At 45.0% G+C, this 115343-nt stretch carries 94 protein-coding genes and 2 tRNA genes (1 of these 96 running past the window's edge); 48 read left to right on the forward strand and 48 right to left on the reverse strand.

The window, feature by feature from the left end:
• Positions 1–139 precede the first annotated feature (139 nt).
• The 5 genes from QUB66_RS05970 to QUB66_RS05990 all read left to right on the forward strand — a co-directional run bounded on the left by QUB66_RS05970 (position 140) and on the right by QUB66_RS05990 (position 10213).
• Complete coding sequence (locus QUB66_RS05970; RefSeq protein ID WP_332966864.1) at positions 140–2344, forward strand: C-terminal helicase domain-containing protein; 2205 nt, start codon at positions 140–142, stop codon at positions 2342–2344.
• A gap of 185 nt (positions 2345–2529) precedes the next feature.
• Positions 2530–3105 carry a Uma2 family endonuclease gene (locus QUB66_RS05975; protein ID WP_332966863.1) on the forward strand — a complete coding sequence of 192 codons (576 nt, stop codon included), beginning with the start codon at positions 2530–2532 and terminating at the stop codon, positions 3103–3105.
• Positions 3106–3467: 362 nt separating this feature from the next.
• A complete protein-coding gene (locus tag QUB66_RS05980) occupies positions 3468–6929 on the forward strand; it encodes an Eco57I restriction-modification methylase domain-containing protein (protein ID WP_332966862.1) in 3462 nt (1153 codons plus the stop codon).
• Positions 6930–7421: 492 nt separating this feature from the next.
• Positions 7422–8519 carry an SPFH domain-containing protein gene (locus tag QUB66_RS05985; protein WP_332966861.1) on the forward strand — a complete coding sequence of 366 codons (1098 nt, stop codon included), beginning with the start codon at positions 7422–7424 and terminating at the stop codon, positions 8517–8519.
• Between the two features lie 485 nt (positions 8520–9004).
• Positions 9005–10213 carry a hypothetical protein gene (locus tag QUB66_RS05990; protein WP_332966860.1) on the forward strand — a complete coding sequence of 403 codons (1209 nt, stop codon included), beginning with the start codon at positions 9005–9007 and terminating at the stop codon, positions 10211–10213.
• Positions 10214–10491: 278 nt separating this feature from the next.
• Here the strand turns inward: QUB66_RS05990 and QUB66_RS05995 are convergent, their stop codons facing one another.
• On the reverse strand, positions 10492–11130 hold the full coding sequence (locus tag QUB66_RS05995; protein WP_332966859.1) for a restriction endonuclease subunit R: 639 nt from the start codon (positions 11128–11130) through the stop codon (positions 10492–10494).
• Between the two features lie 392 nt (positions 11131–11522).
• Here QUB66_RS05995 and pds point away from each other — a divergent pair, with 392 nt between their 5' ends.
• Positions 11523–12896 (forward strand): 15-cis-phytoene desaturase, encoded by a 1374-nt coding sequence (gene pds / locus QUB66_RS06000; protein ID WP_332966858.1) that lies wholly within the window; start codon positions 11523–11525, stop codon positions 12894–12896.
• 208 nt (positions 12897–13104) lie between these two features.
• Entirely contained in the window at positions 13105–14034 is a 930-nt protein-coding gene (gene crtB / locus QUB66_RS06005) for a 15-cis-phytoene synthase CrtB (RefSeq protein WP_265233527.1), read from the forward strand.
• A 64-nt stretch (positions 14035–14098) separates the two neighbouring features.
• Here crtB and QUB66_RS06010 read toward each other — a convergent pair whose 3' ends face one another.
• Complete coding sequence (locus QUB66_RS06010) at positions 14099–14551, reverse strand: hypothetical protein (protein WP_332966857.1); 453 nt, start codon at positions 14549–14551, stop codon at positions 14099–14101.
• Between the two features lie 423 nt (positions 14552–14974).
• A complete protein-coding gene (locus QUB66_RS06015; protein WP_332966856.1) occupies positions 14975–17815 on the reverse strand; it encodes a valine--tRNA ligase in 2841 nt (946 codons plus the stop codon).
• A gap of 158 nt (positions 17816–17973) precedes the next feature.
• Between QUB66_RS06015 and QUB66_RS06020 the strand changes: the two genes are divergently transcribed.
• From QUB66_RS06020 to QUB66_RS06030, 3 genes are all read left to right on the forward strand, one after another.
• Positions 17974–18309, forward strand: a complete 336-nt coding sequence (locus QUB66_RS06020; RefSeq protein ID WP_332966855.1) for a hypothetical protein — start codon at positions 17974–17976, stop codon at positions 18307–18309.
• A complete protein-coding gene (locus QUB66_RS06025) occupies positions 18302–18676 on the forward strand; it encodes a type II toxin-antitoxin system RelE/ParE family toxin (protein ID WP_332966854.1) in 375 nt (124 codons plus the stop codon). Before QUB66_RS06020 ends, QUB66_RS06025 begins: the two co-directional genes overlap by 8 nt.
• Positions 18677–18869: 193 nt before the next feature.
• A complete protein-coding gene (locus QUB66_RS06030; protein ID WP_332966853.1) occupies positions 18870–20933 on the forward strand; it encodes a hypothetical protein in 2064 nt (687 codons plus the stop codon).
• A gap of 126 nt (positions 20934–21059) precedes the next feature.
• Here the strand turns inward: QUB66_RS06030 and QUB66_RS06035 are convergent, their stop codons facing one another.
• Positions 21060–22712 (reverse strand): FAD-dependent oxidoreductase, encoded by a 1653-nt coding sequence (locus tag QUB66_RS06035; protein WP_332966852.1) that lies wholly within the window; start codon positions 22710–22712, stop codon positions 21060–21062.
• A gap of 208 nt (positions 22713–22920) precedes the next feature.
• On the opposite strand from QUB66_RS06035, the gene QUB66_RS06040 reads away from it, so the two are divergent.
• From QUB66_RS06040 to QUB66_RS06055, 4 genes are all read left to right on the forward strand, one after another.
• Positions 22921–23148 carry a hypothetical protein gene (locus QUB66_RS06040; RefSeq protein ID WP_332966851.1) on the forward strand — a complete coding sequence of 76 codons (228 nt, stop codon included), beginning with the start codon at positions 22921–22923 and terminating at the stop codon, positions 23146–23148.
• 113 nt (positions 23149–23261) lie between these two features.
• A complete protein-coding gene (locus QUB66_RS06045; protein WP_332966850.1) occupies positions 23262–23549 on the forward strand; it encodes a type II toxin-antitoxin system VapC family toxin in 288 nt (95 codons plus the stop codon).
• Between the two features lie 197 nt (positions 23550–23746).
• Positions 23747–25408, forward strand: coding sequence for an McrB family protein (locus QUB66_RS06050; RefSeq protein ID WP_332966849.1), 1662 nt, complete (start codon positions 23747–23749; stop codon positions 25406–25408).
• Between the two features lie 56 nt (positions 25409–25464).
• Positions 25465–26661 carry an McrC family protein gene (locus tag QUB66_RS06055; RefSeq protein WP_332966848.1) on the forward strand — a complete coding sequence of 399 codons (1197 nt, stop codon included), beginning with the start codon at positions 25465–25467 and terminating at the stop codon, positions 26659–26661.
• A gap of 91 nt (positions 26662–26752) precedes the next feature.
• Here QUB66_RS06055 and QUB66_RS06060 read toward each other — a convergent pair whose 3' ends face one another.
• Complete coding sequence (locus QUB66_RS06060) at positions 26753–27757, reverse strand: phosphoribulokinase (RefSeq protein ID WP_265233516.1); 1005 nt, start codon at positions 27755–27757, stop codon at positions 26753–26755.
• 623 nt (positions 27758–28380) lie between these two features.
• Positions 28381–28629: a hypothetical protein gene (locus QUB66_RS06065; protein ID WP_332966847.1), complete on the reverse strand. Its 249-nt coding sequence runs from the start codon at positions 28627–28629 to the stop codon at positions 28381–28383.
• Between the two features lie 44 nt (positions 28630–28673).
• Here QUB66_RS06065 and petH point away from each other — a divergent pair, with 44 nt between their 5' ends.
• The 4 genes from petH (at position 28674) to QUB66_RS06085 (ending at position 33270) form a co-directional block, all read left to right on the forward strand.
• Positions 28674–29879 (forward strand): ferredoxin--NADP reductase, encoded by a 1206-nt coding sequence (gene petH, locus QUB66_RS06070; RefSeq protein WP_332966846.1) that lies wholly within the window; start codon positions 28674–28676, stop codon positions 29877–29879.
• 148 nt (positions 29880–30027) lie between these two features.
• A complete protein-coding gene (locus tag QUB66_RS06075) occupies positions 30028–30720 on the forward strand; it encodes a Uma2 family endonuclease (RefSeq protein WP_332966845.1) in 693 nt (230 codons plus the stop codon).
• A gap of 129 nt (positions 30721–30849) precedes the next feature.
• On the forward strand, positions 30850–32166 hold the full coding sequence (locus QUB66_RS06080) for a homoserine dehydrogenase (RefSeq protein ID WP_332966844.1): 1317 nt from the start codon (positions 30850–30852) through the stop codon (positions 32164–32166).
• A gap of 267 nt (positions 32167–32433) precedes the next feature.
• Positions 32434–33270 (forward strand): hypothetical protein, encoded by an 837-nt coding sequence (locus QUB66_RS06085; protein ID WP_332971213.1) that lies wholly within the window; start codon positions 32434–32436, stop codon positions 33268–33270.
• Positions 33271–33287: 17 nt separating this feature from the next.
• Here QUB66_RS06085 and QUB66_RS06090 read toward each other — a convergent pair whose 3' ends face one another.
• Both QUB66_RS06090 and QUB66_RS06095 read right to left on the reverse strand, forming a co-directional pair.
• A complete protein-coding gene (locus tag QUB66_RS06090; protein ID WP_265233510.1) occupies positions 33288–33764 on the reverse strand; it encodes a hypothetical protein in 477 nt (158 codons plus the stop codon).
• Positions 33765–33923: 159 nt separating this feature from the next.
• The gene (locus QUB66_RS06095) at positions 33924–34808 is read right to left on the reverse strand and encodes a PhzF family phenazine biosynthesis protein (RefSeq protein WP_332966842.1); all 885 of its coding nucleotides are present in this window, start codon (positions 34806–34808) and stop codon (positions 33924–33926) included.
• A gap of 202 nt (positions 34809–35010) precedes the next feature.
• Between QUB66_RS06095 and QUB66_RS06100 the strand changes: the two genes are divergently transcribed.
• Together QUB66_RS06100 and QUB66_RS06105 are read left to right on the forward strand one after the other, a co-directional pair.
• Positions 35011–35355 (forward strand): element excision factor XisH family protein, encoded by a 345-nt coding sequence (locus tag QUB66_RS06100; RefSeq protein ID WP_332966841.1) that lies wholly within the window; start codon positions 35011–35013, stop codon positions 35353–35355.
• A 65-nt stretch (positions 35356–35420) separates the two neighbouring features.
• The gene (locus QUB66_RS06105) at positions 35421–35750 is read left to right on the forward strand and encodes a XisI protein (protein ID WP_332966840.1); all 330 of its coding nucleotides are present in this window, start codon (positions 35421–35423) and stop codon (positions 35748–35750) included.
• A 78-nt stretch (positions 35751–35828) separates the two neighbouring features.
• Here QUB66_RS06105 and trpE read toward each other — a convergent pair whose 3' ends face one another.
• Positions 35829–37376 (reverse strand): anthranilate synthase component I, encoded by a 1548-nt coding sequence (trpE, locus tag QUB66_RS06110; RefSeq protein ID WP_332966839.1) that lies wholly within the window; start codon positions 37374–37376, stop codon positions 35829–35831.
• Between trpE and QUB66_RS06115 the strand changes: the two genes are divergently transcribed.
• Entirely contained in the window at positions 37327–37557 is a 231-nt protein-coding gene (locus tag QUB66_RS06115) for a hypothetical protein (RefSeq protein WP_332966838.1), read from the forward strand. The genes trpE and QUB66_RS06115 overlap by 50 nt on opposite strands.
• Positions 37558–37607: 50 nt before the next feature.
• Here the strand turns inward: QUB66_RS06115 and QUB66_RS06120 are convergent, their stop codons facing one another.
• From QUB66_RS06120 to QUB66_RS06130, 3 genes are all read right to left on the reverse strand, one after another.
• Complete coding sequence (locus QUB66_RS06120) at positions 37608–38471, reverse strand: GNAT family N-acetyltransferase (protein ID WP_332966837.1); 864 nt, start codon at positions 38469–38471, stop codon at positions 37608–37610.
• A gap of 374 nt (positions 38472–38845) precedes the next feature.
• Positions 38846–39271: a photosystem I reaction center subunit II PsaD gene (locus QUB66_RS06125; protein WP_265233506.1), complete on the reverse strand. Its 426-nt coding sequence runs from the start codon at positions 39269–39271 to the stop codon at positions 38846–38848.
• Between the two features lie 299 nt (positions 39272–39570).
• The gene (locus QUB66_RS06130; RefSeq protein ID WP_265233505.1) at positions 39571–39990 is read right to left on the reverse strand and encodes a peptidoglycan-binding domain-containing protein; all 420 of its coding nucleotides are present in this window, start codon (positions 39988–39990) and stop codon (positions 39571–39573) included.
• Positions 39991–40097: 107 nt separating this feature from the next.
• Between QUB66_RS06130 and QUB66_RS06135 the strand changes: the two genes are divergently transcribed.
• Positions 40098–40391 carry a hypothetical protein gene (locus tag QUB66_RS06135; protein ID WP_265233504.1) on the forward strand — a complete coding sequence of 98 codons (294 nt, stop codon included), beginning with the start codon at positions 40098–40100 and terminating at the stop codon, positions 40389–40391.
• Between the two features lie 228 nt (positions 40392–40619).
• On the opposite strand, the gene QUB66_RS06140 is transcribed toward QUB66_RS06135, so the two are convergent.
• The 3 genes from QUB66_RS06140 to QUB66_RS06150 form a co-directional block, all read right to left on the reverse strand.
• The gene (locus tag QUB66_RS06140) at positions 40620–42614 is read right to left on the reverse strand and encodes a DICT sensory domain-containing protein (protein ID WP_332966835.1); all 1995 of its coding nucleotides are present in this window, start codon (positions 42612–42614) and stop codon (positions 40620–40622) included.
• A gap of 180 nt (positions 42615–42794) precedes the next feature.
• Positions 42795–43106, reverse strand: coding sequence for a DUF2973 domain-containing protein (locus tag QUB66_RS06145; protein ID WP_265233502.1), 312 nt, complete (start codon positions 43104–43106; stop codon positions 42795–42797).
• 158 nt (positions 43107–43264) lie between these two features.
• Positions 43265–43594: a DUF2605 domain-containing protein gene (locus QUB66_RS06150; RefSeq protein ID WP_265233501.1), complete on the reverse strand. Its 330-nt coding sequence runs from the start codon at positions 43592–43594 to the stop codon at positions 43265–43267.
• 535 nt (positions 43595–44129) lie between these two features.
• Here QUB66_RS06150 and thrS point away from each other — a divergent pair.
• From thrS to QUB66_RS06165, 3 genes are all read left to right on the forward strand, one after another.
• On the forward strand, positions 44130–45956 hold the full coding sequence (thrS, locus tag QUB66_RS06155) for a threonine--tRNA ligase (RefSeq protein ID WP_332966834.1): 1827 nt from the start codon (positions 44130–44132) through the stop codon (positions 45954–45956).
• 112 nt (positions 45957–46068) lie between these two features.
• On the forward strand, positions 46069–46857 hold the full coding sequence (locus tag QUB66_RS06160; RefSeq protein WP_332966833.1) for a DUF4058 family protein: 789 nt from the start codon (positions 46069–46071) through the stop codon (positions 46855–46857).
• Positions 46858–46887: 30 nt separating this feature from the next.
• Positions 46888–47697, forward strand: coding sequence for a DUF4058 family protein (locus tag QUB66_RS06165; RefSeq protein ID WP_332966832.1), 810 nt, complete (start codon positions 46888–46890; stop codon positions 47695–47697).
• On the opposite strand, the gene QUB66_RS06170 is transcribed toward QUB66_RS06165, so the two are convergent.
• Both QUB66_RS06170 and QUB66_RS06175 read right to left on the reverse strand, forming a co-directional pair.
• Entirely contained in the window at positions 47694–48629 is a 936-nt protein-coding gene (locus tag QUB66_RS06170; RefSeq protein ID WP_332966831.1) for a DUF1350 family protein, read from the reverse strand. The genes QUB66_RS06165 and QUB66_RS06170 overlap by 4 nt on opposite strands.
• 95 nt (positions 48630–48724) lie before the next feature.
• The gene (locus QUB66_RS06175; RefSeq protein ID WP_332966830.1) at positions 48725–49576 is read right to left on the reverse strand and encodes a hypothetical protein; all 852 of its coding nucleotides are present in this window, start codon (positions 49574–49576) and stop codon (positions 48725–48727) included.
• Positions 49577–50008: 432 nt separating this feature from the next.
• Here QUB66_RS06175 and QUB66_RS06180 point away from each other — a divergent pair, with 432 nt between their 5' ends.
• The 6 genes from QUB66_RS06180 to QUB66_RS06205 all read left to right on the forward strand — a co-directional run bounded on the left by QUB66_RS06180 (position 50009) and on the right by QUB66_RS06205 (position 54264).
• Positions 50009–50230, forward strand: coding sequence for a DUF3285 domain-containing protein (locus tag QUB66_RS06180; protein ID WP_265233495.1), 222 nt, complete (start codon positions 50009–50011; stop codon positions 50228–50230).
• A gap of 244 nt (positions 50231–50474) precedes the next feature.
• Complete coding sequence (gene ybeY / locus QUB66_RS06185; RefSeq protein ID WP_332966866.1) at positions 50475–51011, forward strand: rRNA maturation RNase YbeY; 537 nt, start codon at positions 50475–50477, stop codon at positions 51009–51011.
• A gap of 211 nt (positions 51012–51222) precedes the next feature.
• Positions 51223–51681, forward strand: coding sequence for a diacylglycerol kinase family protein (locus QUB66_RS06190; protein ID WP_332966829.1), 459 nt, complete (start codon positions 51223–51225; stop codon positions 51679–51681).
• Positions 51682–51860: 179 nt separating this feature from the next.
• Positions 51861–52448, forward strand: coding sequence for an anthranilate synthase component II (locus QUB66_RS06195; protein WP_265233493.1), 588 nt, complete (start codon positions 51861–51863; stop codon positions 52446–52448).
• 259 nt (positions 52449–52707) lie between these two features.
• Positions 52708–53487 carry an MBL fold metallo-hydrolase gene (locus tag QUB66_RS06200; protein ID WP_332966828.1) on the forward strand — a complete coding sequence of 260 codons (780 nt, stop codon included), beginning with the start codon at positions 52708–52710 and terminating at the stop codon, positions 53485–53487.
• A 168-nt stretch (positions 53488–53655) separates the two neighbouring features.
• Positions 53656–54264: a fasciclin domain-containing protein gene (locus tag QUB66_RS06205; protein WP_332966827.1), complete on the forward strand. Its 609-nt coding sequence runs from the start codon at positions 53656–53658 to the stop codon at positions 54262–54264.
• Between the two features lie 368 nt (positions 54265–54632).
• Here the strand turns inward: QUB66_RS06205 and QUB66_RS06210 are convergent, their stop codons facing one another.
• The 9 genes from QUB66_RS06210 to ribBA form a co-directional block, all read right to left on the reverse strand.
• The gene (locus tag QUB66_RS06210; protein ID WP_265233489.1) at positions 54633–57374 is read right to left on the reverse strand and encodes a CHASE4 domain-containing protein; all 2742 of its coding nucleotides are present in this window, start codon (positions 57372–57374) and stop codon (positions 54633–54635) included.
• A 331-nt stretch (positions 57375–57705) separates the two neighbouring features.
• Positions 57706–58983, reverse strand: coding sequence for an RNA-guided endonuclease InsQ/TnpB family protein (locus QUB66_RS06215; RefSeq protein WP_332966826.1), 1278 nt, complete (start codon positions 58981–58983; stop codon positions 57706–57708).
• 707 nt (positions 58984–59690) lie between these two features.
• Complete coding sequence (locus QUB66_RS06220) at positions 59691–60182, reverse strand: hypothetical protein (protein ID WP_265233487.1); 492 nt, start codon at positions 60180–60182, stop codon at positions 59691–59693.
• A 267-nt stretch (positions 60183–60449) separates the two neighbouring features.
• On the reverse strand, positions 60450–61454 hold the full coding sequence (locus QUB66_RS06225; protein WP_265233486.1) for an RNA polymerase sigma factor, RpoD/SigA family: 1005 nt from the start codon (positions 61452–61454) through the stop codon (positions 60450–60452).
• A gap of 616 nt (positions 61455–62070) precedes the next feature.
• Positions 62071–63459 (reverse strand): sensor histidine kinase, encoded by a 1389-nt coding sequence (locus QUB66_RS06230; protein ID WP_265233485.1) that lies wholly within the window; start codon positions 63457–63459, stop codon positions 62071–62073.
• A gap of 7 nt (positions 63460–63466) precedes the next feature.
• A complete protein-coding gene (locus tag QUB66_RS06235) occupies positions 63467–64018 on the reverse strand; it encodes a heme NO-binding domain-containing protein (RefSeq protein WP_265233484.1) in 552 nt (183 codons plus the stop codon).
• A gap of 583 nt (positions 64019–64601) precedes the next feature.
• Positions 64602–66338: an ATP-binding protein gene (locus QUB66_RS06240; protein WP_332966825.1), complete on the reverse strand. Its 1737-nt coding sequence runs from the start codon at positions 66336–66338 to the stop codon at positions 64602–64604.
• Between the two features lie 167 nt (positions 66339–66505).
• Positions 66506–67945, reverse strand: a complete 1440-nt coding sequence (locus QUB66_RS06245; RefSeq protein WP_265233482.1) for a pentapeptide repeat-containing protein — start codon at positions 67943–67945, stop codon at positions 66506–66508.
• Positions 67946–67972: 27 nt separating this feature from the next.
• Entirely contained in the window at positions 67973–69691 is a 1719-nt protein-coding gene (gene ribBA, locus QUB66_RS06250; RefSeq protein WP_442923296.1) for a bifunctional 3,4-dihydroxy-2-butanone-4-phosphate synthase/GTP cyclohydrolase II, read from the reverse strand.
• Between the two features lie 576 nt (positions 69692–70267).
• On the opposite strand from ribBA, the gene QUB66_RS06255 reads away from it, so the two are divergent.
• Positions 70268–71635, forward strand: a complete 1368-nt coding sequence (locus tag QUB66_RS06255; protein ID WP_332966823.1) for a DUF4339 domain-containing protein — start codon at positions 70268–70270, stop codon at positions 71633–71635.
• Between the two features lie 70 nt (positions 71636–71705).
• On the opposite strand, the gene QUB66_RS06260 is transcribed toward QUB66_RS06255, so the two are convergent.
• Positions 71706–71778, reverse strand: a tRNA-Phe gene (locus tag QUB66_RS06260).
• 132 nt (positions 71779–71910) lie between these two features.
• On the opposite strand from QUB66_RS06260, the gene QUB66_RS06265 reads away from it, so the two are divergent.
• Positions 71911–74649: a glycosyltransferase family 39 protein gene (locus QUB66_RS06265; RefSeq protein WP_332966822.1), complete on the forward strand. Its 2739-nt coding sequence runs from the start codon at positions 71911–71913 to the stop codon at positions 74647–74649.
• A gap of 9 nt (positions 74650–74658) precedes the next feature.
• Here the strand turns inward: QUB66_RS06265 and cobO are convergent, their stop codons facing one another.
• The 4 genes from cobO to QUB66_RS06285 form a co-directional block, all read right to left on the reverse strand.
• Positions 74659–75294 (reverse strand): cob(I)yrinic acid a,c-diamide adenosyltransferase, encoded by a 636-nt coding sequence (cobO, locus tag QUB66_RS06270; RefSeq protein WP_332966821.1) that lies wholly within the window; start codon positions 75292–75294, stop codon positions 74659–74661.
• A 59-nt stretch (positions 75295–75353) separates the two neighbouring features.
• A complete protein-coding gene (locus QUB66_RS06275; protein ID WP_332966820.1) occupies positions 75354–75932 on the reverse strand; it encodes a Uma2 family endonuclease in 579 nt (192 codons plus the stop codon).
• A 90-nt stretch (positions 75933–76022) separates the two neighbouring features.
• Entirely contained in the window at positions 76023–76613 is a 591-nt protein-coding gene (locus tag QUB66_RS06280; RefSeq protein ID WP_265233476.1) for a Uma2 family endonuclease, read from the reverse strand.
• A gap of 145 nt (positions 76614–76758) precedes the next feature.
• A complete protein-coding gene (locus QUB66_RS06285; RefSeq protein ID WP_265233475.1) occupies positions 76759–77379 on the reverse strand; it encodes a hypothetical protein in 621 nt (206 codons plus the stop codon).
• A 112-nt stretch (positions 77380–77491) separates the two neighbouring features.
• Here QUB66_RS06285 and QUB66_RS06290 point away from each other — a divergent pair, with 112 nt between their 5' ends.
• The 3 genes from QUB66_RS06290 (at position 77492) to rimM (ending at position 80383) form a co-directional block, all read left to right on the forward strand.
• Positions 77492–78766: a molybdopterin molybdotransferase MoeA gene (locus QUB66_RS06290; RefSeq protein ID WP_332966819.1), complete on the forward strand. Its 1275-nt coding sequence runs from the start codon at positions 77492–77494 to the stop codon at positions 78764–78766.
• Between the two features lie 163 nt (positions 78767–78929).
• Positions 78930–79562 (forward strand): response regulator, encoded by a 633-nt coding sequence (locus QUB66_RS06295; RefSeq protein WP_265233472.1) that lies wholly within the window; start codon positions 78930–78932, stop codon positions 79560–79562.
• A gap of 173 nt (positions 79563–79735) precedes the next feature.
• Complete coding sequence (gene rimM, locus QUB66_RS06300; RefSeq protein ID WP_265233471.1) at positions 79736–80383, forward strand: ribosome maturation factor RimM; 648 nt, start codon at positions 79736–79738, stop codon at positions 80381–80383.
• Between the two features lie 134 nt (positions 80384–80517).
• On the opposite strand, the gene QUB66_RS06305 is transcribed toward rimM, so the two are convergent.
• The 8 genes from QUB66_RS06305 to QUB66_RS06345 form a co-directional block, all read right to left on the reverse strand.
• The gene (locus QUB66_RS06305) at positions 80518–80979 is read right to left on the reverse strand and encodes a phosphate-starvation-inducible PsiE family protein (RefSeq protein ID WP_265233470.1); all 462 of its coding nucleotides are present in this window, start codon (positions 80977–80979) and stop codon (positions 80518–80520) included.
• A gap of 482 nt (positions 80980–81461) precedes the next feature.
• Positions 81462–81767 carry an RNA recognition motif domain-containing protein gene (locus QUB66_RS06310; RefSeq protein ID WP_265233469.1) on the reverse strand — a complete coding sequence of 102 codons (306 nt, stop codon included), beginning with the start codon at positions 81765–81767 and terminating at the stop codon, positions 81462–81464.
• Between the two features lie 601 nt (positions 81768–82368).
• The gene (locus QUB66_RS06315) at positions 82369–84564 is read right to left on the reverse strand and encodes a molybdopterin oxidoreductase family protein (RefSeq protein WP_265233468.1); all 2196 of its coding nucleotides are present in this window, start codon (positions 84562–84564) and stop codon (positions 82369–82371) included.
• A gap of 487 nt (positions 84565–85051) precedes the next feature.
• Positions 85052–86731, reverse strand: coding sequence for a nitrate ABC transporter ATP-binding protein (locus QUB66_RS06320; protein ID WP_332966818.1), 1680 nt, complete (start codon positions 86729–86731; stop codon positions 85052–85054).
• 104 nt (positions 86732–86835) lie between these two features.
• Positions 86836–88866 carry an ABC transporter ATP-binding/substrate-binding protein gene (locus QUB66_RS06325; RefSeq protein ID WP_265233466.1) on the reverse strand — a complete coding sequence of 677 codons (2031 nt, stop codon included), beginning with the start codon at positions 88864–88866 and terminating at the stop codon, positions 86836–86838.
• A gap of 128 nt (positions 88867–88994) precedes the next feature.
• Positions 88995–89864: a nitrate ABC transporter permease gene (ntrB, locus tag QUB66_RS06330; protein WP_332966817.1), complete on the reverse strand. Its 870-nt coding sequence runs from the start codon at positions 89862–89864 to the stop codon at positions 88995–88997.
• 324 nt (positions 89865–90188) lie between these two features.
• Complete coding sequence (locus QUB66_RS06335) at positions 90189–91511, reverse strand: CmpA/NrtA family ABC transporter substrate-binding protein (protein ID WP_265233464.1); 1323 nt, start codon at positions 91509–91511, stop codon at positions 90189–90191.
• A 45-nt stretch (positions 91512–91556) separates the two neighbouring features.
• Positions 91557–93482 (reverse strand): ferredoxin--nitrite reductase, encoded by a 1926-nt coding sequence (locus QUB66_RS06345; protein WP_442923295.1) that lies wholly within the window; start codon positions 93480–93482, stop codon positions 91557–91559.
• A 638-nt stretch (positions 93483–94120) separates the two neighbouring features.
• Between QUB66_RS06345 and QUB66_RS06350 the strand changes: the two genes are divergently transcribed.
• Both QUB66_RS06350 and QUB66_RS06355 read left to right on the forward strand, forming a co-directional pair.
• The gene (locus tag QUB66_RS06350) at positions 94121–94336 is read left to right on the forward strand and encodes a hypothetical protein (RefSeq protein WP_265233463.1); all 216 of its coding nucleotides are present in this window, start codon (positions 94121–94123) and stop codon (positions 94334–94336) included.
• Positions 94337–94733: 397 nt separating this feature from the next.
• The gene (locus QUB66_RS06355; RefSeq protein ID WP_332966816.1) at positions 94734–95621 is read left to right on the forward strand and encodes a PEP-CTERM sorting domain-containing protein; all 888 of its coding nucleotides are present in this window, start codon (positions 94734–94736) and stop codon (positions 95619–95621) included.
• Between the two features lie 220 nt (positions 95622–95841).
• Here QUB66_RS06355 and QUB66_RS06360 read toward each other — a convergent pair whose 3' ends face one another.
• Positions 95842–98496: a C39 family peptidase gene (locus tag QUB66_RS06360; protein ID WP_332966815.1), complete on the reverse strand. Its 2655-nt coding sequence runs from the start codon at positions 98494–98496 to the stop codon at positions 95842–95844.
• Between the two features lie 430 nt (positions 98497–98926).
• Positions 98927–99367, reverse strand: a complete 441-nt coding sequence (locus QUB66_RS06365; RefSeq protein ID WP_265233460.1) for a peroxiredoxin — start codon at positions 99365–99367, stop codon at positions 98927–98929.
• Between the two features lie 230 nt (positions 99368–99597).
• Here QUB66_RS06365 and QUB66_RS06370 point away from each other — a divergent pair, with 230 nt between their 5' ends.
• The 4 genes from QUB66_RS06370 to QUB66_RS06385 all read left to right on the forward strand — a co-directional run bounded on the left by QUB66_RS06370 (position 99598) and on the right by QUB66_RS06385 (position 101205).
• The gene (locus QUB66_RS06370; RefSeq protein WP_265233459.1) at positions 99598–99864 is read left to right on the forward strand and encodes a hypothetical protein; all 267 of its coding nucleotides are present in this window, start codon (positions 99598–99600) and stop codon (positions 99862–99864) included.
• 132 nt (positions 99865–99996) lie between these two features.
• Entirely contained in the window at positions 99997–100314 is a 318-nt protein-coding gene (locus QUB66_RS06375; protein ID WP_265233458.1) for a DUF433 domain-containing protein, read from the forward strand.
• Complete coding sequence (locus tag QUB66_RS06380) at positions 100307–100639, forward strand: DUF5615 family PIN-like protein (RefSeq protein WP_332966814.1); 333 nt, start codon at positions 100307–100309, stop codon at positions 100637–100639. Before QUB66_RS06375 ends, QUB66_RS06380 begins: the two co-directional genes overlap by 8 nt.
• A 155-nt stretch (positions 100640–100794) precedes the next feature.
• Complete coding sequence (locus QUB66_RS06385; RefSeq protein ID WP_332966813.1) at positions 100795–101205, forward strand: Npun_F0494 family protein; 411 nt, start codon at positions 100795–100797, stop codon at positions 101203–101205.
• 127 nt (positions 101206–101332) lie between these two features.
• Here the strand turns inward: QUB66_RS06385 and QUB66_RS06390 are convergent, their stop codons facing one another.
• Positions 101333–101860: a hypothetical protein gene (locus QUB66_RS06390; RefSeq protein ID WP_332966812.1), complete on the reverse strand. Its 528-nt coding sequence runs from the start codon at positions 101858–101860 to the stop codon at positions 101333–101335.
• Between the two features lie 101 nt (positions 101861–101961).
• The gene (locus QUB66_RS06395) at positions 101962–103785 is read right to left on the reverse strand and encodes a sensor histidine kinase (RefSeq protein WP_332966811.1); all 1824 of its coding nucleotides are present in this window, start codon (positions 103783–103785) and stop codon (positions 101962–101964) included.
• Positions 103786–104292: 507 nt separating this feature from the next.
• Here QUB66_RS06395 and QUB66_RS06400 point away from each other — a divergent pair.
• Together QUB66_RS06400 and QUB66_RS06405 are read left to right on the forward strand one after the other, a co-directional pair.
• Entirely contained in the window at positions 104293–104520 is a 228-nt protein-coding gene (locus tag QUB66_RS06400) for a hypothetical protein (protein ID WP_332966810.1), read from the forward strand.
• Positions 104521–104661: 141 nt separating this feature from the next.
• Positions 104662–106293: a YcjF family protein gene (locus tag QUB66_RS06405; protein WP_332966809.1), complete on the forward strand. Its 1632-nt coding sequence runs from the start codon at positions 104662–104664 to the stop codon at positions 106291–106293.
• A gap of 458 nt (positions 106294–106751) precedes the next feature.
• On the opposite strand, the gene QUB66_RS06410 is transcribed toward QUB66_RS06405, so the two are convergent.
• From QUB66_RS06410 to ndhL, 4 genes are all read right to left on the reverse strand, one after another.
• Entirely contained in the window at positions 106752–107477 is a 726-nt protein-coding gene (locus QUB66_RS06410; RefSeq protein ID WP_265233450.1) for a DUF6658 family protein, read from the reverse strand.
• A 637-nt stretch (positions 107478–108114) separates the two neighbouring features.
• Entirely contained in the window at positions 108115–108915 is an 801-nt protein-coding gene (gene trpA, locus QUB66_RS06415) for a tryptophan synthase subunit alpha (protein WP_332966808.1), read from the reverse strand.
• Between the two features lie 195 nt (positions 108916–109110).
• Positions 109111–109416: a DUF3007 family protein gene (locus tag QUB66_RS06420; RefSeq protein ID WP_332966807.1), complete on the reverse strand. Its 306-nt coding sequence runs from the start codon at positions 109414–109416 to the stop codon at positions 109111–109113.
• Positions 109417–109632 carry an NAD(P)H-quinone oxidoreductase subunit L gene (gene ndhL, locus QUB66_RS06425; protein ID WP_193972727.1) on the reverse strand — a complete coding sequence of 72 codons (216 nt, stop codon included), beginning with the start codon at positions 109630–109632 and terminating at the stop codon, positions 109417–109419.
• Positions 109633–109832: 200 nt separating this feature from the next.
• Between ndhL and QUB66_RS06430 the strand changes: the two genes are divergently transcribed.
• Positions 109833–109917, forward strand: a tRNA-Leu gene (locus QUB66_RS06430).
• Between the two features lie 397 nt (positions 109918–110314).
• On the opposite strand, the gene QUB66_RS06435 is transcribed toward QUB66_RS06430, so the two are convergent.
• Positions 110315–112090: a sensor histidine kinase gene (locus tag QUB66_RS06435; RefSeq protein ID WP_332966806.1), complete on the reverse strand. Its 1776-nt coding sequence runs from the start codon at positions 112088–112090 to the stop codon at positions 110315–110317.
• A gap of 747 nt (positions 112091–112837) precedes the next feature.
• Between QUB66_RS06435 and QUB66_RS06440 the strand changes: the two genes are divergently transcribed.
• The 3 genes from QUB66_RS06440 to QUB66_RS06450 form a co-directional block, all read left to right on the forward strand.
• The gene (locus tag QUB66_RS06440) at positions 112838–113761 is read left to right on the forward strand and encodes an SPL family radical SAM protein (RefSeq protein ID WP_332966805.1); all 924 of its coding nucleotides are present in this window, start codon (positions 112838–112840) and stop codon (positions 113759–113761) included.
• Complete coding sequence (locus QUB66_RS06445; RefSeq protein ID WP_332966804.1) at positions 113754–115067, forward strand: photosystem II assembly protein; 1314 nt, start codon at positions 113754–113756, stop codon at positions 115065–115067. Before QUB66_RS06440 ends, QUB66_RS06445 begins: the two co-directional genes overlap by 8 nt.
• A 64-nt stretch (positions 115068–115131) precedes the next feature.
• Positions 115132–115343, forward strand: partial view of an urease accessory protein UreD gene (locus QUB66_RS06450; RefSeq protein ID WP_332966803.1) — the 5' end (the start) only. Its footprint extends 664 nt past the window's final position; 212 of the gene's 876 nt are visible here — the first part of the coding sequence; its start codon is at positions 115132–115134; its stop codon lies off the right edge, out of view.

Here is a 115343-nt window from a genome sequence, read left to right on the forward strand (position 1 = left end):
GAGACATGACATATCATGTGAATGACTACAATACTTTATTATCATATCAGCTACTCAACCAGAATGAAATAGCCCTGGTATTCTGCTTTCAGCAACTCCCTACAACAAAACCTATTTAGATTTATCTTCTCAGTTACGTTTGTTTGTTCCTGAAGACGAAAATTTAGGACTGCGCCCCGAAGCTTTACTGAATGAATTGGGCGGCGGAATTGAAGGAGAATTAGAATTTATCAAGCGTCATCAATGTTCGGTTCGCTCTTTAGCAGCCTTTGAAAAAAGCGAACATCCCGATGATTGGCGAGACTTGATGAAGCGCTATATGATGAGACGAACTCGCTCGTTTATTAAAGAAAATTATGCGGAAACTGATCCAGAAACCGATCGCAAATATTTAGAATTTCCCGATCGCACTCGCTCCTATTTTCCCAGCCGCATCCCCAAAACCATCAAGTTTAGCTTAGACAATTCCGCAGCCACATTGTCGCCCCAGCCTGACTTTCAGGAAATTGTCGAAGTAATTAACGCCCTAAATCTGCCGCGTTACGGGCTGGGAAATTACATCGCCAAAAAGCCCAAACAAGCACCGACAGAAGCCGAACAGCGACAGTTAAACGCCCTTTCCCGCGCAGGCCGCCGCTTGATGGGTTTTTCGCGCACGAACCTGTTTAAACGGCTGGAAAGCAGCGGTAGTGCGTTTATTCAGTCCCTTGAGCGGCACATCCTACGCAATTTTGTGTACTTATATGCGATCGACCATAACTTAGATATTCCGATCGGCACCCAGGATGCAGACTTGTTGGATACCCGCAACATCGACGAAGATGCTGATTCTGTGGTGGCTAACAGTTTGGAGGCGGAAGAAAGCGACGATGAGGCGGGCGAAACCTTAGATATCGAAGCCCAATTGCTGTTAAGCGAAAAAGCTTTTAAACAGCGAGCAGAAGTTGTTTATCAAGAGTACGAAAAACGCTACCAGCGCAGGTTTAAATGGCTGGGAACCCACTTGTTTGATACTAAGAAGCTTAAACGGGATTTGCTCGCAGATGCCCGCTGTGTCATCCAAATTTTGCAAACTTGCGATCGCTGGCATTCTCAACCAGATGAAAAGTTAGCGGCTTTGGTAAAGTTAGTAACAGAAACTCATCGAGGTGAGAAAATATTAATTTTCACTCAATTTGCTGATACAGTGCGCTACATAACTGATAACTTGACACGCTTAAATATTGCCGGAATTGCTGCGGTGACTGGTCAAACAAAAGACCCGACGGAACTCACATTAAGGTTTAGTCCTGGTAGCAGCGGTAAGCAGAAAACAGTACCGCCCGATCGCGAATTGCGGATATTAGTTGCTACGGACATTCTGAGTGAAGGTCATAATTTGCAAGACTGCGGCATTATTGTTAATTATGACTTACCTTGGGCAATTATTCGATTGATTCAGCGGGTGGGAAGAGTTGACAGAATCGGACAACAAGCTGAGCAGATTTTATGCTATTCGTTTTTGCCGGCGGAGGGAATCGAAAATATTATTAATCTGCGGGGAAGACTGCGGCGGCGCTTACAAGAAAATGCCGAAGTTGTGGGAACCGATGAATCCTTTTTTGAAGACGATGATCCACAAATTATTTTGGATATTTACAATGAAAAATCAGGGATTTTAGACGGAGAAGAAGATGGCGAAGTTGATTTGACTTCCGAAGCTTTTCAAATTTGGAAAAATGCCACAGACAATAATCCAACTTTGAAAAAAACCATTGAATCAATGCCGAATGTAGTTTATTCAACTCGTTCTCATACTCCCGCGCCGATGCAGCCGGAAGGAGTTTTATTGTACATGAAAACAGCCGAGGGAAATGATTCCTTAATTTGGGTCGATCGCGCGGGGAACAGCGTTACTCAGTCCCAAGTAGCAATTTTAAGGATTGCAGCTTGCGATGAATCCACGCCAGCCATTGCTAGGGATAAACAACATCACGAATTAGTCAAAAAAGGCGCGGAATTGATCGCAGAAGAAGAACAAAACGCGGGCGGACAATTGGGGAGGCCTTCCGGTGCTCGTTTCCGAACTTACGATCGCCTAAAACGATATGCACAGCAAAAGCAGGGTAAAATGATTGCATCTGATGAATTGGTAAAGGCGATCGACCAAATCTACCGCTATCCCCTGCGCCAGTCCGCCCTTGACACCTTGAATCGGCAGTTAAAAAGCGGTATTGGTGACAACCAGCTAGCAGAATTAGTCGTAGCGATGCGGATAGATGACCGTTTGTGCATCGTCAACGAAGACGATGAAAAACGGGAACCAATGATTATTTGTTCATTAGGGTTGTTCGAGGGAAAATGATTAAGAAAACTGGGCGGTTGAAACCGCGTCTACACAAGCAAAACCCGCCTCCGCGGGTTGAAGACAAAGGCCGTTAAAATTACATGATTTTCTTGAGTCCGCGGAGGCGGACATGGTTTGTGTAGGCGCGGTTTTAACCGCCGTCTTATCTTTTCCTCAATCTAAAATCTAAAATATAAAATGGTATGACACTATCAATTCAACCTCAATCCAAACTTTCTCTCGCAGCCTTCTTGAATTTACCAGAAACAGAACCTGCTAGCGAATACATCGACGGTCAAATTTATCAAAAGTTTATGCCCCAAGGAAAACACAGTCTGATTCAAACTGAGTTTGCTTCTACAATTAATCAACAGGGTAAACCCCGAAAACTAGCTTTAGCTTTAACTGAGTTACGTTGCACATTTGGGGGACGTTCTATAGTGCCAGATATTGCTGTATTTGAATGGTCGCGCATTCCAGTTGATGAAAATCGAGAAATTGCTAATCGAGTTGAAAGTCATCCAGATTGGCTGATTGAAATTCTTTCACCAGAACAGTCTCCCAATCGCGTAATTAACAAAATTATCTTTTCCCTCCAAAACCAAACAAAATTAGGTTGGTTTGTCGATCCAGGCGATCGATCGATCATGGTATTTCAACCGAATCAGTTGCCAGAAGTCAAGTATCACAACGATATTTTACCAGTCCTCAATGTATTGGGCGATTGGCAACTGCGAGTTTCCGATGTTTTTAATTTGTTAATTGTGGACGCACCCTGACTTCAAAAACCGTTTATTTCCTAGTCCGCATAACATCAGTCGTAGGGTGCGTCGCCTGCGATAAATCTCTAACTAAATACCGATAATCCCACAGCGACGCACCTTTGCTTACAGGCTAACTAATACCATCTATAAAAGGTCTTGTTACACAATAATTTTTTGCCTTGTTTATTCAACGATTGTGTAAGGTGCGTCGCTATCAGATTGTCGTTCTTTTTTGGGGATTGTCGATGGCGACACACCCTACAATAACTTGTTTATTCAACGATTGTGTAAGGTGCGTCGCCATCAGATTGTCGTTCTTTTTTGGGAATTGTCGATGGCGACACACCCTACAATAACTAAAACCTAAAATCATCATTATGTCCCTAAACATTCAACAATCGCGCCAACTCATCCAAGACTTTGACTTTAGCAAATTATTCATCCGCGAACTCGGTTGGTCAAATCCAGCATCCCATAAAGCCGCACCCTTATTAGTAGGCGATGAGACATACTCCCGCCAGCAAATCGCCCAACTTTTAGGAGTAGTTGTATTTGAAATTACCAGCCCTAGCGGTCAAATTCCCAATAGCAACCAAAGACTCACAATTTATCGCGAACTCGTCCAAATATCCGGCGAAAACCTCTTGATATTTGTAGACACAAACCGCACCCAAAGTCTGTGGTATTGGGTAAAACGGGACGGCCAAAAACTCTATCCCCGCGACCACGTATACGTCAAGGGCGAACCTTGCGACTTGCTGTTAAGTAAAATCAGCAGTTTAAAAATATCATTAGCAGAATTAGAAACGCTATCGGTGATTGATATCGCCCAAAGATTGCAAGCAGGATTGGATGTCGAACGAGTTACTAAGAAGTTTTTTGCAGAATTTCAACAGCAGCATATCGAATTTTTGCAAGTAATTCAGGGGATTGACAAAGAAAGCGATAGACGCTGGTATACTTCCGTTTTGCTAAACCGCTTGATGTTTGTTTATTTCTTGCAGCGCAAAGGATTTATCGATGGCGGCAAAATGCTGTACTTGCAGGAAAAATTAGCAGAAAGCAAGCAGCGGGGAACCGATTTATTTTATTCGGAATTCCTGAATGCGCTATTTTTTGAAGGATTTGCTAAACCCCTCGATGCGCGACAGCCTGACGTTCAAAAATTGATTGGGGAAATTAAATATTTGAACGGCGGACTGTTTTTGCAACATACCATCGAACAACATTATCCTAACATCGCCATCGCCGACGCTGCTTTTGAGAAAATATTTGATTTATTTGAGCGATATTCTTGGAATTTAGACGATACAGTGGGCGGGAAAGAAAACGAAATTAATCCGGCAGTTTTGGGATACATTTTTGAGAAATACATTAACCAAAAAGCCTTTGGTGCTTATTATACGCGGCCGGAAATCACCGAATACTTGTGCGACAGAACGATTAACAAGCTAATCCTCGATAAAATCAATGAGGGCGGGCACGGGGGCACCGCCCCTACATTTGAAACAATTACCGAACTCCTGACTAATTTAGACGCCAATCTCTGCCGCCGCCTGCTAGAAGAAATTCTGCCCAATCTAAGTTTATTAGACCCAGCTTGCGGTTCCGGCGCGTTCTTAATCGCGGCGATGAAAAGCTTAATTTACATCTATTCAACTGTCATCGGTAAAACCAAATTTATAACTGACCACCACCTCAAAGACTTACTCGAAAAAATAGAATCTGAGCATTTGTCCCTCAACTACTACATCAAAAAACGGATTATTAGCGACAACCTATACGGCGTGGATATTATGCCGGAAGCGGTAGAAATTGCTAAATTGCGCTTGTTTTTAGCTTTGGTTTCGGCGGCGCACGATGTCAGCGAGTTGGAACCGCTGCCGAATATTGATTTTAATATTATGGCGGGCAATTCCTTAATTGGATTGATTCGGGTAGACGAAGAAAGATTTGATATGGTGGGAGATTCGCGACAAGGAAATTTGCTGCAACCTTTAGCAGCTATGGATTATCAGAAAATTTTAGCTGACAAGAATCAATCGATTGATTTGTACAAAAAACACGCTTTTGAGTCCGGGGAACAAGCCGCAGGTTCTCAAGAGTCTCGGTTGTTAATGTTGCGACAGCACATCGAACAGTTAAATCGGGAGTCGCAAGCTAAGTTAAATCAGTTATTGTTGAATGAGTTTATCCGGCTGAAAATTAAGTATGAAGATGTGCAGTTATCGGGGAAACCGAAGAAACGAGATTTGACGATTGATGATATTGCTGAGTTGCAACCGTTTCATTGGGGATATCATTTTGATCGAGTGTTGGAACGCGGCGGGTTTGATGCGATTATTGCTAATCCGCCCTGGGAAATCTTTAAGCCAAATGCTAGAGAATTTTTTGTGCAGCATAATGAGCTTGCGAAAAAAAGCAAGATGGATATCAAAGTTTTTGAGAAAGAGCAAAAGAAAATTCTTCAAGATACTGAAATTGCTAAAGCTTGGTTGAAATATCAAAGTCAATTTCCCCATGTCAGTGCTTACTATCGTTCCGCTGAACAGTACAAAAATCAGATTTCAATTGTTAATGGGAAGAAAGCGGGAACAGATATTAACTTCTACAAGCTTTTTTTAGAGCAATGTTTTAACCTCTTACGCAAAACTGGCGAGTGTGGCATCATCATTCCTTCAGGAGTTTATACTGATTTGGGAACTAAACAACTGCGGGAAATGTTATTTTTGCAGACTGAAATTGATGGACTGTTTAGTTTCTCGAATGAAAGGTTTATTTTTGAAGGAGTGGATCACCGCTTCAAGTTTTGCCTTCTGACTTTTGAGAAAGGTAAGAGTACAGAGTCATTTCAAGCTGCTTTTCGGATAGACCCGCGCGAAGCAATTAGAGTAAATCAGCTAGATACTTTTCTCAATGACAAAGATGAGCATATTGAGATTTCTGTTGAATTGATTCGCCGCTTATCTCCTGATTCGCTGTCGGTGATGGAGTTTAAAAATCTGGGAGATATTCGGATTGCCCAGAAGATGCTCCAATTCCCTTTGCTTGGCGAAAAGATTGATGGTAAGTGGAACCTGCGACTAACTCGTGAATTTGACATGACTAATGACAGTCATTTATTTAAGCAAGAACCGGGTAATGGGAGACTGCCACTTTATGAAGGCAAGATGATTCATCAATTCAATCATCTTTATGCTGAACCGAGGTATTGGGTGGATGAAGCGGAAGGGAGAAAGTCTTTATTAGGAAAAAATGGTGTAGATAGCGGTCAACAATTGGATTATCAGAGTTACCGTTTAGGGTTGAGAGCAATAGCCAGGACTACTGACAGTAGAACTATTATTGTAAGCCCTATTCCCCGAAAAGTTTTTTGTGGCAATTCAATATTGGTTTCATCAAAAATGGATAAAATATCAAATCCTGAAGTTATTTTATGTCAAGCGATACTTAATTCTTTTGTAGTGGATTTCTACATTCGGCAAATGGTCTCTGCGAATATCAATATGTTTTACATATACCAGACACCAATGCCTCGCTTAACAACAGGCGATAAATACTTCTCGGACATCGTACAACGCGCCGCCAAACTCATCTGCACCGCGCCAGAATTTGACGAATTAGCAGCAGAAGTCGGCTTAAACTCCCACAAAGAAGGCGTTACCGATGAAACAGAACGGGCTAAATTGCGAGCAGAATTAGACGGCATCATCGCTCACCTTTACGGCTTAACTGAAGCGGAATTTGCCCATATTCTGACTACTTTTCCGATTGTGCCAGAAACTGTCAAACAAGCGGCATTGGCTGCTTATTGCAGTTTTGCACCACAAATCGAATAGGGATGGGGTTTCTGAGTTGTGGTTGCGCGGCCGAGAAACCGGGTTTTTTGCCGTGTAAACTTAAGGTAAAATGTAGTCACAGATTGCTGTTTGGCTATTAAGGCCAGATCCCCCCTAGCCCCCCTTAAGAAGGGGGGGACAAGAGTGTTTAAAGTCCTATTCTTAAGATGGGGACAGGATTCTTCTCAAAGTCCCCCTTCTTAAGGGGGATTTAGGGGGATCTGGCCTCGGCTGTGAACGAGAGATACAAAGGCTTTTAAGCGATTTTTAATACAATGAAGGCGATTGCCGTCTCCTCTCTACAGATTGCCGAGAAAATGTAACGAGTTGTAACGTATAATTAAGGCGAAGCGAACAGAGGGCAGTAGTATTAAATGCGAGTTGCGATCGCCCTTATTCCCAGCGATCGCACCTAAAAAGTTTACAATGGCGATCGGGAAGAGCGATCGCTCCTATTGAAGTTAAAATTTAACAAAAGCTCAAAATAAAAATATGGGACTCTTTGACAAGATTCGCGGCGAATTTGTCGATATCATCGAATGGTTAGACAACACCAACGATACCATTGCCTATCGATTCGAGCGCCACCAAAGCGAAATAAAACAAGGTGCTAAACTCACCGTCAGGCCCGGACAAGTAGCAGTCTTTGTCAACGAAGGCCAAGTTGCCGATGTCTTCGATCCTGGAATGCACGAACTATACACCCGCAACTTACCCCTTCTGAGTACCTTAAAAGGTTGGCCCTACGGTTTCAACTCTCCCTTCAAAGCAGAAGTCTACTTTTTTAACACCAAGATATTTACCAACCTGAAATGGGGAACCGCTAACCCCATTATTATCCGCGATCCAGAACTCGGCCCAGTGCGAATGCGCGCTTTTGGAACCTACAACATTAAAGTTTACAATCCACAACAACTCCTAAGCCAATTAATCAGCACAGACGGACTATTTCAAGTAGATGAAATTAGCGAACAGCTACGCAACACAATAGTCACTGCCTTTGCAAATTGGGTTGGCACATCCCGCATTCCCCTGCTAGACTTTGCAGCCAACTACACGCAAATGGGCGAACAAATACGCATTGCCCTACAGCCAAATATCCAACAGTTCGGGTTAGAATTAACTCAGATATTAATTGAAAATATCTCGATGCCGGCGGAAGTTGAAGCAGCACTCGACAAACGAGCCTCGATCGGACTTCTGGGAAATCTGCAGCAATATACCCAATATCAAGCTGCTAACGCCATAGAAGCATCAGCAAATAACCCTAGCGGTGGCAATCAAGCATTAGAATTGGGCATGGGAATGGCAATGGGTCAGCAAATGACAAATATGATGCAATCCCCAGCATCGCCAACATCGCCAACACCGCCGCCACCGCCGCCATTAACACAAACTCAGTGGTACATTGCCCCAAACAGTCAACAATTAGGGCCCTTTGAATTGCATCAACTTCTGCAAAATGGTTTGACACATCAGGTAATGGTTTGGCGTGCAGGTTTTGACGGCTGGAAGTTAGCATCGCAAGTGCCGGAATTAGCATCTTTATTGGCTACAGTGCCGCCACCTCCCCCACCCGCAGCCACCTAAAATTTGGCATATTTAGGTAATTGGTAATTGGTAATCGGTACGCTTTCCCGATTACCTATTATACCAATTTTTTATGAGGCTGCATAGAATCCGATCCCCCCCTAGCCCAATACGGTTTACTTAAGACTATCCAGACGGTAAAAAATCATGAAAAGCAAATACTGGGATTGCTTCGTTCCTCGCAATGACAATCTTAAGTGAACCCTATTACCCCCTAGCCGAGGGCGGGCACGCACCATCCACCGCCCCTACTAAGGGGAGGACAAGATTCCGATCAAAGTCCCCCTTATTAAGGGGGATTTAGGGGGATCCAGATATGTGCAACGACCGATTAAATTGGTGTTATACCAATTTCATAAAGTAGCACTAGATTTTACCCCCCCCAACCCCCCCTTATTAAGGGGGGGCTTCGGAATTCATCTATAGCACATCTTTAGAAAATTGGTATTATCTATTGCGTGTTACCTCACAAATCAACTACTATTATGAATAATAATTCTGAAGCTGCTGTTAAAGGTTTTCCCTGTCCTAGCTGCGGTGCTTATTTACAGTTCAATCCCAAAGCAGGAAAGCTAAAATGTGCTTACTGCGGCTGGGAAGATGCAATTCCTCAAAGTGCCGAAGAAGTACAAGAAAATTCTTACGAACAATATCTAAAACCAGACAAAACGACGCTGACAACTTTATCAACAACAGCCTTAGAAGTAAAATGCAATGATTGCGGAGCAAGTATTACTTTTGAACCGCCGAAAGTTGCGGGGAAATGTCCGTTTTGCGCTTCTCCAATTGTGGCGCAACCCGCAAAGGCTAGCCCTAGCTTACACCCAGAGGGAATTGTCCCCTTTGAAGTTACTGATAAACAGGCTAGAGAAAGCATTCAGAAGTGGCTAAGCAATCGCTGGTTTGCTCCTTCTGCTTTGCAATCCCTAGCGCAACAGGAGAAAATTCAAGGGGTTTATTTACCGTTTTGGACTTACGACTGTTATACGGTGAGTTACTATAAGGGCGATCGCGGAGAACACTACTACGTGACTGAGAGTTATACAGAAACAAACGCTAACGGTGAAACTGAAACTAAAACGCGCCAAGTGCAGCATACCAGATGGTGGCCTGCTTCTGGCAGAGTCGATCGCACTTTTGACGACATTCTGATTCCCGCTACAACTTCAGTCGATCGCAATCGCCTAGATGAGTTAGAACCTTGGGATCTCAAAGAGTCGCTGCGCGCGTACAATTCATCTTATTTAGCTGGATTTGAAGCACAGCGATCGCAAGTTTCTCTCCCTCAAGGATTTGAATCTGCTAAAAATGTCATGGCGGGTACTATTCACTTCGATGTTTGTAGACATATCGGCGGCGACGAGCAGCGGGTTCACAGCATTTCTACAGATTACAATGCTATCACTTTTAAGCATATTTTGCTACCTGTGTGGATGTGTGCCTATCGCTATCAAAACAAGCAATATCAAGTAATAGTTAATGCTCGCACCGCTGAAGTTCAAGGCGATCGTCCCTACAGTGTTTGGAAAATTACTGCTGCTGTTGTTAGCGGTATCGTGTTTGCGGGTGCGATGTACTTATTGTTTAGTGGTAATTGGAGATATCTCCCTATTCCCGGCTTACCCGATCCCGAATCGCAACCAACTTCGTTTGTGGGCGAAAGCGCCAGATTGTCGGAAAAACCCGGTTTCTGAGTTGTCGTTGCGCGATCGAGAAACCGGGTTTTTTGCCAAGTTTTTCGATGAAAGCGCCAGATTGTGAAAAAAACCCGGTTTCTGATTCATCGTTGCGCGATCGAGAAACCGGGTTTTTTGCCAAGTTTTTCGATGAAAGCGCCAGATTGTGAAAAAAACCCGGTTTCTGATTCATCGTTGCGCGATCGAGAAACCGGGTTTTTTGCCAAGTTTTTCGATGAAAGCGCAAGATTGTGAAAAAAACCCGGTTTCTGATTCGCCGTTGGTGGCATCGCTTGCTAAACTATATTGCCCACATTCAACTCACCGAGACGCTTCAAAATACTCAGTACAGTGTACAAATCATTCCCCGGATTGAAAATGTAAAACTTCCGAGAAAAAGCGTACTGCGGTGTTTCCCCCTTAACTAATTTGACAAATAGAAAATCTGCCCCATTCATTAACAAACCGTAAGTAGGTCGATCGCCCGTCACACTAGCTAACATATAAGCTAATAACTGCGGAATACCGACTTCCAAAGAAAACGCCGCTTTCTTAGATTCGATAACTACTACCCAAAACTCCTGAAACAAAGCCAAAACATCCATTTGTCCCCTGACAATTAGTCCTTCATCTTCGTCAATAATTTCTACAGATTTTTCTGAAGTAACGTGAAAAGGAGCAAGATAAAAATCAGCTAAATCTAAAAACGGAGACAGTACGACCATTTTAACTGTATTTTCTAGAAGTGGCGGATGTTTGAGCAAATTCCTGTAACTTGCTTTCACTCTGTCCAGTCGCTGCTTTTGGGCATCAGTGATTTCTGGCAAATCATCTTGCCACTCCCGAAAGAATTGGTCATCCTCAACCCACTCAATTTTGAATTGAGCTTCCAAATCATTTATTGCAATATTTCTAGCTTGAATTGTTTGTGCCATGAATTTAACTTTTTTAACCAATTGTTTTGATAATTTATAATAGCAAAACTTAATAAGTATCGGGCACGAAGGGAAGAGGAGACGGCAATGCCCAAGGAGTGTCAACTTAAGCTGTTAGCCCGCCAAGTCTTTCGTCTGCCCGTTAGTCCGCCAGGGGTTGAAACCCCTGTCTAATAGCTAAAGTCCTCTCAAAGAGGACTCAAGAACTCATTAGTCCTCTTTGAGAGGACTTGCGCTTTGAGGCAGGGGTTTCAACCCTTGCCGGACTATGGGTTGTACCTTAAGTTGACACGGCTTTGGGTAGTGCAGTTTCCCTACAGATTGTCCAAAAAGATGTAACGAGTTGTAAAGTAGAATGAAGACAAAATGAATATAGAGGGCAGTAGTATTAAATGCGAGTTGCGATCGCCGGAGCCGGCCTAGCAGGGTTATCCTGTGCAAAATATCTCACCGATGCGGGCCACACCCCCATCCTCCTAGAAAGTCGGGACGTACTCGGCGGCAAAGTAGCCGCTTGGAAAGATGCAGATGGCGACTGGTACGAAACCGGCCTCCACATATTTTTCGGTGCATACCCAAATATGCTCCAACTATTCAAAGAATTAGACATCGAAGACAGGCTGCAATGGAAAGAGCACTCGATGATTTTCAATCAGCCGGAAACACCAGGAACCTATTCCCGCTTTGACTTTCCGAATATTCCGGCCCCCTTCAACGGCCTGGTGGCTATCCTCAGAAACAACGATATGCTGACCTGGGGCGAAAAAATCAGTTTCGGCCTCGGTTTGGTTCCGGCGATACTTCAAGGCCAGAAATACGTCGAAGAAATGGACAAATACTCCTTTTCCGAGTGGCTCAAAAAGCAAAATGTCCCCCCCAGAGTCGAAAAAGAAGTATTCATCGCCATGTCCAAGGCGCTGAATTTTATCGACCCCCACGAAATATCTGCAACCATTCTGCTGACAGCCCTCAACCGCTTCTTGCAAGAGACAAAAGGCTCGCAAATGGCTTTTTTAGACGGCCCCCCTACAGAGAGGTTGTGTCAGCCGATGGTAGACTACATAACTGAACGCGGTGGCGAAGTCCGACTCAACGCACCCATTGGTGAGTTTTTGCTCAATGATGACAACACGGTGCGCGGATTCCAGATTCGGGGTGTCAAAGGGGCAGAGTCAGAAGTTCTGACGGCTGATATTTACGTTTCGGCGATGCCGGTTGACCCGCTGAAGTTGATGATGCCGAAACCTTGGGCCGAAATGGGTTATTTCAAAAAGCTCGAAGGTTTGGAGGGTGTACCGGTGATTAATGTACACTTGTGGTTCGATCGCAAGTTAACAGATATCGACCACTTGCTGTTCTCGCGATCGCCCTTGCTGAGCGTTTACGCCGACATGAGCAACACCTGCCGCGAATATGCCAACCCAGACAAATCCATGCTGGAACTGGTACTCGCACCGGCCAAAGACTGGATAGGCAAGTCTGACGAAGATATCGTCGCAGCCACAATGGTCGAGTTAGAAAAACTCTTTCCCGACCAAATCCCAGAACCCGCCAAAGTGCTCAAATATCACGTAGTCAAGACCCCACGTTCCGTCTACAAAGCCACTCCCGGCCGTCAAGAGTGCCGTCCCACCCAAACCACTCCCATTAGCAATTTCTATCTAACGGGGGATTATACGATGCAGCGTTATCTTGCGAGTATGGAAGGTGCTGTGCTTTCTGGTAAGCTGACAGCGCAGGCTATTTCAACAGCCAATAACAAATGAAAAATTAAGAATTTTTCATAAATACTGGGATTTGCGCGCGGGCGACGTGAAACCGGGTTTTTAGCCAAAATATTTGCTGAAAACCCTCAATCTCGGTTTAAAAACCAGGTTTCTCGGTTCGGATGCGTCAATCCTAAAGACGTAAAAGAATCTCCCGTTGTCTCAACGGGGGAATGTCAGTTCTAATCTTTAAATTTCTTATTCTCGGATGCTGCAACTGTCAAAACTCCAGTGCATGAGAACTCTGGCTTCTTTGGAAGAATCCTACGAATTGTGCCGCCAAGTCACAGCGAGTTATGCCAAAAATTTTTATTTAGGCACTCAACTCATGCCCGAAGCCAAACGTCGGGCTATCTGGGCGATTTACGTTTGGTGCCGCCGCACCGACGAACTCGTAGACGGGCCTGGTTCTGAGACCACGACCCCTGAAACCCTAAATTTGTGGGAAAAACGCCTAGAATCATTGTTTGCGGGCCATCCCCACGACGATTACGACGTGGCTTTGGTGGATACTTTGTCTCGTTTCCCGATCGACATTCAGCCGTTTAGAGAAATGATTGCGGGCCAGCAAATGGACTTGTACCGCAGCCGCTACCAAACTTTTGAAGAGCTCAATCTTTACTGTTATCGAGTCGCGGGTACTGTCGGGCTGATGTCGATGTCTGTCATGGGTGTGGACGAATCGAACCGGGCTGCCAACTGGAATTGGCACTGGGGAAATAAAATTCCCAAGGAAGAAGCAATCGCCCTCGGTATAGCCAAGCAGTTAACTAACATTCTGCGCGATGTCGGAGAAGACGCCCGTCGCGGCCGCATTTACCTGCCCTTAGAAGACTTAGCGCTGTTTAACTACACCGAAGAAGATTTATTCAACGGTGTGATTGACAACCGCTGGCGGGAATTGATGAAGTTTCAAATTCAGCGAGCTCGCAAATTATACACCAGCGCCGAACCCGGAATCAAAGTTTTGAGTCCCGATATCCGCTGGACAGTGTGGGCTGCTACGATGTTGTACAGCAGAATCTTAAATGCGATCGAACGGAATCAGTACGATGTTTTCCAGAAGCGGGCTTATGTCAGCAATTCTCAGAAATTGCTGTGTCTCCCCGCCGCTTGGATAAAGTCAAAAGTGCTTTAGCCGCTGGCCATATTGCTTCGATATGAGTCCGCGCCGGCGGACTTTGTTATGGCGCATCGAAATTCTATTCCGAGGGCTGATTTTTGCTTTCCAGCAATTGTTTTTCCTGCTGGAGTTTGGCTTCTAAATTTTGAATTTGTTCGCGGCGGGCTTCAAGTTCGATCGATCTGCGAGACAATTCTTGACTTTGCAAAGTGAGAGATTGGCGGCACTCTTCTGCTTTCTGGGCTTCTTGCTGCAAAAAATCGGGAGTAAAGCCTGTGGCTAAATACTTTTCAACTAATTCTAGCACCCAGTTTGTAGCGGTTTGAACCTGCAAAATGTTGAGATATTCGCCAATATCTGCTAAAACTAGCATTCCTTCATTTAACACATTTTGAGCACAATTGGGCGGCACTATCAAGACAGTTTGTTCAGGAAGAATAGCCCAAGTCTCATCAGCATTTTGACAAGCCAGCAATTGCAGACTTATCTCACCTAAAATATCCTTATTTTGTAGTTGGGCTAAATATAACATCAGGGTAATTGGTAATTGGTAATTGGTAACTTTTAACCAGCCTTAAAAACTACGATACAAATCCTGTAGGGGCGGGTTCACCAACCATTTATGGTAAGAATGAATAATATTATAAACCCGCCCCCCACCAACAATAAAAATGTATGATGAATTTATTGGTAAAATGTTGATGTAAATAATGGCGGAGATGGGGCGGGTTTATGAGATTGTTTGTGAGTTTCATAGATGGTTGGCGAACCCGCCCCTACAGCATTGTGGGATGTTTTTTCTGAAGCGAGGCCCACCACAAATAAAAATGGCAATCACCTCAGAAACCGGGTTTTTTTCGAGATTTCTCGTAACTAAACAGAAAATTTCGTAGAAACCCGGTTTCTAGCCCCACCCGCGACTAATGACTAATGACTAATGACTAATGACTAATGACTAAAACAACTTTAGCCGATCGCGCAAAATCTCAGCTTGTTTTTCGGCTTCAGCCAAAGCATCCCTCGCCCCCTGAACCACATCAGGAGTAGCCTTATCCACAAACTTCTGATTAGTCAAACGCGCCGCAGTATGCTTAATTTCAGCTTCCACCTTACTCAACTTCTTCTCTAACTTACCGCGCAAAGCCACCAAATCCACCACCCCAGCCAGAGGAATCAAAACTTGTACAGTACCGACAACCCCAGCAATTGTCTGTCCCAAATCTCCATCCAAACTAGCGGTAACAGTCAGATTTTCCACCTTAGCCAAATCTTTGATGTAAACGCTTCCATCTGAGAGAATTTGGCGTTCCTTCTCGCTTTCGCTTTGCAAAATCGCCGTCACCTTCAGACTCGGTTTGATATCAGAATCTGCCCGCAAATTGCGAATAGTGCGAATTGTCCCGAACAGCAACTCAAACTGTTGTTCTAATTCTGGATCGATCAGCGATGTATCCGCTTCAGGATAAGCTTGCAAAGCCAAACATTGATCGTCACCTGTTTGAGTCAGAGTGTGCCAAATTTCCTCAGTAATGTGCGGCATAAAAGGATGCAGCAATTTCAGAATTCCTTCCAACACAAAAGCAAAAGTTTGCTGCGCCACCTTCTTAGAATTTGGTTCAGCATCCTGTTGTAAGCGAGACTTGACTAACTCAATATACCAGTCGCAAAAATCGCCCCAAATAAACTCATAAAGATTCTTCGCCGCTTCTCCCAAGCCGTAAGTTTCCAAAGAATTGCGGCTTTGTTGCACAACTTGATGATAGCGAGAAAGAATCCAGCGATCGCTAAGATTTGTAGTAAGGTTTGTAGTAAGGACTTCAGTCCTCTCCTCCTGCGGACTAAAGTCCTCACTACGAACCTGGTTTGTAGTAAGGACTTCAGTCCTCTCCCCTTCAGGACTAAAGTCCTCACTACGAACCTGAGTGAGAGGTTTACCCAACTGCTGCGGAGTCTGTCCCTCCAGATTCATCATCACAAACCGGGCCGCATTCCACAACTTATTCGTGAAATTCCGGGAAGCCTCAACTGATTTCGATTCATCAGTTTTGCGATCGTACTCCATGCGAATATTCTGCCCGGCCCCAATCACTTCCTTAACCAAAGTGTAGCGCAAAGCATCAGTCCCGTACTTCGCAATTAACAACAGCGGGTCAATACCATTGTTTTTACTCTTAGACATTTTGTGACCGTTTTCATCCAACACCAAACCGTGAATGTAAACAGTCTCAAACGGCATCTTTTCCGTAAAATGTCCGGCCATCATCGTCATTCTAGCAACCCAGAAAAAGATGATATCAAAACCTGTCACCAGAGTAGTTGTCGGGTAGTAAAAATCAAAATCCTTAGTTTCCTCTGGCCATCCCAGAGTTGAAAAAGGCCACAACCCAGACGAAAACCAAGTATCCAATACATCTGGATCTCTTGCTAGCTGGACATCTTGACCAAACTTAGCCTCTGCTTTTTCCCTAGCATCAGCTTCACTTTTAGCCACCACAAACGGCGTTGTATCAGTAATTTCGCCGTGAGTTTCGCTAACAGCATACCAAGCCGGGATTTGGTGTCCCCACCACAATTGGCGGGAGATACACCAATCTTTTAGCTTCACCAACCAATCGCGATAAACCTTTGTCCATCTGTCAGGAACAAAGACTGGTGAGTTACTTTGGTCTAATGCCTCTAAAGCGCGTTGAGAAAGCGGATCGATCTTGACAAACCATTGAGTAGATAGCAACGGTTCGACGGGAACTTTGCCACGTTCGCTATACGGTACTGTATGTTTGTAATCTTCTATTTTTACCAAAACCCCGTCATTTTCTAACCGCTTTACCACATTTTTGCGGGCGACAAATCTGTCTTGTCCCTGGAACTCTCCGGCATTTTCGTTTAAAGTGCCGTCTTTGTTCATGATGTTAATAAACGGCAAATTGTGACGCTTACCCATCTCGAAGTCATTCGGATCGTGGGCGGGAGTCACTTTGACGCAGCCTGTTCCGAAAGTTGGATCGACAAACTCATCGGCAATGATGGGAATTTCGCGATTGGCGATCGGCAAAGTGACAGTTTTACCGATAAGATGTTTATAGCGATCGTCCTCTGGATTCACGGCCACGCCAGTATCGCCCAGCATCGTTTCCGGCCGAGTAGTCGCCACCTCCAAATAACCGGAACCGTCGGTCAAAGGATAGCGGAAATGCCACAAATGCCCTTCAACTTCCTGCTGGTCAACCTCCAAATCCGACACAGCAGACTGACTCGCCGGACACCAATTCACCAAGTAATTGCCGCGATAAATCAGCCCCTCATCGTAGAGGCGGACAAAGGCTTCTAAAACCGCAGCGGATAAGCCTTCATCCATCGTAAAGCGTTCTCGCGACCAATCGACAGACACGCCCAGACTACGCAGTTGATTAGTAATAGTATTGCCAGATTCAGCTTTCCATTCCCAAGCCCGTTCTAAGAATTTTTCTCGTCCTAAATCGTGGCGAGTTTTGCCTTCTGCTTTGAGTTGTTTTTCGAGAATAGTTTGAACTGCGATGCTAGCATGATCCGTTCCCGGCAACCACAGGGTATTGCGTCCAGTCATGCGGTGATAGCGGACGAGGACATCAATGAGGGTTTCTTCAAAGGCGTGTCCCATGTGGAGGCTGCCGGTGACGTTGGGCGGCGGGATGACGACGCAGTAGGGTTCGCCGCCTGTTTCTGGGTCTGCTTTGAAGGTTTGGTTGTCTTCCCAGTATTTTTGCCACTTGGTTTCGGTGGCTTTGGGGTCGTATTGGGGCGGTAGGTTTGCGGTCATTTGCTGCAAGGGTGCTGTTTTTATATTAAGATTGTGCCACAGAAGGGAGGAGAAGAGTTTTGAACCGCATCGGCGTCAGAGGCAGAGGGAAGAGCGATATTCAAGGCGGGGCGGGTTTACGTTAAAATGAAGGTAAAATTAAAAGGTTTGATGGCATTATGAATGTAGCAGCACTTCGACATCAAATCGATCGATGGCTTGATCTACTCTCTCCAGAACATCTGGCATTGGTTGCGAGTTTTATAGAGTTTCTAAGCCAAAAGCAACGTCAAGGGGTAATCATTTCGCAAAATAATCTGGCAGAGGTTTTCTCAGCAGAAATCCAAGAGATGCCTGCTGCTAATTCTTTTAGTATTTCAGAACCCTCAGAAATTGACGGAGAGGGCCAATCTAAAGCAGCGCTTCTACAAGATTTTCGGCAAGCTTGGCACGAAGCCATGACTGGGCAAACCATTTCGGTTGCTCAAATGTGGGAAGGAATTGAAAATGACTGACTTGCCCTTAATTCAAGTTATAGTTTCACCAACCTTCAATCGCAATTTACGCACTCTTGCCAAAAAATACCGCAGCATACGCAATGATATTCAACCCGTTATCGAACAACTCACACGGGGAGATCTGCCAGGAGATCGAATTGCTGGAGTGGGTTATGCCGTCTTCAAGTTAAGAGTCCGAAATAGCGACACTCAAAAAGGTAAAAGTGGTGGATATCGTTTAATTTACTACGTCCAAACAGCAACGGGAATCATTTTGCTGACCGTTTACACCAAATCCGAACAAGTCGATATTGCAGCAGAGGATATTCAGAACATTATTACAGAATACGAGCAGCAGCAGAGCGAAGAGCGAGAGGATATTTAAGAGTTGGGGAATCTTGCGCCGTAGAAGATGAGGTTTCGATATCTTCAGTGGTAAAATCCTCTTAATATCTTATTTGACAGAACTCCCTAATCCAAAACCCGCCCTCTCTCGGAGAAAGCCACGATTTGGCAGATCGACCGTTTTTTTTCATTAATCCTACTGGTAAAACAACTTGTAATAATTAAGCAGCACCATGAATAACAGCTTTCAAGCTTCTGGACTTTCCTTTGATATTCTCAAACTTAAATATCAAGTGATTAAGCCTCAGTATTGTATATCTATGATGGGCATCTTGAACAGACGAGATCGAGGAACAAAACTGTGTGTACAAGAAAAGAATATGCTGGCAAATTCTGGATTTTCAACGATCCAAACACAGGATTCTTCATCATCCAATCCTCTTTATCAAATTTTAAATAAAGTTGAATTAGGCGGTGAGCTAAGTCAAGTGGATATTGACTGGCTCACAAAAGAACACCTGTTTGATACAATCGAATTTATCCGCAAAGAAGAGGAGAAAAAAAAGGAGGAGAAAAATAAGAAGCAATTGCAAATTTTCAAAAAAGTTGAATGCCTGAGAACATTGTCTGAGTCTGAAGTCAACTGGCTAAAGAGTGAAAATTTGATACCAACGCTAGAAATATACCAGAAACAACAGTTACAAAAATTTGCTCGTCAACAAGAAATAGAAGAAATAAAAGAAGCAACGGAAGAAAAAATAAAAGCATCCCATTTTTTGCAACTTAAGTTAAATTACAAAGCTACAAAATATAAGGATTCTCATTCGTTTAGTCGTCTATATCCCATTCTCCTAAAGCTGGATAGGCATGAGCAGCTAGTTGCCTCAGAAATGGAATGGCTGAAGAATAACCAATTATTTGATACACTAGAAATTTATCAAAAACGAGAGTCAGAAAGGATTGCTCGTGAACAAAAAGCTGAAGTAGAAAGGATTGCTCGTGAACAAAAAACTGAAGCAGAAAGGATTGCTCGTGAACAAGAAGCTGAAGCAAAAAGGATTGCTCGTGAACAAGAAGCCAAAGAAAAAATAAAAGCAGAGAAACACTATACAATAGTGAAGCAACTAGAGACTGGGAAACGCCTAAACCCTCAAGATGGTCAATGGCTTAAAAAGCACCAATTTTTAGAAACTTTTGCCATCTTTCAAGAGCGAGAGTCTTTGCAGATCAATGAACTATCTCAATTGAAAGATAAGTACAAAGCAAGCAAACACCAGGATTTATCAACATCTAACAAGCTATATAAAATCCTGCAAAAGCTTGAATCAAAGCAGAAGCTGGTTCAGGTAGATATACACTGGCTGAAAAAGCAGGGACTTACCGATACAATTACCATTGCCGAAAAAATTCAGGAGCAAAAAAACTTTGCTGCTCTGAAATCTAAGTATCAAGCAACCCAATATGAGGATTCCTCTCTCTCTAGTCCACTGTATCAAATATTGAAGAGAATTGATTCAGGTAAACAGCCAAGTAATGCAGAATTTAACTGGCTTTCAAAGCATAGCTTACATCAGGTTATTGAAGTGACCAAAGAGCGGGAATTAAAGGAACACTTTATTTCTTTGAAGGTGAAGTATAATGTTTCCGACTATAAGGACAATTCTCCCTCTAGCAATTTATACTTAATCTTGCAAAAGCTCGATAAACAAGAGCGACTGGAAGCAACAGATGTTGCTTGGCTGACAGAAAATAAACTTTTCTACCCTAACGAAAAGATTACCATTGAGTATCATAGAATTGAAGCAATTTTTTATGAGCAGGAGTTTCAGAGAACCAAAAACGAATGGAACTTGCCAAGTGCTAGCAGTCATTGGCGCAAAGCTGACGAGGCTCAAACAGCATTAAAACTAACAGATGATCTGGATTGGGATAGGGTAAAAGATAAAAAGCTCAAGTCGGCATTGTTGACAACTAGAGGTGGAGCTTATCGAGATATTCAGCAGTTGAATAAAGCCGAAAACTGTGCGAGAGGAGCGATTGAGTACCAACCTGATAGCCATCACCCTTACACTTTGATGGGAGCAATTTGTTATGAGCGTGGTCAATATTTAGAGGGAGATTCTTGGTTTAATGAGGCAATCAAACGTGGCGCTAACCCCAGAGATATGGATTCGGAAATCAAGCGAGTGGTTAGGAATGCTAAGAATGAGAATAAGCGCCGGGAAGTGGTAGAATTTCTACTGAAAAAAGACCCCTCACGATACGCTTGGGCTAAAGCTTATCTTAAGAAATTCTAAAACAAAAATTTGTAGTTTGTAGGTGGGATTTAACATTGGTGATATCTAATTTTTTAAAACTTCCGAAGTCTTGAAGAATGCGGATTTTTAAGGCATCTTAACGGCCTTTACGACTGTTTACCAATATTATTTGACTTCCTTGTAATCCACTCCGTAACTCGTATCTCTCCCCGACAAATACGTAGTTTTCCCCGTCAAAGTCTCCAAAGTTTGTCTCGTTTTACTCGAAGTAATTGTATTCAACGGTACACCCAACTTGCTAGCCAAACCAGCCGCCACGCCCACACCTTGTCCTTGATAAATATTCACTGTCGCAATTCGCCCGACTGATACCGCCATACCGACATAACCGGACGATCGCCCTACAATAGCTAAATTATTCACTTTACTCGCCAAAGCGCTCTCTATCCCGAAATTATACACCGGCAGCGGCGGAATTCTCGAATCCAAATCCTTGACTCCGCCCCGCAAGTCGAAATCATAGGAAAAACTGCCGATCGACTTTTCTGGTATAGTTCCCCCTTGGATAATCTCCTTCCCCGTCAGCGGCGCTACCACATCGCGCACATTCAAAGTTTGTCTGATATAAATCTCATCCGGGATAAATAGTCTCACATCTTTACCCGACTTTTTTTGCAGCCATTCTTGCAGGTATGACATTTCTTTAACCATTTCAGGAGTCGGTTTTCTGCCGTTAGCTTCCATCTTCATCAATTCGTCAACTTTGTATTTAAACAGAAACCCGTTCCACGACATCGAATTATTTTTATAAACGCAAATATTGGCTTTGTCAAAGAAGAATCCTTTTTCTTGAGTGAAGGGGAGATTTCTATCTACGTGATAGGCGGCTCCGATGGCTACACTTCTGATATTATATCCGTCTGTATAGGCCTGATAAATCGTACTGTCAAAGTTCCTCATCCAGAATTCTGTACTGGCAGGATCTTTATATTTGCTAATGCTAGTTTTAATCTTTTCTACTAAAGGAGTGTCGTAGAGAATCTTATCTTCTATTTTGCGTAAATCGGCGATCGTTAGCCCGGTAATTGTCGGAACTACAGATATAGCTAAGGATTCATTTTTCGATTTTATGTTTTGCGATTCATATCCTGTATAATAAGATAATCCGGCTTTTCTGGCAAGTTCTGCGTCTTGAGTTACATCAATAAAAGAATTAGCTTCAATTTTTGTTTTACTATTGTTGACTTCGGCATATTGTATTTTTTGATTTACTACATGAGGAGTCAGAGTTGAGTTGGAAATAACTTTAACTCCGGCTTCCGAAAGCATCTCTCTAAGAGCTTTGTCAGCGGTTTTTGGTTCTAAGCAAGATTCAGGAACATTCGCTTTATCTAAGAATTCGCGGAAACATTGGGCGTAGGGTTGGCGGTACCAATCGGGGATTTTATCTAAATCAACGTAACCTAAACCGCCGCGGGTGAGTACGCCGCCCAAAAGAGCTGTTGCGTAGTTCGATCGCACGATCGCAACTTTGCCTTTTTCACCTAAAGTTTTCTTAGCCCATATCGCCGCACATATTCCCGGTACTTCATCGCCATACACTACTACATCAAACTTTCTATCTGCTGATGTTTGAGGCGAAGCGGCGGTGGGGCTGCTGGATTTGTGTCGCAAAGTTTCGGTGTCTGATGTGGCGCTGGCTGGGTTTCTGTGTGTGATGTCGTTGGCAGCTTTTTGGAAGTGTCCAGAGTCAACTAAAATTTTGACTGCTACGAAGAAGATTGCGATCGAAGCTAATTTCTTGAAAGTAGAGGGCATTTAGTTGACTCGTTGATAATTTTGCATTACCTGAAAGCGCTGTTCAGGGTTGACGCAGTTGAATATAGCACGTTTAGATAGTTTCGACACACTTTTAACTTTTCCGGGAACCGTGGTAAACGAATCTTCTTAACCCAAACCTGGTGATGCTGTCCTTAGCAGCCAAAATGCTACAATTACATCAATCACAAATTGAAACATAAAAAACATGACTTTTGAGGCGGTTTTAAATCTTGTCAAGCACTTGTCTCTAGCCGAAAAGTTACGATTGATTAAGTGGATAGTTCCTGAAATAGAACGAGAATTAGTTGTTCGGCCCGCTCCCCGCAAATCATTGTGGGGTTTATGTGCTGACTTGGGAATTGCACCTTCTGCCGCTGATATAGATGAAGCTCGCAGCGAAGAATGGGGGAATTTCCCAAGGGAGGATTTCTAATGCTGGGTGCTGTAGCTGATACTCATGCTGTGATCTGGTATATCTTTGCAGATTCGCGACTCTCGGTGACTGCTAGAAGGACAATATAACAGATAGCTGCCGAGGGAAATCAGGTGGCTTTTTCATCAATTACCTTAGCAGAAATTGTCTATCTGAGCGAGAGAGGGCGGATTAATTCAACTACTCTCGATCTATTATTGAGAGAAGTTGAGAGCGATGATGCCTTATTGGTTGAAATTCCTTTCGATCGCAATATAGCTTTGACTTTAAGGCAAGTTGACCGATCGCAAATTCCCGATTTACCCGATCGCATTATTGCTGCTACTGCTTTGTATCTTAATGTACCCGTTATTAGTCGCGATCGTCGGATTCAATTATCTAGTATAGACACAATTTGGTAAATCTGAGCACTCGGCGCAAGTTTAAATTTTCCGGCAACTGTTGTTAGAGGTTTTGCCAGTGTTACTGGTTTGGGAGGGCTATTGATGAGGGTAAGGATGGGGAGTGCGATCGCCTCTCAGATGTCTGGTGTCGGGAAGGGCGATCTGTTACAATAAGTTAATCACAACAATTGAGTCACCTTAAACCTACAGAAAAAATGGAAAAAGTTTTTGTACATCCTGAATGTCCTTTTTCAGTAGAGACATTTAACTTATTGGCACAATTTTATGAAAATCCCAACTCAGATTTTTACATAGCACACAAAAAAAAATTTTTAAAATATGTAGAAGAGCCATTAAAGTATATTTCCAGCCAGGTAGAAGAGCAGTTGCCTGATTTTATTAAAGAATATATAAATGTCAAACGTAAGGGGTTTGGCTCTATTAATGAAATAGGTAATTTGGAATCGACAGCCTACAGTATAATTTTTGATTTAAAAGATATCATTTCTACTGTGCATTGTATAAGTCGTGCTCAGTTAATGCTGAATCTTGAAAACCAGAAATTAACTTTTGGTTTTTCTTCAGAAAGTAACGATTTTGAGGCAGTAAAAGAATTTCGCCTACTGCCTTATATAGATGATGATATGATCGAACTCTTTAAACGTTCTCAACTTCCAAAAAATTATAGCTTCTGTTTGACTCAGAAAGCAACTGATTTTAAATTCACTAACTGGGATTTTGATTCCAGAATGGAGCCCGCAAAAAATGTTTATGAACTATTAGAAAACATTTTCACTGAGTCACCTGGTATTCTACCAGGTGAAGTTAACATAGAACTTACTAAAATTCAGGTTCAAATCTCACTTGAATCACAAAAAATATTAGGATATTCTGCTAATGGCTTAATTAGGAAAATAGGACAAACATTTAAAAAACTATTTCCATTGTTTTTGATTTTCAATTTTTACGATGACAATAATTATTTTACTCCAATTATTCTCAGTGAATATTTGTCAGTATATGAAAAGGAATTTAATCCAGTGTATCAACTAGAAGAAATTTCCGAAACTACTGGTTTTCAAACAACCCAACTAACCCAATGGATACACACCATTAACCGCAAAGGCCAAACCATCATCCAAGGCCCGCCCGGAACCGGAAAAACCTTCCTTGCCCAAAAACTCGCCCAACACTTAATCGGCGGGGGTGACGGTTTCTCAGACACGATCCAATTTCATCCAGCTTATACTTATGAAGACTTTATTCAAGGCATCCGCCCCCAAAGTCAAGACGGGCAATTAACTTATCCAATAGTTCCCGGTAGATTCCTAGAATTTTGCGAAAAAGCCGAAGCCTGTGAAGATATTTGTGTTCTCATCATTGATGAAATTAACCGTGCAAATTTATCTCAAGTCTTTGGCGAGTTAATGTACCTCCTAGATGACCGACCCGACACAGAGCGCTTTATTACACTAGCCAGCGGTAAACAGTTTAGAATCCCTACAAATGTCCGCATCATCGGCACAATGAACACCGCAGACCGTTCTATTGCCCTAGTCGATAACGCCCTCCGTCGCCGCTTCGCATTCATCTCTCTTTCTCCTAACTATGAACTGCTGCAAAACTATCATCATAGAGAGCAAACAGGTTTTCTAGTTGATCAATTAATTGGTATTCTCGAAAATATCAATCGGACAATTAACAACAAACATTATGAACTCGGTATCTCCTTCTTTTTGACAAAAACCTTAGCTGAAGATATCCAAGATATTTGGCAAATGGAAATCGAGCCATACCTTGAAGAATACTTCTTTGATAACCAGGCAAAAATGAATGACTTTCTCTGGGATAAAATCAAGAAAAAATTGGGCTATTGACAATCTAACGCCGTCATTAACGCCGATACGGTGGCGTTACTACATCCACCAAAATTATGAAACCAGGATCTCCCCAAATCATCGGACTGAGAGAATATGAATTACGAATTTTAGATCGAGACTTAATCCCCGAATCAGTAGGAAAAAAAATACACCATAATTATGACAAGGAAATCGAGATAGAATTTCCCAACCCTAAAACACAAGATAAATGGCACTTAAAATCTAAAGGCAGAGTTGGCAACATTCCCATCACTCCAGATTTTCACATTTTTATCCGCCCAAAAGTTCCGATAACAAACTTATTCGGAATGCTTGACTATGCCTACAAACTTAATATCAATTTTCCGAAGGGACAGATTGAGTGCGAATCTTTAGGACAAGTCTATGAACGATTAGCTAACATTCTTGCCCAAAAAATTCTAGAACGCTGTCGCAAAGGATTATATCGCGATTACTTATCCAAAACCGAAAGACTTGCCTACATTCGCGGCCGCGTCGATTTGCGGTCAGCCCTGCAAAAACCTTGGGATGTTAAACTAAAGTGCCACTATACCGAACAAACAGGCGACATCGAAGACAATCAAATACTCGCTTGGACACTCTTCATCATTGGCCGCAGCGGTTTGTGCGGTGAATCTGTTTCCTCCACTGTGCGAAAAGCCTTTCACGCACTCCAAGGATTTGTTACATTACAACCTTTTAAATCAGAAGCTTGTATTGATAGAAATTATCACCGTTTGAATGAAGATTATCAACTTTTACACGCCTTATGTCGATTTTTTTTAGATAACACAGGGCCGAGTCACGAAACTGGCGATCGCGAAATGCTCCCTTTTTTGATAAATATGGCTAGTTTATATGAACAATTTGTCGCTGAATGGCTCAAGGCAAATACACCAAAAGGCTTTGAGGTAGAACCACAACACCGAGTTGAACATGACACAAATTATTTCGATAAGATTGACTTAATTATACGCGATAGTGAAACAAAAAAAGTCCAATACGTCCTCGATACAAAATACAAAGCTCCCGATAAAGTAGCCAATAAGGACATTCATCAAATAGTTGCTTACGCCAATGGGTTAAAGTGCCAAAATGCAATTCTCGTTTACCCGCAAGACCTCACAGAGCAACTAGACATAAAACATGGCGATATCCGAGTTCGCCGTCTAACTTTTTCCCTAGATAGCGACCTCAATCAAGCCGGAAAAACCTTCTTAACCTCTCTACTTCCAAACACCCTCCCATAACTCTACTCTGCGCCCTCTGGGCCCTCTGCGGTTCATTTTTCCACAAAAAAAGAGGCGCAATTGCGCCTCCCAAATCTTTCATGTCTGCGTTTTAAACACTAACAGCCACTTTCGATTCCTTCGCAGTCAACTTCTCGTAAGTCGCCCGCATCTTCAATCCCACTAACACTTGGAACAAACCTGTTCCATTGTTAGAACCAGGATATTCACGGTGCTGGAGCAACAGGTGAGTTAACTCGCCTTCGTACTTCGCAGAAGTCTTGCTCAAATGGCTTTCGATGTAAATAACTTCTTCGAGATTCTCGAACTGACCGTCTACTTCCAAAATCGAGACTTCGTGGCCGTAGAAAGCGTCTGGGCCGTAGTACATCTTAATTCCGGGATAGGAACAAGTCAGTTTGCGACCGCAAGGAACCCAGTTAATTGTTGAACCTTCGTCAAACAAATACGCAGGCTCAAAATTGGCAACTCCTTCGCGTTGGATCATTTGGACGCGCAGAACTTTCCGTTCTTTGTCATCTTTAATCAAGTTGGTGGGCAATACTTGAATTACCACATCAGCATATTGCTTTTGGGGGTCGATGTAAGCGGTGAAATCTGGTTTGCGAGCGTTGATCGCAAACAGCACGTCTTCGTAACGGTGGCCCCGTTCCGCCATGTCGCGCTGGATTTTCCAAGCAATTTTAACTTCGTCGCTGATGTCGAGGTAGACGCTGAAGTCGATGAGATTTCTCACTCGCTCGTCGTAAAGGGGGTGCAGCCCCTCAATCACGATGATGTGATTCGGCTCTACCCGCTCAGGAGGATCGAGCAGACCGGTTTCGTGGTTGTAAATCGGTTTGTCGATCGCCTTGCCTTCTTTGAGCGCCTTCATTTGCTCGGCCATCAGGTCAAAATTGTTAGCTCTGGGGTCTAGGGCGGTAATCCCTGTTTCCTTGCGCTGCTTGCGATCGAGACAATGATAGTCATCGAGGCAGATTACAGTAACGAAATCTTCCCCGAACAAATCTGTCAATCGGCGCAAAAAAGTAGATTTTCCGCACCCGGAGTCTCCGGCTACGCCAATTAAAACCACGCGATCCGGCTTACTTGTCATACTTTCCCTCTAAAAAAATCACTGTTTACTAACTCAAGTCTAGATTCCACAAAATTTAAGGCCGCAGGTAGCGTGCCAGCTTTGTGCGATTTTGTTGCTACCCCGATCGGATCGAGCACTCACCAGCATACAGGAGTCAGTTGACTGCCTGCGAGGGAAGACCCAAGCAATCTTCAAGGCAATTGACATACTCCCCAACCCTCAAGGCATGGGGATTGTGGATTCAAACAGCTTCTGGCAAGCACAGCTTGTCCGATCTTGCCTGGCCTCTAGGTTGATGCCTCAACCTATTTGAGATTTTTTGGACTATGGAGTTGAGACGGGATTTTTACATCTGGCGAATCAACAATATATAGTTCCATCACGATTCCCGTCCGATCGGGCTTGCCCGCTCGCCTGCCTTATAGGATGGGATCGTACCCCAATTTTTTGGCTATTAATGCTAACTTTAGTGATTAATCTTACCAGAATGCGTCCGCCCACTACAAGCTCAACGTCATTTAATCAAATCGTGCTTTAAGTTTTACTTCATTATTATTAAGTTTTATATTTCCATGCCGTATTCCCTTTGATAAGTGAAATCCTCTCCCGATCGCCGGATCGGCCTCTGCCGAATCTCCAAATCAGAAGGAGCGATCGGGGCAGATCCCGCGATCGGGTAAAATATTGGCAGTACGCAGACAACAATAGCTATAGGTCAACACCTGAACGCAGCCGGACTCGATAGCCGGCGTGATGTTCGGCTGATTGGGAACTGGAGGCGCGATCGACCAAAAATTGACACGCCCGCCCGCAACGGCGAAGCCCAAAGATTGGCGCGGCCAATTAGTCCAGATGGCCTTAAGAAAAAAGTAAATTGAGTCTAACGTCACATTCTCTATCTTTATAACTCTGTATCGTGAAGGACAAGCAACAAATGTACAGCCCAAGCATCTCTGGTGTAGCTGCCAACTCAGAATCAGGCAGCCGCATCTTTGTTTACGAAGTCGAGGGTATGCGTCAGAGCAAAGCAACTGACGAAACAAATCACCCAATTCGCCGTAGCGGTAGCGTGTTTATCTCCGTGCCCTACGATCGCATGAATCAGGAAATGCGGAGAATTGCTCGCATGGGTGGCAAAATCGTCAGCATCCGCCCATCAAACGGCGCTCCCGAAACTCATAGCAAAGTTGCACCAGAAGCAGGGCTACAGAGTCAGAAATCTGGAGAAAAAGCTAAGCCCATGACTCAAGCCAAGGAAAAAGTTCAGGTTCCTGTTAACCTCTACAAGCCAGCCAATCCCTATATTGGTAAGTGCATTTCTACAGAAGAAATGGTCAGAGAAGGCGGCGAAGGCACAGTCCGCCACGTCACCTTCGACATTTCTGGTGGCAAATTGCACTATCTCGAAGGTCAAAGTATCGGGATTATTCCCGATGGGACGGATAAAAACGGCAAACCTCACAAAATTCGGCTTTACTCGATCGCCTCTACCCGTCACGGCGACAACCTCGACGACAAAACAGTCTCCCTGTGCGTCCGCCGGCTAGAGTACAAACACCCAGAAACAGGCGAACAAGTGTTGGGCGTTTGTTCGACTTTTCTCACCGGTTTGGAACCAGGGGCTGATGTCAAAATCACCGGCCCAGTAGGCAAGGAAATGCTCTTGCCCGAAGACGAAGATGCCACCGTAATTATGATGGCTACCGGTACGGGTATTGCTCCTTTCCGCGCTTATTTGTGGCGGATGTTTAAAGAAAACAATCCAGAGTACAAATTCAAAGGTTTAGCTTGGCTGTTCTTTGGAGTTGCTTACACTCCCAACATTCTTTATAAGGAAGAGTTGGAAGAATTGCAGCGCGAGTTCCCCGATAATTTCCGCTTGACTTATGCCATCAGCCGCGAGCAAAAAACTGCTGACGGCGGCAAGATGTACATTCAAAGCCGGATTAAGGAGAACGCAGACGAATTGTGGGAATTGGTTCAAAAGCCGAAAACTCACACTTACATCTGTGGTTTGAAGGGAATGGAAGGCGGAATTGACGAGGGAATGTCTGCTGCATCTAGCAAGCACGACGTTGACTGGACAAGCTATCAAAAACAGTTGAAAAAACAGCATCGCTGGCACGTTGAAACTTATTAATGTGTAGCTTGATTTAATTTGTTGAATTGTAGGGCGGGCTTCGGCTTGCCCTATATTTTTTGAAACAATTTTGAGTTTTGAGTGGCTTGTTCAATCAAGGCAAGTGTAAAATATACAGTAAGCTCACCGAAAAAGGGAGATGACTGATATGGTACTAATTTCTACCCAAAAACTCACCTTTGAAGAATATCTGAACTATCAGGGAGAATCAGGTGTTTGTTATGAATTATATCGGGGTAATTTGATTGAAATGCCAACACCCACAGCTATACATATCAAAATCTGTGAATTTTTGGTTTACCAGTTCCGACGCTTCTTTGCAGCACATAACCTACCGCTAGTTGCAGTTGTCACTACCGCAGTCCGAACCGAGGAAAACTCTTCGCGCGTTCCTGATGTTGTGATTTGCACTCGGAGTCTGTGGGAACAAGTCTGCGCGCAACCAGGTGCGGCTGTGCTAGATTTTGAAGAAAAACCGCTGTTAGTTATCGAAGTTACCAGTCAAAATTGGCGGAACGACTATATCCGTAAACGGGCAGAATATGACTTAATTGATATTCTCGAATATTGGATTGTAGACCCCAATCTACTGAAAATACGAGTATGCAGCCGCCCCGAAAATGAAGGCAGTTATTCTCATCAGGAATTTTTGCCGGGACAGCAAGTTCAGTCTGTACAGTTCGCTGAATTTATTTTATCGGTGAATCAAGTGCTATATCCGCCCCTAGTAGAAGATTTAATTCGAGAAGAAGAAGCGCAGCGACAGCAGCTAGAACAGCAAGTCGAAAGACTAGCCCAACGACTCCGAGAAATGGGGGTAGATATCGATACAGAAGTTTGAATTGTCATACCAAGTTAGATCCCCGACTTCTTAAAGAAGTCGGGGATCTGTATATTGAGTTTAGTTAAATGACAAATTGCTTTATTATCATACAATGATTGTAGATTAGAGTTTCAACGGGTCAAAGTCGTGGCTTTCAAAATTGGTTTGCTAGGTTTGGGTACAGTTGGCGCGGGAACAGCAGAGATTTTGCTTTCCCCAGACGATCGCCATTCGCTGTTGCAGGAATTGGAAATCTATCGGGTGGGAGTGCGCGATATTTCTCGAACTCGGTCTTTACAATTGCCAGAAAATGTGCTGACAACTGACCTAGAGGCGATCGCCACTGACCCAGAAATTGATATTGTAGTAGAACTGATTGGCGGATTGGAACCGGCGCGATCGCTCATTCTGCAAGCGATCGCCAACGGGAAGCACGTAGTCACCGCCAACAAAGCAGTTATCGCCCGCTACGGTAGTGAAATCTTCGACGCTGCTAACGAAAAAGGCGTTTACGTGATGTTAGAAGCTGCTGTAGGCGGTGGCATTCCGGTCATTCAAACCCTCAAACAATCTTTAGGTGCAAACCGCATCAAAAGTGTGACGGGCATCGTTAACGGCACAACTAACTACATCCTGACGCGGATGCAGACAGAAGGTGCAGACTTTGCCGAAGTGCTCGCGGACGCTCAGCAATTAGGTTATGCTGAAGCTGACCCCACAGCAGATGTGGATGGATTAGATGCGGCTGATAAAATTGCTATTTTAGCCTCGCTAGCTTTTGGCGGACGCATCAAATTAGCCGATGTTCACTGCGAAGGTATCAGAAAAGTTAGTGCGGCGGATATTGACTATGCCGATAAGCTAGGATTTGTGATTAAGTTGTTGGCTATTGCTGAGGAAAAATCCCCAAGTTCCAAGCAAAATGGGGATGAAGAAGCGGAACTCCTCTCGATTCGAGTGCATCCTACTTTGGTGGCGAAGACTCATCCGCTGGCGAGTGTCAACGGTGTTTACAATGCAATTTTAATCGAGGGAGATGCGATCGGGCAATTGATGCTGTACGGGCGCGGTGCGGGGGCGGGGCCGACAGCTAGCGCGGTGGTATCGGATATTTTGAATGTGGCGGCAATCCTGAAAACCGAAACTGTGCCGATTCCCCATCCTTTGCTGAGTTGCACTCACCAACACTACTGCAAAATTGCTGAAATGCAGGAACTTGTGACTCGGTATTACGCCCGTTTTCTGACGCGCGACAATCCGGGGGTAATTGGTAAACTAGGGACTTGTTTTGGCCACCATCAAGTTAGTTTGGAGTCCATTGTGCAAACTGGAATTCACGGCAATTTAGCAGAAATTGTGGTGGTGACTCACGATGTGAAGGAAGGTAATTTTCAGCAAGCGCTGGCTGAAATTCGAGCGATGGAAGCTGTCGATAGTATTGCGAGCACTTTGCGAGTTTTGTAAGCATTCCACAAGGTTCGTAGTGAGGACTTTAGTCCGCATCAAAGAAAGGACTAAAGTCCTCACTACCAACCTTTTTGAGCGCGCAATTGAGGTTCGTAGTGAGGACTTTAGTCCGCATCCAAGAAAGGACTAAAGTCCTGACTACGAACCTTTTTGAGCGCGCAATTGAGGCTCGTAGTGAGGACTTTAGTCCGCATCAAAGAAAGGACTAAAGTCCTGACTACGAACCTTTTTAGATTGTTTTTAATTTAGTATGGATCAATACAATTGGATTTTGTCGATCGCCCTACAGGAAGGCACTTGCTAGATTCTATCTACGAAAAGTTTGCCAAACCCCAACTACACGATACTTTCAAGCCCAGCAATCCGTCAATTTACATTCGGCACGAATCTGGGCAAGTTGTTGATGGAAATTATACCATAGAAAAAGTCTTTGAAGACTCTGGTACTGGTTTTTATGCTGAAAGTCGTTTTCCCGTTTCTGGGAACAATCCGCCCGTGCTCGTGATTCGCGGCTACGGTTCTTGGTATCCTTTTGAGCGCGTTTTGGAAGATACGCCTGATGTATTTATGGCTAAAGTAGAACGCCAGTTAAAAGCGGCGGAAACTGCGGGCGCGGTTGATTGGATAAAGCAGCAATTTCACAACGGAAAGCCGCCGGATGTCATCGGAGAAAGTTTGGGCGGCAAAGTTGCTCAGCAAATTGCAGCAAAATACCCTAATTATCTGCGTTCTACTGTAAGTTTTAATTCTGTGGGTGTTTCGGAAAAGTTAGCTCAAACTTCCACCGCTAACAATGTTTTTCACTACTTTAGTTTAGGCGAAAGATATGCTTTTTGGGCAAATGAAGGCGATTACATACCGGGAACAATTTTTGTGATTTCCCAGAAAGGGGAAAACTGTTGTTATAAGCTAGAAGAGGCGATCGTCCGAAGGGCTCATTTTGAACGCAAGTTTCGCAAAAAACGAGTCCTGATCGTAATATTGGCTCAGTGGCTGTTGTTAAATCGGCATAATGCGATCGTCCTCAACAAGAAAAAGCCAGTAGTCGTTCAGATCGATCGCGCTCAATTGCAAATTTTCCGAAAAAGTCGCTTTGTTTAAATTCAGACCAAATTGCTTCAGGTAGCAGAGGGCTGATTTTCCCGCGCTGCGACGGCGAGTACCAGACAAAGGGCTGCGATCGCTTTTTCCCACTCTTCCTTAACAGCGGCGGGTTCAACCTCATCAAAAGCGCTAACTAAGCGAGGGATCGATCTTTCTAATGCTTTGCTGGGAATCGATTTGTGCAATTCAACTAAACGAGTTAAACTTTCTTGATTTTTCAGAAAACCCACTACCCATTTAGTAGTATGATCGGGACTGTCCGGGACATTTTGAATTCCTAGTTCTGTTTGCAACCAGTCGTAAAAAGGCGGGAGCTTTTTGGCTAAAACAGCTCCAGCAGTGGGCAAAGTTTCTTTGAGCAAAGCAGTATCGAGACTCCCCAATAGTTGATCTATTTCCGGTGATTCCAGCAAGCTGTTTAATGGGAGTGAAAGCATGGCTTCAGAAGCTTCAGGGGATAAATTCAAAGTCCGAGAAAAGGTTTGCAGCATGGGAAAGTATTTGGTATGGATGACTTTTTCACTATAACAATAACACGCCTCCATGAATATGAGCTACCTCATGTTAGCTGAATAGGTTCGTAGTGAGGACTTTAGTCCGCATCCAAACTGAGGACTAAAGTCCTCACTACGAACCTATATTTGAATATTCTAAACAAATGCTCCTTTAGCCACCATCACCACCTTACCTCCGACCAAAACTTCTATTTCTTCCTGATTTTTTTGAGCTTTCAGCAACAACAAAGAAGGTCTGCCAATCTCATAACCTTGTTCGACTCTCACATCAATCTTGGCTTCCCCGCAATAACCATATTCTACCAAATATCCAGCCAAACAGCCATTGGCACTGCCCGTCGCTGGATCTTCGGGAATTCCTAATGAAGGGGCGAAAACTCGGACGCTTAAATCATTAATGTCGCTGTAGGTTTCCGGGCAGAAAATTAAAATTTCTTTGGCTTCTGTGGTATCGATCAGTTCAAAATATTTGTCTAAGTTGACTTGAGCTTTTTTGAGCGCTGCGAGGTTTTTTAACGGTACAATGATAAACGGAACTCCGGTGGAAACTTCTTGAATCGGGAATTTTAAATCAATTTCATCGACTTCTAAATTCAGAACGCTGGCGATAGTTTCGGCTGATAAAACTTTACCGAATGTTGGCGGGTTTTGTCGCATCCATAAAATATCTGCGGATTGATTATGATAATTAAAGGTGACAGGAATTTGACCGACGGCTAGATTGAGAATTACCCGATCGACCTTTTCGCCAATTATCTCTTGCTGCAACACAAACGCAGTGCCCAACGTCGGATGACCGGCAAAGGGCAATTCCTTCTTGGGCGTGAATATCCGCACGTCGTAGCCGTTATTTTGCCGATCGGGCGATCGCACAAATGTAGTTTCCGAATAATTGATTTCCCTGGCTATCAGCAGCATTTCGGCCTCTGAGAGCTCGGCAACTCCAGCGCCGCAAAATACAGCTAGCTGATTTCCAGCATATTTTGACTCGGCAAACACATCTACTATATAAAAATTCATAATTAGGTTTGTGGTAAAATGGTAAGTCTTGGACGCACTCCGACTAAAGAAACCGGGTTTTTTAGGGCATCTGAGGGTTTCAATCAAGTATTTCGCAAAAAAAACTGGTTTCTGGGTCTCATGCGTTAAGTCCTTGATATTTTACATTAATCGCACCAGATAATTAGTATAAAATAGAGAGTAGGCCCAATGGAGTTTCTAAATGCCTGCTAAAGATGTTTTTCACGATACTGTCAAAACTGCTTTACAAAGAGACGGATGGATAGTTACCCGTGAAAACTTTCGAGTGCAAGTCGATGACGAAGGTTTAGCAATGTTTATTGATTTGACTGCTGAAAAATTAATCAGTGCAGAAAAAGCAGGTAGAAAAATAGCTGTAGAAGTCAAAAGCTTTCGAGATCGATCAGATTTCTACCAGTTTCATGCAGCCCTCGGTCAATTTCTCAACTGTCGATCGGCATTGAGAGATATTATGCCAGATTTGATTGTGTATTTAGCAGTTCCTTTAGAAACCTACGATGAATTATTTAGACTAAAATTCATTTAAGGACGTGTGGAAGAATACGATATCAAGCTAATTATTTTTCGTCCCGATTCGGAGGAAATTGTCTTGTGGAGAAATTAAACTATACTGAAGCGATCGAGAAAATTCTGAACAACTTCTCAGACATGGTGGTACGAGAAGGAACAGAAGTTAAAATTATTCGCGATCGGGAAAGCGGTCATTACTTGGTTATTCTCGCAGGCTGGAACGACCAATTAAGAGTATACGGTGTTTCAGTTCACATTGAACTCAAAGATGATAAAATCTGGATTCAGCAGGATAGGACAGATACAGGAATAGCTCAAGAATTAGTCGAATTCGGAGTACCAAAAACCGATATCGTACTTGCTTTCAAATCTGCTTTTACCAGAAAATTTACAGAATACGCCTTCAATTAAATTGGTGTTTTCTAGTTGCCAATATTTGCCTGGTAACGCAGATGCTTTGGCCGCACAAATGCCCAATGCCCCAATTCCCTATTTCAAACAGCGAATCGCCTGCAACATTCCCCTGGCTTTATTCAGAGTTTCTTCATACTCCAGATCCGGGTTAGAATCTGCCACCAAACCAGCACCAGCTTGCACAGAAACTGAATGTTTATTTCCATCTAAAGAACGAACAACCATAGTCCGAATGGCGATCGCACTATTCAACTGTCCCTCAAAATCATAATACCCGTAAACCCCAGAATAGGGGCCACGGCGGCAACCTTCCAACTCGTGCACAATTTCCATCGCCCGAATCTTCGGAGCACCGCTAACCGTACCCGCAGGAAAACCAGCTTTCAACAAATCCCAAGCTGTCTTACCCTCGGCCAATTCTCCCACCACATTGCTCACAATGTGCATCACATGAGAATAACGCTCAATTCCCATCAATTCATCAACTTTGACAGTACCGTTTTTGCAAACTCTGCCTAAATCATTCCTGCCCAAATCGACTAACATGACGTGTTCCGCAATTTCCTTCGGATCTTGCAACAATTCAGCAGCCAAAGCATCATCTTGTTCGGGAGTTTTCCCCCGGCGGCGCGTGCCGGCAATCGGCCGTAAAGTTGCCATCCTTTTACCGTCAGCAGTATTTTCTGCCTTCACCATAATCTCTGGACTAGAACCGATAATCTGCCAATCTCTGAAATTAAAATAAGCCATGTACGGAGAAGGATTAATCAATCGCAAAGAGCGGTAAAGTGCAAAAGGATCGCCGCTATATTCCGCCTCCAGCCGCTGCGAAATTACTACCTGAAAAATATCTCCTGCTGTGATATAATCCTTGGCTTTCAAGACATTTTCACAATACTTGTCGCGGGTGATATTGCTGGTGTAAGCTAATTCTGTATTTTCATTTGTGGAACCGACATCTTGCTCGTCCCTCGGCGGAGTCCATTCTATGAGAGTAGATTGCTGGGAAAGCGGCGATTTGAGCTTATTTACTAGCTGAGAAACGCGATCGCACGCTTTGCCGTAAGCATCGGCCAAATCAACGCCAACTTCGCGCAAATCCGCATAGGCTACGGCCCAAATCTTCCGCTTCACCTGGTCAAAAATCAGTAAATTATCAACCTGCATCCACAAACCATCCGGCAAATCATTCTCGCTGGCCGGATGCACGGGAACTCGCGGTTCTATCCACTTAATTAACTCGTAACCCCAAAAACCGAATAACCCGCCAATTCCCGGCGGTAATTGTGGCAATTTTACTGGTTTGTAAGGCTGCAAACACTCATTTAATGCTGCAAACGGATCGCCCGTAAATACTTTTTGCGAACCGTCGCGGTAAACTTGAGTTGTGCGATCGCCCCTAGCCTCCAAAATCCACAGCGGATCGCACCCTAACAAACTGTAACGCCCGACTTTTTCGCCACCTTCCACCGACTCCAGCAGAAAACTGTAGGGTTGACCGGCACAAACCCGATACCACGCAGACACTGGCGTATCCAAATCAGCAACCCATTCTTGATACACGGGTACAAAATTGCCTTGTTTCGCCAGTTCTGAAAATTGTGAGAAATCGGGAAATATCATAAAGAAGAAGGAAGAAGGAAGAAGGAAGAAGGAAGAAGGAAGAAGGAAGAAGGAAGAAGGAAGAAGGAAGAAGGAAGAAGGAAGAATGCCCTTCGGCTTCGCTCTTCGGGTGAAAAGAAGGAAGAAGAAGAAGGAAAGAGAAGAAAGAAGGAAAGAAGAAGAAAGAAGAAATACACACTAACCTTTTTATCCATACATATTGTATGTTTAATTAAGTGGATTTACTTGCAATCAATAAACAAAAGACGGAAACCAACATCCATCGGGCGATTGGTACTCGCCAACTGCCATCACCGCCATCGGTTTGACGGCGCGCAGCCCTTCTTTCAAGCACCAGCGAAACAAACTTGCGTACCTCAGCGGCAAGTGGAAAGCTAGCACATCTTCGGAACTGTACGCAGCAGCCCCCAAGAGCAAAACCTGCATATCTGCCTCTGTTTCGGCGACGCTGTGACCCAAAGCAGACACCGCACAAGTATAAGCCACAATCCGACCTTGCTGGTACGCCACTAAGGGAGAATAGTTATTCATGGCGTATTCTATCTCGGAAGTTCGATCGCACCCGCATACTTTTTCGCACAAAGCCTGACATTCGCCCACATCCTCACCAGTCAGGGGCCGCACCTCAAACCCATATTGCGGCTGGCTGCGAAACTTCCCCTCCATTAGCACGAAAGGTTCTTTCACTTCAAAACCCAGAGAAGCGTACAGCGACAGCGCAGCCATGTTGAAAGATTCTTGCACCAAACGGATGCCCTCCGCGTCTTTTCCCCGTTCCACCAAGGCTTTCATGATTTCTCGCCCTGCGCCGCGTCCTTGAAAAGCGCGATCGACACTGACGGGCCCGATACCGCGTATCGGGTTGCGTTCGTCCATAAAACCGCAGCCGACAACCGCACCATCACTCTCAGCTACGATGCCAAAAAAAACCGGACTTTCGATAAAAAGGCTAATAATCTCAGTTGACAATTCCTGCGTCGGAAAATCTGTGTTAGGGAAGCAATGGCGATCGGAAATATCTTTAAAAGCTTCATAATTAATGCGAGCGCAAACATCGATATCATTTGGTGTTGCTCGCCTGATTGCGACATTCATTTTATAATTAATGATTAAGTTTTAATTAGATTTGAAATTTGCAGCAGTGGGGCGCGGCCCGTTGCTGTCAGCTCAACCCTAAAATTATTGATAAATCTCGCTTTTATCCGAGTCTCGATGGGAGCATCTCCTGCATTAGAAAAAGCATTTTTTTATTATAATGCTGTCCTCGCTCGCGAGTAGAACCAAGCGAGCGAGGACAGCACTAAAAAGCAAAACTGAGACTAGCCTGTCTCGATCGCCCTCAATTACCAAAAAAATGGGTAGGAAAGAGAATACTCTTCCCCTTTTGTTTGGGGGGCCTGCGGGCGATCGGTCTAAACTGAGCTTTTGAGGCCTTATTACCTTTTCAAGCTCAGCGATTAGCTCAAAACCTAAACTTCGTAGGTTTTCTTACCGGTGAACTTCACCTTAATCGGATCGGGATTGCTGCCAATATTGCGGTCAATCTTACCGACGTAGGGACGACCTTCGTTCACCTTCTCAGGGAACACGCCATCCTTGGGATGCAGGTACTCATTAGAACCGTCGGGAAATACGCGGTAAACTTTGTAGTTCGTGATTTTGAATTTCGCCCGCAGTTGCTGGCCGCCCAAAGCGATGCACTGCTCCTTCCGGGGCAAATACAGCAAGTTGTCGCCTTGACGCATAATCGCAGCGCCACCTGTAGGCATTTCAAACACCTGCTCCTTGGGGCTAGTCCAAGTGATAGCATACTTCTCTTCAACTAGCGCCTTGGTCAGCAAGCCGCCGGTGCTGCCGCCGAAGATTGGGGGTTGTCCAGTCAGTTCTTCTGCCATAGATATATCCAAAGGATTTTACGGCATCCTATCATTCAGACTGCGCGCTGTTCTCAAAATTGTAAGGAAAGTTAACAGTTTGTGGGCGATCGATCTTTTCTGATCATTGCTAATTAGTATTTAATAATTGATATTTTGTAATTTTTGCAAAACTTAGAAAACATAATTATCAAATACAAATTTCGTAAAAAATAGCTCAATAAAAACGCAATGCTTCGGGTGTTTGTAGCGCACCCTAAGCATCGCACATTCCCCAAATTTACCCTCTACGGGCGATCGCACCATTTACCGCACCCAGCCTAAGTCAAGAACCAATTAGGGTCATAGCCGCGTGGAATTTGACTCAAAGCAGTCCAAGTTTCTCGATCGACAATCCCATCAACTTCAATGCCAAAGCTTTTTTGAAATGCGCGAACAGCCTCCTCCGTCTGAGTAGAAAACTCGCCGTCAATTTCGCCACGATAGTGCTGGGAAAGCCTAAGAACTTCCTGAACAGTAGTGACTGCTTCCCCAGAACTGCCGAATTTAAGTACCGGCATATTAACCGGAGATTGAGTATCAAGCGCCTGCCAAGTAAGCGGCCCGACAATACCGTCCGGCGGCAAGAAAACCCGAAACTGAAATAGTTTCAAAGCAAATTCAACTGCTTTATCAAAAATTCCTTTTGCAGGCGGCCGGTAAACGCGCAGCTCGGTTAGCAGTTGTTCTAGTTCCAACACGACTTGACATTGAGAACCTAATTGCAGTTGCGGCTTGTTGGCGATACCTTCTTAGGTAGAATTCATCTGAGTTTTCAGTGACATAATCGATTTTGTAACATCTAGCTTTGAGTGTTTTTTGTGTAAAAAAGTTTTTCCTGTCGAAACATTTGCATCCTCAAGTTTTGGCGAATCAACACTGGCGATGGCAGTATTTCAACAGATTCGATCGACTTTTAGAGTATCTATTAGCTGATTTGCCCAAAACTGCGGGGTCAATGAAGATGGGAATCGATCGCATCCGCGACATTATGCAATCTCTACGCAACTATTCCCGCACCGACACTCTGCACAAAAGAGCAGTTGACATCGGGGAGTCATTGGTCATGGGTCATTGGTCATTGGTGTCAAAAATTGCCTGAAAACCTTTGTATATCTCGCTGATAGCAGAGGCAAGATCCCCCTAAATCCCCCTTAAGAAGGGGGACTTTGAGTAGACTCTTATCCCCCGCTTATTAAGGGGGGTTAGGGGGGATCGACGCTTGGATACACACCAGAGATACAAAGGTTTTTAGGCGATTGTTGACACTAATAAATAATGCCGTTTCCTTGCGGAAATTATGGACACGGCAATGCCATTTCCCTAGATTCTAAACAATTGGAATAGTAAAGTGAAATTCGCTTCCTCGGTCTTTTCCTGGAGAATCTGCCCAAATTTTACCGCCCCAGCCTGCGACAATCTGCTTGCAAATTGCCAATCCCAAACCGGTACCGCCGGCGCTGCGCCGCAATGCTCCTTCTTCTTGATAAAATCGATCGAACACTACTTTTAAACTATTCGCCTCGATTCCCCGCCCGGTATCGGCTACGAGCACTTCCACCATCGCAGAACCGTTGCATTTGGCTCTGATGGTGACGCTTCCCTGCGGTGTGGTGAATTTGCAAGCGTTGTCTAGCAGTTTGGACAGCACCTCGACTAACCATTCGCCGTCTGCTTGCACTAATGGCAATTCTGCGGACACTTCGGCGATAATTTGTGGCAACTTGCGATCGAGTCCGCCGCGCGATCGCACGCTGCTGAGGGCCAAATCCACGCATTCTTGCAGCGTCAGCGATTCTACATTCCATTTAACTTGTCCGCTTTCTAGGTTAGAAAGAGTTAAAAAATCCTGGACAAGTTTACGCATTCGATCGGCATCTCCGAGGGCAGTTTCTAACATGATTGTTCGCAATTCTTGGGGCATATCTGGCTCGGAGTTCAAACTTTCCAGACATACTTGAATCGTCGATAGCGGAGTGCGGAGTTCGTGTCCGGTGATGGCTATGAGATTGCTGCGAGTACGGTCTAATGCTTCTAATTGTTGGTTGAGTTCTTCTAAATTAGCGTAGGTTTCTGCTTGAATTAAGGCTGCTCCGAGTTGGGTGGCGATCGCCTCTACTAAAGCAATTTCGTCTTCTTCCCAAGGCGAAGTCGATCGGCACTGGTGCATTTCCACCATGCCCAAAACCCGCCCATGATAAAGCACCGGCACCATCAACCAAGAGACTATCTGCCAATTTTTGACAATTTTGCCCAAAGATTTTGTATCGACAATCAGCGGGTCTTGTGCTGTGTCTTGGATGTAAACTCGCTCTTGCCGCGCTACCGCGTCGTTCCATATTGGATTTTCCTGCAACGGCCAAGTCTGATTTAAGAGAGAACTAGCACCAGGGCGCAAAAACTCGCGATCGATTTTGACCGACACATCTGCGGCTTTGCAGCGATAAATCAAACAACGGCTGGCTGACAGGGCTGTTCCCAGTTCTTGCACTGCGACTTCGACGATTTCTTGCGGGTTGAGAGACTGCCGCATTGCCGTTGTAATTAAGTTTATGAGGCGTTCTTTGCGTTCTTGGGCGGCGATCGCGCTGTATGCTTTCAGGAGTTTGTGCTGGCCTGATTGCAAGTAGGTTACTAAGCGTTTGGTAAAAGCGTCGCTCAATTTGGGATTGGGAACTCTTGAGTTTTTGGGCGCGCTTTTTTCTGGTTTGGCGGCTGGGGAAGTCGCGGATTTCCTGATTTTTTTGGTTTTGTTTCCCAGCTTGTAAGTTGTGCGCGCTCGATCGATCTTTTCGGTCAATTCGGGGCGATATTTGACAATTCGATCGAGCAACAATTCGGCAGCTTTGCAGCTTACCTCCCTGTCGAACGTCCAAACTCCCTCAAATCTGCGAGCTTGATCAATCAACAGCGGGCCGCGATCGTCCTGATTCTCGATCGGCACAATTTTTTCTTGACAAATCAGACAAGTTGAGTAGTGTTGCCCCAGCACCACTAAGTGCCACTCTTGACTTAATGCGTCCTCCGGTGCAAACGCCACAGTTTCGTGATGTTCGGAGGAATTTTTAAACTCAGTTTCCGGTACTGCTAGCACGTATACCTGAGAAGATAGAGCAGCAATTCGCCGATAGCGGTGAGCTTCCTGTAGGTAGAAGCGTTCTCGCTGAAAGCTAGCAATGACTAGCGGTTCGTCGTCGGAGCCAGCCAAAACCAAGTCTTCCATCGCGTGAGACAGCGCTGTCATGGAAGATTTGAAATAAATTTGTGCCCGCAGTGGGGGCAATGCTTGCAGAAGTTCTGCCAGTAGCGGAATTGGGACGATCATCTACCCTTAAGCGTGCATTTTTGCCGATGACAAAACTGGAGCGATCGACCGTAAGTTGAGATCGATCCCTTTCCAGTATCTCTCAAAAGTCGCTACAAATAGGCCGTTAGCGAGAAACTAACGGCCTATTATTTATTTCAGTAAGCGACTCTGAGTATAAATGCTGCGACTGCGATTAAATTAGCGTCGTTCGCCCCCTTCGTCGCTGCCGCCGGGAGATGATTTGTAGAGAGCATCTAATTGTTCGCGCGCGTCTTGCACAGTCAGCGAACGCATCACTAGCAGCGGCTCGTTGACAATATTGCCGTATTCGTCTAACAGTTCTGGATGGGGTACAGCTTGAGAGCGAGGATAGGATGCGGAGCCATGATTTGCCCTGAATTGTTGGGGGCGCTGGGACTCCATACCTACCGTGACGAGACTGCGGATTAAGTTACCGACAGCCAGAAAAGCCAGAACAGTGAAAGCTAAAATATAAAGCAGGTGTAACATGATATTTTCCTCCCGGCTAAACAGCCGCACAGCAGTTTACAAATGTGTTTCAGCAAGTAATAACTTATTAACTGGAAATTTGTTTGAACTTGTCAAGTCGGCTGCGACATTTCCTCTTGTTTGGGATTTAACAACAAGTTTAACTTGAACTCGCTTCCTTATTTTTCACGGGGAGCTGACTGCCATGAGCGAAAGCGAGCCGATACTTGCCAGCATTCGGCGAGCAATCTGTGCCACGGCATCAGTGCTGCGGTTTCAATTGCAACTTGACCTCCGGTTGCTTGAAATAGAGCTTTAGCAGCGCCTACTTCTTGCTGAGCCTGTTTGACTCGCGCCAGCAAGTCCGATTGATCCTCGCCGCTCAGAAAGGGAATTTCCTCAGTTTCTAAGAGAGTGGTCGATCGCTCGAACCAGTATCTAAAATCCTCTAACAGCGGTTCCAGTAGGGATTTGAGCAACTCTGATTCCGGCAAATTGGAATTAAGCATGAATAAAAATTGGGTTATCTACTTATTCTAACCTTAAACGTGCTTTACAATCTGTAACATATTATTAACAATAATTCAAGGATTTAAAAAAACTAGCAGGTGGGGGTGAATAAACTTAACCGTGCCAGGAGCAATTTTTGAGTCAAAATCCCAAAATTATGGGAAATATTGGCTCAGACAGCGTGTATATAGCTGAAGGCTCTGTTATACAGAAAACAACAAAAGCAACAGTTTCAAAATTAAGAAAGTCCACAGGTATCAACTTACGTCAAACGTAGTACAGGTATGCTGTCTGACGATTAGGCCGCAGATCCCCCCCTAGCCCCCCTTCTTAAGGCGGGAACCGGAAACGACGATCAAAGTCCCCCTTCTTAAGGGGGATTTAGGGGGATCTAGACTCAGCTAAAAGCGAGATTTTTGAAGTGTTCTAGCCTGAAGTTGACACCAATAGCCTCAGCCGGAAGTCGGCGGTTCCTGTCCCATTCTGAGTAAGATAGAAGCAACTACAACTCTCATTAATTGCTAAATTCAGCCGATGTCTAGCTCAGAATCAATGAACGCTCCAGAAGAGTCCGTTAAAATTCAGTTGCCCCGCACCAGCGAGTCGGAGCCACTAAAAAAAATTCGCCACACCACATCTCACGTTATGGCGATGGCGGTACAGAAGTTATTTCCCAAGGCTCAAGTGACAATTGGCCCTTGGATTGAAAACGGTTTCTATTACGATTTTGATTGCCCCGAACCTTTTACTGAAAAGGATCTCAAGGCAATTAAAAAAGAAATGATCAAAATCATTAACCGCAAATTGCCTGTAACTCGGGAAGAAGTCAGCCGCGAGGAAGCCCAACGCCGGATTAAGGAGATTAATGAACCTTACAAATTAGAAATTTTGGCAGGTTTGATTGAACCGATTACTCTTTACCATTTGGGTGACGAATGGTGGGATTTGTGCGCCGGGCCCCATTTGGATAATACCAGTGAATTGAATGGAAGGGCGATCGAGCTAGAAAGCCTAGCAGGAGCATACTGGCGCGGCGACGAAACCAAAGCCCAGCTACAGCGCATTTACGGCACAGCTTGGGAAACACCCGAACAGCTAGAAGCCTACAAACACCGCAAAGAAGAAGCCCTAAGACGAGATCACCGCAAATTAGGCAAAGAATTAGGCTTATTTATTTTTGCCGATGCGGTTGGCCCCGGTTTGCCTTTGTGGACACCGAAAGGCACGATTCTGAGAAGTATTTTAGAAGATTACTTGAAACAAGAACAAATCAAGCGCGGCTACTTGCAAGTTGTGACACCGCACATTGCCAGAGTTGATTTGTTCAAAATTTCGGGACACTGGCAGAAATACAAAGAAGATATGTTTCCGCTGATGGCTGAAGACGCAGAAGCGGCAGCAAATGAACAGGGTTTTGTGATGAAACCGATGAACTGCCCTTTTCACATTCAAATTTACAAAAGCGAGTTGCGATCCTATCGCGAATTGCCGATGCGCTTAGCCGAATTCGGCACAGTTTACCGCTACGAACAATCGGGAGAATTGGGTGGTTTAACCAGGGTGCGCGGCTTTACGGTGGATGATTCCCACTTGTTTGTCACGCCGGAACAGTTGGATGCTGAATTCTTGAGCGTGGTGGATTTGATTCTGTCAGTATTCAAGAGTTTGCAACTGAAGAATTTTAAGGCGCGTTTGAGTTTCCGCGATCCGAATAATTTAGAGAAATACATCGGTTCCGATGAAGCTTGGGAAAAGGCGCAAGGTGCAATCCGCCGCGCGGTGGAAACTTTGGGAATGAATTATTTTGAAGGAATTGGGGAAGCGGCTTTTTACGGGCCGAAACTCGATTTCATTTTCCAAGATGTGTTGGATAGAGAATGGCAATTAGGGACTGTTCAGGTAGATTACAATTTGCCAGAACGTTTTGATTTGGAATACGTTGCTGAAGATGGCACTCGCAAGCGTCCGGTAATGATTCACCGCGCTCCTTTCGGTTCTTTGGAGCGTTTGATAGGAATTTTGATCGAACAGTACGCGGGGGATTTCCCAATATGGTTAGCGCCGATTCAGGTGCGGTTGTTGCCTGTTAGCGAGGAGTTTTTGCCGTTTGCTAAGGAAGTGGAGGCGAGGATGAAGGCGCTGAATATTCGCGCGGAAGTTGAGAGTAGTGAGCGTTTGGGTAAGTTGATTCGCAATGCTGAGAAGGATAAAATTCCGGTGATGTGTGTTGTGGGTGCGAAGGAGGTTGAGGCGAATAGTTTGAATGTTCGGACTCGTGCTTCTGGGGAGTTGGGGGCGATTTCGGTTGATGAAGTTCTTGGGAGGTTGCAGGCTGCTATTAGTAGTTATGGCGATTTTTAGGGGAGTTTTTTAACCGCAGATGCACGGGGATTAACGCAGATGATAGTTTGATATTGTCTGCGTTTTTCTAATCTGTTTGCTAAAATGATAGTAATCAACGGGAGGTACGATTATGCCTAATCCTTTTCCGGGGATGAATCCCTATTTAGAAAGTCCTGACTTTTGGCCGGAAGTTCATCATTTACTGATTAGTGCGATTAAAGAGTCCCTCACTCCGCAATTGCGCCCCAAATACCGCGTCGCTATTGAAAAGCGAATTTATGAAATTCAAGGTAAAAATTCTCTATTATTAGGTAGTTCTGATGTCTCTATCGAACATAAACACTATCCCACCAATCCGGTATCATTTAATGTTGCTGTCGCTGCCCGCACTGTGGAACCTGTAAAAGTGAGAATCCCAGTGTCGGAAGAATTTAGGGAAGGATATTTAGAGGTAATCGACATGGCGACAAAGGAAGTTGTAACAGTTATTGAAGTGTTTTCACCTCCAAATAAACGTCGGGGGGAAGGTCGAGAAAAGTATGGCAATAAGCGACATAAAATATTTGATACCAGTACGCATTTAGTCGAAATAGACTTGTTGCGCGGTGGGGAACCTTTGCCAGTGTTTGGAGGTTATAATGAAAGCGACTGTCGCGTTTTAGTCAGTCGCAGCAATCAACGTCCGATCGCAGATTTGTACTTATTTAACATTCCCGATCCAATTCCTGCATTTCCCTTGCCTTTGCGTCCAGAAGACGTAGAGCCTGTTTTGGATTTACAAGCGCTGATTAATCAAGTATACGATCGCGCGGGATATGATTTTGAAATCGATTATACCGCCGAACCCGTTCCTGCGCTGTCGGAAGCCGATGCTGCTTGGGCTGATGGTTTGTTGCGGGAGACAGGGTTAAGGGGTTAATGTAGTGGAAAATTTCAACAATATATTACTATGCCTAATCCATTTCCGGGGATGAATCCCTATTTAGAAAGTCCTGATTTTTGGCGGGCGGTTCACAATCGGTTGATAGTGGCGATCGCAGATTTTTTGACTCCGCAACTGCTGCCTAAGTATTTAGTGGACATTGAACAAAGAATTTATCAAATCAGCGGGGAAGATGCTTTATTGGTCGGTATTCCCGATGTGGCCGTGCAGCGATCGCCAATTCCAGCAACTTCTAGCACTGGAAATGTTGCTGTCATGTCGCCGTCTGTGACAGCTTTGAGAGTGAGAGTGCCTACAACGGTGGAAGTTAGAGAAAGTTATTTGCAGGTAATAGAACAGGAAACTAAGAAAGTAGTTACAGTAATAGAAGTGCTTTCGCCGACGAACAAGCGCGGCAAAGGGCGGGAGATGTATGAGGAAAAACGCTATAAAGTGTTCGCAGGGCGATCGCACTTAGTGGAAATTGACTTGCTGCGAAGTTACCAACCTTTGCCTGTTTTTGGGAATGATATTGAGGGAAGTTATCGGATTTTGGTGAGTCGGGGAGATTGTCGCCCCGCGGCTGATTTGTATTTGTTTAATCTACCAGATGCAATTCCGGCTTTTCCTTTGCCTTTGCGTAGCGGCGATGCGGAACCAATTGTCGATTTACAAGCGTTATTAAATGGGGTTTACGATCGCGCCGCCTATGACTTTAGAATAGATTACACCGCCGAACCGGTGCCTGCGCTGTCGGAACCGGATGCTGTTTGGGCTGATGCTTGGTTGCGGGAGACGGGGTTAAGAGGGCGATCGCAAATAACAACGGATAGTTAAGCGCCTAACCGCTTTTTCAAAGCATCCAAAAAATGAACAGACCAATATTCAAGGAATCGGCTTTTCAGGGGTTTAATGAATTTATCCCAAGGATTGAGGTCAACAATATAATTACCGATTTTGATGCCAATCGGCTCTAAATGTTTGCCTTCTATTTCCTGGCTCAATAAAGGCAATTTTCTATTACTTAGCTGTTGTATGAGCCAAAGTACATCGCTGTTTTTTTGTTCTTCTAGACTTTTGTTGATATCATTGATAGAACCAGCAATATTATCTCGATCGAAAGAAATTATTGCAGTCAAATTAAACAGAGAACTATTAGCGATAAAGCATTGAGTTTGTTCTCTGGTTGGTAGCACTCCTAAACGGAATTTGTCTAACAGTTTTGCTAGCGATCGCACTGGAATAGCGCTCTCGGTATTGCTGATATCAGGAGCAATTAATAACGAGGGCTGGTCTTTAATTGAAGGTCTGTCGATGCCCAGATTTTCGATTAAGCTATGAATCTGTTCGTAGTCAGGGCGATCGCAGAATTTATTCACAATATTTGGATACCGATCGTCGCTTAAAAATTCTAAAAGAGCAATGTACTTGCATCCCAGACTGTGACCTACCCAAAAATAACTCGATAGTTCTTGATAAATTTCGCTTTCATAGCCTAATTTTTGAGAAATTTTGGTCAGTTCTGTTCTCAGGATCTCCTGTTCTTTTAATAACCCAATAGCGATCGGCCAGTGACGAAAAGTAAATCTAAATGGCAAAGCAACTACGGTATAACCTTCTTCAAACAACTGCTGTAAAAAATATCGATAAAACAAAGTTGGCAAACTACCAAAAAGAGTTCCACCAATAAATTGAATAACACCTTTGGGCTGCGGATGAACAGCTACCCAACTAAAAGAAACAGGCTGAAATTTAAATGAGTTCGACATTTGAATAAAGCTCAGTGAGTAAGTGGGCGTAATTAAACGTTAGTAAACGTAAGGTGGGCATTGCCCACCCTACAGTTACTTACCCTTTAACAGTTCTAGATGCTAGACATTCTGACAGGAATCTCGAATTTTTCCATCACTGTATTTAGATCTTTCAAATTGACATCACTGGGATCGAGTTGGGCTAGCAGTTCCACTAGCAGTTGACCTTTTTCTGAATTGTCGGCTTCCAAACTAGCCAAGTCCAAAGTACCGTTGCTTAACTGTTCCAAAATCGGCTCAAGAGTTTCCAAATCGATGCTAAGTAGTTTGCCTCCTTCAGGAGGAATTTCGTTCAAGCCTTTTCCACTGGCGATCGCCAAAGTGTAATTGATTTGATCGAAGTCGAATCCAGTATTAGCTTTTGATGGGAAATCATTCGGCAAGAAAGTACCGCGAATTTCGGGATTCAATAACACCTTGACTGGTTTTTTGCTTTGGGGTTGGGGTAGGGGTATGGGTTTTGGTCCAGGCAGTGGAAATTTGATGAGTGCTGGCGGCAAAAATAGTGAGACATATCCGCGCACTTCCAACAAACCTGGATCCAGAGCTTCTGGGATTTTGGGCAACAATTCAACAGATGCTGTTTTGTGAGCGGGTATGGTGAAAAACGCACGATATACCTTCGGTTTCCCGTTCACCTGAGTCAGAGGTACCTCGAAGTTAGCGCCTTCAACATCAACAACTAAGAAAACGTTCTTCTTGTCAAGCAAGATTTTATTAGGATCTGGCGGCACGGGTAAGCTGACGGTAAACTCAATCCGATATCGCAAGTCGATCGCTTCGAGATTGGAGATGGTGAGAAAGTATCCTTGAACGACTCGGCGAGCCACTGGGAGGAGTGCTGCAGGGATGCCCTTCACAGGTGCGATCGGCTTTGCGAGGATTTCAAAGGTGGAAATTTCCATGTTGTTTTCAGAGTAATTTAACTTTTTGGGCTAGTCTTTACCCGGAAAAATTTGTTTATGTTTTTCCGTGGCTATCTCTATGAATAACTGCTCGTCGTGGTTGGTTAACAGTCCCTTTTTCTAGTGACACTCACTTGAGTTAACTCAAGTGAGTGTCACTTGATTGTGGGACTTGACAATTTAAAATTTTTGTTTAACCCCTGAGAAACACGGATCGGGAATTAAATTTATCCTTGTGTATCTGAAGATGAAAAGAAAATATCGAAGTGATAATCAGCCCGATCGCACATTAATCTGTTGGTATAATCCCCCTTTAATGGGTCCGGGGCGATCGAAAAACTCAAAACAGCTACACAAAACGTTACATTTTTGTTACCATCGTGGCGAGTCTGTCCTCAGCATTCGCCCTTTTAACCTTCAAAACTAACCGTTATGGATCAATCTCCCTCCACAACTCCCGCCTCCGAAGAGCTCGCCGCCGAAACTCCGATCGCGCCGACAAACAATGCACCTCCACCGAGTTATGTCAAGCTGGCGATGCGGAATATGGTTCGCAAGCGCGCGACTTCTTTGTTTCATTTTGCTTTGACGGCGGCCGGACTTTTGGGCGTACTCGTCGGTTTGGCTTTTCTTGATCGATATTTCAACTCTTAGAATACCCGGCGCTTGAAACCGCGGCGGTTGAATACCGGACGGTTGAAACCGCTTCGATACAGACACTCACGCGCCTCCGCGGGTTAAATACCGCGCCGTTTGATGTGATCGCGCGATCGACCCATTGCAATCTTCAACAGATTCCTGTAATCTGCCTGCTTAAAGCAAAAAGTCCCCGCCGCCCGATCGCCCAATTTGAAATTGTAAAAAAATTGAATATATTGCTTGACAACAGATGCGAAAAATGCTAATTGAGGTGAACGTCGAAGACTGTTATGGACTCGCCCAACAATCCGCCGACACTGACAACCACCCGGAGAATCAACCCAGCGGGGAGATTGCAGCCGAAACCTGGGAAAATTGGTTTAGCGTTTGGCTGGAAAACCAGGAGGCGGATGTGCCAGTCGCCCCGGGCTACGAAGTCAGTCTGCGTCTCACCGCCGATGCCGATATCCAAGCCCTCAACGCCCAATATCGTCAACAAGATCGATCGACCGATGTCCTAGCTTTCGCATCTTTAGAGGTAGACTGTCCTCAGTTAGAGGAAATGCAGTCATCGGAACCTCTATACTTGGGTGATATCATTATCTCGATCGACACAGCGCAGCGACAAGCCCAGCAGCAAGGACATCCCCTGAAGACCGAACTAGCTTGGCTGGCATCCCACGGTTTTCTACATCTTTTGGGCTGGGATCACCCGGATGAAGCAAGTCTGACTCAAATGCTCGATCGACAAGAAACATTGTTGCGCGCGATCGGTCTTGAGATCCAAACACCATAACTGACATTGATACTGATTTAACCAATCATGCCAAGCTCAACATAACTCTCTAAAATTACATCAAAACTTTACCAAAAGCTGAGGAAAGTTACCTAGACTTGATGAAGTGAATTTTACAAGTCTAGCTTGCATTCATTTTTGTAACTTAAAGTTGGTTGTTATGACAATAGATAGACCGTCAATTTCATCAAACATCCCACCGTTTGCGATCATGCCTCAAGACTCTTCGAGCCCGACAGTCCACGAGTCAAAAAAGCCCTTGAAATACAGACGAGAACTGTCCTGGAAAATCGCCTCTAGTTTAGCTACGAGTTTTAGATACGCTTGGGGTGGGCTGACTTATGCCTTTGAAACTCAGCGCAATTTTCGGATTCACACTATTATTGGCACTTTGGCGATCGGACTAGGACTATTTTTGCACCTGAAACCTGTAGAAATATCAGTAATCGGTGTCACAATTGGTATAGTTTTAGCAATGGAATTGTTGAATACGGCGATCGAATCGGTGGTAGACTTAACCGTTGGGCAATCTTACCACGAACTCGCCAAAATTGCCAAAGACTGCGCTGCCGGAGCCGTTCTGGTATCCGCAATGGCCGCGGCGATTGTCGCTGCTGCACTGCTGCTTCCTCCCTTGTGGGTAGTTGTTCAAATTGCGATCGTCCGTTAGTAACTTATAGGCCAGGCAAATTTTACATTTTAGATGACCAATTTGAGGCTTTTAGTTTTATTTGTACATATTGCAGCTATTTTAATCTTGGGCATCTATCTAAAATCTTCAAACTATTGCATTCAGGCAGCGACTCAATCTAAGATCTAAAATCTCAAACCTAAAATCTAACTTAACCCGTGATTATAGTCATCGATAACTACGACAGTTTTACATACAATTTGGTACAGTATCTAGGAGAACTCGGCGCTGAATTGCCCGTAGCAAAAGAAGTCCAAGTCTACCGCAACGACCAAATCTCCTTAGCAGAAATTCGCCGATTGCAGCCCGCAGCAGTGGTTATTTCTCCAGGCCCAGGGCGACCGGAAGATGCGGGAATTTCTCTGGAATTAATCAAAGAATTGGGGCCGACTTTACCAATTTTAGGCGTGTGTCTTGGACATCAAAGTATCGGTCAAGTATTCGGCGGCAAAATTGTTTCTGCACCCGTATTAATGCACGGCAAAACTTCTCAGGTAGAACACGCAGGAGTCGGAGTTTTTGTAGGAGTAGAATCACCGATGGTTGCAACTCGCTATCACAGTTTGGTAATAGAAAAGCAGAGTTGTCCTGAAGTTTTGGAAGTTACGGCTTGGGTTGAAGATGGCACGATTATGGGCGTGCGGCATCGAGAATATCCGCACATTGAAGGTGTGCAGTTTCACCCGGAAAGTATTTTGACGACTTCGGGAAAGCAATTATTGCGGAATTTCTTAGAACGGCTTTAAGTAGAAGGAAGAAGGAAGAAGGAAGAAGGAAGAAGGAAGAAGGAAGGAAGGAAGAAGGAAGAAAGAAAAAACATATACACCCAGCTTGAGCGCGAGCCGTATTTTACGTTTAATCAAGTGGATTTGCTTAGTTGAATTTCTCTCGATTTGTAGAGTACGCAGTGCGCACCTTACGGTAAGACTAGAGTACACATTTCGCACCGGACTGTGTTTTGTGGTATAACAACAAACGACCAACACCCGATAACCCAACCACAAGATGAAACGGCGACAATTAATACGTTACGCACAGACGGGTTTGCTAGCAGCTTTAGCAACTGGTTTGCCCTCTGGATGGGAAAGCTATCAAGCTCAAACTGCTGATTCTTTGTCGGTTCAGTGGTTGGGCCACACTTGCTTTTTGTTTACAGGTGGCGGTGCGAGGGTGCTGGTGAATCCTTTTCGCCCCCTGGGCTGTACGGCAGGCTATCGTTCTCCCAAAGTACCTACAGATTTGATTCTGATTAGCAGCAGATTGCTCGATGAAGGGGCGGTAGACGGATTTTCTGGCAATCCTGGCCTTTTGTACGAACCGGGCGCTTATCGATCGAACGGGCTCAGGATTCAAGGCATTCGGACGCAGAAAGACCGTGAGGGAGGAAAGCGATTTGGGGTGAATGTGGCTTGGCTTTGGCAGCAAGCTGGTGTTAAGATTTTACACTTGGGTGGACTTGCTGGGCCGATCGGCATTGAAGAACAAATCCTGATTGGGCGGCCGGATATTTTGCTAATTCCCGTGGGTGGAGGGCCGAAAGCTTACACTCCGGCGGAAGCCAAGCAAACTGTGCAACTTCTCAAACCGAAAATGGTGATTCCCACGCATTACAAAACCCAAGCCGCCGATGCAGCGTGCGATTTAGTGTCGCTAGATGAATTCTTGGCCCTGATGGATGGTACGCCAGTGCGCCGATTGAATAGTGACACGATTTCGATCAAATCTGCTGATTTACCCCAAACAGGTTCGGTGATTGAGGTTTTGAGTTATAGATTTGGGAGTTGAGACTCTTTTTCCCTAAGCTTGCGTTATAGTTAGGGAGTTTTGGTCGATCGACAATTCCAGCTCATTTTATCTCTACCTTAGCCTTTCCCAACCTGATCTTTTGAGGAAATTTGGCTAACATAAGAATTCACGTTCACTGTTTTATTGTCATAAGGAAATACAAGCGTAATGAAAAATCAAAATGTACCTAGCTGGAGCAAAAAAATCACAGGTTTGGCAGGAGTAATCGGCGCTAGCGCGTTGATTGCTTTCCCGGCTTGGGCTCACATCAACTCCAACACCAATGTGAATAATGCAACTCCAACTCAACAAGTTGCAGAAAATATGAAACCAATGGCTTCACCGGCACCAATGGCCGCCACTAAGGATATTGTCGCTATTGCATCTGGCGACCCTCAATTCAAGACATTGACAAAGGCTTTGGGAGAAGCAGGTTTGGTGACAACTCTCAAAGGAAAAGGCCCTTTCACTGTTTTTGCACCGACAGACGCGGCTTTTGCTGCTTTGCCAAAAGGAACTTTGGAAAATTTGATGAAACCAGCTAACAAAGCCAAACTTGTTAAGGTTTTGACTTACCACGTTGTTCCGGGTACTGTTTACTCTACCAGCCTCAAATCGGGCGATGTTAAAAGTGTTGAAGGTACCTCGCTGAAAGTGGCAGTTGCCGCAGGCAAAGTTACTGTTAGCGGTGCTAATGTTGTGAAAGCTGATATCAAAGCTAGCAACGGCGTTATTCACGTAATTGACAAGGTTTTGATCCCTGCTGATGCGAAGTAAGACTAGCATTTTTGGTCTCAAATGATGTCAGATTTGGTTAAATGAACGCAAAGTAAGGAAACGGCAAAAGCCAGGACACGGCGCCGCGCCTTTCGGAGTGTCAACAACCAGGTCAAATGTATCACCTGTCTTCTGTCTGATAATTAAGACCATATCCCCCTAGCCCCCCTTAAAAAAGGGTGGAACCAGAAGTGGATCAAAGTCCCCCTTCCTAAGGGGGATTTAGGGGGATCTGCCCTCGGCGGTAAACGAGAGATTACAAAGCGTTCCAGGGTTGTGGAGACTTTCCGAAGGCAGTGCCGTTCCCTACTGGCAATTAGATGCCTGTATTTCCGATCAAATCGTGAGATCAAATTCGTTTGAGAGCGCTAATCTAAGCGTATTGGGCTAGATGACAATTTTGCCGGCAACATGAGAGTAAAAGTTGACCCCTTGCCCAACTCGCTATTCACCGTAATTTCTCCCCCCAGCATCTGAGAGTATTTCTGCGCTATTGCCAAACCCAAACCCGTACCTCCGTACTTGCGAGTAGTCGAAGCATCAGCTTGCGTAAAAGGTTGAAATAACTTTTGTAGCTGTTCCGGAGTCATCCCAATTCCCGTATCAGTACATTGAAAAATTAACTGTTCACCATCCCAACTATTTTCGTCATTTTTAATTCTTTCAACGCTGAGTGTAATTTTCCCTTGCCGAGTAAACTTAGCTGCATTGCTGAGCAAATTAAACAAAATTTGAGTAAGCTTAATTTTATCCGAATGCAATTCGCCAATATTCTGAGGACACTCAACATTCAGCCGATTGGCATTTCGGAAAAATAGCGGTTCAACAGTTCTCGCTACATCTTGAACTGCCTCGAACAAGTCAAAATTTTCTAATTCAAATTCCGCGTGACCTGCTTCAATCTTCGACAAGTCCAGAATATCATTAATCAATCCCAGTAAATGATTGCCTGCATTGTGAATTCTTGCCAAATCCTCCACAAAATTGTCTTCGCCAAAATCTAAAGCATCTTCTTGCAGAATCTCGCTGTAACCGATAATCGCATTCAGAGGAGTTCGCAGTTCGTGGCTCATGTTAGCCAAAAACTGACTTTTAGCCAAATTAGCTGCTTCTGCGGCTTCCTTTGCTTTGTACAGTTCTGCCTCGCCTTGCAAGCGGTCAGTCACGTCGTGAGCCAGCACTAATTCAGCATTTCTGCTATCAAATATCAGGGTATAAGAAGTAATTTCTACATCAATAATTGTGCCGTTTTTGGTCTGGTGCTGACACACACCGGCAAAATCAATACTGGTATCTACTTGGGATATATTTTCTAGCAATGTCGGTAGTTCTGGGCTCGGACGAATATCTGCAACGGTCATGTTGAGAAATTCGTCGCGAGTGTAGCCGTAGTGGTGGATAGCAGCCTGATTGACGGCTATAAATTCCAGAGTTTCTAAATCGTAAACCCACATCGGATGGGGATTATTTTTAAACAAAAGTCTGTAGCGTTCTTCCGAGGCTCGGAGTTCGACTTCGGCTTGCTTGCGCTCGGTAATGTCGCGGACAACAGTGCAAATAATCTCGCGGCCGCCGTAGGAAATCACGCTGGCACTTACTTCCACGTCTACGCAGGAACCGTCTCGGCGCAGGTAGAGAACTTCGCCAATTCTGAATTGTTTGTCCGCCAGCAGGGACTCGATATTGCTGTCAATTAGGTCTTTGGAGTAAGCGACGATATCGTAAATAGTCAGTTGCGAAATCGTATCAAGACTGTAATCGAGCAAGTTTCTAAAGGCTGTATTGGCTTCTAAAAGGTGTTTGGTTTGAGCGTCCCACAGGAAAATGCAGTCTGTAGCTTGCTCGACTACGGCTCGGTAGCGGGCTTTTTCTTCTAGTTGTTCGTTTTCGGCGCTGGCGATCGCCCCGAGCATTCCATTGATAGTATGGGCAAGGTCGGACAACTCGTCTTCGCCCGTGACCGGCAGTCGCACCGAGAGGTCTTGGCTACTACTGACGCGGTTCACTGATGAAGCCAAACTGCTCAACCGAGAAAGCACCAGACGCTCTATCAGCAGCAGAGTGCAGCCGATAAATCCGATTCCCGCTAAGCCTACAGACACCAGCAGGTACAGCAAACTGGTTTGACCTTGGCGGTAGATTTCTCTGGGCATATCCACCCGTAGAAGTAACGCTGGTCGATCGTAAATATCCCGGATCAAAGCATAACCCGCCATCAAATCTTCGGTGACAGGACGCACCAAAATCGATTTTTTTGCCGACAGTTTATCGCGCACATTCCGAAAGTCAGCCGGCAACTCAGCCTCATTAACGCTGTGTACAATCAGCGGCAAGCGAGTAATTTTAGAAAGCTTGGCAATGCCCGCAGCATCCAAATTGCGCCCGAATACCAGCGTGCCTCGAATCGGGCCAGTGCTTTTTGTAGTGACAATTGGCCGGGAAGTAATCAGTATCGGCCCTGACGGTAGCAGCAGAATACCGGCGAGGCTGCTGTTGACGTTGGGGTGCTGCAACAACGGGTCGCCCAGAGAAATGTGCTGTTTTAAGGCTTCTGGAACAGGCGTTAGTTTCACCTTTTGGCTGTCGAAACCCGTACCGTAAACTATTTTGCCCGAAGTATTGACAAATAGGGCTATGTTAACTCTCACATTAGCCAGTCCTTCGGGAATCAAATTTGAGGCGATGAATTCTTTGTTACCATTTTGGATGAAAGCGTAGGTGTCGTCCCAGGCTGACCAGTCGGCAAAGCGCGAGTTGAAGTCGTCTGCGGTTTGCCCGAACACGCTGAGCACTCCCTTAACAACCTGTGTGGCTTCTTGTTCCTCTGCTTTGACAAGGCTGCCCAAAAGGATACTGGAGGAGGCTGCATAGAGAATGCCAGTCAATCCAGCGATGGTAATGCCAACTATTGATAGTGTTTTCCGACGCAGTTTCATCTTGCCGAGTGTGTGTTGTCCGTCCGAAATTATCAACTCAGGAGCAATTTTACTGCTGTTTCCTGAATCCTGGCTGCTGGCGCAGCGCCAGTCTGCAGGCAGGGAGTCGGGTAATTCGAGTTTTTGGTCTGACGCACCGTATCGCTGCCTAGTTAAAAAGTATACAGGTAACATCCAGTGACTTCAGGCATGGGGATGAGAGCTGGTTTTTTGTTAAACAAGATCTTCGCCAAACGGGAAAATCGCCTCATAAATTAGGTTGGGTTGAGGTACTCGTACCGAACAAATAGGTTTTGGTTTCGCTTTGCTATATCCAACAAACCAATAAAATTGTGCAAGTATTCGTTATATAGCCTTTCTTAGAAAGATGAGGGCATAGGGCATAGGGCATAGGGCATGAGGCTCTCCTCACCACGCTTGAGAACCGTTATACCAGTTTCAGAATTGACACTCAAGCGGGCTGAAGCCACGCTCGATTCTGCTGACAGAATAACTTTAGTTATTACTAAAGCCTGATTCTCGCTACGGTAGCCAAACACCGTCTACCCAGTCGGTCAAGTTTTACACCTAACTTACTAGCTACTTTTCTGAGAATATTAGCGGCACCGTGAAGATCCGCATTAACTAAACTTCCGTTCGCAGAGCGATACAATCCGCGTTTAATTCGCCGTCCAGATGCTTTCCACCCCAGCGGTTTTTCACCGTATCTGGGTAGGGAGTCTCCATCAAGAAAGCTAGCTTTGGAGCTGTATGCTTCTTCTGTTTCAGTGAATTGAATTCCGTGTAAATCACAAAGTTGATTTAAGCGCTCTTTCAACTTACCCAAAGGCATCTGAACAAATTTTTGATTGTTCAGACTGCCCATATCAACATTGGATTTAAACCCTTGGTTCCATCCAATTACCAGATTGCCGATACCGTGTTTCAAACAATGGTCAACAATTAGCTTCGCAGCTTTATTGATGCCATCGCGCATCTGGTGATTGCGCTTGCGGGTTACGCGGTCTAGCCAACTATCCCAGTAACCTGTGGGCTTCCCTTCTTTCCTGGTCGCTATTTTTTTGTTCCAAAGCTGATTCATCGCCTTCATAACGCGAGCGTCGAGCAAGAAAGAATTTCCCAACGTGTCAACACAAGCAGCTAAATTGTCGGCAGTTCCCAGATCAATTGATAATGCTTGACTGCGATCTAAATTATGCTGCTGGCATTCTACCTCGTAAGACACTTCCAAATAGAAAGCACCGTTTTTCGGGAGAATCGTGAACTCTTTAACCTTTGCACAGTCAATATTTGATGGCATCGGCAGAAAGAATTCAGAAATCCCAAACCAGCGTCGCACTGTTAAACCCAGGGAAAATCGCAATTGATTACCGACAAGGGCTGGCTTTAGTCCTCCCGAATTGGGGTAAGCTACTTTAAATAGTTTAGGCCCCGTTAGATAGTTCGGCGGTTTAGGTTTAAAGTGTAAATTACCTTGAAGATATAATTTTTTCAATTCCTTGAAGCTTTTAAATGCCTCAGTCACCGACATCAGAGTTTGCTGCATGGGTGTTGAAGGCAGTGACTTAGCAACCATCGATTTAGAAATTGACGGTTCAAAAGATAAGTCGAATTTTCCTGTCAGCAGTTTTCCCGTTTTAAAAAATGTCTGACGAGCGAAATAAACAGCGCTATTGTACAGCTTTCCCGATTGCCGGCAGAGATACTGCAACACTGCTTCAACTTCTTTGTTAGGAGCTAGAAATATTTGTTGTACTCCCATTGCTTTTTTGATTTTAGCCACCCCTTTTTCCTAAAAAATTAATTGATTTATTTAGTTTAAAGGAATATAGTAGACAAGTCAAGTTACGACAACACAATTTTATTTAGCATTGACACTCTCAGCTCTTTCATAGACTGAGATTCTTGAATAGACCGCCGAAGCAATCTTCAAAGGCATTGTCAAAGTGCCTCGCTTTCGCTCAGAACAACTGTCTTGCGACGCTGCTATTGCGCTTACTTTTCTACTTTTGGTTGTTTTCGGAGTTCAACGCAAAGCCAAAATTCGGTACGCTCCCCATCCTGCTATTACTTGCTCTTTTTGTGTTGGGTATCTAGCCCCGTACTAAGTAGCCGGAATTTCGCCGTACTAGGAATGGTTCAACACGTAGTTGATTATTCTTACTCACTGCTCAATTATAACAGAAGATTCAAGGCGATTGAAATCGCCGAGTCGTTTCCCTCTCAGGACTAAAGTCGCGCTCGTTTCCCACTTACCGTATTTCTTCTTATGAAGTCGTTAAGAACTATAAAGAAGATCCACACCATTCTGCTAACCAAGAAAGACACGGGGACTGAAGTCCCCGCGTCGCTTTCCTCTCAGGACTAAAGTCGCGCTCGTTTCCCGCTTCCCGTATTATTTTTATGGATGCAACTGTAGGCAGACTGCAAACTCTTATGCAGTGAGTAATTTCCAATTCTTTAATCCCCAATCCCCAATCGAAAATGATATTAGTTTCCCCACACCTGCTGTTTGTGAGCTTCCTTGCAAATACTCAAAATTCGTCGATCGTTGTCGCTGACGACGGAAAGAGGGTAATACTGTTGCAGGTTTACGGAGTAGGGAGAGCGAGTGCCGTCGTAAGTGTCTACTACTGTTAAATTTAACTGATTTCGATCGCCAGTGCCGTAAAAACAGTAAAAAGCAGACCGAGGCAGGTAAAAAGCGCCGACTACCTTGCTCTGACGCATTTCAAATACAAAATATTCTTGTTTAATTTCATCGGGCTGGCTCGACTGGCCGTAGAGGTAAATACCCTCTGATAAACCTGTACTAGCGGTATCTGGCACAGCATTTGGGGGAGATTGCGAACTAAAAACGCCGGATTTGATCTCCGAGTGTCCAAGCGGGCGTGCCGTCCATGCGATGCTAAAGTTACCGGGCGAGAGACCAAGGGCGATCGCCTCTAAACTGCTTGTCAATATCAAATAAGTCAAAACCACTCGCTTGCCCCAAAATTCATAATAACTGCCTCGCAGCGCCTTTTATACCGGTTTCAAAAAGCTCGTCAAGAAACCGGGTATTTGGCTGAACGCAGGTTATTAATTTGAATTCTCGATCGCCCGCCCGGTTCCTGAATTCAAATCTCAGATTAGTTTTGATAAATTTTGCGATCACGCGATCGACTTTCAAATAAAAATATCCTTGCCAGCAGCACAAACACCAAAAAAGGAGTTGAGATTTGGGGGAAATCTCAACTCCTTTAGTGACTAACTAGCCAAGTATTCTCGTACTTGAGATTGGCGCCGCCGCAGGTGGGCGAGAGCTTGATGTTCTAGCTGTCGCACTCGTTCGCGGCTGAGATTCAGCCGTTCTCCGACTTTCGCCAGCGACATTTCGGTGCCGTCTTCTAAACCAAAGCGCAGAATAATCACATCTCGCTGCTGCGGGGTAAGTTCTGAGATCAAAGTATTCAGGTCTTGTCGCAGCAATTCTGAGGTAATATAGTTATCTGGAGATGCAGTTTCGTCCTCTAAGAGTTCTTGCAGTTCGGTATCTTGGTTGTCTCCTACCCGCAAGTCCAAAGAAACTGGATGTCTTGCCATCAGTAGGTATTCTCGAATTTGCGAAGGTTGCAGTTCCAGGGCGGTGGCAATTTCCGCAGGCGAGGGAGAACGGCCAAACTGCTGGGTGAGTTCCCGCTGCACTTTTTTGATTTTGTTGAGTTTTTCGGTGATGTGAATTGGCAATCGAATGGTGCGGGCGTGTTGGGCGATCGCGCGAGTGATTGCTTGGCGAATCCACCAGTACGCATAGGTAGAAAATTTGTATCCGCGCATCGGGTCAAATTTTTCTACTCCTCGTTCTAAACCGAGAGTTCCTTCTTGAATTAAATCCAAGAATTCCATATTACGTTTTTGGTATTTTTTGGCGATCGCCACTACTAAGCGCAAATTCGCTTCAATCATCTTTTGCTTGGCGCGCCGCCCTATTTGCAATATCCGGTTCAGTTCGGCTTCCGCCAACTCCATTTCGGCAGCCCACTCTTCGTTCGTAAGATCCCGCTGCCATTCTTTAGCAAATGCTTGTTTTGCTTCGATTAATTTCATCATTTGCTGTACCTGCTTCCCGAAAACAATCTCTTCTTCTCGGGTTAGCAGGGGTACGCGACCGATTTCGTGCAGATAGGTACGAACCGTATCCGTTGAGGAGTATGGCCGACTGCTCGTGCGATCGGCTTTCACTGTTTTGGTTTTAGGGGTTGTAGTGGACATGGGTGAGTTTTGCACTCCTTGTAACAACAGATAAAAAGTTGGTGATACCCTGTCCCACTTTTACAAGTGGGATAAAGACTGCGACAGGGGGATGTTACCCATCCTGTTTCTCGGTGACGATCGGTAGAAGCTTGTGGTTTTGGATTACTTTTGTGCTGAATTTTCTAGTAATCCCCGTTGATTTTCCGTAGCTCACTAGCTTTAACGGCTAGTTCCCGGCGAAGTGAAGCAAGAGTTTACTTTTCTCAATACTATTCCAAATTTTCAGGATCGTAAAGGGTAAAAGCCTCTGTCTTAAGGTCAAGATTCTACATTTTTCCTTAAGGTTTTAAATTCCCTGCTAGTTTTAACTGCAACTCAACTTTACAATACTCATGCAAACAGACTCATGCAAACAAACTCATGCAATTCGAGGGCTTTTTTTGCTCTCTGTTCTATCATCGCTTGAATTTTTCTCCCTGCCTAGATGCTAAGATGCGAGATAACCGAACTCGATCGCCCTATTCGCTGCAACTTACGGTTTAAAATATTTATTGACATTTTTCTTAAAATGTGATAAGGAAATTCTGCGAGGAGTAAGTAAAAGTCTATAAAAGCTGGCTGTGAACGCGCCAGCCTAATTTTTTTGCCTCAATGGAATTTCAACGCAAAACTCCGCTCCCGAACCCGGTGCACAAATGCCACGAATCAACCCCTGATGTTTCAAAACAACAATCTGGTAACTGATTGAGAGCCCCAACCCCGTACCCTGACCTACAGGTTTTGTGGTAAAAAACGGGTCAAACATTCGATCGCTCACAAGAGTGTCAAATCCCGGTCCGTTATCGGCAATTAGCACTTGGGCGCGATCGCCCGCCTGCAAAAGTTCCGTGCGAATCCGAATCCTACCGCCCTCACTGGCACCCATTTCTATAGCATCTATGGCATTGCCGAGCAGATTGACAAACACCTGATTGAGCTGTCCTGGATAACATTCTATAAGTGGCAGATCGCCATATTCTTTAATCACTTCAATTTCCGGCCTGCCATTATTTTCTTTGAGCAGGTGTTGCAGTATTAGCAGCGTATTATCTAGCCCTTCGTGGATATTAACAAACTTCATTTCCGCTTCGTCTAGGCGAGAAAAATTACGCAGCGACAGCACGATCTTGCCAATCCGGTCAGCGCCCACCCGCATGGAAGAGCAAAGTTTAGGCAAGTCTTCATTTAAAAATTCAAATTCAATTTCATCTCTATAAGCTAGAATTTCCGGTGCCGGAGCGGGATTGTATTTTTGATAGAGTTCTATCAGTTTCAGCAACTGTTGAATGTTGTCGCGGGCGCAGTCGAGATTGCCTAGAATAAAATTGACAGGATTGTTGATTTCATGAGCTACACCCGCGACAAGTTCACCGAGGCTCGACATTTTGGCGCTTTGGATCAGTTGCGCTTGGGTTTGCTGCAATTCTTGCAGAGTTTTCTTGAGTTGTTGGTTTTGGGCCACAGCATTCGCCGCCTGTTCTGCTTCCTGTAGTGCCGATCGCAATTGAGCTCGCTGTGTGGTTAATTTCTCATTCAATTTTTTAGCATCCGCTAAGGCAGTTTTCTGTGCTTGCAACAAGAAAAGCAAGTCAACTACCCGATCGTGAAGGGCGAAATCGTTAATCGTCAGCCCCAGCGGGGCGAGATCCGCTAAGTCTGCGATCCAAGGGGAACCGAGGAAAAAGATTACTTCTTGATTTTCCGCCGCAACCATCTGCCCTTTGAGCAGCATTTTGTTGTGGAGGGATTCGAGAAGGAAGATCGAGCGAGACTGCTCTCGAATGGCGTCAAATTCTAGAGGAACGTTCGGCCGTTCGATCCGAAAGTGTTCCTTGAGCGAACTTCCTAAAGATAATTCGGGGCAGATCCGAGCTAAAACATCTCCCAAATGCACAATTTCAGTCTCCCATCTCCGGAATGCTAAATGAAATGGAAAAGCTTTTGCAAATATCAGAGGAGAAGAACTGAATGCAGGGGAAACCATAATAGTTTTAGCTAGATTTGCAGTGGATGGAGAACACGTCGCGATCTGCTCCCTGAGTGCGATCGCTTGTTTGCTCGATCTCTACCTCTGTCTGGAATCGGCACGCCAAACCTTTCAACAGCCCCTTCACCATTGGGGCAAACCCTTGCCTGTGAGAGTAATAGTGCAGTTCCATGCTATTTTCTGAGTTTTCAGTACACTGAAACGAAGGCGGTTGAAGCTGGGGAAAATTCAACCCTACGCGGGCGTGGAGGTTGTCGAGGTTTGCCAGAAACTCCCGCAGGTTATCTCCCGCCAGATCGAGGATTTGGGCGTAGCCTTCAGAGGCGGTATAGATTACCCAGTATTCGCCGAAAGCCTGTAAAATATCATCGGCGCTCATTCCTAGCACTTCGCTTGCCGAATGTACCAGGCGGTGAGTGAGATCGTCTGGATAAGCATCCATTGTCATGAAAACGTCAATGTCTACATCTGCTTTCTCTTTGATGGTTTCCCAAGTCTCTTCCCCGAAGCGAGAACAGACCATTTCTTCGATCGCTTTGTTAACTAAACCGTACATAGATTACTCCTGCTTATCGAGGCGAGTGTTTTTTTGATACTTGCACTTCATCGGGCTTGAATTATATTGTAGACCGCCTGCCTCACTGAGAATTTTCAAACTGCGAATTTGAACGGGAATTTCCAACTTGCGATCGCCACGAAGCAACCGTTTTTTGTCTCAAAAAATACATAAATAATTGGCAAAAATCCCTGAGAACCGATTGTGACAGTCGAGAGTGACGCCAGCGATTAATATAACTTAAACTCAAATTTTGGGTTTCCATAAAGTTAGAGACGATCGGGCTTTACGACTCCTAGCTAGCTGCTAAAAAATCCTCAAACCCTTAAAAATTGTGTTTAAATGCCTAAGTTTTATTTATCTTAAATTTTGTGAAATGAGGGTCTAAGGTATGATGGGGGAAATATCCTAGGTTGCTGGATGAGGGCTAATTTTATTTTACGATCGATCGTCGCACTTTCTAATTCATAACTCACCCAAAAACCAGGTATTTCTCTCATTTCCAGCTAAACCAGATTTTTTCCAAGGATTAATTTACAGTAAAATTTATGTAATTCCTGCAATTAATATAGCAATTATTAATCTAAAATCCCAGATCCATTTTAGCAGATTCTGCCTCAGCAAACACTTGTGCGTCGGGCATTTCTTGCCAGTCAATATCCCCGATTTCTCTGTAGAATTGCTCGTCGTAGGGACGAGTCTGCACGACTACCGGCATCGGTACGGCGTGCCCCAAAACCAATGCTTGCTGTTTCGAGTCTAGTTTGGCCAAAACCGATCGCAAACTCTGGCCTCCAGAAACGCCCGTAAAGATAGCATCGATGTCTTTATCGTCGTTGAGCAAAGCTGTAATCCGCGTGCCGACTTGCGACATCACCTCGCCGTCGATACCGGAGGGACGCTGGTCTACAATTAGCAGAGTTACGAAGTATTTTCGCATTTCGCGGGCAATTGTACCAAAAATAGTCGATCGCACGATCGCCGGATCGAGAAAGCGGTGAGCTTCCTCAATGGTAATCACCAACGGCTGCGGCTTGTCGCAGGGATTTTTACTCATCAAAAACTTCTCAGCTTTCCGCACGTAAGATGCGTGAATGCGGCGAGTAATCACATTTGCCGCCAACATATACGACAGCAAATCCGAGTGCGAACCAAACTCAATTACTACATTTTTCCCACTATCCAAACACTGCAAGACTTCAGTCACATAATTTTTCGGACAGCGTTTGCGAATGTATTTCAAATCATTCAAACGCTCTAATTTGCGCTGCAAAGCCATAATCGAAGATTTATTTCCCCGCTTTTCTTCGCAAAACATTTGAATATCTTCGTTGGTCATTTCCAGCAACTTGTTAATCCAACCCTTCCCCAACTCATTGCGTAAAATAATTGCATTTTCAATACTAGCTTCCGACAAATTCAACTCCCGCTGCACCAGCGAGATATCTTCGACTTCAATTTCCTCGAAACTCAAAAACAACTCTTGAGCGTCGCGGACACCCCGGCGTTTTGTAGATTCCGGATCGAGGGTATAAATCTGAATTTTATCGGGAAATAACTGCCGCAAACCTTTAACAGTGCTAAATTGTTTTCCTTCGGAAACAGCTTCCCACCCGTACTCCGAGTGCATATCAAAAATTAGATTAACAGCAGCTTGTTTACGAATAATTCCTGATAAAAGCAAGCGCGTCAGAAAAGATTTTCCGGTTCCCGACTTGCCAAAAATTCCGTTGCTGCGTTCCACAAATCGGTCTAAATCCAAGCACACAGCCACGTCCATGTCAATCGGTTTGCCGATCGCAAAATTGCAACGGTACGGGTCATCTTCCCAGCCAAAAACCGCCCTAAAATCGGTTTCTTTGGCATCAAACACCTGGGAAAAGTGGCTGGGAATCGTTTTAACCGGCAGCAGTTCCATATCCGCACCACTTTGTGCCTCAAAAGAACCCAAATTGCCTAATGCCAACTTTTTATCGGGGACTCCGTTACCTGTTGGATTGAAGATTGCTTGAGATTTTTCTTTTTCCGCAGTCAGCATCAACATGGGGGAAAGCTCGATCGTACCGTAGGTGCTGCTACCGGCGAGGACTGCGATTAGAAAATCGTCGTTGGGGTTGGGAGGGTTGGATAAAATGCGTCCGCTGGATGTTCCGAGAGACACGTCGGTGAGCATACAGAAAAAGTGCGATCGCACCCCCCGCACTACTAGAAATTTCCCCACCCTCATATCTTCCACCGAAACGTCGGCGTGCAATCGCACTTCTAATCCCTTGCTGAGGGAACCTTGAATAACAGAGCCTAACGGTTTGTCATTAGTCATTTGTCAGTTGATTAGTTGTCAGTTGTCAGTTGTCAGTTGTCAGTTGTTATTCGTTTATTTGTTATTCGTTTATTTGTTATTCGGCAATTATTAGCAACTAGCAACTGCCAACTGTTAACTGTCAACCGTCAACTGCCAACTGTCAACTGTCAACTGCCAACTGTCAATTATAATTCCGATGCTAATGGCCATTCAAATAAACTCGGATGCAGGTCTACATCGGTCAAATCCGTTTCGCTCAAATAAGCATCGGTCAAAGATACTCCTTTCAAACTTGCGCCTTTGAGGTTTGCACCTTTAAGGTTAGCACCTCTGAGATTAACTCGGAATAAATGAGCATCGCTCAAGTCTACCTCAGTTAAATCTGCTCCCTCCAAATTTACTCTCATCAAATCTGCTTTTCTGAGGTCAGCTTCGTTTAACTTCGCGCCGCTGAGGTCAGCTTTTGTCAAGTCTACACCTCTCAAATCGGCCCCACTCAAGTTAGCGAACAGCAAAGTAGCTCCGGTGAAATCTGTCTCCCTCAAATCGGCATCGCTTAAATTAGCGCCGCTGAGGTCGGCTCTGGTTAAGTCTACACCCCGGAGGTCAGAAGAACACAAGTTTACTTGGTGCAAAATTGCGCCGCTTAAATCGGCTCCTCTTAAGTCTGTTCCCTCCAAGTTTGCACCTTTGAGGTAAGCTTTTTTTAAGCTGGCTCTGCTGAGATCTACATTTTTGAGATTGACCGAACTTAAGTTAGAACCGCTCAAATTAGCTCCGCTTAAATCTGACCCGTTTAAGTCGGCTCCGGTTAAGTTTACCCCTTGCAGCGATACATTGGGAGCAATTAAATAAGCTCCGGCTTGACGGGGGTCAATGCCTTCTGAAAACAATGTTTTGTTGCTGTAAACAGCTTTTTCTAAAATGGTGCCGCTCAAACTGGCTTCCCTCAAGTCCGCTCCGCTGATGTTGGCTCCTGCTAAGTTTGCCCGATCGAGTTTTGCTCCGAATAAAATAGCTTTGTATAAGTTTGTCCGCCGCAAATCGGCTCCTTTTAAGTCGGCTTCGGTCAAATCTACCATAGCCAGATTTAAGCCGGGGAGCGAGGCATTGGGAGCTAGCAAAATTGCTCCCATTGCGCGTGGGTCAATATCGTCAGGAAAGATAGTCCGGTTGTTGTAGACTGTTTTGTCTAAAATGACGCCAGTCATCTGAGAACCGCGCAAATCTGCTCCGCTGAGGTTGGCTCTCGTTAAGTTGGCTTCCTGGAGATTTGCTCCAACTAAATTGGCCTTGATCAAACTTGCTTGTTTGAGGTTGGCTTGACTGAGTTCGGCTCCTACGAGAGTAGCTTCTCGGAGGACAGCACCGGTCAAATCGGCTCTGGTGAGGTTGGCTAAATTGAGCAATGACTCAGCTAAATCCGCCCCGCTGAGATTGGCGCCGGTGAGGTCGGCTTCGATCAGGTCTGCATACCTGAGACTAGCGTCGCTGAGGTTGGTTTCTCGGAGGTCTGTTCCCCTGAGGTTTGCTCCCCGGAGTTCTGCACCGCCGAGGTTGGTGCCTTTAAGTGCTTGTCCCCTGAGGTCGAGCCGGTGCAGAAAGTCACCAACGTTCATTTCCATGTCGATTTGCCCTTTCTATTCTTGACCCTAGCTTGACATTCCGAGGGCTGAATCGGGAATAGGGGAAAAACTATAGATTTTTTGAGGTTGAAGCCTCGCGCACGCGGACGCGACTTGTCCGAGGGGGAGGTTTTCGCGATCGAGCTGGACTTGCAGGGTTTTGAGCGGATCGCCACCGGAGGAAACAATGAATTCTAGTGTTTTCAAGTCGGATTCTGTGCTGATTTCTGCGAAAATTTGCCCGATCGCCTTGACGTAAGGATGATTTGTGTCCGAGTACCAGTCGGGGGCCGCGAGTCCGGCTTGATCGAAGCCTAGGTGAACGATGAGCGAGCCTTCTCCAAACAAAGCTATGCCCACCGGCCGCGCTTCTTCTTGCAGTAACAAGTCGTGGCTTGCAGCCAAATGCCGCAGTTGTTCTAAGTGTTCGTACCGATTTTGGATGGCAGAATCTTCCTCTTTTCCTTCTTCCCTCTTCCTGAATTTCCCCCCTTGGGGGGGGCAGGGGGGGGTTGACTTCTTCCCTCTTCCTGCTTCCTTCGCTGCGTTCCACTGAATCGCCACTGTGACTAAATAAGTTTGCAGCAGCAGATGACCGAGTTTTTCGGCTTTTGTTGCCAGATAGATCGAGTTGTAATCTGTGGCTTCAATGAGTAAGGGGACGCGATCAGCAACTTCAATGCCGTAACCTTTCAAACCAGCAATTTTGCGCGGATTGTTGGTAATCAACCGAATTTTTTGCACTCCCAAATCGTTGAGCATTTGTGCTCCGACACCGTAGTTCCGCAAATCAGCGGGAAAGCCCAACCGCTCGTTAGCTTCCACGGTATCGTATCCCAAATCTTGCAGCGAGTAAGCTTTTAGCTTATTTACCAATCCAATGCCCCGACCTTCTTGGCGCAAGTAAACTATGATGCCAGAACCGGCACTTTCGATCATTTTCAGTGCTGCTTGCAGTTGCATCCGACAGTCGCAGCGCAGCGAACCCAAAGCATCGCCGGTCAGACATTCGGAATGCACTCGCACCATCACGGGTTTGTCCTTAAATTCTGCGGGGTCGCCCTTGACAATAGCAACGTGTTCTGAATTGTCTTGAGTGTCGCGGTAGGCGTAAATCATAAAATCGCCGAATTCCGTGGGCAATTTGGCGACGGTTTCGCGGCGGACGAAGCGATCGTGCTTGAGTCGGTAGCTAATTAAGTCAGCAATGCTGATGATTTTGAGATTGTGCGTTTTGGCATACTCGATTAATTCCGGCAACCTCGCCATCGAACCGTCAGGGTTTTGAATTTCGCAGATCACGCCGCTGGGATAGAGGCCGGCGAGTCTGGACAGGTCAACGGAGGCTTCGGTGTGGCCAGCGCGTTTGAGGACACCACCGTCGATCGCCCGCAGCGGGAAAATGTGACCGGGACGGCGCAAGTCTTGAGGTTTCGTGTCCGGGTGGATGGATACTTGGATGGTGCGGGCCCGGTCTTCGGCGGAGATGCCGGTACTCACACCGTTGACTGCATCGATGCTGACGGTGAAGGCTGTTTGATTGTTGTCGGTGTTTTTGCTAACCATCAGGGGTAGTTCGAGCCGATCGAGTCTTTCGCCGCTCAAGGCCAGACAAATCAAACCCCGGGCGTTCACTGCCATAAAATTGATATTGTCGGGAGTGGCGAATTGGGCGGCACAAATCACGTCGCCTTCGTTTTCGCGGTTTTCGTCATCTACTACTACCAGCATCCGACCTGCTTTCATGTCTGCGAGGGCGCTGTCGATTGAGTCAAATTGAAAGGATTGAGTTGGGGTGTTGTTATTTGGCACTGAGGACTTCAAGCTATAAACTGTATTGTTATCGAAATAGAATCTATTTTTGATTGTAACCTTTTGTTTCCGGCAGGGGATTGCCCTGTCCAGATAAGTTTGAAACCATTTTCGAGCTTTTATACTATAGATATTGCTTTTTGTCAATCAAAAAATGCCTGAGTATTTCGTGAGTTCGATCGAGATTGCGAGGCTTTTAGGGAAAGATCAGCACAATTATGTTTACTCTAAATCCGAATTTTTCCGATATTAATATGATTGTTATAGCGCGGTTGAGTTGTTGATTTAGCAATTATTACTCTAAGCAAAGCAGCGATAAGCGATCGGTTTTGAATTTCTTAGGCACGGTTTTGCGGCGATCAGCCTGCCCGGATGTAGCGCTATTCTTAAAACATGGATCTGTCTAAGAGAGGTGGCGTAATGAGCCAATGCTTTGTCTGAACACTAAAGCAATTGCCAGAACTCAAGTGTAGTGGGACAATAATTGAGATCCCTCCAATTGCCCCAATCATGAATAACTGGCCAAAGTTCCTCCCCTTTCCTGCATCATGGGGAAAAGGTTTTGCATTAAGCAGCGGTTTTTGGCTGATTGTTTCCTTTCTGCTGCCTGGATATTACTACTACTACTACAGATTTAGCACAGCGTACTGGTACATCATCAGAAGTTCTGACTCTAAAGGTGCGATCGCATTTGCTTGGTTGTGCCAGATACCGTTATTTGCTTTCTACCATTGGGGCTTAACTAAAGTTGCCGAGTGGGTGGAAATCCGCCGCCACAACCAGCAGCCCACAGTAACAGTATCGGCTTGGCTGCACTGGAGGGAAGGGATTATCGCATTTCTGATGCTGCCGGCTGCAATCGTGATGGGAATTCCAGCGATCGCCTTTTTGATGCTGCCACTCAGGGACTCTTCGAGCAGGATTGTGGCTTTAATTATAGGAACTGCGATCGCATCTGCTTACTTATATCACTTCCGCTTTGCCAAGCTGCTTAAAATTATTCTCAAATTCCTATGGATTTTCTATGCAAACCTACTAAAAATATTTGAACTCCTGTTAGTTCCAACACTAACAGGTACTCCGTTTTTTCTGCTAACTGTTACCACGGCCGAAATCGTGCCACAAAAGCTATTGCCGCTAACAACCTTTCTGTTAGTTACTTGCGTACTGCTGAGCGGAATAGTCGGATATGCAGCTTTGCAATATTGGTCAGCGAATTTAGTTAATTGGGCAGCGAGGTGGTGGCCGGCTGACTTTCCTGGTTACAGTCGGATTCAAGCTCGAAAAGCTTGGAAACACAACAAAACAGCAGCCAGCCAATCTTTTGTGCGGCATACAACCAGTTGGCATTTAGCGGCTAATGATACTACCTACTTAATTTATTTCAACCTGATGGCGATCGTACTCGGTGCGATCGCGCTCAGGTTGTTTGGAGATCCGTCAAAATGGTCAGAAACAGGAAAAGAGATGTTAGGATGTGTCGTGGCGCTAGTTTGGGTGGCGCAGTGGCATTTCTGGGGTTGGCGTCGTGAAGTAGAAATTGCCAGCGGCGAGCCCTCAGCCAAAAAGCGATCGCCCAATCGTAATTTACCTGCTTCCGATCCAGTTGCAGTCGAACTCAACCAGCTTGCAGCGGAGTTAGGCGATGTTCGGATGAAGCCTGTCAGAAAACCGCCTTCAGCAACGAAAAAGCCTAAGTCACAGCAGGCTCAGTGGTACGTATTCCGCAGCGGTAAAGCCGAGGGGCCTTATACTAAGCGACAGTTGCGAGATGTGCAGCAGATTACCGATCGTACCAAAGTACGCGCGGGTGAAGCCGAATGGCAGCGCGCTGGTGAAATTCCCGAATTAGCACAATTTCTAACTCAAAAAAAATAAGGGGCGATCGCTTCATTTTGACCCGCATTTTACTTAAAAAAAAACCCTCAACATTGTGAGGGTTTTGCGATGCCAAGACGGAGATTTGAACTCCGGACACGTGGATTTTCAGTCCACTGCTCTACCAACTGAGCTATCTCGGCTTGTTTTTTCGCGTTTTACTATCTTAGCAGACACATACGGAATTTAGCAAGCACTTTTTCAAACTATTTTTTAGATCGCCGGGAACCGCCCACCTGTAAGCTAAAGCTGCAACCTAAAATCCAACAATCGCAATGGCACTGCAACATCGAGACAGCCGGGGCAAGAGTATGCTGATCTTAGGCATAATTTGGCTGCTGGGGGCAATTAGCGATCGCCTCTGGTTTGCCCTCGATCGCTCTGTACCCGCCTGGGATCAAGCAGAATACCTCACCAGCACCCTGAATTACTTCCAGGCGTTGCAGCATCCTCTGTGGTTGTCTGGGGAGTGGTGGACAAATTTCTGGCTGCTGTCAACGAAAATTCCGCCTTTGGTGTACATCTTAACGGTGCCGTTTTTGCATATTTTTGGCGCTGGGGGCGATCGGGCAACCCTCGTTCATTTATTATTTAGTGCTATTCTGCTCGCCTCAGTCTACAATTTGGGCACCAAATTATTTAATCGGCAAGTTGGTTTGTGGGCTGCTGCAATTTGCGTTTTGTTGCCGGGACTTTATCGGTTTCGCCTGCAATTTTTACTTGATTTCCCCCTCACTGCTGCCATTACTTTTTGTTTCTATTGTCTGACAATGTGGAAGGAAGAAGGTTCGGCAGCGGATTTTGTAGCGGATGTAACGGATAGACTGAAGTTGGAAGAAGGAACTAAAAAGAAGCATAAATTCTCTCCCTCTTCTCCCCCTCTCCCCCTCTCCCAATCTCCCAATCTCCCAATCTCCCAATCTCCCCCTCTCCCCCTCTCCCCCTCTTCTTTCTTTTGGGCGATCGCCTTTGGGATTTCTCTGGGTTTATCAATATTAGTTAAACACACTACAGTATTATTTTTGTTTACGCCGATTCTGTGGTTGGCGGTTGGTGCAGTGCGGCAAAAAGCTTGGGGGAGATTAGCTCAATTAGCTGGTGCTTTGTTGCTGTCGGCGGCGGTGTTTGGCCCGTGGGCGAAAACCAATTGGCTGTTAATTTTGACCGGGGGAAAACGGGCAACGCTGGATTCTGCGATCGCCGAAGGAGATCCGGGCTTGAATACCATCGGTGCTTGGATTTACTATATTCAACACTTACCCGAACAGGTTTCCTGGCCTCTGTTACTGATTCCCTTAGTTGGATTTATACTGTATTATTGGCTAAACAAAGCCGATAGTCAATCAATCTTGTACCTTAACTCCTGTCGGTGGCTGGCGGTATTTTGGGTAGGATCTTATTTAATTAATTCCCTAAATATCAACAAAGATGACAGATATGTGATACCTTATTTACCAATAGTCGCAATCTTTTTAGCCTACTGTTTAACCCTGTGGCCTCAACGTTGGGGAAAGCAAATTCGTTGGGGAACAATTGGCTTGGCAATTCTGGCGATGCTGTTTCATATCTGGCCGCTGGGAGGTGGTTTTGGAAATAGCTTAGTCCAAGTTTTTAGTCCCGGCAATTCCAGCTATCCTTACTTAGGGAAAGAGTGGCCACACCAAGAAGTAATTGCGGAAATTATCGAGACGGAACCTTATTTGCAATCGACTTTGGGCGTGTTGCCTTCGACGCCGGAAATTAACCAGCATAATTTGAATTATTATGGTGCTTTGGCGAATTTTCAGGTTTACGGGCGGCAGGTGGGAACTAATTTAAAAGAAGTGCCGCAAGATGTGCGATCGCTTTCTTGGTTTGTAACTAAAACTGGCCCGCAAGGTTCGATTCGGGAACGGATTAAAAAAGCTCAAAATGCAGCAGTGGCGACGATTGAAACTGGCGGCAAGTTTCAGTTGCAAAAAAGTTGGGTTTTGCCTGACAATACTAATTTGAATCTTTATCGCAAGCGATCGCACGCGGTGGAAGTACAGCCGTTGCCTGAAGCGCGATCGCAAGTACAATTAGAGCAAGTGACTGTCCTGGCAAAACCTGTTCCCGGTGTAGCGCTGCCGGTTACTTATATTTGGTCAGGGCCTTGGCAGCAGTTGCAGTCTGGTTTAGTGTTGTTAACGTGGCAAAATCAGCAGTCTGGTGATATTCCACCGGGACAGACTTTCAGGATTTTACACGATCGCGCGATCGCCCAGGGGACTTTGCATCCGGGGATGCTGGAAGCGGATAAATTTGCTGTGGGATTCCGAGTTGTCGATCGCACCGCGATGCTGACTCCTGCTAATATTGCACCGGGAAGTTACAGTCTGCAAGCTACTTATCTGAATCGCAAAACCGGCGAAACTTATCCGATGAAAGTGCCGCAGGTAACGCTTAAAATTGACGCTGAGCCTGCGGTTATTGCTTCCCACACTCGAAGGGGGAGCGAAAATGAGAAAAACTTGAAAATCACCAAACAAGTCCCAGCAAACGAAGATATGCCGGAGTTAGATTTGGTAACTCAATTGCGCGAGATGGCGGTTAATTTACCGAAAGGATTGCCCGGTTTAGAACCAGTGTTTGAGGAAATTGGACGCATTAATCAGTACGATCCAACTCAGGATTATACCGTGCAAGCGCAACAAGCGTTAGCATATCGGCTGAAGCAGGAACCGAATAATCTAGAATGGGCTTATGCTTTGGCATTTTCTACAGTATTGCAGCAGAATGTCGAAAGTGCGATCGCAGCTTTAGAAAAAGTCACCCAACTCGACTCTCAAAACCCCTATGCTTATGCTTATCTCGCCTTCGTCCAGCTTTACGGCTGGCATCCCAAAGCCGCTGAAACTGCCTTAAAACCCGCCCTAGCCCTCAACCCCAACCAGCCAGAAATTAGAGTTTTAAACGGTTTAGCAGCCTTGATGCAAGGCAATCTCATCCAAGCGTGGCAAGATTTGCAATTCCTAAAACAGTTGAAAATCTAACAAGTAAGATTAATACTCAATACCTGCTTGAGCTTTAATGCCTTGTTCTCGAAATGGATGCTTAACCAAAGTCATTTCCGTCACCAAGTCGGCGCGTTCAATCAATTCTGGTGGCGCGCCTCGGCCTGTTAGAATCACATGAGAGTCTACTGGTTTTTGGTCTAAGCCTGCGAGCACTTGCTCGACTTGCAAATAACCCAGCTTTAATGCTATATTGACTTCATCTAGTAAGACTAATTTAAATTCGGGATTACAGATAAAAGTTAGAGCTTTATCCCAGGCTTTTTGAGCTGTTTCGATATCTCGATTGCGGTCTTGCGTATCCCAGGTAAAACCTTCACCCATTGCATGGAATTCTAGCTGATTTTCCCAGAGTTCAAAAACGGCTTTCTCTGCCGGTTCCCAAGCTCCTTTGATAAATTGTACTATGGCGACGCGGTAGCCGTGACCGAGCGATCGCAAAACCATACCCAAAGCAGCCGTAGTTTTGCCTTTACCGTTACCCGTATTGACAATAATTAAGCCTTTGTCTTCCGCAGCATTAGCAATTCGCTTCGCCTGGACTTCTTGTCGGCGCTGCATTTTTTGTTTATGCTGTTCGGCAGTTAAGCCAGTCGTCGTAGTTGTTTCTGTATTGGTTTCCATGAGATTTATTTTAACCGCAGATCAACGCAAATAAACGCTGATATATTTAGGATGTCTAGTTAAGCCCAGAGTGTTTGCAAGTTTAGCACGAAACCGGGCAAAATGTCTTCTCCTGAAAGTTCTGTAGGACATTCCAGAATTTCTGTTTCTTGTCCTTGGCGGTAGATTTCAACTCGGCGCGTTTTACGATTGATTAACCAGCCTAATTTTACTTGGTTGTCCATGTATTCTTGCATTTTGTCTTGAGTATCTTTTAAACTGTCAGTTGGTGACATTAACTCTAGGACAAAATCTGGGGCGATGGGAGGAAATTTTTGTTTTTGTTCGGGGGTGAGTGCATCCCATCTGTCTTGTTTAATCCAAGAGACATCGGGAGAACGATTTGCACCGCTGGGTAGTTTGAAACAAGTTGAAGAATCGAAACAAACTCCCAGTTTAGCTTGTCGGTTCCAAATTCCAAAATCAGTAGCTATTTCAAAATTGCTGTTTCCGGTTTCTCCTCCTGTGGGTGACATGACGGTGATTTCTCCTTTGGCGTTGCGTTCAAATTTGACATCGGGGTTTTGGCGACACAGTTGATAAAATTGGTCGTCGGTGATTTGGGCGATCGCATTAAAGTTAATGGTGACTGCTAGCATGGTATTTTAGAGGCTGCATTTGGATTATTTTAAGTGCAGATGAACGTCGATCGATGCAGGTTGTCTGTTCGCCAAAAAATCTTGTAAAACCTAATTTTGCATTACAGGCCAGACTGCTTGCAAGTTTAGCACGAAACCGGGCAAAATGTCTTCTCCTGAAAGTTCTGTCGGATATTCCAGAATTTCTGTTTCTTGTCCTTGGCGGTAGATTTCAACTCGGCGCGTTTTACGATTGATTAACCAGCCTAATTTTACTTGGTTGTCCATGTATTCTTGCATTTTGTTTTGAGTATCTTTGAGACTGTCAGTCGGCGACATTAACTCTAGGACAAAATCTGGGGCGATGGGAGGAAATTTTTGTTTTTGTTCGGGGGTGAGTGCATCCCATCTGTCTTGTTTAATCCAAGAGACATCGGGAGAACGATTTGCACCGCTGGGTAGTTTGAAACAAGTTGAAGAATCGAAACAAACTCCCAGTTTAGCTTGTCGGTTCCAAATCACAAAATCTGCATTAATTTCGGAATTGTAATTGCCGGTTTCTCCTCCTGTGGGTGACATGACGGTGATTTCTCCTTTGGCGTTGCGTTCAAATTTGACATCGGGGTTTTGGCGACACAGTTGATAAAATTGGTCGTCGGTGATTTGGGCGATCGCATTAAAGTTAATGGTGACTGCTAACATGGTATTTTAGAGGCTGCACTTGGAGTATTTTAATCGCAGATAAACGTCGATCGATGCAGGTTGTATAAATCGTAAAGTCGAAATGCTATTTTTGAAGCGGGAAGATTTTGGGAGATCCTTGTGCTAGCATTATATCACAAAGTTATTAAAACCTGTTTATCTGGTCGTAAAAAGCTTTTTCGAGGAAAGATTTGCAGACATACCAATAATAAAATGCAATATTGATTTCACTCAACAACTTAGGAACTCCTTCTAACATACTAGCTAATATTTTACTTTTTAAATGCAGCGCGTCCATGCCGATCGCAAAAAACAACAAGCCCAATCCAGCTAACAAGATTTTGTAGGGAGTAGACTTTAGTTCTCGCCGAAAAAACCATCCGTAGGAGAAGACAAAAATAGCGTACAGCAAACTAACTCCTAACTTGCGAATTCCCAAAGCGCCAATGTATAGATGAATCCTGTAAATTTCATTGATCAGAAATGCGCCTGTCAACAAAGCAGAGAACAGAATAAATCGATGTTTTGAAGGGCGCGGCTGCATAGTGTTAGCCAATCCATAGCTAAAGCTACAAACAATGACTGGTACAGCACATAATACTTGAAATGTGCGAGTTAATAAGGCGACATTGGGATTGGGGGAGAAAAAAGGGTGAAAAAATAAATCGCTGACTTGCAAGCCTGACAACTGAGTCAAGACAACCAGAAATCCCACCAGCAAGAGAGACAAACAATTGAGTCGAAAAGCTGAGCGAAAAATAGTCATAAGCGAGGGACAACGAAAGGAAAGTTTACCGCAGCCGAATAAAAAAATACTTTTCCACTATAGCTGCTGATTTGCTAAACTAAGAAGAGTCTTGTCAAACAGGGTGACACTGATGCTGTCAGTAAAAGAAGCAGAATCGATCGTTCTAAATTTAGCGCAACCCCTCGACAGTCAGCGGGATGTAGAAATTGTAGACTTGTTGGCAGCATCGGGGCGCATTTTGGCTGCATCCGTCACCGGTTCCCTCGATTTTCCCTATTGGGACAATTCGGCAATGGATGGGTACGCGGTGCGGTTTGCTGATGTGGAAAATTGCAGCGCCGAAAAACCAGCGGTACTTGAAGTAGTTGAGGATATTCCAGCGGGATATCTGCCTCAAAGTACGGTACAATCGGGCCAAGCAGCACGGATTTTTACGGGTGCGATGATGCCGGATGGTGCTGATACGGTGGTAATGCAGGAAGAAACAAGGCGTGAGGGCGATCGTATTTTTATCCTAGTTTGTCCTGAAAAGCCACAAGCATTTGTCAGGCACAAAGGCGCTTTTTATCAAGCAGGAACAACTTTGCTAACTCCCGGTACAATTATCAACGCCCCAGAAATAGCGGTGTTAGCAACTGCACAGTGCATTCAAGTCCCAGTTTATCGGCGTTTGCGAGTAGCAATTTTTTCGACTGGTGATGAATTGGTATCGCCAGACGAACCTTTAGCACCGGGAAAACTGGTTGACTCGAATCAATATGCTTTGACTGTTTTGTTGGCGCAAATGGGATTTGAGCCGATTCGCTTGGGGATTGTTCCTGACAGTAAAGATGCGCTAACCAAGGCAATCGCTAAGGCTGTTTCTACCGCAGATGTGGTACTTTCGACTGGCGGTGTATCGGTAGGAGATTACGATTATATTGATCAAATATTGGCTAATTTGGGAGGTCAGATTCACATAAGCTCTGTGGCGATCAAGCCGGGAAAACCTTTAACGTTTGCTCAGTTTAAACGAGATGAAAAAAAATCCGATTCGCCGATTTCGAGTTCGGATTGTCTCTATTTTGGTTTGCCGGGAAATCCGGTTTCAGCTTTAGTTTGTTGTTGGCGCTTTGTTGTGCCTGCTTTGCGAAAGATGTCTGGGCTGGGCGCGGATGCTTGGGGCCCGGAGTTTGTGCGGGCTCGATGTGATGTTGAATTGCGCTCGCACGGCAAGCGCGAAACTTACATTTGGGGTAAACTACATTTAGTTGCCGGAGTCTGGGAATTTGAACCTGCTAGTGGCAGCCAAAATTCAGCCAATTTAATTAACCTCGCCAATACAACTGGTTTAGCAGTTTTGCCACCAACGGAAACCTGGGTTTGGCCCGGCGAATTCGTTGAAGTTTTAAAAGTTAGTCAGTAGTCAGTAGTCATTAGTCATTAGTCATTAGTTTCATAATCGGTACTCTTTTTTTATTCTTTCCTCCCTCTTCCTTCTTCCCTCTTCCCTCTTCCTTCTTCCTTCTTCCCTCTTCCCTCTTCCTTCTTCCCTCTTCCTTCTTCCTTCTTCCCTATTCCTTCATATTATGAGAATTTTAATTGTTGAAGATGATCCGATGATGCAACTGGGATTAGAGCAAGTTTTAGCCGATTCCCCAGAAATAGAAATAGTAGGACAAGCAGAAGACGGTTATTTAGGTGTAGCAGCCGCACTGAAACTAAAACCTGATATTATTGTGATGGATATCGGTTTGCCGCGACTGGACGGCATAGCAGCGACGCAGCAAATTAAAGCACAACTGCCGGAAGTTCGAGTGGTAATGTTAACTTCTCATACGGCTGAAACTGAAATTATTGCTGCCCTTTCTAGCGGGGCTGATGCTTATTGTATTAAAGGTGCTTCCGTAGATAGGCTGTTAGCCGCGATTGCAGCGGCAGCAGAGGGGGCTACATATCTTGATCCTCAAATTGCTCGGACTGTCATCGAACACCTCAAACCGCCGATGCCTGCCTCTACAACTACTTTTGGTCAGTTGTCACAGCGGGAATTGGAAGTGTTAAGATTAATGGTGGAAGGTAACAGCAATCCAGAAATTGCCGCGGCGCTTTATTTGAGCCCAAATACTATTAAAACTCATGTTCGCGGTATTATGAATAAGTTGGCTGTGGATGACCGCGTGCAAGCAGCCGTTGTAGCGCTGAGGACGGGGTTGGTGTAAAAAAGAAGGAAGAAGGAAGAAGGAAGAAGGAAGAAGGAAGAAGGAAGAGGGAAGAGGGAAGAAAGAAGAAAAATAATTCAACGTTTTTCAGTTACCAATTCGCAATTCGTAATTCCAAATTCGTAATTCCAAATTTTCACGATCAATTAGTAGCAATTTGAGTAATAGAATCTATGTCTGAGTGGATAGAAATCGGTACAATTGTAGCAGCTCAAGGTTTGAATGGGGAATTGCGAGTCTATCCCGATTCGGATTTCCCGGAAAGGTTTATTGAACCGGGAAAGCGGTGGCTTTGGCGCCCGAAGAAAACTGAACCGGAACCGATCGAGTTTTTGGGTGGTCGCTACATTCCGGGCAAAGGGTTGTATGCTGTAGAGGTGGAGGGTATTGAAGACCGCGATGGTGCTGAAGCGCTGCGGGGCTGTAAGTTATTCATCGAAAAGGGCGATCGACCTTACCTCGAATCTGATGAGTTTTACGTGCAAGATTTGATCGGTATGGAAGTTTTTAACCAGTTAACCGGGGAAATCTTAGGTAAGGTAAGTGATATTATTCCCGCAGGTAACGACCTTTTAGAAGTAGAAACAGATTTAACAGCGCCGGAACCTGTCGCCCCAGGATTAGAAAAGCCAAAACGCCCTGAAACTCCCAAAGCAAACGCTGACCCCAGAAATACCCGCAAACCAAGGAAAATCCGCGTTAAAGAACCTAAATCAACGAAAATCTTGATTCCTTTTGTGGAAGAGATTGTGCCAATTGTTGACTTGGAAAAAGGCAGAATTGAAATTGTTCCTCCTCCTGGTTTGTTGGAAGACATTTAGACAAGACGGCGGTTGAAACCGCCCAGTCTTCTACAAAATAAAGGAAAGGATTATTCAGGCTAAGCCGGATTGGGTATTAATTATTAACAATGCCCAATGCCCAATGCCCAATGCCCAATGCCCAATTTCCAATATTAATCATTTGATTTATTTGCGTATCGCACTATCAAGTAACTGATGGAAAGGGCGAAAATTGCCGCCGCCAAACCAATCAAGTCGGCTGCGGTTTTTTTTTCCAGGTCAAGAATGATGATTTTTCGAGATACTGCTATCAATGAAGTTACAATAACCAGCTCTACTTGAATTACGTGCTTTTTGAGATAAGCTGTAATATTTTCTAATATTTCCAGAGCAATTAAAACATTTAAAAACAACCCAAATATGACAAACAACGTATCTTTTAACAAAAAAGTCTCATGGTCATTAAACAATTCTTTTGCTAAAAAAAGCAGCAAATCGCAAACGCTGACCATAATTACCAAAATCATCGCCAGCGATAAAATTTTCGATATTATGACTTCTACACTTTCCGCAAAATGAAGAAAGTCTTCATCGCTACCTAGCTTAGAAATTTGCCTAAATAGTTTTTTCAGCATACCCGTGATTTAGTAATCATTCATTCATTGATGATTCTGTCATCGTTTGGTGCACTTGGCAATCCTGAAACTCTATGATTGCTTGTTTCGTTGTGCCACCAGGGCTGTGGGGAAGCGGGTTCTCTCTACCCGTTATATTTCAATACAGTTCATTTAAGAACAATTTGGCTGCCAAGAGAGACTTGTATCTCCCACACAATCGTGAAATTTAATTCGTTCGTAAAAAAGCGCTAACTAAACCGTATTGCGTTATATTTTACAGTTTTTCGCATCAGCTAGGAATCGATCGCACACCGTCGAACTCCTGATTAATAAATTTTTTCCATAAAAAATCCTCAAACTATTGTCTAGCAATATTTTGAGGACTTTAAGACGCGGTACGATCGCAGGACTAACTATCTATTCTCAACAAAGAATGATTGTTGACTGCATTTTCGCCCTGTCGAACACACGGTTAAGCTAAATTTTTAGCTTGGGTGGGTTTAGTAACGGCGAGAAGAGCGGTCGTTGTTGCCCCAGTTACCGCTGTTGGACGAACCACGTTCTTCACGGGGTTTTGCCTTATTGACCTTGAGGTCGCGACCCATCCACTCAGCACCGTCAAGAGCCTCAATGGCTGCGGTTTCTTCTGCTTCAGTAGACATTTCTACAAAAGCGAAGCCACGCATCCGACCTGTTTCGCGGTCAGCAGGCAATTGAATGCGCTTTACTGTTCCGTACTCTGAAAAAGTTTGGCTGAGGTGCTCCTGCGTTACTTCGTAGGATAAATTGCCGACATAGATTGACATTGAACATTCTCCAGAATCGAGGTTGTAGAGATTTAAATCCGGAGGAACGCCGATCGAACGAACTGTACTGCCGAAAATAAAGCCTTATAAAAATATCATAGCACCTATAGGTGCAAACTGCAATTTTTTGATCCGCTCGATCGACTAAAAAAAAGGAAGAAGGAACCAGGAAGAAGGAACAAGGAACAAGGAACAAGGAAAAACCCCGAATAAAGCAGGAAAAACCAGAAAAAATAAATTTAATTTTCTTGATTCGCGAGCTCTGCCGCAGAACGCAGCTTGTCGGGTGCTTCATTCAGTTGACAGTTGACAGTTGACAGCGACCTCTACCTCTACCTAGAAGGAAAAGGATTGGAGTAATGAATAGTCTGATTTTAATTTCTCGCCTTTAAGGATTCCGGCTTTAAACCAATTCTTTCTGGTAAAGGCTCACAATTCCTTGATGACCGTAGAGCACCCCGCGATTGTGCCGTACTCTAGGGCCCAGAAACCGGGTTTCTTGACAAAAAACTACGATTTTACGTAATTCTGTGGCAAGAAACCCAGGTGATGAGATTGGTGCCACTATGTGAGTTTTAAGATACCAAATTTGGACAGTAGCTCAAGAATTGACGGTGACGGTGGATTTTGCCCAATTAAACTCCCCAACTTCTGTAGCAACTTCTTCGACAACTTCCGCCCCAGTTTCTGCCCCAACCAACACTAACTGCACCGCACAAGCTTTTAACTCGGGCTGTTTAGAATCTGGACAGCTTGCAGCATGAGTCATGGCATTGGCTTCAGCACTTTCTGCCCACAGAGAACCCCAGTGCATCGGTACAAATAGGGTACCAGGGGCGATCGCCTTTGTGACTTTTGCGGGAAACTGCCCCTTGCCGCGGCGCGATCGAACTTCTAGCAAATCACCCTCCTTAATTTGCAATTTAGCAGCATCGCGGGGGTGAATTTCCAAAAATGGAGCGGGGTGCAATTGATTAATTTTGTCAGTTCTCCCCGTGCGCGTCATCGTGTGCCAGTGTCCGTAAACTCTGCCTGTCGTCAACACAAACGGATAGTCTGGATCGGGAGGTTCTGCCAGTCCCCGCGAGTGATAGGCCGAAAATCTCGCCCGCCCGTCAGGAGTGTGAAAACGCCTGTCAGTATACAGGCGTTTCGCTTCGTTGGCTGGATGCACAGGCTCATTTTCGGGACAAGGCCACTGCTGCGGGCCTTGGAGGCGCAAATACTCGTGGCTGAGGCCTGTCATGTCGCAAGGTCTGCCCCCTGTCAACTGCACGTACTCTTTGTATACGTCAGCGCTGCTGTCGAAAGCAAAGTGTTCGGCAAAACCCAAGCGGCGGCCGACTTCTGCGAAAATCCGCCAGTCATCGCGCGCTTCCCCGGATGGTGAATCGAAACCGGGACAAAGCGTGACGCGGCGTTCGGAATTCGTCATCACTCCAGTTTTTTCGCTCCACTGCGTTGCTGGTAGTAAGATGTGGGCGTAGGCTGAGGTTTCCGTGGGATAGTAGGCTTCTTGATAAATGGTAAAGGGCGATCGCAACAAAGCAGCTTTTGTCCGTTCCAAATCCGGCATACTTACTACCGGATTGGTGGCTGCAATCCACAGCAACTCGACATCGCCAGTTTCCAAACCGGTGATCATATCCCAAGCAGTGCGGCCGGGATTTGGGGAAATACTTCCCGGTGCGATTCCCCAAAACTCCTCGACTTGGGTTCTGTGTTCGGCATTTTTCACAAATCGGTATCCAGGCAATAAGTGAGAGAGTCCTCCCGCTTCCCTACCTCCCATCGCGTTTGGCTGGCCGGTCAGGGAAAACGGGCCGCATCCCGGTTTGCCAATTTGACCGGTCATCAAGTGCAAATTAATTAGTGATCGCACCTTTGCCGTGCCTTCCGACGACTGATTGATGCCCATCGACCACAGCGACAAAACCCGCTGCGACTGTTCCCAGTAGTTAGCCGCCGTTTCTAATTCGCTGACAGTAATGCCGCAGCGCGAGGCTACAAACTCCGGCGTGTAGCTGCTAATAACTTCAGCAAAAGCTGAAAAATTCGCCGTGCATTCTTGAATAAAATCAGGATCTATTGCTTTCCTGCGCAACAGCAAATATGCAATTCCGTTAAGTAAATCTATATCCGTACCCGGTTTAATTGCTAAGTGCAAATCCGCCGCTTCAGCAGTCGGAGTCCGCCTGGGATCTACCACAACCATCTTGACATTTGGATGCTTTTTATGGTACTTTGCTAACCGGTTAAATACAATTGGATGGCATTCCGCTGTATTGCTGCCAATAATAAAAGCGCAATCTGTTAATTCTAAATCGTCGTAACAGCAAGGTGGCCCGTCTGAACCAAAACTTTGAACGTATCCCGAAACTGCTGAAGACATACACAAGCGAGAATTCGCATCAAAATTATTAGTGCCCAGACAACCTTTCATCAGTTTCTGGGCAACATAATAATCTTCTGTAGCAAATTGACCCGAACCGTAAACGCATATAGCATCGGGGCCGGTGGTGCAGCGAATTGTTTGGATGCGGTTAACAATGGCATCGAGAGCTTCGTCCCAGCTAGCGCGGCGAAACGGTTGGTCGAGAGAATCTCGGATCATTGGATAAAGTAGCCGATCGCTCCTAATAGACTCTGCTACCGTTGCTCCCTTAATACAAACCATACCCTGACTCGATGGGTGATTGCGATCGCCCCGAACTTTCCAAGTTTGTTTTTTGTCGGGAACAACTTCTAGACCACAACCTACACCGCAATAAGGGCAAAGAGTTTTTATAGTTTCCATCTGGTGATTTTAGATGCTAATTTTTGAAAGCTAATGCATAATTCGTAACTCGTCATTATAGTCGGAACTGAGGGCTCCGGCAAACAATGTATCAATAATTACGAAGTTACCGCAAAAATGCTTCACACAAGCGGAAAATACCCTGATTTTAAAGTAACCGCTATCTTACTGAAACTCGCTAGCGATCTCGATTGTCGCTAGCTTTTCCCCGCTCCTGAATCCCCTCAAACAGGCTCAATTGATACCTAACCAAAGCACAGGGGATTTAAGCCCCCACCTTTAGGTGGATTATTTTTAGGCAGGGGCTTAAATCCCCTGCCTAAAAACTTCGCTGTCAACTGTCAACTGTCAACTGTCAACTGTTAAGGTTGTTCCCCCAAGGGATGGAGGGCTAGCAGGATTTTTTGCAGGACTCAGACAGCGGGCTGGTCATACTTTTGAGTTAGTTGTTGATACCAATCTGAGATTGAGTACGGGAAGATGTTGTCTATTTCGCTGCTTTAACTTCTAGTACGCCATTGTTGGTGGGGCTAAAAGTTACTTGGAATTCAGCCGTTTTTTGAGCGTCTGCTGTGGCACCGGTAGGAATTTGCAAAACTGGCAGAGGAGTTTCTTTCACGAAATCTTTAGCTGCTTTATTTGTGGGATCGAATTGTAGGATATCGCCGTTTTGTTTCACTTTGACCCGATAAGTCAAACTTTCGGTAAATGTCGGAGTTGTCTTCCAATTATCGTTAATTTGTGCATACAACTGCTGTCCGATCGCATCGAGTTCGGCTTGGTCAGAAATCCCTGATGTGGCACTGGTTGCTGCCTTGGGATCTGCGACAGCAGTTGCTGCAATCGGTGCAGGGCTTTCAGTAGCAATCGGTGCAGGACTTACTGCAACAGGTGCAGGGCTTCCAGTAGCAATCGGTGCAGGGCTTCCAGTAGCAATCGGTGCAGGACTTACTGGAACAGGTGCAGGACTTACTGGAACAGGTGCAGGAATTGCTGCAATCGGTGCAGGGCTGGGGGGAGAACTCACAACCGCCACCGGTGGTGCAGTTTCTGCTAGTTTCGCTTGCTTGAGTTGGCTGGAAACAGCAGATACATTGACGGCAGCTAAAGTCGCCATTGCTACCAACCACGAAACTGCCAGGATACCGCCTTTGATCGGCGAGGCTTCTAGGGGCTGTGCAGCATGAGGCACAAAGGATACAGGTGGCATCTGTCTGTCAGCAACCGCACGCTTTTTGCTAGCAGGTAATGGTAGCATGACTGCTGATGTGTCTGACTCCGTTGTATCCTCTTCGTGGTGGGCGTAGCGAGAGAATAGGAACTCTAAAGCAAAGTTGCGCAGTTCGTAGTATTTCGGGTCTTCCATAATCCGCGTGCGGTTGCGGGGACGGCTGAAGGGAATGTGCACATCTTCGCCGATCGAAGCAGCCGGGCCGTTGGTCATCATCACGATACGATCGGCTAAAAACAAAGCTTCATCAATATCGTGAGTAATCATTACGATCGTAATTTTGTACTCGCGCCAAATTTTCAGCAATTCTTCCTGCAACTCTTCCCGCGTAATCGGGTCTAGAGCTCCGAAAGGTTCGTCCAAAATCAACAGTTTGGGGCGAGTTGCTAGGGCGCGGGCGATCGCAACTCTTTGTTTCATCCCCCCGGACAATTGGCCTGGTCTTTTGTTGCAAGCTTCGGTGAGCCCCACTAATTCCAAGTGATCCTGGACGATCTTATTCTGTTCGTCTGCGGACTTGTCTGCGTAGACAGTTTCAACGCCGAGGTGGATGTTTTCAGTAGCAGTCAGCCACGGTAGCAGCGAGTAGTTTTGAAACACCACCATGCGATCGGGGCCTGGTTCAGTAATCTGTGCACCTGCGAGAGCAACTTCTCCGCTTGTCGGCCCGTTGAATCCGGCGATCATGTTCAGCAAAGTTGATTTGCCGCAGCCGGAGTGACCGATCAAACAAATAAATTCGCCTTCATTAATCGTCAGGTTTACACCGTCGAGAATCACGAAAGGGTTTTCGGGTTCTTTAAGGTTTGGGTAGACTTTCGATACATCTTTAATAGTCAAAAAGCCTGGTTTGTCCGTTTGAATTTTCGTTGTTTGGGGCGTTTTGAGAGTTTGCATATTTTCAGGAGTGAGATTTTGGCTTGGGGGATTAGACATGAGAAATTAGGATTGAGAATTTTGAATTATGGTGTTAGAAAGTAGGAAATGTGGAGTAGTGCTTCCTGATTAATTGCTCCTCATTCCCTCTTCCTATTTTCTGGTTATGCAGGTGTTTTAATGGAACACTGACTGCCTATTTGTTCAATTAAAATTTCTTCAATGCGGACGTTACGCTTGATTTTGACATTCTGAAGATAGTCGATCGGGTCATCGGCATTAAAGACAGTGCCGTCAAATAGCTCGATCGTCCGACGAACTCTGGAAATATCCGGTAAACCCAACTCGCGCACTGCTTGACCGAAGACATCGGGCCGCAAAACTCGATCGACCACTTCCACCCAGTTTTTCGGGAACGGAATCAGTCCCCAGCGGGCCATCTGCGCCATCACCCACACCATTTCTAGGCGGTCTGGACAATTGGTTTGGTCAACGTAAAACTGGTTGAAATTGTAGAGCATTTCAGGTTCTGCCTCCGTACCGGAGTTGTAGGGGTCGAGGAACCCCGGACGGATGTCTTTTGGATCTGCGCCGATGTATTGTTCTTGGCAAATCAATTGTAGAATTTCTTCGCGGTTACGGCGATCGTCGCAGTAGTCGCAGGCTTCCAAAAGCGCTTTGACGAGGGCGAGGTGGGTTTGAGGATATTTCTGAGCCCAATCTTCGCTAACGCCGAGAACTTTTTCGATGTGTCCGGGCAGAATATCGAGGGAACGGGCCATGACAAAACCGGTACCGTCATTGACTGCTTTGGAGTTCCAGGGGTCGCCCGCGCAGTAGCCGTCAATGTTGCCTGCTTTTAAATTCGATACCATCTGCGGGGGCGGAATCATGGTCAAGGCCACATCTATGTCGGGGTCAATACCGCCGGAGGCCAGCCAGTAGCGGAACAGCAGATTGTGCATGGAGGCGGAGTGTACCATGCCCAAGGTATGTACCGTGTCGGGGGTGTTGGCGATCGCAGCTTTGAAATCCTCTAATGTCCGAATGCCTTGTTTGTAAAGGTTTTTGCCGAAGATAATCGAGTTGCCGTTGCGGGACAGGGTTAAGGCGCTGTTGACTGGCACCGGTTCCTCTCCGTCCATACCTAACAGCATGGCGATCGGCATTCCTGCGACCATTTGCGCGGCGTCCAGCCGTCCTTGGGCGATGCCTTTGGCAATTTCTTTCCAACTAGGTTCGCGGCTCAGAGTGACTTCTTCTAAACCGTGGGCTTTGAAGAATCCTTTTTCTTTGGCTACGACTAAGGGCGCGCAGTCGGTGAGGGGAATAAAGCCGATGTCGAGGTTGACTTTTTCTAGGCCGTTGCGGGCGATCACCACGGCTGGGGCTTGTTGTTTGGCCCGGCGCTGTTTCACCCGTTTTTGCTGGTTGAGGAAGTAAACCATTTCGTTACGCAGCGCGTAGTAACTCGGATGGTTGACAACTTCCATCCGCTTGCGAGGGCGGGGAATATTCACTTCGAGAATTTGCCCGATTTGTGCTTCCGGGCCGTTGGTGAGCATGACAATGCGATCGCTCAACAACAAAGCTTCATCCACGTCGTGAGTTACCATCACGCTGGTGACTTTGCTTTCCTCGCAAATGTTCATCAACTGGTCTTGCAAACCGCCGCGAGTTAAAGCATCAAGAGCACCGAAGGGTTCGTCTAGCAGCAGCAATTTTGGGCGAATTGCCAACGCGCGGGCGATCGCAACTCGTTGTTTCATCCCCCCAGAAATTTCGCCCGGACGTTTATTGGCTGCTGCCCCAAGTCCGACCAATTTAATATGGTATTCGATTACCAACTCGCGATCTTCTTGAGAGTTACCACTGTAAATTTCATCTACTGCTAGAGCAATATTTTCGCGGACTGTCAGCCAAGGTAGCAGCGAGTAATTTTGAAACACCACCATTCTGTCCGGGCCTGGATCGCGAACTTCACGCCCTTCTAAAGTAATCCCGCCCTGACTTGCTGTGTCGAGTCCAGCGATGATATTTAGCAGTGTGGATTTGCCGCAGCCAGAGTGTCCGATTAAGGTGATGAATTCTCCCTTTTTAATTTTAAGTTCGATATTTTTTAGAGCGATGTACTGCTCGCCATTGGGCAAGTTAAATACGCGATCGACGTGATCTACTTCAACAAGTATTGACATGGCTATTTTAGGTTAGTTTGTAATTTGTAAATTAAGTCACTGTAGGCTGTAGGGTACTGCGCACCTTACCTGGTTCGTAGGGTGCGCACTGCGCACCTTACTTTGTACTGTAAACTGTAAACCCAATCCTATTTCTGTTCTTCGGGAACCACTTTGGAAGCGATGAAACCAACGATTCTGTCTAAAATCAAACCTACAATTCCTACATAAAGCACTGCCAGAATCACGTGGCTGAGTCGAGAACTGTTGTAAGCGTCCCAGATGAAGAAGCCGATGCCAACGCCGCCGACTAACATTTCCGCAGCTATGATCGCCAGCCAAGACAAACCGATACCAATTCTCAAGCCTGTGAAGATGTAAGGAACTGAAGACGGTAGCAGGATTTTCCAGAAATATTTTTGGTTGGGGAGGCGCAAGACGCGGGCGACGTTTCGGTAGTCTTGGGGTATTTGTTGGACGCCTACTGTGGTGTTAATCAGAATCGGCCAAATTGCTGTAATCAAGATTACGAAAAGCGCCGAAACTTCGTTAGCTTTCATCCCCATACTTTCAAAGGGATTGAACTGTTGAAATACGGCCAGGGCAATGGGCAACCAAGCTAGCGGCGGAATAGTTCTAAATACTTGAAACAGCGGGTCTAAAGCATTGTACATTAAAGAGTTTGTGCCGATCAATATCCCTAAACTTATGCCGAGAATTGCTGATAAAGTAAAGCCGATCGCCACCCGCTGCAAGCTGGCCGCCAGTTGCCAAAATAAGCCTTTGTCAATCCCACCATTGTCGAAGAATGGATTGGTAATTAAAGTCCAGCTTTCTTGGACAACTTTAATCGGGCCGGGCAAGGAGGAACCATCACCGTGGCAAAGGATTTGCCAGATTGTGAGCAAAATTGCGATCGCGACTAAAGGTGGAATGATTTTTTTGCGATTTTTTTGCACCAAATCCAGAACGAAATTTACCGGATTTTTGCTTTTAGAAACAGAGAGGTTGGTTGCCATTTTTCTATTTACTGTGAGGAATTAGCAGTGAATTGATAATTGCTTGTAGATGCTTTTACCTAGTGAGTTGAAATTTAAGATTTGATATCTTCACTCCTGGACGCATTTAGTATCAAAGCAACCGGGTTTTTACCTATTTTCCGGGCTACAACAAACAATATTCGTAAAAAACCCGGTTTCTGACCAGTGCGTAACTCCTGATTTAGAACACTTTTCTAGTTTCAAGGATAGTTATAAATCCGAAATTTCCCACCTTAAATCTCAATCAATTTACTAGCTAATGGTTGATTTTATGCTATCAACCATTAGCACCGAGTCTGCTGCTTATGCTTTTTTGATTGCCAGACTCTTCAGATATTCTTCTGGTTTGTCTGGGTCAAATTTTATGCCATCAAAGAAGGTTTCGATACCGCGAGAAGTCGTAGCTGGAATTTGGGCTGCGGGAACACCAATTGCTGTGGCTGCTGCTTTCCAAATATCCTCGCGGTTAACTTTATCGACGGTTGCTTTGATGTCGGTATTAGCCGGGATATAACCCCAGCGAATATTTTCAGTGATGAACCAAGCATCGTGGCTCTTGTAGGGATAGGAAGCATTGTCAGCCCAGAATTTCATTGCCACTGGACTAGCAGCTTCAACGCGACCCGTACCGTAGTCAATTTCACCTTTAGAACGAGCGACAATATCGGCTACTGGAACTTTTAACCATCTATCTTTACCGATGATTTCACACATTTCTTGTTTGTTTTCTGGCTTGTCGCACCACTGCTGGGATTCCAGTACGGCCATTGTAATTGCTTTAGCAGCTTTGGGATTTTTGGCTACCCAATCTGCTCTTAAAGTTAAAGCTTTTTCTGGGTGATCTTTCCAAAGTTCTCCAGTGATTAAGGCGCTGTATCCTACTTTTTGAGCAATTAGTTGAGCATTCCAAGGTTCGCCTACGCAAAAGGCTTCCATGCTGCCGGATTTCATGTTAGCTACCATTTGGGGCGGCGGTACGGGAATCACGGAAACATCTGTATCTGGATTGATGCCGCCGGCTGCTAGCCAATACCGTATCCACAAATCGTGGGTGCCTCCGGGAAATGTCATAGCAATCGGAACTTTCTGATTGGCGAGGGCTGCTTTAAAAGGTTTGCTGTCTGTACCTATTTTTAAGTCTAGGTATTTTTTGCCGAGGGAAATACCTTGACCGTTAGTATTTAACCGCGCCAGAATGTTCATCGGCACTGGCTGATTGCCTTTGGTAATTGTGCCTAATGTCATCTGGTGAGCCATCGGGGATAAAAGGTGCGCGCCGTCAATGCCGCCTTTGTCGGAACCGAGTTCTAAGTTGTCGCGCGTTACTGGCCAAGATGCTTGTTTGCTGATTTGCACGTCTTTCATGCCGTATTTGGCAAAGTAGCCTTTTTCTAGGGCGATGATTAAGGGTGCTGCGTCGGTGAGGGCGATGAATCCGAGTTTGGCTGCGGTAACTTCGGGGGCGTCGGCGGGGTTGATGTTGACTGCTGGGGCGGCGGTGGGTGAGGTTCCGCTGGGAGTTGCGTTAGATGTGGTGGAACCGGAACTGCAACCGTGGACGAGAAGGGTGCCGGCGGCTGTGGCTCCGGCGGTGATGATGAATTTTCTTCTAGAAAGGTTGCTCATTTGTCTTGAATTATTGTTGTTGTACTTTGAGATGAAATTCTGAGATTAGGCGTCGATCGACACTTTGCCGATCGCCCGCCCGCTGCAAGCTAAGATAAACCCTGGTTCTATGTCGCTCAGCGCGTCCAGTTTGCCATCGTAGGCGACATTGCCTTCTAGGAGTTGCTGCTTGCAAGTGCCACAACTTCCCGATCGACAATTGCTGTCGAGTTCGATTCCGGCCCGTTCGGCAACGTCGAGAATAAACTCATCTTCGCTACAAGCAACTGTTTTGCCCGATCGAGCGAAAATGACAGTAGATGTCTGAGGTTTGGTCGCGAAAGCCGTTTCATCCCTCTCAACCGTCAGTTGCAGTTGCCGATTCAGGGAAGCGACATCGCTTGGAGATTGATTGGGAACAGCCCCAAACTTATCGATTAACAGTTGATGCAGCACCGGTTTCAGGTCTTCGCAAGGAATGCTTTTTTGGACGCAAGTACCCAAATGAGCGTCTTTGCCAACTGTGCCTCCCATGTAGATGTCCACACCTTCGAGGGTTTTACCGTTCTTGCGAACTTTTGTACCCATCAAACCGATGTCAGCTACCTGGGGTTGAGCGCAGGAATTGGGGCAACCCGTCCAGTGAATTCTGACCGGTTTGGGAACGGAGAGCTCGGCTTCCAGTTCCCGAATCATTGCCACGGCGCGGGTTTTGGTTTCGATGAGGGCGAAGTTGCAAAAATTCGATCCGGTGCAGGAAACTAAGGCTCTCGTCAGGGGTGCGGGGTCGATCGAGAAACGCTGTAATAACGGTTCTTTGAGTAGCGACTCAATCCGCGAGTCGGGAACATTGGGAACAATCACGTTTTCTTCGACGGTGAGCCTGAGTTCGCCGCTGCCGTAAACTTCAGCGATTCTGGCCAAATCGTACAAATCCGCTGCTTGCAGGCGTCCGACGGGAACGTGCAAACCTACATAGTTGAGCCCTGATTGTTTTTGGGGGTAGACACCGATGTGATCGCGTTTGTCCCAGATGATTTCATCTTTGAGGGCGGCGACGGACAAACTGCGGCCTACTTCTTTTTCGACTTCGGCGCGGAATTGTTCAATACCGAGTTCGTCAATCAGCCACATCAAGCGGGATTTTTGGCGGTTTGCTCTTGGGCCTCGATCGCGAAATACAGTTAATATAGCTCTGCACAAATCCACAACATCGCTGGGACTAGCCCAGACGTTGAGAGGAATTGCTGCTGCGCAGCGTTTGGCGGAGAAGAAACCACCGACTAAAACGTTAAAGCCGATGTTGCCGTCTTGGTAAGCGGGTACGAAGGCGATGTCGTTGATTTCCGCGTGCACTGAGTTATCGCGGCAACCTGCGATCGCAATATTAAACTTTCTCGGCAAATTAGAAAACTCTGGGTTGCCTTCGCCGCTGTTGGTAATCATGTCTTGGACTTGGTTCGCCAATTCCCACGTATCTATCAGTTCGTCGGCGTCCAAGCCTGCGACTGGGGAACCAGTAATATTACGTACATTGTCCATGCCAGACTGAATGCTGGTCATGCCAGCTTCTTTGAGGCGGCGAAAGATGTCGGGCACATCTTCGATGCGAATGCCGCGCAGTTGCAGGTTTTGTCTGGTGGTGATGTCGGCGCTGCCGTCGGAGCCGTAGCGTTGTAAGATGTCTCCTAGGGTTCTAGTTTGATTGCTGGTGATGACGCCGTTGGGCAAGCGCAGACGCATCATGAATTTGCCCGGAGTTACTGGCCGAAAGAAGATGCCGAGCCATTTGAGGCGGTGCTCGCGATCAATCTCGTCCATTGCTTCCCAGCCGATTTGGGCGAAGTGGTCGAGTTCGGCTTTGACTGCTAAGCCATCTTTTTCGGCTTTGAGTTTTTCAAATTTGTTCTGGCTGGTTTTGGGTTCTACTGTTTGGGTCATTGGTTTACCCTCGCTGCTGGCTTGTTCGGGGGAGGTATTGACTTGGAGCATAAAGTGTGTTTCCTGCTAACCTTAGTGAGTGTATTGATTTAAAACTGTATATTTAGTTACTTGATGGAATTTCTTTTAAGCATGGTTGGTTTTCTGTATACTTGAGCTTTTCTGGGCGCTGCCTCGATTGCGGCCAAACTATGTATGGTTATAGTTGCTACCGATGGTTCGATCGCTGCGTTTCGATTCACCTTTGTTATGAACGAATGTAAAGCGCACCACAGTAAATATTCGTAGCTATTTTTACAAAATATTGAATTTTATGAAGTTTTTGCATAGACGCTATGCGTTTTATACATCTGTCATGGGGCATGGGGCATGGGGCATGGGGAATAGGGCATCGGGCATGGGGCATGGGGCATTTTTGACTATTGACAACTGACAACTGACAACTGACAACTGACAACTGACTTCCATCCGTTACATCCGTTACATAATCCGTTGCCGAACTTCCTTTGGCTGCTATAAAATTATTTTTGTGACGACGATCGCAGACTTGAAACGAAACTCGTCACACAATTAGAGTGGCGGCTGTCACACAGTTTGGCTCAAAACATCACCTTTTCTGCATATCCAGCGTCACTCTTGATTTTTGGAGAACGAGAGATGATATAAGTATCGAATTCAGAGAACGTCTCATGTTTTTAGTTCAACTTATCCCCGGCGCTATCTCCGAAATACTTGCCTCTGTTACCGATACAGGCAGTTTGACTTTAGCCGATCGCTACGGTTTGATGGCCGCTGTTTTGGACGACTCTCTCGACGAGCAAGACAGGCATTCGCTCAACCGCCTGCTGCGCTCCGTGCTCAAGGGAAAAGTCAAGATCGTCAACGAACTGTCGGCGATATATTAAGAGCATTGAAAAATTTGATTGATTTTTGCAGCGCTTCAATTGCAAAAACTACCGCCTGAGTTAGAATTAACCCGCGATGCCTGCTGTGATATATTGCAGAAATTTGCTTGACTGTTTTCAAAACCTGATCTATCCTCGTCGTCTGGACTTTTTGTGATTTTCCAATTATTTAATTTTGCGAGATTGTTTCACTTCCTTTTACCGTGAATTAATTTTAATTTACTATTTGTTTACTGATTAGTTTTTTTTTACAGATCTAGTTGAAATTACGTAATTGCCAGAAAAAATCTTTACCAAAACTTTAACAAATTCTGCCGGAATCTATGATTTACTAAAAATTAAAAATAGTCGATCGACAGACTTGATTTTTTAACACTCATTCATCAGGGAACTTTCTATGAATTCCACTACTAAAAAGAGCATTCACTGGACTTGCTCAGCGGCTGTTTTCTGTGCAATTATCGCACTACACCCACAACAGGCTACAGCAGCAACCCTATCTAACGGCTGGAATTATGCGATCGACTCCTTCACCGACGGCGTGTCAGGGCCCCAAATCGGAGGCGGCGAGTTTGAATTTTACGGCATCGCCGTCAAAGAAACATCAGATACAGCTTTCATCGCCATCAACTCCAATCTAAGTTTAGCGGGATATGCAGACAGCGCCGCTCTCCGAGGCAACATCAACTACGGCGATTTATTCTTCAATTTTTCCGGTCAAAACTTCAACACAGCAAATGCCAATGGCAGCTTATTTGCCGTGCGCTTTGCCGACGGAAATGACTCAGGCGTGGCGACAACAGGTGTTTACAGCAATGTTACCGCTAAAAACGTCACCCAAACCAACTCCGGCTTTACCAATTTAAATCAATACAACACCGTAGTTGCATCTAACGGCGGAACCCCATCAATGGGTGATTTAGCTGCGACTGACCCCTATTTTCAACAAACAGGAAATTGGACAGTTCTCAACTCAATTGGTTCTGGAACAAAAGTTGGAGAAATCTCTGCTTTAACTTCCGCAACTTTGAGCGCAATGGGTCTAAATTTTGGGCAGTTCAATGCAGTAGGTTCTCAAACAATCGGATTCAGTTTTAATAAATCCTCAATGCCTTCTGGTAGCTATATTGCTAATTTTTTTGCTGAGTGCGCTAACGATGCGATCGCCATTAAAGGAGAATTTGAGCCTGTACCCGAACCTTCTACTTGGTTTGGTACTTTAGTAGGATTGGGCTTTTTAGGTATGGGTGCGGCGAAACGTAAAATTAAGCCCAAGATTGCTTGAGGCTCTTGCAACATTCTGAAGAACCAGCAAGATGCCGGTTCCACAAAAACTCAATATTCTGGTGGAATGGGCATCTTGCCCGTTCCTAAACACAAACACTAAATCTTCTGGTGGAATGGGCATCTTGCCCGTTCCTAAACACAAACACTAAATCTTCTAAATCTTCTGGTGGAACTGGCAAAATGCCAGTTCCTAAAAACCCTTAGCGCACCTAACAACCTTATCGTGAGATAAAATGCGCCCAAACATTCCCATCTGGCCCAGCAACTTGATTGACGTAACTGTAGGGATACATCAACTTTCTGCCCTCAGTATCGCTGTAGCCGGTGAGTGCATCTCCCCAAGGATCTTGCACGATATAACCATCAGAATTGTAACCAATTAAAGTGATAATGTGACCGGCAGCAGTAAAATCTCCCGCTAAAACTATCGGCCGCCGATTCAACAATTCCGATCGCACATCCGCCCATTTGCGAGTCGTACTAAAACTCGTCTTAAACCCGTAAGCTTGAATCAGCGCCGTCAGCACGTTGTGATCGGTTTGAGAACCAACGCCTGCATAGTCGAAACACCACTGCAATAACTCATCCTCCAACTGTCCGCCCCACTTAGAACGAACGCCATAATAATACAGCACCATCGCGATCGCAGTTACGTTGCAAGTAGACCAGTCAAAACGCGGATTGTCCCGCTGCGAAAAATACGGCACGTTCAATTCCACATTATTCGGAACCGGATCGAAAATTTTATCTCCCCGCTTGAACTGAACAAAACTCGGAAAAACATAACCTGTATTGCCAAAATTTTGCAGTTCTTCAGTCAGGGAAATTTTTAGGTGATTTTGTTCCAAACCGTAGCTTTCCACGCCGTAAACTCGACCTAAAGGCAGTGTAGTTCTCTCGGTAGCGGTCAGCTTAGCAGCATCTACCGGGCGTTTTTTAAACACAGTTGGTTGCAGCATTGTCATCGTCAAAGCATCGGGGTCAAAGGGAACTTCTTTGCCGTTTTTCTTGATTTTAACGTGCTGCCAATAGATAAATCCGATGTTGCCAAAACCGGGAATAGATTCGGCGAGAGTTACTCGGAAATGCCCCAAAATGCAGGCATAACCAGTAATGGCATAGGTACTGCCTAAAATGAGCTCAGCAACTTGATTGGCAGGGAGTTTCGATGAATCTTGTGGTTTACCTTTAATCAGAGTTGTTTGAGTTACCAATAGTTGAGCGTTCCCGTTGCTATTCGGTACGTCTGCCAGGTCAAATTTCAGGACTTTTGTACCTTTGGCAAGCTGAACGTCTGGTTCGTAAAAATAGCCAAAAGTGCCCACTGGAGAAATTTCCGAATCCAGAACCACCTTGAGATGCCCGTCAATAAATCCGTATTTGCTAATCGTCAAAGTCTTACCTGCTTTGACAAGAACTTTTTGCTGATTGTTGAGCCGGGAAGAATCAACCGGAGCTACCTTAAACAAAGTGTCAGAAACTATCTTTAAGCTCAAACCTTTTCCGACAGTCAGCGGATCGGAACTTACGGTAATATAAATTATTTGGCTGCCGGTAACGTTGCCTTTGCTGTCAGTTGCCCGCAATCTCAGCCAGCGAGCTCCCGGTACGCTAAATCCTTTAGGCAAATTCACTTGCCAAGTGCCTGCTTTTTGGTTTAGTGTTACGGTTAACGGCAGTTTATCCTCAGCTATTACCTCAATTTTTGCTGCTTCTTGTTTGTCAAAAGTACCTGAAAGTGCGATCGCCTGATTGACCAAAACTTCCGTCGGGCCTTGATAAGTTAAATTGGGCGCTGGATTGAAAGATTTGCCACCGCGACTGAATTGTACGAAATCGGGAAAAACAAAACCCGTATTCCCAAAGGGTGGTAAATTTTCAGTAAGTGAGACTTTAACGTGACCTTGTTCTATAGAGAATCCCGAAACTCCGTAAATCATTCCCGCCGGCAAAGTAACCTTTTCTGGAGGTTGCAGACTTGCCGCAGCCACAGGTCGCTTTTTAAACACAGTAGTTTTGACAACAGTCATGGTAACTGCATTTTTGTCAAACGAAATTCCCCTGCCGTCTTGCAATATTTGGACGTGTTGCGAGTACAGAAATCCCGAATTTCCGAAGTTGGGAATCGGGCGATCTAATGTGACTCTAAAATGATTTTCTACGCAAGCGTATCCGAGAATATTGAAAGTTTCTCCCTGGTTAAACCGTACTTTCTGAGTTGGGGCTAAAGTAGCAGAATCTGCGGGGTTACGCTTTAACCAGGTTTTTTTGTTTACCCACAGCAACTGCATTCCAGGTGCTGGGGCCGGTAGTTGAGTGCGATCGAAGATCAGGATTTTTGCACCTTTCGTGACGACTACGTGCTTTTCGTAGAAAAAACCAGATTTTCCCACCGGAGAAATTGGATTATTTAGTTGAACTTCTAGGTGTCCGTCTTCTAACTCGTAGTCGGTAATTTGATAAGTTGTTCCGGCTGGTATGTCCGCTTTTTGCGTATCGTTAAGATTGCTAGTCGGCACTGTTCCGGCTTTGAATCTGGTAAATTGGAGAGTAATTAACGTAAAAGATTCATCGGGTGTATTAGAAGCAGGATTAACTTTGATGTTAATTGTTTGTTCGCCGATAACTTTGCCTGTTTTATCAGTAGCCTTCATCTGCACCGTGCGAGTTCCGGCGCGATCGAATCCTTTATCTAAACTGATGTTCCAAATACCTGTCGATAAATTTATCCCTGTCTTCAGGGCATTTGAGCCTTCTGCTGCCGAAATCGCCGCCACTTGATTTTTGTCAAAACTGCCAACTAAGACAGCGCCTCGATTGGCCTCAACTTCTTGTGGGCCTAAGTAATTCAAAATAATTTTACTGCTTGTCATTATCTATTCGCCTACCTACTTAATTATTCAGCTACAGCAAGGATAACTTCTCATTTTATCAAACACAATGACTTGATCCCGGACAAAACCGCTCCGAGACTGAATTTAGGGGCGATTAAGGCATTTTAAAGCATGAATTTTTAATTGTTGGCGGGATTATTCCAGAAATCTAATTGTAGGGCGCGCATTGCGCATCTTACCCGAATATACCGCTGATCGAGCAGATTTGTGGCGCAAGTCTTGAGGAAAAAAATTTGGTTTGAGCAGGGTATTACCCCCTGTACCTTTGACCCATCACTAGGTTGGGACTTAGGAAAAAAAACCGGTTTCTACGAGAATATTGCGTGTAGCAACAAGGTATCTTGACAGAAACCGGGTTTTTAGCCGTTTGGTGCGTTTAGGGGTGTTAGTGCGATCGGCTAAACTTCGGCTAAACTATGGTGACAAGAATATCTTGAGCGTGAGAGTCAACTTTCAGATTATCTCCTTCATAAACCTGAATAATTTTGCCAGTACCATCGATCGCAAAAGTAACGCGCTTAGAGTAATCACCTTTCTCAACATCGTAAGCTTTGGTAATTGCGCCATCAACATCTGCTAATAGCTGGAAAGGCAAACCGTACTTCTCCGTGAACTTTTGGTGCGATTCTTCATTATCGCGGCTGACACCGAGAACTACGATATCTTTGCCCTTGTAATCTTCATAGGCTGCTTTGAAGCTTTGGGCTTCTCTGGTGCAGCCGGGGGTGTCATCTTTGGGGTAGAAATACAAGATTACGGTTTTACCGGTGAAGTCGGAGAGGGAGACTGTTTTGCCGTTTGTGTCTTTGGCGGTGAATTGAGGAGCCGCGCACCCTACTGGTAATGTCATAGTTTTGTTTCTCTTGCGATGGATAAAGATATTTTAGTTGATTTTGGGCTGTTGTTGTCAATTTCTTAAATACGAGATTCGGGATTGAGTGCAGAAAATGAAAAATCTGCCTTGGGGAATAGTTTTTATTGGTGATTCTATGCCTTAATTTTGGGAAGATTGTGTGTTAAATTATGGGGGTGTAATCCGAGTTTTTTGGCGCAATTAAAACTTAATAAATAAAGTAAAATATGAGAGCTTTTTACACTGTTGTTATCCGCAAAAGTGCCGATGATTGGGTGACGCTGTGTTTGGAGAATGAATTAGTGGGACAAGGAAATACTCCCGAACAATCCATCGATAAGCTCAAACAGGCGATCGAGTCATTTTCCGAAGTTTATGAAGCTGAATTAGATATTCATCTAAGCCCACTTGCTCTTAATGAATTGCACGAATTTCTGACTTTAGAAGATGCGGAAGCTTCAAACACTTATGAACTAAGAAAAGTTTATGCCTAAAATTATTCCTGTGCAACTTACTATAAATACTTGTTGGCAATGCAGAAAAAGGCTAGCGTAAAATGCCTTTTACAAGCAAAATCGTCTCATTTGTCCTAAAATAGAATAGACATCCTACATTAATTCTCTACCATGTCGATCGCAGTAATTCAAGAACACATCGAAATCACCCCTGGAGTCTGTGGGGGAAAACCCCGTATCGCCGGACATCGCATCCGAGTTCAGGATATTGTTGTTTGGCACGAACAAATGGGAATGTCACCAGACGAAATTTTGTATCACTATCCCAGCATTACTTTATCTGATATCTATGCAGCTTTAGCTTATTATCACGATCGTCGAGATGAAATCCGCTCTGCAATCGAAGCAGATGCAGAATTTGCCCGCCAATTAAAAGCTCAAACCCCATCGCTATTGCAACAAAAATTAAAAAATCGTCAGCATGGCTAAGATAAAATTTCATCTCGACGAAAATATAACTCTTGCCATAGCGAATGGATTGCGAAGACGTGGAATTGATATCACCACGACACCAGAAGAAGGAATGATCGGGCAATCCGACGAACAACAATTAGCATTTTCCCTGTCTCAAGAGCGAGTAATTTTCACCCAAGATACGGATTTTTTAAGACTGCATTATGCAGGTTTGTCTCACGCGGGTATTGTTTACTGTCCGCAAACCAGTAAATCGATTGGGGAAATTTTGCAAGGGTTAGTATTAATTTGGGAGATACTGAATGCTGAAGAAATGAACAATTATTTGGAGTATTTGTAAAAACAGGCGATCGGCACTTGCAGCATGAGTATTAATCTGACCGTAGTTGCGAATCTGTTGAACTGCTGTGAAAATATTGGTAGGTTTTTTTCCAGTTCAATTTGACTATAAATCTGTAAGAATAAAAAATATACTACCTATTCAGAGCCAAATCAATGACTTTTATCCCATCCGAAGCGTTTAAATCTATTAGTTATCCCAGCCGCACCGTAAAAAGAGCCGATCGCGCGATCCGGTGTGCCCCTTTTCAATTACACTTCTTCCAGACCATCCGCGATAACAGCGTTTTCCTCAGTGCGATCGCCTCCAATGGAGGTGTCGAAAGTGGCTACACCCGATCGCCCGTATCAGAACTCGTAGCCGAAAACTCCCTGCTGTGGCTGATTCAAGTCGGCGTTTTGCGGCGCGAAGTAGATGGACAAGGAATTACCGACAGTTTTCGCCTCACGCCGCTTGGCCGCCAACTTGTGGAAAAATGGGAACAGCAAGGAAATAGCTTACCAACTGCTTCATTGTGCGATCGCATGGGAAATACCATTAGCCGGGGGTTCGGACTATTTTCATAACGAAATACAGTTCAGATCAGAGCGTTAAGGCGGTAAGGTGCGCACTGCGCACCTACATAATTAGATTTTAATAAGGGTTGAAGTCCTCACTACTAACGTCAATTTCTCTCCCCGAATTTTCACGCAATTAGCGCTGATTCAAAAAGCGCGTCGCCATCGACATGGCGTCAGTAATATCTACGTCGCCGTCTCCATCTCCATCTAAAAACGCATTCAAAACGGGATTTCCGCCCTGGGCTGGATTTTGGGCGTTGCCGCCGGTTTGCAGCAAATTGAGCACGATCGGCACTAAAACAGGTATCATCGCTTGCACTGTAGCGTTATTCAAACCGGTTCTTTGGGCGATATCAGCCACTATTTGCGTCAGTTGGCCACCTCCGAACAAACTCTGTACCGCTTGTGGATTGGGATTTGTGCCGCTAAATTGGTTGACAACTTCTTGGGCTTGTGCCTCTCCAGATTGCGATCGCACGTCTTGTAAGGCCGATCGCACGTATCCACCCAAAACCGACATCGCTAGCTGAGTCGTACCCGCATCAACGCCCTGGCTACCGCTCAGTTGCTCTACTGCACCGAGAATGTTGCCCAACTGATTGGGACTTGCTTGTTGGTTCGGATTGTCGATCGCGCTTAAAATTTGGTCAAATAGTCCCATAATTTTCGCTCCTTGCTGTAATTGCTCCAGTCTAGATTAACCGATTACCCATTACCAATTACCAATTCTCAACCTCAAATTTCAAATCCCCATAATATATTCTAATGTTTGATCGGCAGGGCGATCGCAAATTCCGTCCCCATTCCCATCTCTGACCAACAGTTAATCGTCCCACCGTGTTTTTTGACGATAATTTCGCGGCCGATTGCCAATCCCAAACCAGTACCTACACCTCTCGGTTTAGTCGTAAAGAATGTTTCAAACATTTTTTCTTGACTGGCCACAGGTATTCCCGTACCGTTATCGGCAATTCGCACTACCACTGAGTCATCGTCCAAGTATTCTGTAGTAATCACAATCTTCCGCAAAAAACTCGGTGCTTCCTGTTTGATCGACTCCAAATCGGATTGTTTTTTGTCCTCCTCAGAGCTGATTATCTCAATTTTTGCTTTTTCTTCCACAGCATCTATTGCATTGTTCAGAACGTTCACAAATACCTGGTAAAGCAAACCCATATAGCCTTCAACAGTCGGAATATCGCCGTAATTACGCACCACTTCAATGCCCTGTTTGATTCGGCTGTTGAGAATCAGCAAACTGCTTTCTATGCAGGCGTGCAAATCGACCGGATGAGGTGCGGCATCGTCGAGTCGAGAAAAATCTTTCAAACTTAAGATAATAGCTTTGGCTCTTTCAGCGCCGACTTGCATTGAGTCAAATATTTTCATCAAATCTTCTTTGAGAAAATCGATGTCTATTTCTTCTGCTTTTTCGTTGACTGCGGAAGGCGGATTTGGGATTTCTGTTTCGTAAGTTTTGAGCAAATCTAAAACATCTTCCACGTAATTTTTCGCGGGAGCGATGTTGGCATAGATAAAATTGATTGGGTTGTTAACTTCGTGAGCCACACCGGCTAACATCCGCCCCAAACTTGCCATTTTTTCATTTTGAAATATTTGGCTTTCTTGTTCAGATTTTAATTGTTTTAGCAAGTGATTTACTTTCAGAATCAGTTGATTTAGCGAAGTTGCTAATACTCCCACTTCATCGGTGCTGGTCACTGGTGCTTGCAACTGAAAATTAGACTCTTGGGTCACTCGCTGAGCGATTTTAGTTACAGCGGTGAGGGGTTTGGCGATCGCCCGACTGGTGAAGCTCGCCAGTAGTGCTGCAACGACGATCGACAGTGCCATGCTACCAAAAATGATTTGCACCCGCAGCGTCTGCGCTCGCAGCAGGGCCTCCCGCGCTGCATCCTCTTGCTCTTGGGCGCGATCGATAATTGCTCCTAAATCATTAGTCGTCTTCTCTAATTTTAATCCAATTTTATCTCGCTCGAAATTCAACAACAACTTGCTTTTAACACTTTTTTGAGCTAGCGAATGTGGCAGTTTACTGATTTGAGCGTTAACTGTTTCTAGCTGCTGAATGTAATTTAACAGAAGCCGATCGTAACTTTTTATAAAAGCCTGTAAACCTGCTGCCTGTTCCATCTTTTTCTGATTTTTAACTTCAGATAGCGACAACTTCAAACTGTAGATATTCTTTTGTAGCTGTTGGTATTTGCTGTCAAAAATTTCGGGCTGTTCTATCCCGTAAATCAATCGCTGTTGGCTGTTTTGCGTCCGCAGTAAAGCCACCTGCAACTTATTTAAAAGCTGACTTTCTCGATCGATGTCTACTTGATTGTTAGTTCTGCGATAGTAATGATTCCCCGCCAGCATTCCGACAGTCGTGCCCCCAATCGCCACACAAAGAGCCAGTGCGTAGCCACGGCAGATTTTGTCGCTAATACTCAGGTTGCCGAAGGAGCGGGCTATTTGAGCAAAATAATTGGGATTTGGGGGCTGGATCTCTTTGATGTTATACTCGAAAGAGGTAGGGAGTTCTTGTGAAGCCTGATTATTATGATGTTTGAGCTGCATAGATGCGAACCTGTGAATAATTCACGCACTGAAAATTAAGCTTAACTTAACTCGCGGCTGATTAGAAAGTACCGCATCGATAATTAATGTGATAATTTTTGTTAATGATGACGCTGTTACCCTGCCTGAGAAACTGGGATAATTTCAGTTTTGCATTTATAGTGCGAGCTGTCGCGAGCGGGGACGCTCGCACTATAATAAAAAAAATGCTTTTTGCAAAACCCAGATGCTCCCGATCAACCTGGTTTCGGGTTTCCGCTGTCGGAGCTTTTAAGACGCACTTATACTGTTTTAGATTTTAGAATAATTGGGAATGACCAGCGCTAAAAACGGAGACAAGCCCCAGACATGAATCGTGGAGTTCCCAAAGTTAAAGCTCCCAGACTCATCTGTGGATTAAATCTCAAATCTACAATTTAAAATCGATTGACTGATTCGGTAAGGGTTTGGATCGCGGACTCGATCAGTTGCATTCTTTGAGTGAAACTGGTATTGCGTTAAGAAACCGTGTTTCTACGTACTCAAGGCGATATTTATTTTTTTGATAAAGAAGTGTGGCTTGAGGGGCGATCGCATAAATCACCGATTAAATACGTAGGTGTCAAGAAATCGGCTTTCCGCGATCGGGCGGGTGTACGCACCAATAAACAGCCTGCACCCGCTACAATTGCAGCTTTGGGCGCGCACTTGTCCGCCTGCACTCGCTACCACTCAAACCCGCTTGCATTCTGCTGACAGCACAAGCAGAATCGGGATTGGCAGACTAAGCAGTGCGATCGGGCACTTCGCCATTTTATATTTTAGATTTGCAATAACTAATTACTATCGCGGTAATGTAAAAATCAAAGCATAGCCCTTTTATTTGCCGCTGCCCTCATGCCTTTGCCGCGCCTGTTAACCTTAATTGCCGCTTTCTGCCTCACCCTGGGGCTGATTATTGGGCTGGTGAGTTCCTTAACAGGGCTTTACAGTCAAGTTGCGTGGTCTGCTTCTCCGCTGCTGGCTAATTTGCTAATTTTCCTGATCATTGTACTTTTGGCAACGCTAATTTTTGCGCTATTTTACTATTTTCGGCTGCTACAACGACCGGGAAAAGTTAAGGGAAAACGGGCGATTAATCCCAAGATTCCTGTTGTCAAAAGTGAAGCTGCTTCGGAAAATCTTAAAGCAATTAGGCAGCAAGTCGATCGCATTCAAGATGAAGTAGCGCGCCAAGCTTTGCTGTTGAGAGCCCGCGAAATTGAAGCTAACATGGCTCGCGGCAATGTTCGGATCGTGGTTTTCGGCACCGGTTCTGCGGGCAAAACTTCCGCTGTAAATTCCCTCGTGGGGCGGATGGCGGGACAGGTGGGCGCGCCGATGGGAACTACCGAAGTTGGAGAAACTTACACTCTGAAATTGAAAGGAGTCGATCGCGAATTAGCAATTACAGATACCCCAGGCATCTTGGAAGCGGGAGTAGCGGGGACTTACAGAGAGGAATTGGCGCGTCAGTTGGCGGCCAGGGCTGATTTGATCTTATTTGTGTTGGACGGCGATTTGCGCAAATCTGAGTATGAACCGCTGCGGACTTTGGCGGAAATTGGCAAAAGGTCGATCGTGGTTTTTAATAAAGTTGACCTTTATCCCGACAGTGACAGAGACGAAATTCTCGATCGACTGCGGCAGCGAGTCAAAGGTTTTGTATCAGCAATGGATGTAGTTGCAATTAGCGCCAACCCGCAAAAATTTGTACTAGAAAGCGGCACAATATTTCAACCAGACCCGGATATGATGCCATTAATTCGGCGCATCGCAGCAATTTTGCGAGCCGAAGGCGAAGACTTAATTGCGGACAATATTTTGTTGCAATCTCAGCATTTGGGAGACCAAGCCCGCAAATTAATTGACGCTCAAAGGAGGCGCGCCGCTGATAAAGTAGTAGAGCGCTTTCAGTGGATCGGAGCCGGAGTAATTGCTGTAACGCCTTTACCAGTTGTAGATTTATTGGCGACAGCAGCAGTTAACGCTCAAATGGTAGTAGAAATTGCCAAGATTTACGGCTGCGAATTAAATATCGATCGCGCCAAAGAATTAGCATTATCTCTCGCCAAAACCCTAGCCAGCTTGGGAATAGTAGAAGGCGTAATTCAAGTAGTGTCAAGGGCGTTGCAATTAAGTGTAGCCGGATTTGTACTTGGCAAAGCAATTCAAGCAGTCAGCGCCGCTTATTTAACCAGAATTGCCGGGAAAAGTTTTATTGAATATTTCCGTCATGACCAAGATTGGGGCGACGGTGGCATTGCCGAAGTCGTGCAAAGGCAGTTTCAGTTAAATCGGAAAGACGAGTTTGTCAAAGCTTTTGTCAAAGATGCGATCGCCCGCGTTGTCGAACCTCTGAACATCTATCAGCAAGAAGAATCGGAACCAGAATTAGAAATGCCAGAAGAATTGGAACCAGAACCCTTGTATCAGCGGCAATCCGACGATTGGGAAAATTACAGTAATAAGCGCAACGATGAATGGTAGTTAGTCATTAGTCATTAGTCATTAGTCATTAGTCATTAGTCATTAGTCATTAGTCATTAGTCATTAGTCATTAGTCGCACGGCTGTTTCATTTTTCATTCTGCTAAAACCAGTCCTCCTAGCGGTTAAGATTGTCCGAAGAGAGGCACGAAGCAAACGAGCGTGTCTATTTTTCATAGAGTTTGATCGACTGGACTCTCTTCTTCCAAGCGTATTGGGTTAAAACCCAATACGGTTCACTTAACAGTATTTATTGCCCGGAGATCCCCCTAAATCCCCCTTAAGAAGGGGGACTTTGAAGAAATTCTTGTTCCCCCCTTTTTAAGGGGGGTTAGGGGGATCTGTCTTAAGTGAACCGTATTGGGTTAAAACCGACTCGCATAATAATATGCAGTCAGACAGGGGCTAAAACCCCTGTCTGACTGCTGCTGTGAGATCGATAAACAGCGTTATTTGAAATTAGTCGATCGCATCTGCCGCTCTTTCTGCTGCTCGTTGAGTTTTGTCAATATCTCGATTCACTTTCGCGCGCACCTTGTCCGAGGCATCTTCAGCGTTGTATTTTACATTTCGCGCTGCATCTTTGACATTTTCTTTGCCTTGGTTGACATTATATCTCAGCGACTCAGTACCTTCACTAGCTCTTTCTTTTGCTCCTTCAGTGGCTTCTTTAACAATCTCTTTTGCTCCCTTCAAGCCTTCGCGAGTATTTTCCTTGAGATTAGCAAAGCCTTCTTTTGTTTTGTCACCAAACTCATCAGCTTTCCGCTGAGCGGTGCGAGCATTGTCATTCATCTTGTCGCCAATTTGGTCAAGTTTGTTCGGCGCGTCATCTGCTACCCGCCGCACGTTTTCGCGCACATTGCTGCTAGATTTGGTGTCGATGCGGCGCTGGGCTTCCTCTTTGAGAAGCTTAGCTTTTGCTTCTGCTGCTGTAACGTTTGGGTTTCTGGGATCTGTATCGCTGTATTGATTCTGGCCGCCTTTGTATACGGAAGTTACAGCCTCTGAAGGCACTTCTTCTCTAATTTGGTCGGACGTTTTTGCTGTTGGCTCGGGCGTTTTTCCTGCTATCACATCAGCGCGAGTACAGGCAGTGCTCACTAATACTAAAATCCCGGCGAGAAACACTGTTAAAATTTGTACAGCTCGAATTTTTTTCAGAAACGCAGTTAGTCGGTTCATAAAAATGCTCCTTTCTATTGTGAGATGCTCAAATGCTTGCTGGTTCTGTAGATGGCTAGCATTACAGAATTAGGCGTTTAAACACTTTTTTTAGTATACGAATAGAAACAGGAGTTTTTTATCTATCTCAAGTTAGATTCCTCAAGTTATAGCAGTGTTTAATCGGATGAAATACAGCGCAGGACACGCGAGCATCTCTGTTTTGCATTTATAGTGCTGTCCCCGCTCGCGAGTTGTACAATACGCGAGCGGGGACAGCACTATGATAAAAAAAATGCTTTTTGCATTTGCAAAACTGAGATGCTCCCCAGGACAGCAGGACACGGCACTGCCCTGTCCTGCGCCCGATATCTGTACTTCACTCATGCGACAATCCTCAATCTTATACCAATTATTAAAAGTCGCAGTTTCCGGTAACGAAACGGCAATGCCGTTTCCCTACTTGGCTGAGCGTTTGCTACTGGGCGCGTGCACTGCGTTAAAATATTTTGCGTTTTGGGAGCTAAAAAAAACCCTCCGGTCAGGAACCAGAAGGAAGGCGGTATATGATCTCAAGTACAACAAGGTCTTTAATGCCAATTTTCGCCGTAAGTGGCGATCGCCCACATCTGTCTAATGGCTGAAAATATCTGCACAGTTAGTAATCATTTTGAATCGCTGTTTTGAGACTCTTGCAGAATTCGCCGATCGCCTCTAAACCCTCTTCGGGAGTGCCTTGGGCCAAGCGTTTAACAAAAGCACTGCCAACAATCACAGCGTCTGCACCCCATTCTTTGACTTGGCGAGCGTGTTCCGGTGTCGAGATACCAAAGCCAACGCCGATGGGTTTGTCGGTGATGCTGCGGATTTCTTGCAGCAACTCTTTTGCTCGCGTATCTAAGCCTTCGCGCACTCCTGTAACCCCCGTCACGCTGACTAAGTAAATAAATCCTTGAGACTGGCGGGCGATCGCTTCTATGCGACTTTTGGGACTTGTGGGAGCAACTAATAATGTTAGTTCAATCCCTAATTTGTTGGCAGGTTGGATGAGGCTGTCGGCTTCTTCCAAGGGTAAATCTGGTACAACCAATCCCTGAACTCCAGCACTTTTGATTTGTTGCAAAAAGGTTTCTATACCTCGGTACAAAATCGGGTTGTAGTAGGTGAAGAGAATTATGGGCGATCGCAAATTCGGACTAACTTTAGCTACCATTTCCAGCACCGGATCTAACCGCGTTCCCCGCTGCAAAGCCCTAGTAGCGGCGGCTTGAATCACCGGCCCGTCAGCCAGCGGGTCAGAATAGGGAACACCAAGCTCGATCGCATCTGCACCGTTATCATCCAAAACTTGTAGTGCTTTAGCCGTTGTCTCCAAGTCTGGATCGCCAGCAGTAATAAAAGGAATTAATGCACATTGGTTGCTTTTACGCAACGTTTCAAAACAATTAGAAATACTCATTAGTTATGTATGATAGAAGGAAGAAGGAAGAAGGAAGAGGGAAGAAGAAAGAAGATCGTGCTTATTTTCGGGGACGTGATATCTGCAATCAATCATCAGTCCCCAGTCATTTGAGAGAGAGTTTGTTACTAACGACTAATCGCTAATAACTCATCAATAACTAATGACTAATGACTGAGGACTAATGACTAATGACTAACTATCTTTTTCCTGTTCAATTTCGGCTTGAAGTTTAGCTAACTCTTCAGGAGTGAGTGCATCTAGCTGCTTCTGCAAGACAGCATCTTTGTACTCTTTCAGTTGCTCGCTGTAGGTCATACTTTGAGTCAGCGCTCGAAATAAATAAGTCACCAGCCAGCCAATCAAGCCAGCCACCAAAAATAACTGACTCCAAATGCCTGCATTCATGCTGTCGAGTCCGGCGAATTGTAGTACCAAGTAGGCCAACCCACCTGCTACAAAAAAGCCGAGACTGATTCCAATTACATCAATACGTCGCATTTAGGCTTCTATCTGCCGCCGTTTGGGGCGAAAATTCAAAAAGGGAGCTAGGAGAAACATACCTGGGAAAAAGAAGAACATCAAGAAGTACATAAAGCCACGCTCAAAAGAGGTGGCCACGTACCAGCGGCTGTTCAGGTAGGCGTAGGTGGCTGCGGGTACTACCAGGAGGTAGGCTCCGGCCAAGACGGCATAAAGCAGTAAAGTAATATACATAGATTTGATTTAGGGGGAAAATCACACGGGTAAGTGCGTTGACACGCTCCGCTAGCTGGTTAACTATTGTACCGCTTGGGGAGATCCAGCGCGACTTTTGAGAATTTTTCGATTAGGGGTTGCGTAAATTGGGGTTTGGTTGTAGAATAAAAGGCTGTTGTTGTCACTGGCTCAAACCCACAGCAGCAGCTTGACGAAAGGGGGGTGTGGCGGAATGGTAGACGCTACGGACTTAAAATCCGTTGACCCGAAACGGTCGTGTGGGTTCAAGTCCCTCCACCCCCATACAATTCTATGTTTTGTGAGTTAACAAGCTGTTGCGGCATTTAACTTTGTTTTTCTGGGCGGGCTCTTCCGCCCACCCCACAAGAGTTTTAAGAAAGAAGATTTTTCAAATTAGATGCGCGCCAGCTTTTAGTAATTCTTGCAAGATTTGTGGGATGGGCTTGGAGCCATTAGTGTCAACTTAACATCAAACGTAGTTACAGACTGCTGTTTACCGCTGAGGCCCGATCCCCCCTAGCCACCATGATAGTCGGGGGGGACAAGAATCTTCTCAAAGTCCCCCTTCTTAAGGGGGATTTAGGGGGATCTGGTCTCGGATAAAAGCGAGATTTATCAACGGTTTTAGGCGATTGTTGACACCAATGGCTTTGAGCAGCGTCCCGAATCGCCTGCTATACTACGCAGCAACTGGCAAATTAATTACAAATTCCGTGCCCTGTCCTATTTGAGAATTCACCTCGATTTTGCCTTGATGCTTGGCAACGATTTGATAGGAAATAGCTAATCCCAATCCAGTGCCTTTGCCGATCGACTTTGTAGTAAAAAATGGGTCAAATATCTGCTGGGCACTGGCTGCTGCAATTCCCGGCCCATTATCCCGAATCTTGACAGTGACAGCGTTGTCTGCCATAACTTCCGTGCTAATCCAAATCGTTGGTGAAAACCCTTTGTCTGTCTTTTTCACCTCCTCCAGCGCATCTATTGCATTACTAATAATATTCATAAATACTTGATTCAGTTGCGATCCAAAGCACTCAACCGGAGGCAAATTGCCGTATTTTTTAATAACTTCAATACCTTGTTTGAGTCGATGATTGAGAATTACCAGGGTGCTGTCTATTCCTTCGTGAATGTCGGCAGGTTTCATTTTGCCGTCATCTAAGCGCGAAAAGTTACGCATGGATACGACAATTTCATGAATGCGATCGGCTCCCATTTTCATCGAAGAAAGTGTTTTTGGCAAATCTTCTCTGAGAAATTCCAATTCAATATCTTCGATGCGCTCTTGAATTGCATCTGGTGGGTTGGGATAGTATTCTTGATAGAGAGTTACCAAACCTGCCAAATCTTCGATGTATTGGTTGGCATAGTCAATGTTGCCCCCGATGAAGTTGACGGGATTGTTGATTTCGTGGGCTATACCTGCTACCATGTGACCGAGAGACGACATTTTTTCGGTCTGAATTAATTGGGATTGAGTTTGTTTGAGTTCTTCTGTATACTCGCTAACTCGCTGAATTAATTGATTGAAAGAAGCTGCTAAAACTCCGATTTCGTCTTCGGTTGTGACTGGTACTTGCAGGTTAAAATTAGATTCGCGGGCGACTTGCTGAGCGACGTTAGTGACCGTTTCGAGGGGTTGGGCGATCGCACGGCTGGTTTTGTCCGCCAGTAACACGGCGATCAGTGCTGAAATTAGCATCCCCCCCCAAATAATTCGGTTTCCCAAACCTTCAGCCTCTTCTAATGCTTCCGCTCCTTGCAGTTTTTGAATTTCTACTGTAGAAATTAGCTCGGTTAAACTGTGAGCAAGGTTATCTAGTACGATCGCCTCTTGACCGCTGCTCGTCCTCAACATTTGTAGCTGTGCGGACTCGATGCTGTTGGGTGGCAAGTTCCAAACATCCGCTTCTTTTAACTGCAATTTAATTAGCTGATCGTAGTAATCAATGACGATGGCATATCTCTGCAATATAGCGTGCAATGCTGCCTCTTCTGTTGCTAGTTTATCGGGATTTTCTCGTGCGAAAGATTCAATTTCTGAAATCAGGATTTTCGCCTGATTGATTTGCCCGACAAAGCGATCGTGTTCGTATTGCAGCCACACCGTGTCTCCCAAAACGGCCGGCAATTTCGCCGCGTGCGATCGGGCTTCAAATACGGTATTTTGCAAATTTTGCAGCAGTTGCTGCTGTTGCCCAGCAACATTTACCTGAATTAAAGCTTGCTTGCGAAAGTAGTCTCCGGCTTTCAGTCCCGCACCCGTACCCAAAATCGCTATGCCGATCGCTAAAGCATAGCCGTAGCTAATTTTTTGGCCGATCCGCAAATGATTGAATCGTTCCCTCACCCAATTGAGATTAATAGATGAATGCTGGAACAAGTTTTTTTTAACATAGCAATTTGACTCTAGTTTACTATCTTGGCGCTGATTTTGAGTAAATAATAACATTTAAAGTTCCTCCCAAAACAATCAGGAGTTGTTGACATCCTGCACAATTTTTTGTAAGTTTGAGGAACAGCCAAAACCTGAATTTATCGGTCAATCGTTTAACTTAGGTTAAAACCTATAATATTTCGGCTCTTACTCCTGAAAAAATGCGATCGGGAGATCCGACAGTTTTTTTGGCTTTTAACTTTTGGCGTTATTTTGGGGTGGACAGTCGGTTGCGTACAAAATATTGAAACTATTTTTTGTCTTAAGTCCACCAGATAAATGCTGTTTTCGCTGCTAGCAGACGCAATTTAGCCGATCCCTTCTGAATTATCTCTGTTATTATGCGAGAATGTTTGTGATCTGTATCAACAATCTATGTGATTTTACGCTGATTTACAAAACTTATGATAACTGCGAGCACTATTTTCAATCAGTTGGGGACAGAAGGCCCAACTACGGGTTCTCCCCGTTTTTCTTTTTCTGCCAGTTCTAGGTTCAATTCCAGCAGTTTTGCTAAAATATCGTCGCTTTCAGTAAATCCGTAAGCTGCATTACATTGGCGATCGAGGGCTTCATGGAGTTAAAATAGCTGACTTGTTGGTTATTCAAAATAATCATGGTAAAGTTGAGTAATTCCCCACTGTTTTTCTAACATTTGTTGAGTGCGGTACAGTGAAGTAAGATTCAAGCGCCATCACCTTTCTCATTCCTAAACATTTTCCGTTTTAATACTGTAGTTTTAATACTGTAGCAGGTGCAATCATGGTAAAGTCTCAGTATGAGGGATATTCCGTCGGTCAAAAACACACTTTCGCACTCCGGGAGAACTTCGGAAGTGCCAAAGTGTATGCACAAAATGCACAGTCAATACTTAACAAAGCTACTGTATTTATCAGTGCTTACGATTTCACGCTCAATCCTTATCGCGGCTGTCAATACGGATGCAGCTATTGTTATGCTGCTGCTTTTAGCCCGAATTCACAGATGCGGGAGGATTGGGGAAATTGGGTAATCATTAAGCAAAATGCAGCGGAAATTTTAAAGAAAGAGTTGGAACGTTGGCACAAGAAAAACCCCGATCGCCCACCGACAATTTACATGAGTAGTGTCACAGATCCGTATCAGCCAATTGAAACTAAAGAACAACTAACTAGGCACTTGTTAGAAGTGATGGTTCCCTATCAACCGACGCTGGTTATCCAAACTCGCAGTCCTATGATAACTAGAGATGTCGATATTTTACAGCAATTTCAGCGATTGCGAATTAACATGAGCATTCCCACTGGTAGCGAAAAAGTGAGGAAAGATTTTGAACCAAAATCGCCGAGTATTCCTGCGAGACTCAAAGCTATTGCCAAACTGAAATACAGCTTTCCTTATCAAGAAAATTGCGAAGTAAAATTTTCTATAACTGTGACACCATTACTCCCTACCTTACCGGAAGATGAAGCTAATTTTATTAGGAAGCTGGAAGTTGTAGATCGAGTGGTGATTCAGGATTTTCATGCCAGTAATGAGCGATCGCTAATTGCGTCAACGCGCTCAGAAGCATTAGCTCTTAAACACAAGTACGCTTGGTGGTACAATAGCGAACAGCAGAGTTATCGCAAGTTTAAAAATAAACTCAAGGCGATGCTCCCCGATGTTGAAATTATGGAAGGTAAAGAGGGATTTGGCTATGAATAATCCGCTAGCTAACTGGTGGCGTTCTCAAAAATTTAACCAAGCCGTGAAGAGTCAAAATAATCGACTTGCCCAAAAACTGTTAAAAGAAATAAAAAATTCAGGGGCAAAACTATCGTGGCATGAGAAACTCTATAAAGATCGGCTACAGCTTGAAAAATTATTGCAACAAAAAAATGACCGCATCCAAAAAGGCGATCGGCGTTTAGCAGAATTAGAAGTGCAAGTGGGGTTCGGACAACTTGACGCCTTTCCAGAGTATATTGATGAGTTAAATTTGCTTCCAGACACAAAGTTTATTGAAGTTATTTCACAAAGTTTTAAATTTATAGAATGCGATGCCAGCATGATCCAATGCACAGGCATTCATGAAAAAGTGTTCGATAATTTTGAACAACATTTGGCTGGTTTTATCAAAAATGAGTTTAATAATTTAAAACGCCAAAAAACAAACTTTGATTTTTTAGTTCAACAAGCTATTGACGATATACAAAAACTCAAAGAAGGACAAGATCCTCAATACAGTTTTGAGCTAAGTCCTCACATCTATTTAATCAGGTATTTCCTAGATAACGTCTATTGTGCATATCTAGCTTGGTTTCTTATTTACAAAGCAGGGTTATTACCAACTAAAGTCAATATCCTTGATATTGCCGCAGGGCCGGGGACAGTTGCCTACGGACTAGGTTTGTTGCTGGAAAGTATTAACGACTTTTGTTCAATGCCGCCAATGCACATATCCTATTACTCTTTGAAACAGCAAAAAGCTTTTCAATATCGCGGACTCCAGTTTTGGCGGCAATATATGGAGCCCCAGGCGATCAATGCTTACTTTCGGTTTGACACTTGTAGTATTTTTGATGGTGAAAATCTATCTAAAAAAATTCCTCAAAATTTTTTTGAGTTTATTGTAATTTCTCACTGTTTTTTTAACGATGGAGAGAGCAGAGAAAAATCCCATTTAATTTATCAAGATATATTTGCCAACAGCCTGACAGATTCTGGTTACGCTTTGCTAATCATTCAAGAAAAAAAGTTGCTCATACCGTACAATATTCGTCAAATTGAAAGTTGTGAACAGGAGCTAAGTGTAGTCAAACAATTCGTTGATGAACTGGGGTTAAAACTGGTTTGGTATAAATATTTAAATTCAACTGGTAGCAGGATATCTCATCCTAACTTTGGAAAATTTGCTAGAGACAATCTAGCTTGCCAAAAATACATCAGTCCACTTTTTCGCCAGCACTTTAATTTACCTTATGACTTAAGTTATGGACTTGATGACTATGTGATATTGGCACAAAAATGAATTGTTAAAATGAGAAAATTCAATCAGACATTATTTGAAATGTTCAATTGAGATGCAAAAAACTGTGACTGCACATTCACCTGACAAACCTACAAATCAAGTTCAAAATAATTGGCACGGCAGGCTCAATTTAGTCTACGCCAACCGTGACGGCGCAACTCAAATCATCCACAATCAAATGCAAGCACCCCTCAAGGTGCAGCGTCCGTTTTATCCTGAAGGTAAAGAGGTTTGTCACAGCGTAGTTTTGCACACGGCTGGGGGAGTTGTCGGGGG

This window comes from Microcoleus sp. A2-C3, assembly GCF_036706065.1.
Classification (GTDB): Bacteria; Cyanobacteriota; Cyanobacteriia; order Cyanobacteriales; family Microcoleaceae; genus Microcoleus.

Excerpts from the sequence above, each read along its gene's own strand:
- QUB66_RS06285 (WP_265233475.1), bottom strand. The coding sequence starts at position 77,379 with ATGACTATTTTTCGCTCAGCTTTTCGACTCAATTGTTTGTCTCTCTTG.
- QUB66_RS06015 (WP_332966856.1), bottom strand. The coding sequence starts at position 17,815 with ATGACCGCAAACCTACCGCCCCAATACGACCCCAAAGCCACCGAAACC.
- QUB66_RS06125 (WP_265233506.1), bottom strand. The coding sequence starts at position 39,271 with ATGGCAGAAGAACTGACTGGACAACCCCCAATCTTCGGCGGCAGCACC.
- QUB66_RS06245 (WP_265233482.1), bottom strand. The coding sequence starts at position 67,945 with ATGGAAATGAACGTTGGTGACTTTCTGCACCGGCTCGACCTCAGGGGA.
- cobO (WP_332966821.1), bottom strand. The coding sequence starts at position 75,294 with ATGGAAACCAATACAGAAACAACTACGACGACTGGCTTAACTGCCGAA.
- QUB66_RS06290 (WP_332966819.1), top strand. The coding sequence starts at position 77,492 with ATGCTGTCAGTAAAAGAAGCAGAATCGATCGTTCTAAATTTAGCGCAA.
- QUB66_RS06375 (WP_265233458.1), top strand. The coding sequence starts at position 99,997 with ATGTCGATCGCAGTAATTCAAGAACACATCGAAATCACCCCTGGAGTC.
- QUB66_RS06360 (WP_332966815.1), bottom strand. The coding sequence starts at position 98,496 with ATGACAAGCAGTAAAATTATTTTGAATTACTTAGGCCCACAAGAAGTT.
- QUB66_RS06435 (WP_332966806.1), bottom strand. The coding sequence starts at position 112,090 with ATGTTATTATTTACTCAAAATCAGCGCCAAGATAGTAAACTAGAGTCA.
- QUB66_RS06335 (WP_265233464.1), bottom strand. The coding sequence starts at position 91,511 with ATGAGCAACCTTTCTAGAAGAAAATTCATCATCACCGCCGGAGCCACA.
- QUB66_RS06210 (WP_265233489.1), bottom strand. The coding sequence starts at position 57,374 with ATGTTACCTGTATACTTTTTAACTAGGCAGCGATACGGTGCGTCAGAC.
- QUB66_RS06060 (WP_265233516.1), bottom strand. The coding sequence starts at position 27,757 with ATGACAAGTAAGCCGGATCGCGTGGTTTTAATTGGCGTAGCCGGAGAC.
- ndhL (WP_193972727.1), bottom strand. The coding sequence starts at position 109,632 with ATGTATATTACTTTACTGCTTTATGCCGTCTTGGCCGGAGCCTACCTC.
- QUB66_RS06035 (WP_332966852.1), bottom strand. The coding sequence starts at position 22,712 with ATGCCCTCTACTTTCAAGAAATTAGCTTCGATCGCAATCTTCTTCGTA.
- QUB66_RS06410 (WP_265233450.1), bottom strand. The coding sequence starts at position 107,477 with ATGAACCGACTAACTGCGTTTCTGAAAAAAATTCGAGCTGTACAAATT.
- QUB66_RS06010 (WP_332966857.1), bottom strand. The coding sequence starts at position 14,551 with ATGTTATATTTAGCCCAACTACAAAATAAGGATATTTTAGGTGAGATA.
- QUB66_RS06315 (WP_265233468.1), bottom strand. The coding sequence starts at position 84,564 with ATGGAAACTATAAAAACTCTTTGCCCTTATTGCGGTGTAGGTTGTGGT.
- QUB66_RS06380 (WP_332966814.1), top strand. The coding sequence starts at position 100,307 with ATGGCTAAGATAAAATTTCATCTCGACGAAAATATAACTCTTGCCATA.
- QUB66_RS06140 (WP_332966835.1), bottom strand. The coding sequence starts at position 42,614 with ATGATCGTCCCAATTCCGCTACTGGCAGAACTTCTGCAAGCATTGCCC.
- QUB66_RS05990 (WP_332966860.1), top strand. The coding sequence starts at position 9,005 with ATGAATAATAATTCTGAAGCTGCTGTTAAAGGTTTTCCCTGTCCTAGC.
- QUB66_RS06230 (WP_265233485.1), bottom strand. The coding sequence starts at position 63,459 with ATGGTTTCCCCTGCATTCAGTTCTTCTCCTCTGATATTTGCAAAAGCT.
- QUB66_RS06120 (WP_332966837.1), bottom strand. The coding sequence starts at position 38,471 with ATGAATGTCGCAATCAGGCGAGCAACACCAAATGATATCGATGTTTGC.
- trpE (WP_332966839.1), bottom strand. The coding sequence starts at position 37,376 with ATGATATTTCCCGATTTCTCACAATTTTCAGAACTGGCGAAACAAGGC.
- QUB66_RS06325 (WP_265233466.1), bottom strand. The coding sequence starts at position 88,866 with ATGTCAATACTTGTTGAAGTAGATCACGTCGATCGCGTATTTAACTTG.
- QUB66_RS06405 (WP_332966809.1), top strand. The coding sequence starts at position 104,662 with ATGCCTTTGCCGCGCCTGTTAACCTTAATTGCCGCTTTCTGCCTCACC.
- QUB66_RS06350 (WP_265233463.1), top strand. The coding sequence starts at position 94,121 with ATGTTTTTAGTTCAACTTATCCCCGGCGCTATCTCCGAAATACTTGCC.
- QUB66_RS06050 (WP_332966849.1), top strand. The coding sequence starts at position 23,747 with ATGGAAAAAGTTTTTGTACATCCTGAATGTCCTTTTTCAGTAGAGACA.
- petH (WP_332966846.1), top strand. The coding sequence starts at position 28,674 with ATGTACAGCCCAAGCATCTCTGGTGTAGCTGCCAACTCAGAATCAGGC.
- QUB66_RS06445 (WP_332966804.1), top strand. The coding sequence starts at position 113,754 with ATGAATAATCCGCTAGCTAACTGGTGGCGTTCTCAAAAATTTAACCAA.
- QUB66_RS06385 (WP_332966813.1), top strand. The coding sequence starts at position 100,795 with ATGACTTTTATCCCATCCGAAGCGTTTAAATCTATTAGTTATCCCAGC.
- crtB (WP_265233527.1), top strand. The coding sequence starts at position 13,105 with ATGCTGCAACTGTCAAAACTCCAGTGCATGAGAACTCTGGCTTCTTTG.
- QUB66_RS06320 (WP_332966818.1), bottom strand. The coding sequence starts at position 86,731 with ATGTCTAATCCCCCAAGCCAAAATCTCACTCCTGAAAATATGCAAACT.
- QUB66_RS06145 (WP_265233502.1), bottom strand. The coding sequence starts at position 43,106 with ATGTTACACCTGCTTTATATTTTAGCTTTCACTGTTCTGGCTTTTCTG.
- QUB66_RS06100 (WP_332966841.1), top strand. The coding sequence starts at position 35,011 with ATGCCTGCTAAAGATGTTTTTCACGATACTGTCAAAACTGCTTTACAA.
- QUB66_RS06355 (WP_332966816.1), top strand. The coding sequence starts at position 94,734 with ATGAATTCCACTACTAAAAAGAGCATTCACTGGACTTGCTCAGCGGCT.
- QUB66_RS06020 (WP_332966855.1), top strand. The coding sequence starts at position 17,974 with ATGAATGTAGCAGCACTTCGACATCAAATCGATCGATGGCTTGATCTA.
- QUB66_RS05995 (WP_332966859.1), bottom strand. The coding sequence starts at position 11,130 with ATGGCACAAACAATTCAAGCTAGAAATATTGCAATAAATGATTTGGAA.
- QUB66_RS06055 (WP_332966848.1), top strand. The coding sequence starts at position 25,465 with ATGAAACCAGGATCTCCCCAAATCATCGGACTGAGAGAATATGAATTA.
- QUB66_RS05980 (WP_332966862.1), top strand. The coding sequence starts at position 3,468 with ATGTCCCTAAACATTCAACAATCGCGCCAACTCATCCAAGACTTTGAC.
- QUB66_RS06150 (WP_265233501.1), bottom strand. The coding sequence starts at position 43,594 with ATGCTTAATTCCAATTTGCCGGAATCAGAGTTGCTCAAATCCCTACTG.
- QUB66_RS06265 (WP_332966822.1), top strand. The coding sequence starts at position 71,911 with ATGGCACTGCAACATCGAGACAGCCGGGGCAAGAGTATGCTGATCTTA.
- QUB66_RS06235 (WP_265233484.1), bottom strand. The coding sequence starts at position 64,018 with ATGTACGGTTTAGTTAACAAAGCGATCGAAGAAATGGTCTGTTCTCGC.
- ntrB (WP_332966817.1), bottom strand. The coding sequence starts at position 89,864 with ATGGCAACCAACCTCTCTGTTTCTAAAAGCAAAAATCCGGTAAATTTC.
- QUB66_RS06175 (WP_332966830.1), bottom strand. The coding sequence starts at position 49,576 with ATGGAAATTTCCACCTTTGAAATCCTCGCAAAGCCGATCGCACCTGTG.
- QUB66_RS06040 (WP_332966851.1), top strand. The coding sequence starts at position 22,921 with ATGACTTTTGAGGCGGTTTTAAATCTTGTCAAGCACTTGTCTCTAGCC.
- QUB66_RS06095 (WP_332966842.1), bottom strand. The coding sequence starts at position 34,808 with ATGAATTTTTATATAGTAGATGTGTTTGCCGAGTCAAAATATGCTGGA.
- QUB66_RS06160 (WP_332966833.1), top strand. The coding sequence starts at position 46,069 with ATGCCTAATCCTTTTCCGGGGATGAATCCCTATTTAGAAAGTCCTGAC.
- QUB66_RS06310 (WP_265233469.1), bottom strand. The coding sequence starts at position 81,767 with ATGTCAATCTATGTCGGCAATTTATCCTACGAAGTAACGCAGGAGCAC.
- QUB66_RS06440 (WP_332966805.1), top strand. The coding sequence starts at position 112,838 with ATGGTAAAGTCTCAGTATGAGGGATATTCCGTCGGTCAAAAACACACT.
- QUB66_RS06365 (WP_265233460.1), bottom strand. The coding sequence starts at position 99,367 with ATGACATTACCAGTAGGGTGCGCGGCTCCTCAATTCACCGCCAAAGAC.
- QUB66_RS06305 (WP_265233470.1), bottom strand. The coding sequence starts at position 80,979 with ATGCTGAAAAAACTATTTAGGCAAATTTCTAAGCTAGGTAGCGATGAA.
- QUB66_RS06190 (WP_332966829.1), top strand. The coding sequence starts at position 51,223 with ATGCCTCAAGACTCTTCGAGCCCGACAGTCCACGAGTCAAAAAAGCCC.
- QUB66_RS06255 (WP_332966823.1), top strand. The coding sequence starts at position 70,268 with ATGAATAACTGGCCAAAGTTCCTCCCCTTTCCTGCATCATGGGGAAAA.
- QUB66_RS06030 (WP_332966853.1), top strand. The coding sequence starts at position 18,870 with ATGAATAACAGCTTTCAAGCTTCTGGACTTTCCTTTGATATTCTCAAA.
- QUB66_RS06370 (WP_265233459.1), top strand. The coding sequence starts at position 99,598 with ATGAGAGCTTTTTACACTGTTGTTATCCGCAAAAGTGCCGATGATTGG.
- QUB66_RS05975 (WP_332966863.1), top strand. The coding sequence starts at position 2,530 with ATGACACTATCAATTCAACCTCAATCCAAACTTTCTCTCGCAGCCTTC.
- thrS (WP_332966834.1), top strand. The coding sequence starts at position 44,130 with ATGTCTAGCTCAGAATCAATGAACGCTCCAGAAGAGTCCGTTAAAATT.
- trpA (WP_332966808.1), bottom strand. The coding sequence starts at position 108,915 with ATGAGTATTTCTAATTGTTTTGAAACGTTGCGTAAAAGCAACCAATGT.
- pds (WP_332966858.1), top strand. The coding sequence starts at position 11,523 with ATGCGAGTTGCGATCGCCGGAGCCGGCCTAGCAGGGTTATCCTGTGCA.
- QUB66_RS06275 (WP_332966820.1), bottom strand. The coding sequence starts at position 75,932 with ATGCTAGCAGTCACCATTAACTTTAATGCGATCGCCCAAATCACCGAC.
- QUB66_RS06345 (WP_442923295.1), bottom strand. The coding sequence starts at position 93,482 with ATGCTCCAAGTCAATACCTCCCCCGAACAAGCCAGCAGCGAGGGTAAA.
- QUB66_RS06165 (WP_332966832.1), top strand. The coding sequence starts at position 46,888 with ATGCCTAATCCATTTCCGGGGATGAATCCCTATTTAGAAAGTCCTGAT.
- QUB66_RS06225 (WP_265233486.1), bottom strand. The coding sequence starts at position 61,454 with ATGTCCACTACAACCCCTAAAACCAAAACAGTGAAAGCCGATCGCACG.
- QUB66_RS06420 (WP_332966807.1), bottom strand. The coding sequence starts at position 109,416 with ATGCGACGTATTGATGTAATTGGAATCAGTCTCGGCTTTTTTGTAGCA.
- QUB66_RS06025 (WP_332966854.1), top strand. The coding sequence starts at position 18,302 with ATGACTGACTTGCCCTTAATTCAAGTTATAGTTTCACCAACCTTCAAT.
- QUB66_RS06240 (WP_332966825.1), bottom strand. The coding sequence starts at position 66,338 with ATGACTAATGACAAACCGTTAGGCTCTGTTATTCAAGGTTCCCTCAGC.
- ribBA (WP_442923296.1), bottom strand. The coding sequence starts at position 69,691 with ATGAAAGCAGGTCGGATGCTGGTAGTAGTAGATGACGAAAACCGCGAA.
- rimM (WP_265233471.1), top strand. The coding sequence starts at position 79,736 with ATGTCTGAGTGGATAGAAATCGGTACAATTGTAGCAGCTCAAGGTTTG.
- QUB66_RS06280 (WP_265233476.1), bottom strand. The coding sequence starts at position 76,613 with ATGTTAGCAGTCACCATTAACTTTAATGCGATCGCCCAAATCACCGAC.
- QUB66_RS06390 (WP_332966812.1), bottom strand. The coding sequence starts at position 101,860 with ATGGGACTATTTGACCAAATTTTAAGCGCGATCGACAATCCGAACCAA.
- QUB66_RS06180 (WP_265233495.1), top strand. The coding sequence starts at position 50,009 with ATGGATCAATCTCCCTCCACAACTCCCGCCTCCGAAGAGCTCGCCGCC.
- QUB66_RS06170 (WP_332966831.1), bottom strand. The coding sequence starts at position 48,629 with ATGTCGAACTCATTTAAATTTCAGCCTGTTTCTTTTAGTTGGGTAGCT.
- QUB66_RS06295 (WP_265233472.1), top strand. The coding sequence starts at position 78,930 with ATGAGAATTTTAATTGTTGAAGATGATCCGATGATGCAACTGGGATTA.
- QUB66_RS06205 (WP_332966827.1), top strand. The coding sequence starts at position 53,656 with ATGAAAAATCAAAATGTACCTAGCTGGAGCAAAAAAATCACAGGTTTG.
- QUB66_RS05985 (WP_332966861.1), top strand. The coding sequence starts at position 7,422 with ATGGGACTCTTTGACAAGATTCGCGGCGAATTTGTCGATATCATCGAA.
- QUB66_RS06395 (WP_332966811.1), bottom strand. The coding sequence starts at position 103,785 with ATGCAGCTCAAACATCATAATAATCAGGCTTCACAAGAACTCCCTACC.
- ybeY (WP_332966866.1), top strand. The coding sequence starts at position 50,475 with ATGCTAATTGAGGTGAACGTCGAAGACTGTTATGGACTCGCCCAACAA.
- QUB66_RS06075 (WP_332966845.1), top strand. The coding sequence starts at position 30,028 with ATGGTACTAATTTCTACCCAAAAACTCACCTTTGAAGAATATCTGAAC.
- QUB66_RS06090 (WP_265233510.1), bottom strand. The coding sequence starts at position 33,764 with ATGCTGCAAACCTTTTCTCGGACTTTGAATTTATCCCCTGAAGCTTCT.
- QUB66_RS06200 (WP_332966828.1), top strand. The coding sequence starts at position 52,708 with ATGAAACGGCGACAATTAATACGTTACGCACAGACGGGTTTGCTAGCA.